Origin of the sequence: Vagococcus sp. CY53-2, from assembly GCF_022604695.1 — a bacterium.
In the GTDB taxonomy this organism is placed as follows: Bacteria; Bacillota; Bacilli; order Lactobacillales; family Vagococcaceae; genus Vagococcus.
Map to the genome: position 1 here is coordinate 173,014 of NZ_JALAHP010000003.1, position 108,748 is coordinate 281,761.

Below are 108,748 nucleotides of genomic sequence, written 5' to 3' on the forward strand. Positions count from 1 at the left end.
CCTAGTAAAACAAGTAAGTATGTTGATTTAACACAATAAAGGAGTGCGTTAACGTGAATATTTTAATTACGGCAGGAGGAACATCTGAAGCAATCGATTCAGTAAGAAATTTAACCAATCATGCAACAGGTTCGTTAGGGAAAGTAATAGCAGAAACATTTGCTGAATATGTTGATACTATTTTTTATGTTCATGGACCAAAAGCAGTCCTACCAAGTAATCCAGCTATCAAATTTTTTCCTATTGCTTCTGTTAGAGATTTAGAAAAAACGATGCAAGACATTTTAACTACGACACCTATCCATACTGTCATTCATAGTATGGCTGTTAGTGATTATGAGTTAGACTATACGACATCGGAAATTGACATAGCAAAAAACTTAGCCGATATGATATCAACTAAATCCCCTTCAACTAAAGATGAACTAGAAAATTTAATAAAAATAGCTCTTACTTCTGACGTATTAGCATCAAATACTGGTGAGAAAAAAATACGTTCAACTTCTGAACAACTCATTATTGCATTAAAAAAAGCACCTAAAGTAATTCACTCTATAAAAAAATGGCAACCAACCACTCAATTAATTGGGTTTAAGTTATTAGTTGGTGTGAGTGATGCTGATTTAGTAGCTGCTGCAACCGACAGTATCAAAAAAAATAAGGCTGACTACATTGTAGCCAATGACTTAGAAAATATTTTAGCAGATAAACACGAAGCCTTAATTATTAATCATCAAGGGATCAAAGAGAGATGTCATACGAAACAAGACATTGCAAACACACTACTGACATTGATTAAACAGGAGGGATAAACTTATGCCAAAAGTATTATTAGGAGTTTCTGCGAGCATTTCTGCCTATAAAGCAGCTGATATTATCAGTCAATTAAAAAAACAACAAATCGACGTCGAAGTAATTATGACAAAAAATAGCACACAAATAATTCCACCACTAACCCTTCAAGTGCTATCAAAAGAAACAGTCCATACAGACGTTATGTATGAACATAAACCAAGTGATATTAATCACATTGATATGGTAAAACGTGCGGATTTATTTTTAGTTGCACCTGCTACTGCTAATATTATTGGGAAAATGGCTAATGGAATTGCAGATGATATGCTATCTACCACAGCTTTAGCTGTCCATGATATTCCCAAATTGGTTGCTCCTGCCATGAATACCTATATGTATACAAACCCTGCGATGAAGCGTAATCTCACACAACTAGAAGAAGATGGTTACACGATTATTGAACCAAAAGAAAGTTTACTAGCTTGTGGTGATTATGGTAAAGGTGCCTTAGCTGATGTTGAGGTTATCGTTGATATAATCAAAAAGCAATTAATCAAAAAATAAAAAGGAGTTTCATTGTGAAAACAAAACGTTTAACACTTACCGCTATATTTTTAGCAATCATCATTTTATTTTCTTTTACACCACTAGGGTTTATCAACTTAGGTTTTATAAAAGCTACACTCGTACACATACCTGTTATTATTGGAGGAATTGTCTTAGGACCAAGAATCGGAGCATTTTTAGGGTTATCATTTGGATTACTGAGTATGACAATTAATACCATGACGCCATCTGCTTTATCATTTGCTTTCTCTCCATTTATACCAGTCATTGGGACAAACAATGGGAGTTTATGGGCAATTGTCATTGCGCTTATTCCTAGAATATTAACTGGTGTTGTCCCTTATTTTGTCTATAAATGGCTAAATTCAACTAATAAGCTACCTGATAGACTATCGCTCTTTATATCAGGTATTGCTGCTTCAATGGTTAATACACTTCTGGTTATGAATTTAATCTATCTATTATTCCAAGATGCCTATTCTCAATTAAAAGGGGTAGCCATCGGAGCTGGTCTTTATAAAGCTGTTTTAAGCGTTATTTTTATTAATGGTGTCCCAGAAGCATTAGTAGCTGGTATTGTAGTAAGTGCTATTACTGGCGTGTTGTTGAAAATCTATCAAAAAGGTGGACAACATCTATAGAAAAAATCGTTGTTTTTTTGAACAATTATGATAGAATAATAACTGACTTTATTATGAGACATAACCCGTATATCACTTACGCTTGCTTATGTACTTGTATCAGTCTACCCCACTTTAACCAAAGTGGGGTTTTATATTTAAATTAATCTACTAAAGAACAGAACATTTCCCTTAACTAATTAAAAATATAAAGTGCATTAACATGGTTGTTCTAACATCATTAATATTTTTCAAGTTTATTAATTGTCTGTCTCACTACTTTTCTAGGTGGTAAATATCTTCCTGATTCCTCATATCGTGTTGCTTTTAAATCCAATTGACCTATATTTGATAATTGACTCAACTCAGATAATGACATTCCATTTTTCTCAGCCAAATGCCACATATAATTTAATTCTTTTTGCCGTTTAATAGAATAATATTTTGCAACAGATAACATGGTTAGGTAAGCTATCATTAACCACATTTTTCCAGATATTAATAATACAACACAATAAATCCCAATCACTAGATATAAATAATATATTTTTTTCATTATTATGATACCTCCTTCTCTCTATTAGTATAACAAAAAAACTCTTACTTTTTCGTAAGAGTTTTAGTAAGTCATAATCATATCATCTTCATCATTTTCTGGATTTTTTGCTTTTATCTCAATCACTAGTTTATGTGGTAAACAGATACTGGTTTGGCCCACACGACTAATCCAACTTGTCATGACTGCTATTTGATCAGGACTATTGTCTTCTTTTACTCGAATACGTGTGCCGTCCACTTCCACTATATTATATTTATCTCCACCTGGATAATACGTTTTTTCAAAATGTTTGGTGTCCTCATTTAAATCAAACCGATCAACTTCTTTACCATTGATAGTTACAATAGCTATTGTGCCACTATCGTCTTTTTCTTTTGCTTGACTCATTCCAAAAACCACATACGGAACAAATGACAACACAACCAAACAAATGATTACAACGCCATCCATATATCGCCATTGTTTTTTTAATTCATGCCATAATTTCATCTTTTTATTTCCTTTCAAGCACTACTCTTAGTAAGATAACGTTAATTTCAAAAATCGTCAACTTTTTTATTTAAATATCTTTTTATGTACTTGTGAAAAAAACATCAATATTGCTATTTTTAAAACTTTTATCTATAATTGTTTGATACAAACTCTAGGAGGAATTACTGTGTCAAAGTATCAAGTATTATTATATTATTTATATGTCCCTATTGAAAATCCTGAAGAATTTGCCAAAGAGCATTTAGAATTATGTAAATCATTTAATCTTAAAGGTCGTGTATTAGTTGCCAAAGAAGGCATCAATGGTACTCTGTCTGGTCTAACTGAAGACACACAACGTTATATGGATTACATGCATGCTGATGAACGTTTCAAAGATATTTTCTTTAAAATAGATCCAGCTGACGAGCAAGCGTTCAAAAAAATGTTCGTCCGTCCTCGTCCTGAACTAGTCTCTTTAAAATTAGAAGATGATATCAACCCGTTAGAATTAACTGGAAATTATTTATCACCTCAAGAGTTTAAAGAAGCTATTTTAGATGAGGATACCATTGTCATTGATGCAAGAAATGATTACGAGTATGATTTAGGTCACTTTAGAGGAGCTGTTCGTCCAGATATTCGTACATTTAGAGAATTGCCTCAATGGATCCGTGATAACAAGGAAAAATTTATGGATAAACGTGTTGTGACTTACTGTACAGGAGGCATTCGTTGTGAAAAATTCTCTGGTTGGTTAGTTCGCGAAGGTTTTAATGATGTTGGCCAATTACATGGCGGTATCGCTACTTACGGTCGTGATCCTGAAGTTCAAGGTGAGCTATGGGATGGAAAAATGTATGTATTTGATGAACGTATTAGTGTCCCTATCAACCACGTTGATCCTGTTGTCGTCGGAGTTGATTGGTTTGATGGCACGCCTTGTGAGCGTTATGTCAACTGTGGTAATCCAGAATGTAACCGACAAATTTTATGTTCAGAAGAAAATGAAGCAAAATATGTTCGTGGTTGTTCTCATGACTGTCGTATTCATGAAAGAAATCGTTACATCACTGAAAATAACATTACACCAGAAGAATGGATTAAAAGAATTCATGACTTAGGTGAAGAATTTGATGTTGAAAGAATGGAAACAGTTGAGTGATCAATAAATATCTAAAGGAATCTTGCATTTTGCAAGATTCTTTTTTATATAAAAAAGCCACTAGTTTTCACTAGTGGCAAAAAGGAGTTATTTATTTACTTTGGAGGAGTAAATAAAATGAAAAAGTTTGTTAGGGTTGTTTTGTTGGTATGCTTATATACTAACCTCTTTTTATGAAAAAACGATGTCCTTTTTCATGCTTTTTGTGACCTTTTACTTAAGAAAAAGTAAAGAACATCCCACATAAAAAAGCCACTAGTTTTTACTAGTGGCAAAAAGGAGTTGTTTATTTACTTTGGAGGAGTAAATAAAATGAAAAAGTTTGTTAGGGTTGTTTTGTTGGTATGCTTATATACTAACCTCTTTTTATGAAAAAGCGATGTCCTTTTTTATGCTTTTTGTGACCTTTTACTTAAGAAAACGTAAAGAACATCCCACATAAAAAAGCCACTAGTTTTTACTAGTGGCAAAAAGGAGTTGTTTATTTACTTTGGAGGAGTAAATAAAATGAAAAAGTTTGTTAGGGTTGTTTTGTTGGTACACTTATATAGTAATATCAAACCATGATAAAACAATGCCTTTTTTTATTAGTTTATTTAAACTTTTACTTAAGAAAATATAAAGATAAATTCCTCTCTACTTTTCTTTATATAATTTAAATCCTGGAATAGTCAGCATGATACATAAACTTACTAAGTAAATAGCCGATAAACACACCACTACAGCTGTTAGGGAATAATTGTCCATTAAAAAGCCAATCACAACAGAAGAAAAACCACCAATTGCGCGACCTAAGTTCATAATCACATTATTAGCTGTCGCACGTATTTCAGTTGGGTAAAGTGAACTGATTATTGCACCGTATCCACCATACATACCATTAATAAAGTAGCCAACTAACATCGTTGACAGTAGTAAACTCCATTGACCTTTTGACAATATAATCAGATAAACTGATAAAGACGAAAAAATCAAAAATAATCCAAAAGATAATTTAGGGCCTAACTTATCCATCACCGTTCCAAATGTTAACATCCCTAAACTCATACCAAAGATAGTACTAATCATCCACAATGACGATCCTGATACAGACAAGCCTAGTTGTATTTGCATAATAGATGGTAACCAGTTCATCAACCCGAAATATCCCGCAATTTGGACCGTTACCATTAAAGTTAGTCCCACCGTTTGCCAAGTCGTTTGAGCGTCTTTAAATAATAAAGATAATGTTGGTTTTTCACCACTTTCTTGACGTTCTTTAAAACTTTCTGGCTCTGTTAGCCCTCTTCGAATAAACAAGACAAAAAATATTGGTAAAACACCTATAACATACAACATCTTCCAACCTAGTACAGGAATAATCAATGAGGCTAAAATAGCCGCAACAATTGCTCCTACTTGTCCACCAATCGCAACTACCGACGTTGCTCTTGCTAAGTTTTTCTTTGAAAATGTTTCTGAAACAAGTGACATACATGCCCCATACTCTCCACCTGCTCCCACACCTGCAATAAAACGGAATAAATAAACCAAATAAATATTTGAAGCAAAAAACATCAACAATGATGCCATAGAAAAAGTAACAACTGTATATGAAAAGACTTTAACTCTTCCTATTTTATCGGCTAAAAGGCCAAAAAAAATACCACCTGCCAACATGCCCAAATTAGTAATAGTGGAAATAAATCCCGCTTGAGCACTTGTAACCTGTAGTGATGAAATAATAGATGATAATGAAAATGCTAAAAACATGATATCCATGTTCTCTAACCCGATACCTGCTGCTGTTGATACTAAAACTTTTCGTTGATACTTAGACACGAACAATCGCTCCTTCTTTTAACCATTTTTACTATTAAATCATAATTATTCACAAAAAGAAAGAAAAATTTTCGTTTTTTATTATTTTGTTTTTTACAGCAATTAAAAAAGACATCAAACACCTCTTATTAGATGTTTGATATCTTTCTAATTATTTGTCATAAATAATCGTTACAGGTCCATCATTTTTTATATCAACTAACATATCCGCTCCAAAAATACCTTCTTTAACTTCTAGTCCTTCTTGACGTAATCGTTTATTAAAGTAATCATAGAGTTTACTTGCCATATTCGGATGACCTGCTTTAGCAAAACTTGGACGATTACCCTTTTTAATATCTGCTAATAAAGTAAACTGTGAAATGGATAAAATGCTACCTTCAATTTGATGGATATCAAGATTCATCTTTCCATCTTCATCTTCAAAAACTCTTAGTTTACTTATTTTTTTTGCCAGATAATCTGCTTCTTCTTTCGTATCTTCTTCTGCAATACCAACTAAAAGCATATATCCTTTTTTAATACTCGCTACTTTTTTGTTATCTATTGAGACACTTGCTTCTGATACACGTTGCAATACTACTCGCATACTGTTCTCACCTACCCTTTTGTTCGCTTCACGCTATGAACGTCTGGTATATTTTTTATCTTATCAACAATTTGTTCTAGATGAGCCAAATTACGAATACTTATTGTTAAATGGATGACACCCATTTTATTCTTAGCTGTCTTTGCTTCCACACTCATCAGTTTTTTAGTATTAGCATTCACAACGAGTAGCACATCATTTAACAATCCTGAGCGATTGTAGCCGTAAATTTCTAAATCAGCATTGTACTCCGTTTCACTATTGGCTGCTGTATCTTCCCACTCAACTTCAATTTGACGCTCTTTTACTTCAGGAGAACTATTCATATTTGGGCAATCCTTACGGTGAATAGACACACCCCGACCTTTTGTAATGTAACCAACAATTTCATCACCTGGTACAGGATTACAACAACGACTAATTCGGACTAATAAATTATCCGCACCCTGAATAACGACGCCACCTTCATGGCGAATTTTCATTCGATTAGCTTCTTTTTTCTGTGCAGATTGTTTCATTAATTCTTCGTTTTCTTCTTGTTGCTTTTTAATGCCTCGTTCTTTACGTTCTTTTTCTGTTAGACGATTAAACACAACTTGTGCGGTGATTTCACCAAAACCAACAGCCGCATACAAATCATCTAATTGCTGGAATGCAAATTTTTCTAATGCATCATCAACTTTTTCTTTTGTTAAAAAATCTTTGGCGACAAAATCATTGTCTTCAAACATTTTTTCAAGTTGATGTTTTCCTTTATCAATGTTTTCTTCTCTATCACGAATTTTGAAGAATCGTTTGATTTTATTTCTGGCTTTACTTGTCACCACCATATTAACCCAATCTTGACTAGGTCCAAATGAATTTTGAGAAGTTAAGACCTCAATGATGTCCCCGTTTTTTAGCTTATAATCAAGGGGAACCATCTTACCATTAACTTTTGCACCTGTAGTCTTATTTCCGACTTCAGTATGGATATTATAAGCAAAATCAAGGGGGCCTGAGCCTTTCGGTAATTCCGTTACGTCTCCTTTTGGTGTGAACACGTATACTTTATCACTAAAGATTTCACCTTTAACATTAGCCATAAACTCAGAGGCATCATAATTTTCATCTTGTAACTCAATGATTTCACGAAGTAGACTAATTTGGTTAGCATTATTATCCGTTTGTTGCTCTGTTTTTCCTTCTTTATACGCCCAATGAGCTGCTACCCCAAACTCGGCAATTTGATGCATCTCATGCGTTCTAATTTGAATTTCAATTGGACTACCATTAGGTCCAATAATTGTGGTATGGAGTGATTGGTACATATTTGTCTTAGGTACTGCAATATAATCTTTAAATCGTCCAGGAAGTGGTTTCCACTTTGTATGAATTGCGCCTAAAACAGCATAACAATCTTTAATTGAATCAACAATCACACGAATAGCTAATAAATCATAAATTTCAGAGAATTCTTTTTTCTTATCATGCATTTTACAATAAATTGAATAGATATGTTTTGGACGACCATAAATTTCACCGTAAATTCCCAACTCTTCTGTCGCTTCTCTAATCTCTTCTACTGCTTGAGCGACATATTGTTCTCGTTCACCACGTTTTGATTTCATCAAGTGAACAATGCGATAATATTGACGAGGATTCAAATAATGAAGAGAGCGATCTTCAAGCTCCCACTTAATCAAACTAATCCCCAATCGATGAGCTAAGGGAGCATAGATTTCCAAGGTTTCCTTTGCAATACGTCGTTGTTTGTCTTCTCTTAAATGATTCAGTGTTCGCATATTATGAACTCTATCTGCTAGTTTCACCATAATCACACGCAAGTCTTGTGACATGGCTAATAACATTTTACGATGATTTTCAGCGAGTTGTTCTTCATGTGATTTGTATTTAATTTTCCCAAGTTTTGTCACACCATCTACTAGCATGGCAACGTCTGGACCAAATTCTTTTTCCAAGTCTTCCAACGTAACATCTGTGTCTTCCACCACATCATGTAGAAACCCTGTGGCAACAGTATGAGGATCCATGTTTAATTCAGCCAAAATCCCTGCTACTTGGATGGGATGAATAATATATGGCTCCCCTGATTTTCTAAATTGTTCTTTATGTGCTTCTCTTGCGTAATCACTTGCTTTCTCAACAAATGCAACATGCTGAGGGTTCATATAAGTCGATACCATTTTTATTACTTCTTCAGCGGTCAAATCTTTTTCTTTTGGCATATTTTCCCCTCCTTATGAAAAAAAAGTACCACAATAGTACTTTTTAACTTAATTCTATTACTCTTATTATAACGCACTTAATTCACTATTTTCAATTTATCGTAATTTTTTTATTTGTTTATTCTTCACATAGTTCCCATTGATAACTCATAGCTGATAACGCGTAAAGTGGTGCTGTTTCAGCTCGTAAAATACGTGGCCCTAACGCACAACTTTTAACGTCATACTCTTCTAATATCTTAATCTCTTCTGGTGTTAAACCACCTTCTGGACCAAAAATAATCAGTAAAGACTCACCAAGGTTACAAGCCGATAATGTGGTAGTAAACTGGCTTTTCTCACCTTGCTTACTAGACTCTTCATAAGCCACTAAACAATGAGTGAAGCCCTTTGATTTTTCCAATAACTCTTTAAAAGAACGATATAGTTGGATATCAGGCACAACTTGTCTATGGGATTGTTCAGACGCTTCTTTTACGATTTTTTCCAATCGTTGCGTTTTCTTAATTCGTTTTTTCTCATCCCATTTGACGACAGACGTTTTTGAAGGAAAACCGATTAATTCATTCATGCCAAGCTCCGTACCTTTTTGTGCGACTAATTCTAGTTTATCGCCTTTAGTATACCCACAAGCGATTGTCACATTGACTGGCATCTCTTTTTTCATCTCTTCTTTTGAGACTTCACTAAATATAATCGTAGACTCTTCTATAGACACAATGATTGCTTTGATGGCCACTTGGTTTTGAAAGACTAAAAAGCATTCATCATCTACTGTCATACGCATCACATGTTTCGCATGATGAAAATCATCTCCAACTAATTCAAACGTTTCTTGTCCCTCATAATCATATGGCAAAAAATAACGTTGCATGTTTAATCCTCCAATTGTTTTTTAACAATGATGGCATACCAATCTTTTTGTTTAAATAATTGATCCACAATAAACTTTTCTTTTTCTAATTCTTCTAAAATCATTGGTACCTTGTCTTCAATAATTCCTGAAATAATCAGTGTTCCGTCATCTTTCAGGCAACGATGCGCATCTTTTAACATCAGCACAATAATGTCAGCCAAAATATTTGCCACAATGACATCCGCTTTTTTATCAACACCATTTAATAAGTCATTAGCCGAAACATGTACGTCTTTTGCAATAGGATTTAATGCCATGTTTTCTTTTGCGGAATTAACCGCAACCTCGTCTAAATCATAAGCAAACACATCTTCTGCTCCTAAAAACTTACTCGCAATACTTAATACGCCAGATCCTGTCCCCACATCTAATACCATTTCTCCCCCCCGAAGAGTCACTTCAAGCGCTTGTAACGTCAAACGTGTGGTTGGGTGTGTTCCTGTTCCAAATGCCATCCCTGGATCAAGATAAATGATATGTTCATCAGGATTGTTTGGTGTATACTCTTGCCACTCAGGGACGATCGTTAAATAACGACTAATATTTACTGGATGATAATATTTTTTCCAAGCAGTCGCCCAATCACTTTCTTCTACTTCAGAAGCTGTGATGCTATATTCACCAATATCTAACCCAAAAGAAGCTAGTTCTTCTACTTTTGGTTGAATACTAGGAATAATTTCTGGTAAAAATAACGTTTCTGGGAAATAAGCAATCACTTCTGCCCCTTCTTTTCGATGAGAAAATGTCTCCTTATCTAGAATCTCACCAAAAGGGTCACTCTCAAAATTTACTAAGTCCATCGCGTCTTCTATCGCAACACCATTAGCTCCTGCTTCCATTAAAATACTTGATACTGCTTCTACTGCCTCACTGGAAGTAATAACAGATAATTGATTCCACTTCATTGTCTAATCTCCCTTTTAATACTTTGGATAAGCTACCATAGCTGTCTCGTCATTATTTTTTTTCATCTCTTCAAATGCCTCATCATTCCACACTAATTCAAATGTTTCAATGGTTTCATCATTTAAAAAGTCTAGTAAATCATCTTGTCCATTCACTAACACTTCTGCCAAATAGTTTGCTAACGCTGTGATATCTCCTTTTGTCATCCCTTTTTTACGATTAAATGGAATCATAGCTAAATACTCTAACTCATCAGGTACTTCTTTATCATCAGCATATAATACTAAGCTGTCTTCAAATTCAATCACTTCTTCTTCAGATTGTGTTCCTTCTTCATCTTCAATGACATCATTTAATTTGTTTTCAGCAAATAATACGATAGATACTTCAATTCGGTGTTGTCTGACATCCCAATCAATAGCAAAGTCAAATTCTTCTAAGACTTTTTCAAGTTGTTTTTCTAATTCTGTTAACATATTGTCTTTCATTTTTTCACACACTTACACTTTCTTTGTATTGTCTCTCCTATCATACAAAAGTTGGTAGCATTTGCCAATACTAAACCTATGTTATAATGAGTTTATTAAAGGGGGAAGACAGATGAATAAACCTCTCGCTTATCGTATGAGACCAAAAACAATTGATGAAGTTGTTGGCCAAACCCATTTAGTTGGTGAAGGAAAAATCATTCGCCGCATGGTTGATGCTAAACAATTATCTTCTATGATTTTATATGGCCCACCTGGAACTGGAAAAACAAGTATTGCTAGTGCGATTGCAGGCTCAACTCACTATGCTTTTCGTATGCTAAATGCTGCAACCGATAGTAAAAAGGATTTACAAATTGTTGTAGAAGAAGCCAAAATGAGTGGAACACTTATCTTGTTACTAGATGAAGTTCATCGACTTGATAAACCAAAACAAGATTTTTTATTGCCTCATCTAGAAAATGGTCGGGTTATTTTAATTGGTGCGACAACTGAAAATCCCTATATTTCAATTAATCCAGCTATTCGAAGTCGAACACAAATTTTTGAAGTCAAACCTCTCAATGAAGAGGATATCAAACAAGCGATTGAACGAGCCTTAACAGACAGTCAAAATGGTTTAGGTGATTTGGATGTGACAGTGACTGATGAAGCCATGACACATTTAACACGTGCAACAAATGGTGATTTAAGAAGTGCGCTAAACGGTTTGGAACTTGCTGTAAAATCTACTAAATCTAATGATAAAGGAAAAATAGTTATTACATTAGAAGTGATAGAAGAATGTGTGCAACGAAAATCTCTCACGCATGATAAAGATGGAGATGCTCATTATAATGTGATTTCCGCCTTTCAAAAAAGTATTCGTGGAAGTGATGTGGATGCTGCCTTACACTATATGGCAAGACTAGTCGAAGCTGGGGATATGATGTCGATTTGTAGACGACTTATGGTGATTGCGTACGAAGACATTGGTCTAGCTAATCCAGGAGCTTGTGCAAGGACTGTGTCTGCTGTTCAAGCAGCTGAAAAATTAGGGTTTCCTGAAGCTCGTATTCCACTTGCTAATGCTGTGATTGATTTGTGTTTATCACCAAAATCAAATTCAAGTATTGTCGCCATTGATAACGCATTAAGTGACATCAGACAAGGAAATACAGGAGACGTGCCTGATCATTTGAAAGACTCACACTACAAAGGTGCTGAAAAACTAAATCGAGGTGTTGATTACAAATACCCACACAGTTTTGATAATCATTGGGTTAAACAACAATACTTACCAGATAAAATAAAATATGCCACTTACTACGAACCTGTTCAAACAGGGAAATACGAAATGGCTTTAGGAAAACAATGGGAATGGCTAACTTCACAAAAGAAACGTCAGCCCTAACAATTGAAGAATCTAATTTCCTGTGATATTATATAACTATAATATCTGTGATGTACGCAGTATCCCCATTAGTGTTGACCGAACAAATCGTTTTACTTTGGGAATCAACGAGTATTTATTAAAAACAGGCCTTTTCATTTGGTAGTTTGAGATATTTACAGCGATTCCCACCTGCATTTTTTAGCGGGTTCAACCATCAGGGATACAAAACGGCATCGACGGATATTTTTTTGCGTTTAAAATGAAAAGGTTGTGATACGTTGTATAAATTTATCCTTATAATTTTTGCTTTTATTTTATGTATAATCAGTTATTTTTTATCAAAAAAACAAAAGGCTTTGTTAGTTGTCTTTACAGAAAAAAATCAACCAATATTAAAAAAATTTTCAATATCACTTCTTTTATTAGCAATTATTGGCATAATTATTGGATTATTTTTTGCAACAAAGTTAACTAGCTTAGTTTTCATCATTATTGTACTTTGCGTATCGGCTGTATTTAGTGTAATATTATCTCAAAACATTCACTAAGGGGAGTATGGATTATCATGCAAAAAGAATACAAAAAAATATTGGTCGCAATGGATGGATCAAAAGAATCAGAACGTGCACTAAAAAAAGCAGTGCATGTAGCCAAACGAAACGATGCCACCCTTTATATCGCTCATATTGTTGATATGCGCGCATTTGAGACTGTTTCATCTTATGACGAGACACTTGCAACAAATGCTAAAAAAGAGGCTGATGAAGCCTTAAAACAATATATTGAGTATGCTCATGAGCATAATTTTGACAAAGTGGAAACAGTGATTCGCATCGGTGTGCCCAAAATCGTCCTATCAGAAGATTTACCAAAAGAATTAGGAATCGACTTAATTATGCTAGGAGCGACTGGGTTAAATGCTATGGAGAGAATTTTACTTGGCTCTGTATCAAGTTACGTCTCTATCCATGCCAAAAGTGACGTTTTAGTTGTTCGTACAGATATGGATAATAAAACAATAAAATAAATTAATTAAACAAAAAAGCTGGGATCACCTACTTTAGGATCCCAGCTTTTTTGTTTAATTAATTTATTTTTTTAACGCTTCAACATCTCTAGCAATCATTAATTCTTCATCCGTTGGAATTAAAAATACTTTAACTTTAGAATCATCTGTCGAAATAACACGTTCTTCCCCACGAATATTATTTTTATCAGCATCGATTTCACAGCCGAAAACACTTAAGCCGTCAATAATATTTTTACGAATTTCGATAGCATTTTCACCAATACCTGCTGTGAAGACAATAGCGTCAACACCATTCATTGTTGCAACATAACTACCAATATATTTACGGATACGGTCTTCAAAAATTTCAATCGCTACTTTAGCTTCTTCTGTTTCAGATTGTTGTAAGTCACGCATGTCACTTGAAATACCTGATAAACCTAATAAACCAGATTTTTTGTTTAAAATCTCAACCATTTCTTTAATATCAGTAATGTTTAATTTACCCATTAAATATTGTAATAAAGACGCATCAATATCACCTGAACGAGTTCCCATTGTTACACCAGCTAGTGGAGTGAATCCCATTGATGTATCAATTGATTTACCACCATCAACTGCTGTAATAGATGCACCGTTGCCTAAATGACAGGTAATAATTTTTGTTTCTTCAATTGGTTTGCCTAACATATCTGCCGCACGTTCTGCTACATAACGGTGACTAGTTCCATGGGCACCATATTTTCTAGCTCCATATTTTTCATAGTATTCTGTTGGAATGCTATATAAATAGTTTACTTTAGGCATTGTTGTATGGAATGATGTATCGAATACTCCAACATTTAATGTGTTTGGTAATAATTTTTGGAATACACGAATAACCTTTGCTTCTGCTGGATTGTGCAATGGAGCAAACTCTGCTAAATCATCTACTAAAGCAAGAGCTTCATCATCAATAATTGCTGACTGTTTAAAGTGCTCTCCACCTGCTACAATACGATGTCCTGCACCGGTAATTTCTTCAAATGAGTCAATAATATTTAATTCAGTTAATTGTTCTAATAACATATTAATGGCAATTTCATGATCTTCAATATCTTTAATCACTTCATATTTTTTATCTTCACCATATTTAATCGTAAAAATTGAATCATTTAATCCAATTCTTTCCACAATTCCTTTAGCGATAACTGTTTCTTCCGGCATTGTATATAATTGCCATTTTAAACTTGAACTTCCAGCATTAATTGCGATTGTTTTTGACATGTTTATTTTCTCCTCTATTTTATATTCGATTCGCACCATTGACGAAACTGATTGACAAAGTTTAATACACTTTTATTTTCCTTTAAAGATGGTAACTCTGCTAGTAATACCTCTTGGGCTTGCTTAGCTTTATTTCCTTTGTTTTGGACAAGTACAATCGATTTTCCTAAACTTTTTTGACTAAAAAGAGTTTTTGGTAACTGTAATATACCTTGCAGATAAACTTCTTCAACTAACCATTTTTTAAGAGAATCAGCTTGTTCAGTTTCTAGGAAATTATTTGGCACTAAGAATAGGCCAAAGCCGTCCTCTTTCACATACTTCATACTCTGTTCCATTAATAAATGATGTGCATAACTGTGTTCAGTAGCAAAAGATGTCATGAAGTCTTTTGCTACATCATCTTTTGGGTAATACCCAATCGGTAAATCAGCAACTGCTACATCTAATGGTTCCATAAGCAATGGCTCTAAAGAATCTTGATGAAATAACTCTGCTTCTAATCCTAACCAATTTTTATTCACAGCAGCTACTTCTAATAATAACTCATCGATATCAACACCAATTCCTTTAATATTAGTATAACCGGCTACGCTTAAATTGCTTAAAATTGTATAAAGTAGATTACCCATACCAACAGACAAGTCCCCAACAACCATATCGTCTTGCTTATCTTTCATCAATTGTTCAATCATATAAACAAATAAAAAGCCAATACCATCTGGTGTTAGTTGATGATTTGCTTGAAGTGGTTCCACTTTTAATCCACTAAGTAATGTTAACTGAGTGATTTTTCTCTTTTCTTCAGTTGACAACGTCATGCCTAATAACTCTTGATAATACGCTTCAAGCTGTTTAACTGCTACTTGATTTGGAACATTATCAATAACACGAACGCTACCACCATCCAATAAATTCTCTCCGTTTTCGACATAAGCATCAAAAAAAGATGTATCCAGTTCTTGCTGAAGCAATTTCACAGATTCATGCATATTTTTAAAGCCCATCTCCACATTCGTTTGAGACAATTGTGTCACCTCTTCCTTGTCTTAATTCACAAATCCCTTACTTTCCTATTCTATCGAAAGCACTTGGATATTTCAAGGTATTAAAACTGAAAATGATAGGGTTTTTTGGAAGTTTTGATAGCCTTTACTTAATCTTTACAAAAACCTGTCGTTTAAAACCTGTATTTAAATCAATAAAAATAGTAACATACGCACCATACTTACTTTTTTCAAGTTGCACTGTTCCAATATTATATTCAATTATTTTTGATGTATTATCTTCCATTTCTAAAGCGTAATTTCGATATTTTTCTTCTAGAATATCTGCTAAATAAGCATCTGTTGCTTGTTTTATAACAAATTGTTTATGTTGATAATCATCGATAAAATATAATGTCGTTATTGTAAATAATAAAAGGACTGCTAAAAAAGGAAGAGCAATACTTCCTTCTTTATTTTTTAAGAAAGTAAACATATCGCTCCCCCTGTAATGTAATCAGTGTCATCTCAATTAAAGAATCAAGTTCGACAAATGTTGCTGATTTCAAACCAACTATAATAGGCTGAAATCCTGGTTTTTTTCGTAACTTGTCCTCATACATATCAAAAATAATCCGTTCATCTGCTTTTCCATCCACTGCTTTTTTATAAACTAATTCAGTTGGTTTTACTTCTAACAACGTTAAAGACTCAATTTCATGCTCTAACTGTCTCTTACCAATATGTATTTCTAAATATGAAGCATTTTCTTGATAAGCCCATAATTGATTTATTTGTTTAATAAACGGCATTAAAAACAATAACAAACCCACCAGAAGACTTAATGCTATTAAACACTCTAACAAAGTAAAGCCATCATTTAATTCACATCTAAAATCATTATCTCTAAAATTGTTCCTTCTTTTTCTATAATAAAAGAGTCCTCACTACTTTCTATTAATTGAATCTTTTGTCTAACTGCTTTCTCTTGTAATCCTTGTTCATCAATTTTAGTTTCTATATATTCCCATTCTTTAGCAAAAATCGCTAACTCTAAATATAATTGATTTTGATTTTCTTGTTGCCTTACAAATAATATTATTTGTATCATAAACAAAATACCAACTGTTAATATAAATAAAGCTAACAAACTCTCGAATAATAAAAAGCCATCATTGCCTTTCCACATATTTAAACACCTTACTACTTCCTAATTGAACAATATAGTCAATCTTTGTTTGTGTTGATTGATCAAAAAAAGTGAACGTTTCCAATTTACTAGGACTTGCTGTTCCAGCTTGTAACTCAAGAGAACTTTCTCTCATAATGAGTAATGGTTTCTCTATGTAAAGAAACTCTTCCTTCTTTTGGCCTTTTAATGTGTAATTAAATATGATTCTCTGTGAATCTTTATCTGCAAATATTTTACTACTTTCCTTTTCTATCACTGCACTATGTTGACTTTTTTCATATAGTCTTTCAAACATTATTAATTGTGAAGCAATCGTCTTTTGTTCTTTCCACTTTTCTATTTTGATAATTGGTAGTAATCCAAAAATACTGATAATAAGCAACACACATAGGCATTCCCATAAAGTAAACCCATCATTACTCAACTTTAATGCCTATTTTTTCTGCCTTATCTTTTTGGTCTTTTGAAATATACCCACCTTGTACTAACTCATTTAAGTCTTTTGGTCTTTCATTATTATCTAAATAATACATTTCTGTTTGCGTTTGAATGACTTTACTTAAAGCATCATCACCTTGTTTATTAATACTAGCTTGTTGTTTAGAAAGATTTGGTACAAATAAAATAATTAATACAGCAATAACTAGTAATACGATCAACATTTCCAGTAACGTAAATCCATCATTCTTCTTTTTTAGTTTCTGTAATAGTTTCAATAAAAATCCCCCATTCCATTATATATTGGCAATAATAATGAGCCATAGACGGACACAATTAATATGGCAATGATTAAAAAAGTTATTGGTTGAAGCAATTGAATCTTTTTCTCACATTCTGTCATAAAATTCTCCCACTCTCGTTCGCCAAAAATGGTTAATTCTTGTCCAAGTCTCCCATGAATTTCACCTTGTCTAATAAGCCACGTCAGTTCTGGTTTCAAAAAACGCCATTGGCTAATCGGCTCATCAATAAAAATACCTTGTTCCAATTTTATTTTTATTTCTTTTGACATCTCTTGCATTAATTGTGAATACCCTTTTTGTTGCATAACCAATACAACCTCTTTAAATTCCATTCCTTGTGATAATAAGTTCCCCCATTCAGTTGCAAACAATGATGTATAGTAACTGGTTAAAAGTTTTCCAATAACAGGTAATCGAGCATAAAGCATCAGTTTCTTTATTTGCGAATATCGATTTAACTGGTTTACTACTAAATACCCAGATAATATCAAAGTACTAATGAAAAATAGGCCATATTTCAATCCCTTATCAATCAAACTAAACATCGATGGTGTCGCAGGATCTTGTGATAGTTCTGAAAGCTGCGGCAATATCACCCACTTCATTCCAATAATTATCCCTATTAAAAAGATTAATAACAAAATAGGATAGCTTAATACTTTTATCATTTCTTTTCGCTGCTTTTGTCGTTCTTTCATTTGTGAAGACATTCTCTTTAACGTTCCAACTAAATCCCCATGAACTTCTGAGAATTTAATTGGCGCTAACTGTTCTTTTGAAAAACCTACTCCCAGTAAACACTTCGCTAAAGACTCACCTTTTAGTAGTTTTCTTTCAATATAATTCAATTGTTTTCCTTGTTTGAAAGAAATAGTCTTCATGAATTGAATACTTTGTTCCAAACTAAATCCATTTTCTAACAAATTACCTAATAGATAGATAAACTCATATTTTTCTTGATGATTATACGGTTTAATTTTTATAGATTTGATAAGTTTTTTGTGTGATTTTCTTTTCATAATAGGCTTTTTGTAAACTTTTTTCCCACTCATCTTCTCCTTCTTTATAAAACATGTCATATAACACTCCATAATTTTTTCCTGATGTTAACGGTAACATCTCTTGATAGACAATTCCTTGTACACTTTGATTCACTTCTTCTCTAGGAATCCCTAATTCGATTAATCTTTCCTCAACTCCTTTCCTGTTTTTAGCATGTATAGTTGAAAAGACTAAATGTCCCGTTAAAGCTGCTCTCATAGCCATTTGTGCTGTTTCTGTATCTCTTATTTCTCCTATCATCAAGCAATCTGGTCGATGTCGTAAACATACCTTAATCAGCTCCTGATACGTTAAACCGATTTTTTCATTGACTTGAAATTGGAGACAATCTGTATCCTCTATTTCCACTGGATCCTCTATCGTGATAATATGTTTTTTTTCCTGATGAATTAAGTATTGCATCAATAAATGCATCGTAGTTGATTTTCCCGAACCTGTAGGACCAGAAAATAAGAATAAGCCATTGCGTGTAATTTGTTTTTTTATTTTTTCAATTTGATTATTATCAACAAACTGAAGACTTTTACTCGACATCGGGTATAAAAAACGAATCACAAGTGTTTCACGATTCAAGAAATCACCTACAACAGATAATCGAATCCGAAAGGTTTCTTTTTTAACTTTAATAGTCGTTCCACCCATCTGAACTTTACGCTTTTCGGCAATATCCATTCCTGCAAGATATTTAAAATATAAAATTAATTGTTCAGCTGTTTTATAAGATAATAAATCATAACTTGTCATATCATGATGCTTCCGAAATGATACGTCATACATTGATGAAGTTTTAGGGAGAATATACAAATCACTCACTTGGTTTTTATAACCAACTTCCAATAATTTTTTAGCTAGTTTTTTCATATTTTTTTCCTTTCTCATCTTTAATATTTGCTTTTTTAAAAAAATACTCTGAAAAAACCAAAAAAAAACAACCAGAATTTTTTCTAGTTGTTTTTTGCTTTATTGCTACATGTCTGCAGATGTGAATACCTCTGAAACATCATCATCATCTTCTAAAATATCAACAATCTTCTCTAATGTTTCTTTATCTGATTCACTCAATGCAACAAGTGTTTGTGGCACCATAGTTAATTCTGCTTGTGCTAACGTATACTCTTTTTCTAATTCATCTCGTACTGCTGTGAATGCACTTGGATCAGTATAAATTTCAAATACTTCCTCTGATACTTCTATATCATCACCACCAGCTTCTAGCACACTTAGCATCATAGTGTCTTCATCTACATCTAGTCCTTCTCTTTCAATCACAATGTAGCCTTTTCGATCAAACATATAAGAGACAGAACCAGATTCCCCTAGAGAACCACCATTTTTATTAAATGCAACACGTACGTTAGTTGACGTTCGGTTACGATTATCTGTTAAAGCATGAACTAAAATGGCCACACCTGCTGGGCCATAACCTTCATAAACTACTTCATCATAATTTTCACCTTCACCAGCACTTGTTGCCTTTTTGATTGCACGTTGAATATTATCATTTGGCATATTCGCAGTTCTTGCTTTATCTAACACTAATCTCAGCGAAGGGTTAGAAGACGGATCTGGACCACCACTTTTTGCTGCCATATAGATTTCACGTGATAATTTTTGAAACACTTTACCCCGTTTAGCATCCTGTGCTCCTTTTCTATTCTTAATGTTATTCCATTTTGAATGTCCTGCCATTTCAATTCCCCGCTTTCTAGCATAATATTAAACATATAATACCATTTTATCATAAGTTGATTAAAAAAGAGACCTCACCTATTTTGACTGTTTGCGACCAAATTCAAAATAAATTACTAACATCACACAAGCTGTTAATGCTCCCATGCTATCAAGCATCACATCTTGAAACAACGGCGTTCTATCACCTGTTAACATTTGATGAAACTCATCCATTGCTGCATAACCTGTCGCACTAAACCACGCAAAAAACAAACTCCAAATTGATTGCTTTAATTTAGAATGTAACACTAAAAACAAACTTCCCCCTAGAATAAAAAATGTAAAAAAATGAGCGGCTTTTCGGATAAAAAATTCAACAAATTTAAAATAACCCATTGCTCGAATACTGACTTCACTGTCACCATAATTAAACATTATTCCTTGAAGTTTTGATGCAAATGGCTCACTTTGCAACCACTTTTGAAGTAGCGGAACAGAACTTTGCTCTGTATAGGTTTTTGATGAACTATAAAATAAAATAATCATAATCACAATCGCGATTGCAGTATACACTTTAGGTTGACTTAATTTACTTTTCATAATGAACTTCTCCAATCTTAGATTTTTTTGCTTTTTTATCATTGTTTTTTAATAGTATAGGGTATAATATAACCATAATGAAAGGAGTCAGATAAAATGACATATTCAATAACATGGGATTTAGATTCAATTTTTAACGGAGGTATTGACTCAAAAGAATTAGAACAACGCCTATTATTACTAGATGACGAGATTACAGAATACCAATCACTTGTCACAGACTGGAATCCAGAAACAGATGCGCCTGATTTTCAAACATTTGAGGCAATCATGACTGTTCAAGAAAAACTATCTAAAGGATTTGGGCAAACAATTAGTTTTGTCAATGCCATTCAATCTGCAGATGTAAACAATAAAAAAGCTGGTAGTGTATTAGCTGGTTTATTGACTAAATTGACTGGTTTTAAAAACGCTAATGTCTTATTTAATAAGAAACTAACTAACCTTTCAACTGATACTTGGAACACACTTCTTCATTCTGACTTTGCAAAAAAACAAGGCGTGGCTTTTAATTTAACAGAAGCTCGTGAACAAAGCAAACGCTTATTAAGTGAAAATGAAGAGTCAGTTATTAACCAATTATCAACAGATGGATTCAATGCTTGGAGCTCTCACTACGACACAATTGTAGCAAACATCCAATTTCCATTTGAAGAAGATGGTAAAACAACGTATCTTTCAGCAGGTCAAGCTTTTAACCGCATGATGGGGGACGCTGATAAAGATGTTAGACAACGTTTGTTTGATACATGGGAAACAACTTGGGCAAATTATGCACCACTTTTTGCAGATACCTTAAATCATTTAGACGGATTCCGATTAACAAATAACAAACTACATGGTATCACTGATCATTTGCAAATTCCATTAGAGTATAACCGTATGAAAAAAGAAACATTGGATGCTATGTGGGGAACAATCGCTGCAAACAAACAACCATTCGTTGATTTCTTAACTCGTAAAGCACAATTATTTGGTAAAGAAAAAATGGATTGGCAAGATCAAGATGCACCTGTTATTTTAGGTGAGTTTGAAGAAAAACGTTACACATTCAATGAAGCAGCTGATTTTATTATTGAAAATTTCAATAAATTTAGTCCTAAAATGGCTGACTTTGCTAAAATGGCCTTTGAAAAAAGTTGGATTGAAGCAGAAGATAGACCAGGTAAACGTCCAGGTGGTTATTGCACTGGATTACCAGAAAATGAAGAATCTCGTATCTTCATGACATACGGTGAATCAATCAACGAAGTCTCTACATTAGCTCATGAATTAGGACATGCTTTCCATTCACACGTGATGTGGGATTTACCATCCGTTAGTCAAGATTACGCCATGAACGTAGCCGAAACAGCTAGTACATTTGCCGAACTGATTGTCGCTGACGCAACGCTGAAACAAGCTAAATCAGCTGAAGAAAAAATCAATTTACTTGATATTAAAATGCAAAATGCCACAGCGATGTTTATGAACATTCACGCGCGTTTCATTTTTGAAAATAATTTCTATACTGAACGAAAAGAAAAAGTCTTAACAGATACAGAAATCACTGATTTAATGGTCGCTGCTCAAAAAGAAAGCTACTGTGATTCATTGAATTCTTATCATCCACATTTCTGGGCAAGTAAACTGCACTTCTACATTGATGATGTGCCATTCTACAACTTCCCGTACACATTTGGGTACCTGTTCAGCTTAGGTATTTATGCCTTCGCTCAAAAACAAGGAACATCATTTGAAGATGACTATATCGCTTTATTACGTGATACAGCGTCAATGACAACTGAAGAATTAGCTAAAAAACATTTAGATGTTGACTTAACATCAAGTGAATTCTGGCAAGCTGGAATTGATATGATGATTCAAGACGTTAATACTTTCTTAGAATTAACCGAAGACTACGTTAAATAAATTAAAAACCTCTATGATTGAGCAATATCAATCATAGAGGTTTGTTTATTTAGTAAAATCAATTTTTTTACTCATCCAGTATATCATAACCCCACCAACTATCATGGAAAATAGTTCTCCTAAGCCAATAATCAGCCAGTTATAGAAAAATGGTAAATTATATAATATTGTGAGTTGTCCTGCAACAGTAAACATAGATATCGCAAACGTCATAGCTGTTATAACCATTTTTATTTTCATATTGTTGATACGTTTCGTGATGACATAATTGATGACCAATACTAGAAACGTACTAATACTTCCAACCAATACATCAATAATTCCTAATGGTGAAAAAGCATTGGCTATCGCCACACCTAATGTCACAGCAACTATATAGCGTTTGTTATAAAGTGACAAATAATTAAACATTTCAGATAATCTTAACTGGATCGCACCAAAACTAATGACCGATAACACTAACGTCACTACAACATACAATCCTGCCACAATGGCCATTTTTGCTGTATCTTGTGTTGTCCAAGACGCCACAGCAGATTGTTCTTTTTTATTTTCCATTTACATTTCTCCTTTACAAGGAATTACCTTGCTAATAACTACAACCAAAGGATGTGAGAAATATTTCCCAACGAAGTGTTGTAGTGCGAAAACCCGCTAATTAATAGGATACACTTTTTCTACAAAAAAACAATCCTATTGTGTCATCCATCCACCATCAATTGGAACTATACTTCCTTGTATATAAGATGATGCTTGACTTGCTAAAAAAAGGGTTAACTGAGCCACTTCTTCAGGAGATGCCCACCGTTTACAAGGTGTTTCATCTGCTACCCATTTAGCCATGTGTCCATCCCCTGAAAAATCAGCTGCATTCATTGGCGTTTTGATTGCTCCTGGTGCAACCCCAACCACATGAATCCCTTGTTCAGCATAATCTAAAGCCAATTGTTTTGTAAATCCAACGATAGCATGTTTTGACATGGTGTAACTAACTCCACCACCACCACCAATTAACCCAGCGATAGACGCCATATTGATAATCGTACCACCTTGTTGTTCTAACATCATTGGTAATATTAATTTAGTCAGTCGAAAATAACTTTTCACGTTCGTTTCATAAATATTATCCCATAGTTCCTCAGATGTTTCATTCAATGGCTTAAACTCATCCAATTTACCAGCAGTATTTAATAATATATCTATTTTGGGATACTTGGCTAGGCACTCACTAACTGCTTGCTCCAAATCATCTTTTTTAGTGACATCACCTTTAAAAAAAGTAAAATATTTTGAGTATTGTTTTTCTATTTCTTCTTTATCAAAGCCAAACACATATGCTCCTTGTTCTAAAAATAAACGAGCTTGTTCTTTACCTATACCAGATGCCACTCCTGTGACAAAGACTACTTTTCCTTTAAACTCTGTATAATTAATAGAATTCATTAATCTACTATCTCCCAATCATCTGCTAAGATATCGCACACAGTTGGCGCAAAACTTGAAAAACCTTCATCACTTGTTTTAATTAAAAAATAATCAGTCACGGGACAGTCATCATATGTTTTTCCTGACACAAGTGTGACATATAACTCAAAACCGCCCCAACCTTTTCTAATCACTTTTTTTCCTGTTTTTAATTCTGGTAGTATTTTTTCAAATGTCATGTTGTTCTCCTTATTTATTTACTATTGATATTATACGTTGTAATTCACTGATTGCATCCACATCTTCTGAATAACTAAACTCTTTTACATTAATTTGGCTTCTTGGAATAGTTCCTTCATCGCTTGCTTCATTAAAACCAGTTGATAATGATACATTACTTTTTAACTCATAAATCATACCATTATCACATAGAATATACTTAACAATTGGTTTAGTGGTATCAGCTACTTCACTAAATCCAGCTGCAAATGAACTTTGTTGACGCTCATTTGTGGCTCCAAGAATACCATTAGTCGAATAATAAAATGTTACACCACCTACGACATGAAGCGGGAAAAAATCATAGCCAGGATTTTCCAGATCTTGTGCCATAGCTAGTCCATCTGGTGTTACAGCAAACCAATCTCCTCGACCTGCTGCTCCGTGATCAAAAAACTCAGATGTAACAGCCATACCGCCCACCTTCGCTCTATCACTTGCCCAATTTAAAAATTGCTGATTTATGTTTTGTAACACGCCAGTTTGATAAAACATCTCTTTTGATAGAGTTGTTTCACCAGAACCATTTTGGTTTGTCTCTTCAGATGTAGTTGAACTCTGTTCAGATATTTCTGTCGTTGAACTTTGTTTTGTTGTTGATTGACTAGCTTCTTCACTAGAACTAGTTTGACTAATTTCCGTCTCGTCATTATTTGAGTTTTGACTACAACCAACCAACACTAAAGATAATAACAATAATGCTACCCATTTTTTCATCATACTCGCCTCATTTTTTATTTTGATAGACTAAGTTTAACACGAAATGATAACCGACTCGATAAAAAAACTAGCATAAGTCAAATAGACTTATGCTAGTGATAGAATTTATTCTTGATTTTTTAACGCTTCTGCAGCGGCCATTTGTGCTTCAATATCACTGATACTATACACATTTTCACTTGCTACACCCACTTCTTTTGGTTCCATGTTACGGTATTTCGCCATACCAGTACCAGCTGGAATGATTTTACCAATGATAACATTTTCTTTCAATCCAAGTAAGTGGTCTTTTTTACCTCTAATTGCAGCATCTGTCAAGACACGAGTTGTTTCCTGGAATGATGCAGCAGATAAGAAACTGTTTGTTTCAAGTGAGGCCTTAGTGATACCTAACAAGACTGGACGTCCAGTTGCAGGTGTTCCACCAGAAACAAGTGTGTTGTAGTTGCGGTCTTTAAATTCACTAATATCAACTAGTGTGCCTGGTAAGATATCTGAATCACCTGGATCCATAACTCTTACTTTACGTAACATTTGACGAACCATAACCTCAACGTGTTTATCTCCGATTTCTACCCCTTGCATACGATAAACTTTTTGTACTTCTTTAAGCAGATAATTTTCAACAGCTAATACATCTTTAACTGTTAATAATTGTTTTGGATCAATTGATCCTTCTGTTAATGGAGTACCACGGTCAATAATATCACCTTCAGCAACTTTCATACGAGAAGTATAAGGCACAGAATATGTTCTTGTATCTGTTGTACCTTTTACTATCACTTCTTTTGTACGATCCGCTTGATCTTCTGTAATTTCGATGACTTCACCAGCTACTTCAGAGATAACAGCTTGTCCTTTAGGATTACGTGCTTCAAAAATCTCTTGGATACGAGGTAAACCTTGAGTAATATCGTCTCCGGCAACCCCACCCGTATGGAATGTACGCATGGTTAACTGAGTACCAGGCTCACCGATTGATTGGGCAGCAATTGTACCAACTGCTTCTCCAACTTCAACTTCAGAACCAGTCGCTAAGTTACGGCCATAACAATGTTTACATACACCATGTTTTGTATTACATGTGAAGACTGAACGAATCGTAATTTGTTCAATACCTGCATCAACTATTTGTTTTGCAATGTCTTCTGTAATGATTTCATTCGCACCAACAATCACTTCTTTTGTTTCAGGATGAATCACTGATTTACGTGTATAACGACCTAACATACGCTCTTCAAGAGTCTCAATGACTTCGTTTCCTTCTTTCATCACCGAAATATCTAAACCACGGTCAGTTCCACAGTCAGTTTCACGAATGATGACATCTTGAGCCACATCAACTAAACGACGAGTTAAGTAACCTGAATCGGCTGTCTTAAGGGCTGTATCGGTCATACCTTTACGAGCACCGTGAGTCGAGATAAACATTTCTAAGACGGTTAACCCTTCACGGAAGTTAGATACGATAGGTAACTCCATGATACGACCATTAGGAGCGGCCATAAGTCCACGCATACCAGCTAACTGAGTAAAGTTGGAGATGTTACCACGGGCCCCAGAATCACTCATCATGAAGATTGGGTTACGTGCATCTAAACTTTCCATTAATTTTGCTTGAATAGCATCTTTTGTTGCATTCCAAATACCAATAACTCGTTCATAACGCTCGTCATCTGTGATTAAACCACGACGGAATTGTTTTGTTACTTTTTCTACTTGGTCATGTGCTTCTTCAATCATTGCTTGTTTTTCATGTAAAACAACGATATCGGCAATCCCTACAGTCATACCTGCATAAGTAGAATGTTTGTAACCTAAGTCTTTCATTCTATCTAACATTTTAGATGTTTCAGTAATTTTGAAACGTTTGAAGACTTCAGCGATAATATTACCAAGATTTTTCTTCTTGAATGGTCCAACTTCTGGTTGTTCTTTGATGAATGCAGGAATGTCTGATCCAGCTTCAACAAAGTATTTATCAGGTGTTTGAACTGTCAAGTTATAATCAGTTGGTTCATTTAAGTAAGGGAATTCTGGAGGCATAATCTCATTAAAGATTGCTTTACCAACAGTTGTTGTTAAAATACGTTCACGCTGCCACTCTGTAAATGGTTTCTCAGGCATTGAGCTTGTTTGTAAACCAATACGAGTATGTAAGTGGACACAACCATTTCTCCATGCTAAAACAACTTCGTCTAAATCACGGAAAATCATTCCTTCACCAATTTGTCCTGACTCTTCCATTGTTAAGTAGTAGTTACCAAGGACCATATCTTGAGATGGTGTAACAACTGGCTTACCATCTTTTGGATTAAGGATGTTTTGAGCAGCAAGCATTAACATACGTGCTTCAGCTTGAGCTTCTTCATTTAATGGAACGTGAACCGCCATTTGGTCCCCATCGAAATCGGCATTGTAAGCCTCACATACTAATGGGTGAAGACGAATTGCGCGTCCTTCAACTAAAACTGGCTCAAAAGCTTGGATACCAAGTCTATGTAGCGTCGGTGCTCGGTTAAGTAATACAGGATGTTCTTTAATAACATCTTCTAATACGTCCCAAACAGCGTCTTCTTGACGTTCGATTTGGCGTTTTGCATTTTTTATGTTGCTTGCAATTTCACGCTTAACTAATTCATGCATCACAAATGGTTTGAATAATTCAATTGCCATTTCTTTTGGCAACCCACATTGATACATTTTTAAGAAAGGTCCAACAACGATAACTGAACGGCCTGAGTAGTCAACACGTTTACCTAATAAGTTTTGACGGAAACGACCTTGTTTCCCTTTCAACATATGAGATAACGATTTAAGTGGACGGTTACCTGGTCCAGTAACTGGACGGCCTCGACGACCATTATCGATCAACGCATCTACCGCTTCTTGAAGCATACGTTTTTCATTTTGAACGATAATTCCTGGTGCATTTAAGTCTAATAAACGTTTCAAACGGTTATTACGGTTAATGACACGACGGTATAAGTCGTTCAAATCACTTGTTGCAAAACGTCCACCTTCTAATTGAACCATCGGGCGTAAATCTGGCGGGATAATTGGTACAACATCCATTACCATCCAGTCAGGATCATTTCCTGATGTACGGAATGCTTCTAAGATATCTAAACGACGAATAGCACGCGTTCTTTTTTGTCCAGACGCTTTTTTCAATTCTTCTTTTAATTCAGCGACTTCTTTTTCTAAATCAACTTGTTCTAATAAACGCTTGATTGCTTCAGCACCCATACCAGCTTTAAATGCTTGGCCATATTGCTGACGTTTTTCACGGTATTCACGTTCAGTTAGGAGTTGTTTTAATTCTAAGTTAGTGTCACCTGGATCTGTTACCACATAAGAAGCAAAATAAATGATTTCTTCTAGCGCTCTAGGACTCATATCTAATACAAGACCCATACGACTAGGAATCCCTTTAAAATACCAAATATGTGTTACTGGAGCTGCAAGTTCGATATGACCCATACGTTCACGACGAACTTTAGAACGTGTTACCTCAACCCCACAGCGGTCACAAACGATTCCCTTATAACGGATACGTTTATATTTACCACAAGCACATTCCCAGTCCTTAGTAGGACCGAAAATACGCTCGCAGAAAAGACCATCACGTTCTGGTTTTAAAGTACGGTAGTTTATTGTCTCTGGTTTTTTCACTTCACCATATGACCAGCTTCTAATTTTTTCAGAAGAAGCTAGTCCAATTTGCATACTTTCAAATTTATTTACATCGATCAAAAGATGTCCCTCCGTTTCTTTGTCTGTCAGAATAATTCAGCTGGATTATTCTTGGTTTTCTTGTGCATCTTTCAACGATTTTTCTGCTAATGCTTTTTCTTCTTGCTCTTTCGCATATTTTGCTAAGGCATCAACAGTAATCAAATCATCGTCCTCATCATCCATATCACGTAATTCAATCTCTTGATCGTCTGCATCTAATACTCGCATGTCTAATCCTAAAGCTTGTAACTCTTTAACAAGTACGCGGAATGATTCAGGAACACCTGGTTTTTGAATTGGTTCACCTTTAACGATAGATTCGTAAGTTTTCACACGACCTACAACGTCATCTGATTTATAAGTCAAGATTTCTTGTAAAGTGTAAGCAGCTCCGTATGCTTCAAGAGCCCAAACTTCCATCTCTCCAAAACGTTGTCCACCAAATTGTGCTTTACCACCAAGTGGTTGTTGTGTAACTAGTGAGTAAGGTCCAATAGAACGAGCATGTAACTTATCATCAACCATGTGAGCAAGTTTCAGCATGTACATTACACCTACAGAAATACGGTTATCGAATGGTTCACCTGTACGTCCATCATAAAGAACAGTCTTAGCGTCGCGAGCAAGTCCTGCTTCTTCAACAGTACTCCATACATCTTCTTCATTTGCCCCATCAAATACCGGTGTTGCAACATGGATGTTTAATGAGCGAGCTGCCATACCTAAATGCAACTCTAATACTTGTCCAATGTTCATACGAGAAGGTACCCCTAATGGGTTTAACATGATATCAACTGGTGTCCCATCTGGTAAGAATGGCATATCTTCTTCTGGCATAATACGAGATACTACCCCTTTATTACCATGACGACCAGCCATTTTATCCCCTTCATGAATTTTACGTTTTTGAACGATGTACACACGAACTAACATGTTAACCCCTGGAGATAACTCATCTCCGCCTTCACGAGTAAAGATTTTAACATCATGAACAATACCGCCCCCACCATGTGGAACACGTAGAGATGTATCACGAACTTCACGAGCTTTTTCTCCGAAGATTGCATGTAACAGACGCTCTTCTGCTGATAATTCTGTTACCCCTTTAGGAGTGACTTTACCAACAAGCAGATCACCATCTTTTACTTCAGCACCGATACGGATAATACCCATTTCGTCTAAGTTTTTAAGTGCATCTTCCCCAACGTTTGGTAACTCACGAGTAATTTCTTCAGGTCCTAATTTTGTGTCACGTGCTTCTGATTCATATTCTTCAATATGAATGGATGTGTACACATCATCTTTAACTAATCGGCGACTCATAATAATCGCATCTTCATAGTTGTAACCTTCCCAAGTCATGAAAGCTACTAAAACATTTTGTCCTAACGCCATTTCCCCTTCTTCCATAGAAGAACCGTCAGCTAATGTATCGCCTCTTTCAACGATTTCACCTTTTCTAACAATTGGGCGTTGGTTATAACTTGTACCAGCATTTGAACGGTGGAATTTAATCACATTATATTTATCTAAAGCACCGTCATTACGACGAACACGTACTTCACGTGCATCAACGTACTCAACGACACCATCATGTTTACATAGAAGTGCTGCTCCTGAGTCATGGGCAGCTTTGTATTCCATACCTGTTCCAACAAGTGGAGAACGTGGTTGAATCAAAGGTACTGCCTGACGTTGCATGTTCGCTCCCATAAGCGCACGGTTAGAGTCATCGTTTTCCAAGAAAGGAATGCATGCTGTCGCTACTGCAACTACTTGTTTAGGTGAAACGTCCATGTAGTCCACTTTATCTACTGAAACTTCCAAGTTTTCACTTTGAATACGGGCCATTACAACATCTTCAGCAAATGTACCATCTTCATTTAATGGAGAGTTCGCTTGCGCTACCATGTAATGGTCTTCCTCGTCAGCTGTTAAGTAATCAATATGTTCTGTAACACGTTTCGTTTCACGGTCAACACGACGATATGGTGTTTCGATGAAGCCGTATTTATTTACTTTCGCATAACTTGATAAACTATTGATTAACCCAATGTTTGGTCCCTCAGGCGTTTCAATCGGACACATACGACCATAATGTGAGTAATGCACGTCACGAACTTCATATCCAGCACGGTCACGTGTTAAACCACCAGGTCCTAAAGCTGATAGACGACGTTTATGCGTCAACTCACCTAATGGATTAGTTTGATCCATGAATTGTGATAACTGAGAAGAACCAAAGAATTCTTTCATTGAAGCCACAACTGGACGAATGTTAATCAATTGTTGTGGTGTTAATGTTTCGGTGTCTTGGATAGACATTCTTTCACGAACCACACGTTCCATACGAGATAACCCGATACGGAATTGATTTTGTAATAACTCACCAACCGAACGAATACGACGGTTTCCTAAATGGTCAATGTCATCTACTTTTCCAATATCTTCCATTAAGTTTAAGAAATAACTGATTGTAGCCACGATATCAGCAGGACGAATCGTACGAACGTCTGCATCAAGTTGGCCATTTCCAATCACGTTTACAACACGTTCAGGATCTTTTGGTGACACAACTTTAATAACTTGAACAGTCATTGGTTCAGTGACAACGCCATCTTCACTTGGATAGTATGTTTCGTTGTTTAATCCGTTGTCTAAATGTTTTTCTAGCTCGTCCATCACTGTATGCGTGATAACTGTTCCTTTTTCTACAAGGATTTCTCCTGTTTCAGGATCAACTAATGTTTCAGCTAACGTTTGGTTTAACAAACGTGTTTTAAGGCTTAATTTTTTATTTACTTTGTAACGACCAACTGCTGCTAAGTCGTAACGTTTTGGATCAAAGAAACGAGAGTTCAATAAGTTTCTTGAACTTTCAGCAGTCTTTGGCTCGCCTGGACGAAGTCTTTCATAAACATCTTTTAAAGCTTCTTCCGTACGAGAATCGCTAGAATTTTTATGAATATCTTTTTCAATTGTTAATTGTAAACTTTCGCTTTCACCAAAAATTTCTGTAATAGTCGTATCTGAACCAAATCCTAATGCTCTAACTAATACTGTTAAAGGAATTTTTCTTGTTCTATCAATACGAGCATAAGAAAGGTTTTTCGCGTCTGTTTCAAGTTCTAACCATGCACCACGGTTAGGAATAACAGTTGTTCCAAACCCCTCATGTCCATTTTTTTCTTTCTTCTCATTGAAATAAACTCCGGGTGATCTTACTAACTGTGATACCACTACACGCTCAGCACCATTGATAATAAATGTTCCCATCTCTGTCATTAGCGGGAAATCTCCAAAGAACACTTCTTGTGACTTGATTTCTCCTGTCACTTGATTATCCAAACGTAATGTTACGTGGATAGGAGCTGAGTAGTTAGCATCATGCGCACGAGCTTCCTCAACTGTATACTTTGGTTCTTTCATTTCGTAATCGACAAATTCTAATGATAATTTATCACTAAAATCTGTAATTGGCATAATGTCCTCAAACATTTCGCGCAAACCTTCATCTAAAAACCACTTATAAGAATCAGTTTGAATTTCAATTAAGTTTGGCAATTCTAGTACTTCACTAATCCTAGAATAGCTACGTCTTTCTCGGTGTTTTCCGTATTTCACTACGTGTCCAACCAAATTAGTCACCCCTCTGAGTTTTTTCAAAAATACCTTATGTTACAAATGTTAAAAAAATATAACAATTTCATTACTTATCTGTTTTAAAGTAAAAAAAAACCAAAAATAGATGGTGAACATATCTCGATATGGTCGATCTATCTTTGTTTTCCTATAAAATAAAGGCTGATGGACAATATTTCATCACCTTTCACATTTAAAACATAAAGGTTTCTGCAACTAATCATTTTAGCCTATAAAAATACAAATGTCAACATTAAAATAAAATAAAAAAGCTAGAATTTCTTCTAGCCTCTCCCCCATAAAACAATCCCTCATAACAAACTTACCCGTAACTATTTTCCCCTACAAAAAATAGTTACATGAGTTAATTATTCAAGACTGGCGTTCCAATATGCTTTCTAAATGCATTCCCCTTAACAGACATTAGATAAGCCATTAAATGTTATTTTGTTTTCATTATATTTAAACCATTAACTTGTATGCCCTTACCCATACTTGTATAGTGTTTCAAACACTTGGTCTTCCTTATAAACATAAAAGGTCAATAAGTTTTATAATAAACCATCACTAAACGGAACTGCAATTTCATTATAATGATTTTCTATACTTTTTTTATCCCACTTTTTTCCTATGCATATGCAAACCGTTCGTTTAATCGTTTTTGAATACTGGTTCTTATAATTCAACGTTCGTGTTTTAGTTTATAATTTATAACTTTTGAAAATATAATATCCTTTCGAACTCGTCACTACTTCAACATGTCCAAAGACTTCTTCCATCTTTTTCTTTGCACTTGGTGCGCCTTGTTTTTTCTGAATAACAATCGTTAAGGTACCTTTTTGTTGTAAATGTTCCTTAGCTCCTTCAATAATACTATGAACAATTTTTTTTCCAGCACGTATTGGTGGATTACTTACAATCGCTGCAAAATCTTTTTTTGTTACATTCTCATAAACGCTTGATTCATATACTTCAATATTTTCAATTTTATTTAAACTAGCATTTTCCTTAGCTAATTCCATTGCTCTTTCATTCACATCAACCATATGAACAACTCGTTTGGTTGAATGAGCCAAAGATAAACCAATAGGACCATATCCACAACCGACATCTAAAATTTCTCCTCTAGGGATATCTTCATCTGAAAAAGCTTCTATTAAAAGACGTGACCCAAAGTCCACTGTATTTCTTGAAAACACATTACTATCCGTTACAAATTGATATGTTTCACCTAATAATGGGTATGTCCAAGTTTTTCTATCATGAGCCGTTTCTGGTTTATGCGTATAATAATGGGCACTCATTTTTTCACACTCTTTCTTTAATTGTTTCTACTATTAATTTTGCTAACAAATCATAACCCTCATCTGAGAAATGAAGCCCGTCTGATTCTAAAAAATGCATTGGAGCTTCTGAAACAATCATCTCTTTTAGTATATCAATATAACGAATATTAAATGTTTTCGCAACACGTTGAGCCGCATTATTATATTGCATTAATTCAACTAAAGGACGTTCATCACGGTACATCATTTGATGGGCATAAGGTGGGCCAATCAGTACGACCTTTTTTGCCCCAATCTGTTCCACTAAATAAGTTAAATTCTCTTCATATTGTAATAATGAAATACCTGAACGTTTTTCAGCATCATTAGCACCAAAAAAGATGGTCACAATATCTGGTTCATAAAAAATAACATGTTCTTTAAACCGACTTAACGCTCCTTTAGTTGTATCACCAGGAATACCAGCATTAATAATTTCTATTTTAGTATTGAGTAGTTGCTTAATTTTAGTATTCAATACAATATCAATTTCACCATTTCTATAGCCAGCTGTGATACTATCACCAAATAATATGATTTTTTTCATCTTTCAAACCTCATTTCCTTATCTCAGCGTTTATCTATGATATAATCAGTTAGACTTTATAATATCATACCACGAAAAAGGAGTTTTTAACGTGTTTGTACCATTACCTAACGAAAAAAAATGTAAAGAGTCTTACGCTATCCAAACACATCGCGTTTTTCCAAATGATCTTAACTCGTTTGGTGCGTTATTTGGAGGTAAATTGATGGCGTTAATTGACGACACGGCTTCTATCGCTGTATCGCGTCATTGCCGTATTCCAACAATGACTGCCTCAACAGATAGTTTAGATTTTTTACATCCAATCTATGAAAATGATGCTGTAACGGTTGAAGCATATGTTTCAGGTACAGGAAAAAAATCGATGGAAGTTTTTGTCAAAGTAACTGGCGAAGACTTAAACACAGGACAACACTATTTAGCTGCAACATGTTTTATGACGTTTGTTGTCGTAAAAGTGGATGAGACATTTACAAGCGTTCCTGCGATTATACCTGAATCTATTGAAGAAAAAATGATTCATAAAGGGTACAAAAAAAGACGCGAAAATAGATTAAGAGAATTGTCATTTAATAAAGAATTAGGTCAATACATCACTCAACAATTACCCAATTTGATTGAAGATAATAAGTAGAGGATACTGTTTATGGATGAAAAAACGAATTTCTATCATTTAACTCGTGAGGAATGGCAAAGCTTTTATCGTAATGGAACAGCGCCTCTAACAGATGAAGAACTACAACAAATTAAAAGCTATAATGACACTATCTCATTACAAGATGTGCAAGATATTTATATTCCGCTAACTCATTTAATCAATATTTATATGAAAGAGTACGAATCCCTCCATCTTAGTAAAGGATTATTTATGCAAAAATTTTTACCTTCCTCTCCCTTTATTATTGGGGTTGCTGGTAGTGTAGCTGTTGGAAAAAGTACGACGGCTCGTTTGTTACAAATGATGCTCTCCCGTATTTTTAAGCGACGTCATGTCCAACTGATTACAACAGATGGATTTTTATATTCAACGGATGAACTAACCAAACAAGGTATTTTAAATAAAAAAGGTTTTCCTGAGAGTTATGACATGGAAAAATTACTATCTTTTTTAAATGCTGTTAAAAATGGTGGAGATAATTTAAAAATTCCTATCTATTCTCATGAGATTTATGATATTATTCCTGGAGAATTTGAAACAATTTCGCAGCCAGATATCTTAATAGTCGAAGGGATTAACGTCTTGCAATCACCAGCCAACCAACACATTTATATCAGTGACTTCTTCGACTTTTCAGTCTATGTTGATGCCGATCCAAAACTGATTGAAAGTTGGTATTTAAAACGCTTTGAAGATTTATTGGTTCTTGCAAAAAATGATAAAACTAATTATTATTATGAATATGCTAATGGTCCGCGTGAAGATGCATTAGCAATGGCTCGTCGTGTGTGGAAAGATGTCAATCTAAAAAACCTCAATGAGTTCATTTTGCCAACTCGTAGTCGTGCAGATGTTATTTTACATAAAGCACTAAACCACGAGATTGATGAAATTTATTTACGTAAGTTTTAATAAAATTAATATATAGAAAGAAAAGGTGAAGTAAGTGACGAAAGTATCTGAACTTAAAGATATGGAAAAGATTATAGTGTTAGATTTTGGTAGCCAGTACAATCAATTAATTACGCGACGTATTCGTGAATTGGGTGTATTCTCAGAATTATTGAGCCACAAAATCACTGCAGCAGAAATCAAAGAAATTGCTCCTAAGGGAATTGTTTTCTCTGGTGGGCCAAATAGTGTCTATGATGAAGGAAGTTTTAACATTGATCCAGAAATATTTGAATTAGGGATTCCTATTTTAGGTATTTGTTATGGTATGCAATTAATGACGCACAAATTAGGTGGCGTTGTATCTGAAGCTAACAGCCGTGAGTACGGTAAAGCTATGTTGTCTTTAACAACTGAATCAACTTTATTTGATTCTTTACCAAAAGAACAACAAGTTTGGATGAGTCATGGTGATTTAGTGACAGAAGTTCCTGAAGGATTTACTGTTACAGCGACAAGTGAAAACTGCCCAATCTCCGCTATGGAAAATCATGCGAAAAAAATGTATGCTGTTCAGTTCCATCCAGAAGTTCGTCATTCAATCAATGGTAATGACATGCTACGTCAATTTGCTTTTGACATCTGTGGATGTAAAGGGGATTGGTCAATGGATAGCTTTATCGATATTGAAACTGCTAAAATCCGCGAACAAGTTGGCGATAAAAAAGTCTTACTTGCTTTATCAGGTGGGGTTGATTCAAGTGTTGTTGGGGTATTATTACAACGCGCGATTGGGGATCAATTAACTTGTATCTTTGTTGATCATGGTCTATTACGTAAAGGTGAAGCAGAACAAGTAATGGAAAGTTTAGGTGGAAAATTTGGCTTAAATATCATTAAAGTGGATGCAAAAGATCGCTTCTTGGATAAATTAAAGGGTGTATCTGACCCTGAACAAAAACGTAAAATCATCGGTAATGAATTTATCTACTTATTTGATGATGAAGCAGCAAAACTTGATGGGATTGAATTCTTAGCTCAAGGAACACTTTATACAGATGTTATCGAAAGTGGAACTGACACAGCTGAAGTGATTAAATCACATCATAACGTTGGTGGACTTCCTGAGGATATGGCGTTCAAATTAATTGAACCATTAAACACATTATTTAAAGACGAAGTTCGTGCCTTAGGTACTGAACTTGGCATGCCTGACTCAATTGTATGGCGTCAACCATTCCCAGGTCCTGGTTTAGGAATCCGTGTCTTAGGCGAAATTACTGAAGAAAAATTAGAAATCGTGCGTGAAAGTGACGCTATCTTACGTGAAGAAATCGCAAATGCTGGTTTAGATCGTGATATTTGGCAATACTTTACTGTTTTACCAGGTATCCGTTCTGTTGGGGTTATGGGAGACGGTCGTACTTATGACTACACTATCGGTATCCGTGCGATTACATCTATTGATGGTATGACTGCTGACTTTGCTCGTATTGATTGGGACTTACTACAAAAAATCTCAGTTCGTATCGTAAATGAAGTTGATCACGTTAACCGTATCGTGTATGATATTACAAGTAAACCACCTGCAACTGTAGAGTGGGAATAGTATAAATAAAAAGCCTAGACGTTGATAATACAGCGTTTCTAGGCTTTTTAATTGGTCTTCGGCACCCTTTTTAGTAATTATTGATTGTTTTGCAACTAAAATACGACCAACAACTTGACTCATTAAGTAACTCCCTTTTTGGTTTACTGCAACCATTTTGTCAAAAATCGCGTCAGATAATTCATAGTCGCTATGTGATTCTTTTGCATCAACTAACAATCTAGGTATATTAATCCCTGCATTATTCACTAAACAATCTACTGGTCCAAATGTTTCAACTACTTTGGCTACTGCAGACTCAACTTGTTCTCTGTTTGACACATCTACTGGTAAAAATAACAAGTTTTCATGTTTTTCTTTCCCTTCAGCTAAGTCAAAATTGGTAACCTTTACACCTTCAGACAATAACGCTTTCACGATTGCTTCTCCAATGCCTGAAGATCCCCCTATAACAATTGCTACTTTTCCCATTGTGTTTAACCATTGACTCATCTTTACCACTCCTACTTCTTTGATAAATAAAGTATAGAACGATTTTTTAAATAAATTAATACAACATTTTTTTCACAAAAATAAAATAGTCGATACTAATTTATACAAGACAATAAAAAGATAGATTTTAAAAAATAGGTAAAGACAACAAAAACGCCTCTCTTTTTTACTAACAAGAGGCGCTTTTGGCTAACTTATTATACTAGACTCTCTATGAAATAAAACTTATACTGACATTTTTTCTAACATCTAATCTTTTAACTTTCTATTCATTCCAACTTAAACCTTGTGAAAAATAATAACCTAAAAATAGGTAAGTATTTTTAGGTTATAGTCAGATGATAACTATATATAATATTATTCGGCTAAATAATGTTAGTTTATCAATTTTTATTTGATTGATATACTTTGGTAAAAGTAACCTCACCAAATATTATGAAAAAATACTGAACCAATTCATTCTACACTATACCTAAAAAAAAATAAATAAGAACTAGAAAAATTGTTACAAAGTCAATTTTTCTAGTTCCATCATACTTACACTGTTTCTACATATTTAATCGCTTCTCGAATCATATGATATGACTCTTCCACAATGTTTTTATCCTCTAAAGTCATTGTTGGTAAAGGATGTCTTACATTTCCAATATTAATTCCTCTTTTTTTCAAAATAGCTTTCATCACATTTGCTAGAACTTCTTTTCTTTCCTCTACTGTTTGATAGATACACTCGCCTGAGCTTCCGCATATTTAGCATCTTCTAAAGAAGCTGTATCAGCCATCAAAAGTGTCTTGGGGTATTCTTGTCTGATAGCTGTCACGATATCACTAAGCTTTTCACTATTTGATCGTTCTCGTGTTGTTCCATCTATCGCTACAATTTCTACACCCGTTGCACAAACATCTCTCACTTCTTTCAATGTAGGAGTAATAAATACCTCACTATCTTCATAAATTTTTTTAATCATCCCATTTATCGGTAAATCAACTGTGTCTTGTATGGCTTGAATATCCACCACCGAATTAGCCCCAATCCCGACAGCTCCTGATTCTTTCGCTGACGTGACATAATGAACAAACTGTGTAAAGGGTCGTTTTCTAATGCCTGACAAGACACTATCAACCCTTTTTCTATTTGCTTACTAGTATCCATACTATTGTTCTCCTATCTTGTCACCGGTAATCAAGTTCATTATTTTATCATGCATAAATACATTTATTGCTTCATGTCCATATTCTGGTAAGATAATATATTCATATGATATCTTCAAATGATTAACAATCGCATATTGAGTCGATGGTAAACAAATATCATCTCTTAATCCTGTCACTAATTTCACGTCATCATTAATTAAACTAGAAAAGCTTTTAACATCTATATAATCCAAACTAGACAGAATATTCTGTTCAGTCATGTAAAAATAATCCTTAAATTTAAAATATCGGAATAACTCATCATAAGGTTCACATGATAGCTCTAGTTCTAACACACGAGAAAAGTTAGACAAAAATGGATAGATCGTAATAACTTTTTTTATTTTATTATTCAAAGCCCCACCTACTAATGCTAATGCACCTCCTTGTAACGCACCTAATGTTGTTAAATTATACGTACCTACCCAATAAAAAGTTGATACTAACTCTATGACACGATACACATCGAGAAAAATGTCTTTAAAAAATAAATCGTTTGGAGTGTCAGACATCCCGCGAACAATGTGACCTTTCACTGTATTTCCTTTAAAGTAATTACCATCAACTGACTTGTCTACTTGTCCCCTAACATCCATCGCTACAACGGCATACCTTGCTAATATATATTTGAAATATTCTGATCAATCACTGCTTTGTCCCTGATAACCATGAAAATGACACACTACTGAAAATGAACCTTTACCAAGTGGTTTTAATACCTTGCAATAAGTACTTGAATTATTCTCCATTTGTATTGTTAAATCGTAACAGTCAACATAATCAATCATAAAATGACATTTATATAATGTATAATCATTTTTAGAATTTAAGTGTCTAATCTGTTTTTCCAAAAAATAATCAAAATCATTCGGCTTATCTCTACTACCCTTGTATAGCTTCATTTCATTTAACGACATTATTTCCGACATAAAAACGCTCCTTTGAAATCATTCGCAATTATCAATATATTAAAAGAAAATAATTTTCAGTATTTTATACTTTATTATCTATTTAACTTCTATAACTCTGGTAAAACAACTTTTCTATAGTCATTCAGTATTTTCACATGTATCTCTTTTACACTTTTAAGTTTATTAGCTTACCAAACGATTTGACCTGCCTTGAGAAAGATATTTTCAATATTTTTTGATTTTTCAAAGTTAGAGATAATTTGACTAAGCGATGATTAAGAGATATTTGCTTTTTTGAAGCCAATGTCAAGCTTCCACTTGATTCTACCACTCTCATGAAATAACTAAATTGAAAAATATCCATTTTTACCTATCCAATCTTTTTGCCTCTGCCTTTAATATAAAACCTATTTTTCTATGCGTTTACCTTTTTAAATAACGCATCCCTCACGTGAATAATTAACGTAAGGGACTATAACGATACCTTATTTATCTAAGCTAATTCTTTTTTATCGGACAGTCCGCCGAAGAACAATCGCATGTTTTTTCTTTTTTTACACCATACTTATATACAACCCTAGCTACTCCTAAAAAAATAATTCCAGCTAAAATAATTGTGCCCATACTATCACTCCTATAATATACTGATACCTTCTACACCGACTAATTTTTCTTTTCTAGGTTTTCTTGTTATTAATATAATCAGACCAATAACTAACATACTTGCTACAACTTGTCCTATACCAAATGTGCCATCTTCAAATAGGAAATGACCAAATTGATAAACAACTAAACTAACGACATAAGCTAATAGACATTGATAACTTATCGCCAGCGTTGTCCATCTCCAATCATTCATTTCTCGACGTATGGCCCCAATCGCAGCAAAACATGGTGCACATAATAGATTAAATAATAAAAATGAATATCCAGCTACTGGTGTTAAACTAGCACTTAATAATGGCCAGTATTCCTTTCCAGTTTCTGATACTTCTTTCATGTGACCATATAAAATACCAAACGTTCCTACGACGTTTTCTTTTGCAACAAGTCCTGTTATCGTTGCTACTGTTGTTTCCCAACTTCCCCATCCAAGTGGAGCAAAAACAAATGCTACTGATTGACCTAAAAAGGCTAAAATACTTTGATCTGTTTCTACCATTTGTCCTCTAAAGTTAAATGAAGATAAAAACCAAATAATAACGGAACTCGCAAAAATAATCGTTCCTGCTTTTTTCACAAAAGATTTTGAGCGCTCAATCATTTGTCTAAAACTGTTTTGAAATCTTGGCATGTGATAATCAGGTAATTCCATAATAAATGGCGCTGTGTCTCCACTGAATAATGCCGTTTTCTTTAATATAATACCGGATAAAACAATGGACCCTATCCCTACAAAATAGGCTGATGGTGCAACCCAAGAACTATGTGGGAAAAAAGCACCTGCAATAAGACCAATAATAGGTAATTTAGCTGAACATGGCATAAACGTTGTGGTCATAATCGTCATACGTCGATCTTTTTCATTTTCTATTGTTCGACAAGCCATCACTCCTGGAACACCACAACCGGTTGAAATCAACATTGGAATGAATGATTTGCCAGATAAACCAAAACGTCTGAAAAATCGGTCCATGACAAAAGCGATACGTGACATGTATCCACAATCTTCTAGTAGTGATAAACATAAAAACAGGACCATTAACTGTGGTAAAAATCCTAGTACCGCACCTACTCCGGCAATAATTCCATCACGAACAAGCGATTGTAGCCAGGGGGCAATAGCCAGCATCTCCATTAACTTGGTGACATTATCTGGAACAATTTCTCCAAATAATACATCATTTAACCAGTCAGTCCCAATCGTTCCAATGGTTTGGATGGATAAATAATAAACTAACCACATCACAAACGCAAAGATTGGTAAAGCGAGCCATCTATTCGTTACTATTTTATCAATTCGATCACTCATACTTAATTTGTAATCTATCTCTTTCACACAACACAAACTGACAATTTGACTGATATAATTATATCGTTCATTGATAATAATACTCTCACTATCGTCTCCAATAATTTCTTCTGTCATACTGATAATGTCTTCAATTTCTTTTTTCACGTTATCAGTCATGATGTTTCGTGAACAAACTGTTTGATCTCTTTCAAATAACTTGATACTGTACCATCTTTTTTGATGAATTGGTATACTCTCTGGTAACAATTCACTAATTTCAGACAAAGCTACTTCTAATCGATTGTCATATAGAGGAAAATCGGGAATTCTTCCATGAACAAATAGCTTGTCTATTTCTACAAGGGCATTAACCAATCCTTCTTTTTTAGTCACACTCATTTTTACTACAGGGATCCCTAAAGAATATGACAGTTTTTCTTCGTTTAATCGAATGCCTTTTTTCTCAACCACATCCATCATATTTAATGATAGAATCATGGGAATGCCTAATTCTAACAACTGTGTCGTTAAATAAAGATTTCTTTCTAAGTTACTTGCATCAACGATATTTAGTATACCTGAAGGGTTACCTTCCAACAGATAATCCCGTGCCACCACTTCTTCTGGTGTATAAGGTGATAAAGAATAAATACCTGGTAAATCTTGTAACACGATATCTGTATTCTTTTTTAGTTTACCTTCTTTTTTTTCTACTGTCACACCTGGCCAGTTCCCTACTGATTGATTAGCCCCTGTTAACTCGTTAAACAAACTCGTTTTTCCACTATTAGGATTTCCGACTAATGCGATTTGTTTTTTTGTCATAGCTACACCTCTTTAACCAAAATTAGTGATGCTTCTTGTTTCCTCAAGCTGAGTTCATATCCTCTGACCGTCATTTCAATCGGATCACCTAAAGGAGCATATTGTTTTACCTGAATAAGTACACCCTTTGTTAATCCCATATCCATTAATCGCCGTTTTAATGCGCCGCTTGCAGTAAAATCAATTACTTGTGCATGTTTTCCAATACCAATTTCATCCAATGTTTTAAGATTGGTAGAATTTTTTTCTATATCTTCACTAACTTGGATAAATTCTGCAATAGTATCATCTATTCCTATTTTTGTCCCTTTAAATAGAACAATAAATGGTTGATTTTTTTTATTCGATAATAATACCATCTCTGTTCCTGGTAGTAATCCCAAATTTTTTAAATGTTTTCCATGAGATTCTTGACCATTAAACGCAACAAATTGATAGACTTTATTCATCTGACAATCCTTCAATTTTTTCATTTTTTCACCTATGTTTATTTTTTCTATTAATCAATAATGAAAACCATTCTCATTTAATAAACTAATCATACACTTGTCAGGAATGAGCGTCAATCTATATTGTGAAAAAAATCATTTATATTTTTTTTAAATAACAAGCCAATAAAAAATCCTACAACATGACTACTTAAAGCAATCATGTCATAGGATAATAATGAATTACTCAAACAAACTGGCACCATTTGTTTTAATCACTTTTTCATACCAGTAGTAACTATCTTTTTTATATCGTTTTAAGCTACCACCCTTTTCGTCACGATCAACATATACAAAACCATAACGTTTTTGATAACCATTTAACCAACTTAGTAAATCTGTAAATGACCATGTACAGTACGCAATCACATCACAGCCTTCATCAATGGCTTTAATCACTTCTTTTACATGTTCTTCTAAGAATGAAATACGATAAGGATCATGAATGCTACCATCACTTTCCAATGTATCAAAGGCACCTAATCCATTTTCCGAAATAACAATTGGCAAATTATAGCGACTTGTAATTTCTTTACATGCATAACGTAACCCTTCAGGATCAATCGTCCAATCCCAATCTGTTGTAGCTAAATAAGGATTATTAGCTGTTTTATATACCCCTGGAATACCCGTTTGCTCATTCGTTCCTTTGACACCTGTTGTATTCATTTTCGCATATGGTGTTACACCATCTAAATCATTGTATTCACAAACTGTTGTCTGGTAATAGTTAACACCCATAAAATCAATTAAAGAAGCAGCTTTTTTAAATAAGCTTTCATCTTCTTTTGTGACAGCTGGGGCAACACCTTGTTTTTCTAGATAAGTCATAGCATTTTTAGGATAACGACCATACGCATAAACATCCATCCACCAAAAGTTTTTCAAATTATCAAAGTCAACTTTTGACATAGCGTTATCAGGATTACAATCTAGAGCATAACTGGGACTATAAGCAAAACTTGCCCCAATTTGCCCATCAGGAATAATGTCTTTGAACGCAATAACAGTTTTAGCATGTGCTAAAAAAGCATGGTGATTGACTTGGTAAAATGTTTTTTGATCATCAAATTTTCCTGGTGGATGTAATGCAGTTAACCACCCTAAAGATGTAAAAATATTTTGCTCGTTCATCGTAATCCAATAATTAACTTTTCCTTTAAACTGTTCAAATAAAAATGTTGAGTAGTTAACAAAATCATCAATGACTTTTGGATTTTCCCATCCACCATACTCTTCAACTAAGGATTGAGGAATATCCCAATGATACAAAGTAATCATGGGCTCAATGCCGTATTTTAAGCACTCGTCTACGATATTTTGATAAAATTCAAGTCCTTTTTTATTTACTTCGCCACGTCCTGTTGGAAATATTCTTGTCCAAGCAATAGAGAAACGATAGGTTTTTAATCCCATGTCAGCCATTAATTTAATGTCTTCTTTGTAGCGGTGGTAATGATCCACTGCAGTTTCACCAGTAGATCCCTCAAAAGTTTTTCCTGGAATTTTAACAAATTCGTCCCAGTTTGACACACCTTTTCCATCTTCTAAATGTGCCCCTTCGATTTGATAAGCTGCCGATGCGCTACCCCATAAAAAATCTTTTGGTACTTGATACTTTGTCATGTTTTCACCTCATTAAATTATTGTCAATATTTTATCTGATTCATTAACTGAACCAGTTTTATCTACGTTAACTTCTTTAAAATCATTTGAATTAGTAATTACTACAGGGGTTGTTGTATCATAGCCTTTTTCTTTGATTTTTTCTAAATCAAATTTAAGTAACACGTCACCTGTTTTCACTTTATCACCAACATGAACTTGTGGTGAAAAATGTTCGCCATTTAAGTTGACTGTTTCAAGTCCAACATGAATTAATATATCCAATCCTGTTGTTGATTTAAGCCCAATCGCATGCCCTGTTTCAAAAAAGACATCAATCGTCCCATCGCACGGTGCTACGACTTCTCCCTTTTCAGGAATAATGGCTATCCCTTGTCCCAATAGATTATCTGCAAATGTTTTATCATTTACTTTCGCTAATTCAATTGCTTCACCTTGTAAAGGGCTATAAACATCTTTAATTTGGTTTAATGGTTCAACCGTTGCTTCTTCTACTTCTTCTTCATAAGAATCGTCTTTAATGTCTTCAAACCCGAGTAAATAAGTAGCGATAAATGAAACTACGATAGTCACTCCCATCGTAATTAAAGCGTAAAAGATTGACGCACTATTGCCTTTTTCAATATATTGAGGGAACGTAATGATAGCTGGTGTGGCAATACCATAAGCTTTTAATTGGAACAATCCACCAATAATCCCACCAGTTGCTGCTCCAATACAAGCTCCTAGCATTGGACGTTTTAATCGAACGGTTACCCCATACAAAGCTGGCTCAGTAATCCCTGCAAGTAGCGCCGAAAAAGCTGAAGAACCGGCAACTTGTTTCAAATCTTTATTTTTAGATTTAATCGCAACGGCTAATGATGCCCCACCTTGCGCTAAGTTCGAACATAATTCAGCAATACACATAAAGGCTTCATAACCTGTTGTGGCAATCATACTCAACTTAATTGGTGTAAAGACATGGTGCATTCCTACCATAACGATAAATGGGTAAATTCCTGCAACTAACCCTACTGCAATAAACCCTAGTTTATCATGGATAAAGTATATCACGTCTGATAAAACATTACCTATAATAGCCCCAATTGGTCCAACAATAACTAAAGCAATTGGTGCTGCAATCAGTAATACTAACATCGGTTTTAAAAAGTTTTTCGTAATAGTTGGTGTAATTTTATCCACGAATGGTTCAATATAAGATAATAACCACACTGTTAAAATAATTGGAATAACGGAATACGCATAGTTTGCATAAGTGACAGGAATAATATTAAAGAATTTAACAGTTTCACCAGCATCTTTTGCTGTATTCATCAAAGTAATAAAATTTGGATGCAACATAATAGCAGCTAGTGTTGCAGCATAATAAGGATTGGTTTTAAATTTAGATGCCGCTGACATACCAATTAAAATTGGCATGAAGAAAAACGCTCCATCTCCAATAACAGATAATAATTGGTAAGTCTGACTTCCCTCACTTAACCAACCAATCATTGGTAACACAGTTAAAAGCACTTTAATCATCGCCGCACCAATCAGTGCAGGAATAACTGGTGCCATACAGCCAGAGATAACATCTAGTATTTTAGAAAAAATCCCTTCATCATTATCTTTTTTAGGTGTATCGTCACTGTTTTCTGTTTTAAAGTTTCCTAATTTAACCACTTCTTTGTAGACAGCACCCACTTCATTTCCAATAATAATTTGATATTGTCCACCTTTTTTCATAATACCAAGAACGCCTTTTATCCCCTCCACTTTAGCATCATCTACAATCGACTCATCTTTTAACACAAATCTTAAACGTGTCATACAATGTACTACACTAATCACATTTTTCTCCCCACCGACTTCTTTCAAAATATCCGATGCTACTTTTTGATAATCCATTTTCTTAACCTTCCTCGCTTGTTATTTTCGCATTTTTTGTAATTTTTTCTATATGTAACAACAAATACAATTGTTCATCCGAATTAAGATGATAATGATAGTTTTTAGATAAATAATTATCGATTTTAACCACACACTCATAACTTTCCACATACTTTTCTTTAAACAAATCAAACATATCGTCATTTTCACTAGTGTAAACTTGCTTATCAATAACCCGTTGTGCAAAGAATTTTAAATGTGTCACAAATCGATAGTAATAAATCGATTCTTCATTAAACTCAATCCGAAATGTAAACTTGATAATATTAATAATTTCTTGCATGAGTTTTGACATATCATTAATATCGACTAAATTATCTAATTGTCCGTTTATTAAATGTTGTGCGATATAGGCAGCTTCATCTTCTGAAAATGCCACTTCAAATCGTTGATTAACTTCTTTAACACCTAGCATGCCCACTTCAAATTCATCTTTAAATAAGCGTTTGATATCCATCAGCAATGGATTAGCAACCTTAATCCCTTTATTAATACGTTCGACTGCACCATGAAGGTGTTCTGTTAAAGAAACATAAATGATATCGTCTATTTTTTTACCATATTCTTTTTCCATAACAAAAATAAGTCGCTCAGTTATTTCTAAATAATCTTCTGGCATATCTGAAAACACATTTTTAAAGCGATCAATAATCTTGGAATTAATATTTGAAAAGATTTTGTATCGATTACTTGGCTCGACTATTTGACCATTCTTTTTACCAAATGCTATGCCAACACCCATGACAACCACTTCATTCCCTGTATCATCTTGAGAAATGAAGGCATTATTATTTAGTATCTTGATAATTTTAATGACTATCACTTCCTTTCTGAAAAGAAAAAAAACAAAACCTCAAACAAGCCGTCATCTCCATTTGGAGAACACGCCTTAGTCTGAGGTTTTGCCTGCTTGACCAGTTACAATCCTTATTTGATTTCATGATACCATGTGTTTTTATTTGCTTCAACACATTTTTAAATTTTTCATACAATATTCAAACATATATAATATTATATTCATTAATGATTCAATTCATTTATTAAAAATAAAACGTCCCTGATACGATTTGAACGTACGACACCCGTCTTAGGAGGACGGTGCTCTATCCAGCTGAGCTACAGGGACATCAAAGCTATTATGATTTTCTCACTTTTATTGATAAAAGTCTAGTCACAATATCTTTTTCATTCACTTATATCTTCTAACAATCTTTCAGCATATGCAAATACTTTAGATCCATCCATCAAGCCATAATCTGTCATATCGATATTTTTAACTGGAATACCTGAATTATTTAATGCTTGTTTGATGTCATTTTTTAAATACCTAACTTGTGGTCCTAAAAGATAGATATCTGTTTGTTCATTTTGAATATCTTTTTCAACTTCTGATGCTGATATTGCTACGATATCGACATCTTTTTCTTTCATATCTGCTGCTCGCCTCATACGATTTACTAGTAAATTAGTAGTCATACCAGCTAAGCAGACTAAAACGATCCGTTTTTTCATGCCTTCCCCCTCATAAAAAAATTATTTCCACTTCGCTCCTTTATTCTTTTGCTTTTTGGTGCGATTTTTTTTCTTTTTCTTTTTAGGCGTTTCTTGTTTATCACGAACAGTTTCTTCTTTAACAACTGTCGCTTTAACTTTTTCTTCTTTAATCGGCTTAAGCGTTTCTATTTCTTCCTCATCAGAACGTGAATCAGGTTTTTCCGTTACTAATCTCCCATGCGTTGCAAAAAATTCCGTTCCTGTTTTTCCGACTTCTTTATACAAACGATTTAGTTCTCGTTTTTCTCCATCATTAACTAAACTAATCACTGTTCCTTGTTTTCCCATACGTCCTACTCGTCCTGCACGGTGAATGTAATCTGGAACACTTTGAGCTAAGTCATACTGAATGACATAATCCAAATCAGAAAAATCTAATCCTCTAGCTCCTAAATCAGTTGTTAATAACAGTGATACTTGTCCTGTTTCAAAGTCATGAATTGCACGTTTTCGTTCTACTTGGTGTTGATCAGAAGCGAGTGTTTGATGTTTAATACCTAGATAATTTAATCGCTCAGATACTGCCCCTAACTCACTCACTTGATTAAAAAAGACTAACCCTTTAAATCCCTCTACATGAGCCAATCGACGCAATACTTCAGAACGTTTTCTAACTGGAGTCATAATAAAGCCATGTTGAATGCTTCCTTTAGTGTTATCTTCTTCTGTCACATCAATCACACGTAACGCTGTTCTAAATAACGTATCCATTCTTGGTAATATTTGCTCACCTGTAGCAGAGGTTGCCACAATTTGTGTATCTGCTTGTACACTTTTGATAATACCTTTAGTTGAGTTAAAATCGGCATCACTTAATAAATCATCTACCTCGTCCAAGACTAATGTTTGGATTAAATGTGCTTTAATTTTTTTTAGTTTAATTAATTCAAGTACTCGACCTGGCGTCCCAACTAACACTTCGGGACGTTTTTTTAATCGTTCGATTTGTCGCTTAACATTTGCACCACCGATAATGGCTTGAACATTTAATTCCAATCCTTTAGCCCATACTCTTGTGACGTCAGCCACTTGACTTGCTAATTCTTGTGATGGCAAAATAATTAAGAGTTGATTCCCATTTCCTTGAATCACTTTTTGTAGTAACGGCAACAAATAAGCCACCGTTTTTCCTGATCCTGTCGGAGAAATACCTAATACACTTTCACTTTCTAATAACAATGGATATAAGGTACTTTGAATTAATGTTGGTTCCCCGTAGCTCTGTTTATCCCATTCTTTTTGCCAAACTTCTGGCAATAATTCTAACATACTCATACGTTTACCCTCTAATTTCTTTTGCGTCTGCCGCAAATATAATATCTGATTCTTTTCTCATCGTTTCCATCAATCCATGAACATCTTTGGCAAGTTGTACCCAATCTTGGTATATTTTTTGTTGTTTAATGCCCATTGGATTAACCATAATATTTGCAAATGCTCTTGCTTCTTCTAACATCACATCTTCAGATGGCTCTGTTCCAAAATTAATTTCTAACAAGTCATTATTTTCTCGTTTCTTTTGAATGATACTACCAATACTATTGACTGCATCTAAACATAATGTACTATCGCTTAGATACACTTCTGATGGTAAAAAGCTATCCGCGTTTTTTCCAACAGTCATCGTCACATCAAACGTATCATAACGGAAAATCATTGTTCCTAACCCATCAACACCTGTAGGTAATTTTTGGTTAAAATAGTAGACAGAGTTTGGCTTACCAAACCAAGCTACTGCTGTATAAACTAAGTATACGCCTAAATCCATTAAGGCTCCACCCGAGTATTTAGCAGAAAAAATATTGGGTTCTTCTCCTCGTAAAAGAGCATCATAACGTGATGAATACTTCATAAACGTTAAATTAGCCCCCAGTATATCTTCTCTATTTTTCAAAAATGAAGCAACTCGTTGAAAATTATCTTCATGTATGTGTCTTGCCGCTTCAAAAAAGAACACTTCTTTTTCTTCAGCCAAATCAATTAATTCTTCTAATTCTTCTAGCGTCGAGACTGCTGGCTTTTCAACAATGACATGTTTACCATGTGTCATCAATAATCTTGCTTGCTCGTAATGTAAACTATTAGGAGACGCTATATAAACTACATCAATGTCTTCTGACTCACTTAACTCTGATAACTCAGTCATAATATGAATGATCTCTGAATGATCGTATTTACTAGCAAATTTTTCTGCCTTTCCCTTAGTTCGTGAGTATACTGCACGAAGTTCATACTCTTCACTTTTTATGGCTGCATTAACAAATGCATGAGTAATCCAATTCGTTCCAATAACACCTAGTTTCAACATGACATATTCCCCTTTATTTTCTTTTATCGCGCAAATCATTTTAAACCCTGATACTTCGTAGTCAAAAGTATATCATTTTTCCTTCATTTATGTCTGACTAAATTAAAAATAAACAACCACCTGTACTATAATCATACTGACTAATAGCCATTACGTCTACTAGTAACGATTGATTATCTGACAAAGTGGTTTAATTTTTATTCGTCTAACTCTTCTGCAAATTGACTGTTATATAATTTTTCATAAAACCCCTTTTTCGCTAGTAAGCTCTCATGTGTTCCCTGCTCAATAATCTGTCCTTGATCCATCACTAAAATTAAATCAGCTTCACGTATCGTGGATAATCTGTGAGCAATCACAAAACTTGTGCGCCCTTCCATTACTTTTTCCATTGCTGTTTGAATGAGTCCTTCTAATCTTGTATCAACCGAACTAGTCGCTTCATCCAATATTAAAATTTTAGGATTAGAAATCACCGCTCGAGCGATAGTAAGTAGTTGTTTCTGACCTAGCGAAATATTGTCACCTTCTTCGTTAATGACCATTTCATAGCCACCAGGCATGGTTCGAATGAAATGGTCTACGTTAGCTGTCCTAGCTGCATCAACTACTTCAAAATCAGTCGCATCTAATTTACCAAACCGAATGTTTTCAGCAATCGTATCGTTATAAAGCCACGCATCTTGTAATACCATTCCAAAGAGTGACCGAACATCACTACGATTCATTTTTTTCGTATCAATGCCATCAATTTTAATCGCTCCATCTGTCACATCGTAAAAACGCATCAACAAATTAATTAAAGTTGTTTTCCCTGCACCTGTTGGCCCAACAATTGCCACTGTTTGTCCACTTTTAACAGATACACTAAAATTTTGAATCAGTGGTCTATCTGCTTGATAACTAAATGACACATTATCAAACTCAACATCTCCACGAATCACATCAGGTAATGGAATATCTACTTCATTGTCGATTGATTCTGGTTCATCTAATATCGTAAACACGCGTTTTGTGGCAGCAGAAGCACTTTGTAGCATGGAAGACAATTGGGTTATTTGTCCCATTGGCTGACTGATTTGCCACACATATTGAATGAACGCTTGTAAGTTACCCAAAAGCAAGGTGCCAGAAATCACATAAAATGACCCTAATACAGCAACTCCTATATAAGCACTGTAAGCTGTCAAATTAACTAATGGCATCATCAACCCAGAGATTGCTGCTGCTTTAAATCCATTGTTTGTTAAACGTTGATTGACATCTTTAAAATCTATAATGGTTTCTTCTTCTCGGCCATATAACTTCAATACATTAAACCCTGTTAAATTTTCCTGAACAAACCCATTCAACTCACCCAGTGAATCTTGCTGACGTTTAAAGTAGGGTTGAGACCACTGAACAACTAATTTAGAAATAATCATAGATAATGGAATAATCAACATAACCAACAATGCTAACTTTACATTGATAGTTAACATTGCCACCACAGCCATAGTAATTCCAAGAAGGGCATTAACAATAGCGATTAATCCTTGTTGCAACGCGTTACTTACCGCATCAACATCATTAGTCACACGAGATAAAACATCTCCAAATTGATGTGTATCGAAATAAGAAACTGGTAATCGATTAATCTTTTGTGAAATATCTGTTCGTAAATCTCTCATTGCGTGCTGAACGACTTTTGTCATAAACCATTGAGCAAAAAAACTTGCTAAACTATAAATTAGTCCTATTAAAAATAAGACAACGAGTACATTTAAAATATATTTGAAATCAAGCGACTCACCATTTTTTATATTTTCAGCTATTTTAGTTGTTGGTAAACCCGTTACAAAAGGCAATAAAGCATTCATAATTACTGCAATAACTGCTAAAAATAGTGCTCCAATAAAACCAAACTTATAAGGAGAAATATATTGATACAGTCTTTTTAGTTGTTTCAATGAGTGTGTCATTTTAATTCCTCCTCTGTCAATTGTGATGAGGCAATATCGTAATAAACTTGACAAGTTTTCAACAACTCTTTATGTGTTCCCATGCCAACAACGTCACCTTCATTTAGCACAATAATCTTATCTGCGTGCATGATGGTGCTCACACGTTGCGCTACAATTAAAACGGTGGATTCTGTTGTTTCTTTTTTCAAGCGTTGACGAAGCATGGCATCTGTTCGATAATCCAGTGCTGAAAAACTATCATCAAACACATAAATAGCAGGCTTTCTAATGATTGCTCGTGCAATAGCTAGACGTTGTTTTTGTCCCCCTGAGAAGTTAGAACCACCTTCTGTTATAGGTTCTAACAACCCTTGTGGTTTTTGAGAAACAAATTCCGTTGCTTGTGCGATGTCTAGTGCCTCTTTCATTTCTTCTTCTGTTGCCTCTTGCTTACCAAATCGTAAATTATCAGCAATTGCCCCAGAAAAAAGCACTGCTTTTTGAGGGATATAACCAATTTTTTCTCGTAAACTTTTTAATTTATAATCCCTCACGTCTACCCCATCAATTTTTATAGAACCTCGACTCACATCATAGAATCTAGGAATTAATTGGATTAAAGTGGATTTACCGCTACCTGTACTTCCAATAAATGCTATTGTTTCTCCTGGATTAGCTGTAAAACTAACGTCTCGTATGACTGGACTTTCACTATGTCCTGGATAAGCAAAAGATACCTTATCAAATTCGATGACACCTTGTGTTTTTGTTTCTGTGATGCCAGATTGATTATCTTGAATAGCAGGTTCAACATCTAAGACTTCTTGTACACGAGCAGCTGAAATGGCTGCACGTGGGTACATCATGAAAACAGAAGCAAACAACATAAATGAGAATAAGGCATGGAATATATATTCTATAAATGCGATTAAATTTCCCACTTCTAAACTACCATCATTAATTTGGATACTCCCAAACCAGATAACCAACACCATAATAATATTAAATAGAAAGAAAAATGCTGGTTGAGCTGAAGCCATTAATTTAAATAACTTCATTGAACTTGTTGCGTAAGCATTGTTGACATTATCAAATCGTTTCTCTTCAAATGTTTCATTAACAAACGCACGAATCACTCTTAATCCAGATAAGTTCTCACGCAATATCAGGTTTATGTTATCAAGATTTTTTTGTTGACGACTTGACAGTGGTTCTGAAAACTTAGCAATCACTAACATACCTAATATTAAAAATGGTAACCCGATAAACACAAATATAGTTAACGAAGGACTCGTCCTAACAATCATATACAAGCTTGCAATAAACATAATTGGGGTAATAAATCCCATTCTTAAAATCATACCCATAAAATTCATCACTTGAAACGCGTCGTTAGTTGTTCTAGTAATCAGTGACGACATACCAAAATCTTCATATTCTTTATGAGAAAATCGTTGAATATTTTCCATCATATCCTCACGAATATGTTTAATGATTCCCGTATTAAGTTTTGCACCTACCACGGCTAAACTAATATTTAGAATAATACCAACTGCTGTTACTAATACCATTTGCCAACCAACTTGTTTCACTACTGACATATCATTATTTGCGACACCCTGATCTAACATCTTAGCTAGTAAAGTTGGCAACCCTAGCTCTATTAAAATAAAGCCAAATACGCACAAAAAATTTAGTAATAATAACTTTTTTTGTTTCATAGCGTAATTCCACATTGTTTTCATTTGTACACCCTCTTTTTCATTTAATAGGCAATTAATGCATTTCATTTATCATAACTGATTTTCGGCTAAAATGTCAGTGATTTATTGCGAATTATCTTATTTTTTCGATGTAATCGTTATCCTTTTTTTGTCATGATGAATGTTTCTATACAATTATTTGCAATTATGATAAAATAAACCTAATTGTTGGAGTAATATGCTCCAAAATACGACGGTGAAAAAGATAGTGAACATCCGTGGAATGAGACAAGATTCCATGTTATTTTAAATCAAGTATTTAGGATAACTATTACTTCAAAAAGGTGTCTACTTGCACCTAATTTTGTCGTGTTTTTACAAATTAATTAGAGATAAAAATTTCATTTATATAAAGGAGAATGTCAAATGATTTATAAAGTATATTACCAAGAGGACAAAAAATTTAGCCCACAAAGAGAAAAAACACAATCTCTTTACATTGAATCTGATTCACCCGTTACAGCTCGTCGCTTAATAACTGAGCATACTAACTACAATATTGAGTTTATCCAACCCCTAGAAGGAAACCATTTAGATTATGAAAAAGAACATACTAACTTTGAATTAGTGGAGTTTAATTAATCATGAAACCCCAAATAAAAAACAATGAGACAGGTGTATTTGGAATAGGTGGACTAGGGGAAATCGGTAAAAATACTTATGGTGTCCAATTTCAAGATGAAATCATCATTGTTGATGCTGGAATTAAATTTCCAGAAGACGATTTACTGGGTATCGATTACGTCATACCAAATTACCAATACATTGTTAAAAATATCAAAAAAGTCAAAGCGTTAGTCATTACTCACGGGCATGAAGATCATATTGGTGGGATACCATTTCTATTGCGACAAGCAAACATCCCAATCTATGCTGGCCCTCTAGCTCTTGCATTAATTCGTAATAAACTAGAAGAACACGGCTTACTTCGTGATGCCGTTTTACATGAAGTAAATGAAGACACTGTGATCAAGTTTAGAAAAACTCAAATCAGCTTCTTTAGAACCACTCATAGTATTCCTGAAGCCAATGGGGTGGTTGTTAAAACGCCATCAGGAAATATCGTGTACTCTGGTGACTTTAAGTTTGACTTTACACCAGTTGGAGAACCGGCCAATTTACATAAAATGGCTCGTCTAGGTGAAGAAGGCGTATTATGTTTACTTTCAGATAGTACCAATGCTGAAGTACCTGAGTTTACCAAATCTGAAAAAGTGATTGGCGAATCCATTACAAAAATTGTGGAAAAAGTTGAAGGTCGTGTCATTTTTGCGACGTTTGCTTCAAATATTTTCCGTTTACAACAAACAGCTCAAGCAGCTGTTAAAACTGGACGAAAAATTGCTGTTTTTGGTCGTAGTATGGAAAATGCGATTGTAAACGGACGCGAGTTAGGACATATTACCGTCCCTGATGATACCTTTATCGATGCTCGTGATATTAATAAATACCCAGCTAACGAGATTATGATTTTATGTACTGGATCTCAAGGTGAACCAATGGCTGCCTTAAGCCGTATTGCTAATGGAACACATCGTCAAATTTCGATTCAACCTGATGATACAGTTATTTTCTCAAGCTCACCTATTCCAGGAAACACAACTAGTGTGAATCGTTTAATCAATTTATTATCCGAAGCTGGAGCTAATGTCATTCATGGTAAAGTAAATAATATTCATACATCTGGACATGGTGGACAGCAAGAACAAATGCTATTTTTACGTTTATTAAAACCAAAATACTTCGTTCCAGTTCATGGAGAATATCGTATGCTAAATATCCACTCTAAATCAGCTCAAGCAACAGGTGTCCCTAAAGAAAACTGTTTTATTTTAGAAAACGGAGATGTCTTAGCCCTAACAAATGACAGTGCAAGACGTGCTGGACACTTTAATGCTGAAGATGTGTATGTTGATGGTAATGGGATTGGAGATATTGGCAGTATCGTTTTAAAAGATCGCCGAATTCTTTCCGAAGATGGTTTGGTATTAGCCGTTGCCACAGTTGACTATCAATCAAAAATGATTGTTGCTGGTCCAGATATTTTATCTCGTGGCTTTATTTATATGAGAGAGTCTGGTGAATTAATCCAAGAGACACAACGATTATTATTTAACGCTATCAGAAAAGCATTAAAACATCCCGAATGTGATGAAATCATGTTAAATGAAGTCATTGTGAATACCGTTCAACCATTTCTAATTGAAAAAACCGAACGTCATCCAATGATTCTGCCAATGATACTTGAAACATCCAGTAAATAATAATCTAAAAACCTGTAAATGTCTAAAAATAATTAAGCATTTACAGGTTTTTTCATATTTTTTTTATCCATTCCATATCAATATGCGGAATATTATCTTCTAGATAAACATCAGATATTGCTTCAAAACCAAATGATTCATAAAATGATTTTAAATACTCTTGTGCTTGTGCTTTTATTAATTGATTAGTTGGTACACAAGACAGACCGTATGAAACTAACTTCCTTCCATAATGAAGATGTCTATCACTTTTTCGAACAGTTACTCGGCCAATATGCCAAGATTGGTTTTCTTGAAACAACCTCATATAAGCAACTAATTCACCTGCTTCATTTTTTCCCAAAACATGTATAGCTGATAGATCTATCTCATCTACCTCTTGGTAAGGACACTTTTGTTCCACAACAAACACAGCAATTCGTAGTTGATACATGGAAAACAATTCTTGTCGGGTTAAATGATCAAATCTTTTTTGTTCAAATGTAATCATCTTCTCTTGTTCCTTTCACGTACTTTTTTCGTCCAGAACCCTCCAGAAATGTACTTAGGTTCATATGAGATGATAAATGCTTTATCATTAAAATCTTTAATATCTTTATATAAAGAACGCTCCGATTTTCTAGCAGATAAAATTTCTAGTACTAATCGTTCTCCTTCTCGTCCATGAGCAATGGTTTGTGTCACACCATATCCCTCATCTCTTAACAATTCTGGAAGTACCTTATTTTCTTCATTTAATGGCAAAATAGCCGTCACCATAATATAACCTAATGCTAAATAATCTTCAATTTTTATCCCTAAAACAATTCCACAAGCATAACCTAATGCATATACAAACAGATTAACTGGGTTATTAATTTGATTTAATACTAAAGATAAACCAACAACATAGATGGAAATTTCCACCATACTAAGTAACGGGGCAATAACACGTGACCCTTTCATTGTTAACATAAAACGGATAGTATTTAGTGTAACATAACAAAAATTAATTAAAAAAATTATTAGTAATGTTTTCAATTCCATTTATTAAACTCCTCCTTTTATATAACTCTGCTTCCTCATATTATCCGATAACTTTATACCATGCAATAAATTAATCAAAAAAAGTGTAAGTGGATTAACCACTTACACTTAAAATTTTAATTAGATTTAATTACGCTTTTACAACGTTTGCTGCTTGAGGTCCACGATCTGTTTCTTCGATTTCGAATGTTACAGCTTGACCTTCTTCTAAAGTTTTGAATCCGTCGCCTTCGATAGCTGAGAAATGTACGAATACGTCATTTCCTTCTTCTTGTTGAATAAATCCAAATCCTTTTTCTGCGTTAAACCATTTTACTGTTCCTTGAGCCATGTTACTTCCTCCTCGTGCCGTAGCACATGTTAATTTTTGTAATACTTGCTTTCGGTCGATAGAGGGTGTTTCATACAACATCTATTGAAATCCAAAACCATATTACATATTCATGATAACTCATGTCTCTTTTAATTGCAAGTAAAGACCCGTTTTCACAATGATAATCTCTTAGTTTCTCTAAAACTTACGTAACCGGATTCTCCTACAATTATATGATCTAAAATCTCCATCCCCATCATTTTACCACAAGAAACCAAACGTTCTGTGAATATTTCATCTTGATCTGACGGTTCTGGATTTCCAGACGGATGGTTGTGAACTAGGATAAGGCGAGAGGCCGAATACCTCACGGCTAGATGAAAAATTTCACGTGGATGAGCAATTGATTGATTTAACGTGCCAATAAAAATCGTTTCTTTTTTTATGATTTCATTTTTAGCATTTAAATAAAATACCATAAAATGTTCTTGTGTTAAATCCTTCATTTCTTCAATTAATCGCTCGCCAATTTGTTGACTAGAATAAATTTTTCCATATTTTTCTTGTGTTGATAAAGCTAATCGTTTTCCTAATTCCACAATAGCTTTTATTTGTATCGCTTTTACTGTTCCTATTCCATTTAAATTCATCAATTCCTCTATTTTAACGGTTTTTAATCCGTATAACCCATCCACTTCTTTTAATATATTTTCTGCTAACTGCATGACTGGTATTGACTTATTTCCTGATTGTAACACAATAGCTAATAACTCTTCATTTGATAAAACCTCTGAACCATATTGTAGTAATCGCTCACGAGGTAACAATTGATCTTTATACTCTTGCTCTCGACATTTAATTTTCAATAAAAAAACACTCCCTTCTTCACCCAAAACATACGTGAAAAAAGGAGTTTTTGATTTAAACTGATTTTATGTAGTCTAACACATCATACAAACTATCTTTAATAGTCAGTGTTTTTTCTTTCGCTTCGTCATTTGGTAAAATCAAATCCGGTACCATGATGACTGGTACATTGGCAGTGAAAGACGCTCGAATGCCATTCAATGAATCTTCTAGCATTATCGTTTCTTCTTTTGGTATACCTAATATTTCGACAGCTTTTTCAACAATTTCTGGATGTGGTTTAGCATGTGTCACATCATTGCCACTGACAATCCCACTAAACTTATCCATAAATCCAGCTTTGTCTAATAACATATCAATCGCTTCACGGTTATTACTTGAAGCAACGACACACTTTACGCCGTGATTGTTTAAATACGTTAACAATTCTTCCACACCTGGTTTAATCGGTGCTCCCACTGTCGAAAATTCTTCCCATGTACTAGCTCGACTTTCTTTAAAAAATTGGTCAATCTCATCTTGTCTCAACATTGGAAAATCGTTGACATATTTTTGGTAAACTGCCTTCTCACCTAAACCAACTTCAGATTTATAATATTCCTCATCGTAGCCAGGCATCTTGAATTTTTGTGCAATTTCAATATTATTTTTTGAATAGACTGCTTCTGTATCAAAGATTAGGCCGTCCATATCAAAAATAACGCCGCTTATTTTTTTCACACGTCACTCTCCTAATAAAATTTGTCTTACTTGGGAAATAAAATACAATGATCCGGTAATTAAAATCAAATCGTCCCCTGACACTTCTTTCAATGTATCTGATAGTGCTTCTTGCCAGTGATCATATGCTGTTAATCCCATCTCTTCATATAATTCTTTCGTACAAGCTTTTGGGTAATCAAAAGTGGTCACTTTCAAGTCTAGATTATTTACTGACTGCAATAACCCAATCATCCCTTGAATGTCTTTAGTGGTCAACGCCCCAAAAATCGTATGAATTTTTTTATCTGAAAATTCTCGTCTTAGATTGTCTACTAATACTTCCATCGCGTGATCGTTATGCGCCCCATCTAATACAATAAATGGTTCATCAGAAATTTTTTCCATACGACCAGGCCAAAATGCTTGTTGTAATCCTTTTTGATAATCACGATTAGACACTGGTAAATGAAGCATATCAGCCACCTCATTAAATGCTTCAATGGCGACACTTGCATTATCTACTTGGTGTTTTCCAACCATATTTATGGATAATTGTTTTAAATCAACTTTATCTGATTTAAAATGGAATGTTTCTCCCCAATTATCAGTCGGTTGTAAGTATTGACTATCAAAGTCAACCCCATAACGTTTGATTGGAGCATGTAATGAATTTGCTTCTTTACTAATCACATCAAATGCTTCATCTGAAACATTCCCGACAATAACTGGCCTTCCTTCTTTAATAATCCCAGCTTTTTGACTAGCAACTTGTTCAATCGTATCTCCTAAAATATCGACATGGTCTAAACCAATTGTCGTAATTACTGACACAAGTGGAGTCATCACGTTCGTACAGTCAAAACGTCCGCCCAAACCAACTTCAACTAGAACAATGTCAACTTTTTTATCAACAAAATAATCAAACATCATAGCTGTTAATACTTCAAATTCAACAGTATGAGCTAAATCAGGTACCTCATCCATCTTATCCACGATAGGTATCACTTTTTCACATAATTCAACCAACTCTTCATTAGGAATTGGTTGACCGTTAATCGCAATGCGTTCGTTAAATGATTCGATATACGGTGAGGTAAAGGTTCCAACTGTTAAGCCTTGTTGCTCCAACAGGCAACGTAAAAACGTTGTCGTTGAGCCTTTCCCATTTGTTCCACCGATATGAACAATTTTTAACTTATCTTGCGGATTGTCTAATTGTTCTAATAAATAATTGATTCGTGTTAACCCCGGACGAATACCAAACTTTGTGCGTTCATGTATCCATGAAATGATTTCTCCATACTCCATCTTGTACAGCCACCTTTATTTATTTTTTCAAAGAAGCCAGTCTTTCTTTTACAGAGGCTTGTTTTTCTAAGTAATCTTTTTGTTTCTCACGTTCTGCTGCAACAACAGCCTCTGGTGCATTTGAAACAAAACGGTCATTGCTTAATTTCTTCTCAACAAGTGCTACTTCTGACGTCCACTTATCCAACTCTTTTTCCAAACGAGCAATTTCTTCGTCAATATTGATTAAATCTTCTAATGGTAAATAGATTTCAGCTCCAGTAATCACTGCACTCATGGCTAAATCTGGTACATCAAATTCTTCTTTAATTTCTAACACTTCTGGATGACAGAAACGTTCGATATAATTAGTATTTGCTTCAAAGAAGTCTTTAACTGAATCTTTTGATGTTTTGATTAACAATGTAATTGGCTTAGACATTGGTGCATTCACTTCTGAGCGAATATTACGAACTGAGCGGATTAATTCTTTTAATACTTCCATACCTTCTGCCGCTTGTTCATCTGTCCAAGCTTCATTGACAGTTGGATAAGCTGCCACTACAATTGATTCACCTTGATGTGGAATTTTTTCCCAAATTTCTTCTGTCACAAATGGCATGATTGGGTGTAGTAAACGTAAAATGTTATCTAATACATGTACTAAAATGCTACGAGTCATTTGTTTTTGTTCTTCATTTTCTCCGTAAAGGACTTCCTTACTCATCTCAATATACCAATCACAGAAATCATCCCAAATAAAGTTGTATAAATGACGACCGGCTTCCCCAAACTCAAAACGGTCAAAGAAGTTCGTTACTTTTTCAATCGTTTCATTTAGTCGAGTTAAAATCCATTTATCTGCAACAGTTTTATCACCATCAAGAGAAATATCATCATATGTCATGCCTTCAACGTTCATTAATACAAAACGAGAGGCATTCCAAATTTTATTAATGAAGTTCCAAGCAGCATCCATTTTTTCATAACTAAAACGCATGTCTTGACCTGGTGTAGAGCCATTTGATAAGAACCAACGCAACGCGTCTGCTCCGTATTGATCAATGACATCCATTGGGTCGATACCATTACCAAGAGATTTACTCATTTTACGTCCATCTTCCGCACGAATTAATCCGTGAATCAACACATTTTCAAATGGTCGTTCTTCAGTAAATTCTAAACTTTGGAAAATCATACGACTTACCCAGAAGAAAATAATGTCATAACCAGTCACTAATGTATTCGTTGGGAAATAACGTTTGAAGTCATGTGACTCCGTATCAGGCCAACCCATTGTTGAAAATGGCCAAAGAGCTGAACTAAACCAAGTATCTAATACATCTTCATCTTGATGCCAGTTTTCAACGTCTTTAGGTGCTTCTTCTCCAACATAAACTTCGCCTGTTTCATTATGATACCAAGCTGGAATACGATGTCCCCACCAAAGTTGACGAGAAATTACCCAGTCATGTACATTTTCCATCCATGTTAAGAATGTCTGATTAAAACGTGGTGGATAAAAATCAACGGCGTCATCTGTTGCTTGGTTTTCAACAGCATTTTTCGCAAGTGGCGCCATTTTAACAAACCATTGCGTTGATAATCTTGGCTCAACCACGACTCCAGTTCGCTCAGAGTGACCAACACTATGAGTCATTTTTTCAACGCCTTTAAGTAGTCCTAACTCATCTAAATCCTTAATGACTGCTTTACGTGTAGTAAAACGATCCATACCGGCATATTTACCAGCTAAATCATTCATTGTCGCGTCATCATTCATCACGTTAATACGAGGTAAATCATGACGATTACCCACCTCAAAGTCGTTAGGGTCATGGGCTGGTGTAATTTTTACGACACCTGTTCCAAATTCCATATCAACATAATCATCAGCGACAATCGGAATTTCTTTATCCACTAATGGTAAAATCACTGTTTTACCAATTAAATGTTGATAACGTTCATCCTTAGGGTGAACGGCAACAGCTGTGTCCCCAAGCATGGTTTCTGGACGTGTTGTCGCAATTTCTAATTTTCCACTGCCATCAGCTAATGGATAATACATATGATAAAACGCGCCTTCGATGTCTTTATGAATGACTTCGATATCAGATAAAGCGGTTTTTGCTTGTGGGTCCCAATTAATAATGTACTCACCACGATAAATAAGGCCTTTATTATAAAGTGTCACAAACACTTTTTTCACCGCATCAGATAGTCCATCGTCTAAAGTAAATCTCTCTCTTGAATAGTCTAAAGATAATCCTAATTTTGCCCACTGCTCACGAATATGTCCGGCATATTCTTCTTTCCATTCTTTCGTCGTTTCGATGAATTTTTCACGACCTAAATCATATCGTGACACACCTTCACCACGTAATTTTTCTTCAACTTTCGCTTGAGTTGCAATCCCAGCATGGTCCATACCAGGTAACCATAATGTATCAAAGCCTTGCATTCTCTTTTGACGAATAATCATATCTTGCAGTGTCGTATCCCATGCATGACCTAAGTGAAGTTTTCCTGTCACGTTTGGTGGTGGTATGACAATAGAATACGCTGGTGCACTTTCATCCCCACTTGGTTTAAATAAATCTTTTTCTAGCCACTTTTTATAACGCCCTTTTTCAACAGCTTTTGGGTCAAACTTTGGCGCTAAGTTTTGTTGTTCATCTGTCATATACATTTCTCCTTATTTTTTATTTTTCAAAACAAAAAGCCCTAAAGTTATTTCTAACTTTAGGACGATTATCTCGCGGTACCACCTATCTTATAAGCATACGAATACGCTTATCTCTCTAGGTCATATAACGTTGACAATACGGTTCCCACTCCTAGGCTACCTTCATACTTTTAAATGGAAAACCTTTCAGCCAATGGATTTTCTTTCTGCAACATATCCAAGTATTACTCTTCCTATTCTTTATGGTTGTTTATGCCATTCATTTTACCTTGATAGCATCATTTCGTCAAACTTAGATTAACGCTTTTGCAGCTTCTAATGCTTTAACATAATTTGGTTCACTTGATACTTCTGGTACGATTTCTTCATATGTAATGACGCCATCTTTGTCTAACACAAAAATTGAGCGTGCTAAACGATTAATTGATGGAATTAAAATACCATATTCTTTTCCAACCACACCTTCTTCATCTCTTAACATGGTCATGTCAACTGATTCAGCTGCACACCAATTAGCTAATTGTTCTTTTGTGTTATTTGAAATCGTTAAAAAATATACGTCTTTAATTGTTGCTGCTTCTTTATTAAAGTGTTTTGTCTGTAGTGCACAAACACTAGTATCAATATCAGGTACCACACTAATAATAACTGGTTTTCCTTTTAATTCCTCTAATGAGATTACATTATCTGACAAATCTTTTAAACTAAATGTTGGAGCTTTTTCTCCCGCTTTTGGTGGTGTTCCTACTAATTCAACTGGGTTACCTTTTAATAATACTTCCATGTTGACACATCCTTTATTTAACTTTCCTTCATTATAGTGAAATAAAGTTAAATACACAAAATAGATGCTTGGAAAAACTAGATTAAATCAAGGTTTGCATGATTGTAATTTTCATCATAATAGATCAACGTTTGTAACTCCGTCGTTAAATCAATGTATTGCACTTGAACATGTGAGGGAACTTTTAACCGCTTAGGAGCAAAATTTAAAATAGCCGTCACTCCAGCTTCAACAACCTCATCAATTACTTGTTGTGCTTTGCTACTAGGCACAGTCATAATAACTGTTGTAATACCTTCTTTTTTTACAATGTTTTTTAACTCACTCATATCTTTTACAACAATTCCATTAATTTTTTCACCAACAATTTCAGGATTTGCATCAAATGCCGCCACAATATTTAAATTTGTATCTCGTCTAAAATTATTTTTTATTAATGCTTTACCTAAATTTCCAGATCCAACTAATGCAATGCGTTTTTCAATATCTGTTTTTAATATCTCACTAAAAACTTCTATTAAGTATGGCACATCATAACCATAGCCACTTCGTCCCAACTCCCCAAAGTGAGAAAAATCTCGCCTAATAGTTGCTGATGGAATTTGAATCATTTTACTAAACTCGTTTGATTTAATACGTTTTACACCTGTTTCATCTAATGTTTTTAAATACCTAAAATAAAGTGGAATACGTTTTGTTGTTGCTTTAGGGACCATTTTCATATTTTTGTGTTCTTCCACAGTCCATCCCTCCTAAAGAATTGTGATTATTTTCACATTTAGTGTATCATTTTTCACAATCTTTTTCAATGACTATCCAGCAATATTATTCCAAACCTTGTTCAGTATTTTCGATATTTTTCATTAATATACTATCTATTGAACGTTTAATAGCTTCTAATCGATTATTTTCAATAACGTCATCTACAATAATTACATTCTCTAAGTCGTGATAAAAGAGATGGTTCGTTATCACCATATCTACTTTATTCAAAGAATCTCTTGTTTCTTTACTATTAAATAATGTCTTTTCATATTCTAATCCTACAATTTTAATTTTAGCTTGAAATGTTCAATTTTAAAATATAGCTTAAAATCTTGGCATGATTTTTCTCTAAAGTTGTCGAGACCACGATTGAAACAGCTTTAATTTTAGTAAGACTCTCAAATACCTTATAATTACAATACCTAAAGGCTCGACTAATCAATAAAGGGGCATAAAAACGAATCCAAGGAGTATTTATTTCTAATTCTTTTAAACTCTGGGATACAATATCATAAAAAATTGGATACTGTAATTTAATAGATTTATCATTTAATTCACTTCATAAATTAACCAAATTTAGTTGATAAAGATAGACATCATTTATAAAAGAAACGTAGGCTAATTCTTTTTTATTTCCTCCTGATGAGCATTGTGACGATCTAAAGCAACGACTGTTGCTGTTGTACTTAATCTTAAAATAGCAACTAAAATAGCTGCTATACTCAATCGTTTTTTAACGACTATTTTCCCAGTTTTTATGACGTTAGTTGAACAGATGGACTGACTAGATGATTGTCTATGTTTTCTTTTTTTACGTTTCTTTTTTAATTTTATATTATTTAAATTTTCTGGTTGTATTTTATTAGTCATCCTTATATGCCCCTTTTTTGAATTTATTGTTACTTACAAAATGAGTATATGGTGCTTTTAATTTGTTTAATGTTCAAAAATAACTAAAAAGGTAACCAAAAATTGACTAAAAATAAAAGTCCAGCTCATTTATCACCAATGAATCTTATTGTACACAAGTTTCTAATTTATCCCATATTAGTATCGTCATCTTTTATTTTATTGAAACAAAATTTTGACCTATTTATAATCATGTTGTCTATACTTATGAATTTTTCACAAACTATCTCATTAAGATCAAAATAAAAAGAGTTAGTAACGTTTAGCTCCTAACTCTTTTTATTTTATACTATTTGACAAAATTAACTCATTTCCTGTTCAATTTTTTCTAACCATTTTGTTGTTCCCTTATTTATCAACTCATAAGTTAAATCAAAATCTCCGGTGTAATAAGGATCTGGTATCATTTTTTTATCCAATCCAACTTCTTCTGATAATAATAAATGAATTTTATGTAATGATTCAATATCAGGTGATAATCCTTCTAAATCTCGAATATTATTTTCATCCATTCCTATAATGTAATCAAACTGATGAAAATCATCAGAAGAAATTTTTTGAGCATGTAATCCCTCACATGATAAACCGACTTCTTTCAATTTCTCTTGTGTGCCTTTATGTGGAGCGTCTCCATCATTCCAGCTCCCAGTTGCTCTGGAAGAAACCTCAATAACATCAAACAACCCTTTATTTTTTACCTTATCTTTAAATATTACCTCTGCCATAGGTGAACGACAAATATTACCTAAACAAACAAATAATACTTTTTTCATCCTTTGTCCCCCTTATTCAAAAATAAAAAGCCTCAGGTCTACTAGGCTCTATATCTTTCTTATCCTATTAATTCTTCTTCATTTTCATGAAATAATACTTCTACTGAATGTGTTAAAATATCTGTATAACTATACGACACACGTTCAAAAGCATTTTCATCTTGATCTAGTTGTACAATAAAAACTGATGGATATAACTCAGCTAATACTCCATGACGCTCAGTCTGCTTTTTACGACCCGTTTGAGCGACTAACTTTATTCTACTACCGACTTTATGTTCTAATTCTTCTTTTATGGTGGAGATACTTAAAGACATTTTATTCACCTCTTACGTCAAGTATATCATAGACGAACAAAAAAGACAAATTTTACCATAATCGTTTTTATTTATCAATAGTATTTTCATTTTTTCAAAGAATAATTAAACATTTTTAATAAGAGAGATAAGCACTTTTATTTTTTTATGAGTTAATATAGTGATGAACAAACTTTTTCTTAATTCGAGTTAAGGCTCTTTTTTCTTTTAACATCTTACATTCCTGTTCTAATGTATATTTTACGAACACTTGACGTTCATAATCAGATAATGATTCTGCAAAAAGAAACACATTTTCTTTATAAAATATATATTTGATGGTTTCTAGTGGGCGATTTTCAATCACATGAGATACCATGTCAATATCCCCTCCACAAGTGATGCACTCTTTATCTACTCTTCTTTTATGAGCTTCTTGTCTCCTTATCAATGAAAATATATGATTTTTAAAATTCATTCGAAAGTAACTACCAAACGTTGCTCCTCGTTTAACGTCATATGTTTGTAAGGACTTGAAACATACGATTCTTCCTTCTTGCAACCAATCATCTGTCTCATAATGGTATAAATGATATACTTTCTTCGAACGATAAACAATAGGTTTGTATGTTTCAAAAATATAGTCAAACGAATAGGAACATCCCTTTACGGCACGTTCCTTTAATAAGTCAAAAATATCTTCTCTCATAATCATAAATCTCCTTATTCTTTTGAAAGCGTTATCTCTCCTCCTTGTTATTATAACACCCCTTATTTTATAATAATTTGTTATTTTTATTAAAAAAATATGAATTTTTTGTTATCATTTAGATATTTTTAGAGCTATTCATCCATATTATTCCTCTATTTTTTTTATTTCATAACTTAATGTATTATTAACTGAATCATGCTTAATAGTTATTTTTTCATTTGTCTCACTAAATGGACCAATTGTAAATATTTCATACTGATCATCTAAAATTTTAGCATCTTTAAAGTAATTTGAAAAAACGTCACGAAATCGTTGCATTTTAGATAATTTCGCCATTGCTTTTTCATGTGCCATGGACAATTTATATCCACTATCCAGATATTCTTTAATCAGTTCTACTTTAATAATCTCACTTAGCTTATATGACCTTGGGCTATTAGGATCCGGCTGAATGGATTGGATGTATCCTTTTTTTTCCCAATATCTTAACTGTCTAGTCGTTGTCTCAGTTTTTTTTGTTAATTCACTGATTCCCATACGAATATCTTCTTGTTCTATCCAGTCTTTAAATTTAGATACCATAATAATTACCCTACTTTCCATAAAAAGGTTAACTACATCAATATACACGCACTTAACAGATGTGTCAACATTGTTGACAATGGCGTCAGAGACGTGTATATTGTTTTACTGTTATAAAAATAATTTTTAGGAGGATTATTATATGGAAAACTTACAACCCGTTGATATTCATGGGAACACATATAAACGCAGCTTACTCGTTTCGGTACTTTTAATTGGAACTTTCTGTACTGTTTTAAATCAAACTTTACTAACAACAGCCTTTCCAACTTTAATGAAAGAATTCGATGTATCTGCTGCTACCATTCAATGGCTCACAACTGGATTTTTATTAGTTAATGGGATTATGATTCCTATATCAGCTTGGTTAATGAATAAATTTAATTCAAAAAATTTATATATTGGGGCTATGAGTATTTTCTTAGTCGGGACCATTCTTTGTGCGATTGCACCAACTTTTTCCATGATACTGACTGGTAGACTCGTTCAGGCTGCTGGTGTTGGCGTATCTATGCCTTTAATGCAAAACATTATGCTAAATATTTTCCCACCTGAAAAACGTGGAGCGGCCATGGGTGGCGCTGGTATTGTTATTGGGCTAGCTCCTGCTTTAGGGCCAACTCTTTCAGGCTATATCATTGATCATTATGTCTGGCGTGATTTATTTTATATGGTTATTCCTATTGTTTTATTAGTTATTATTTTGTCGTTTTTTGCAATGAAAAGCGTATTGGAGTTATCAAATCCTGCTATTGATGTGTTATCTATTTGTTTATCTACTTTAGGGTTTGGTTCACTACTTTATGGATTTTCTAGTGTTGGAAATGATGGATGGGGTAGTACTAAAGTATTAAGCTTTTTAGCAGTCGGCGTCATTACTTTAATTATTTTCACTTGGAGACAATTAACTATCGAGACTCCTTTCTTAGAGCTAAGAGTATTTAAATCAAAAACTTATACGATTGCTACCATACTTGCAAGTTTAGCTAATATGGCAATGATTGGAGCCGAAATGGTTTTACCTTTATATATTCAAAATATTCGAGGTGAATCAGCTTTTCACTCTGGTTTAATGTTACTCCCTGGCGCATTAGTTATGGGAATTATGATGCCCGTAACTGGTCGTATTTTTGATAAACATGGAGCAAAACGTTTAGGTATCATGGGAATGTTTTTACTGACAAGTGCGACAATTCCTTTTATGTTCCTAACTGAAACAACTCCTGTAATTTATATTATGACGTTATACGCGGTACGTATGTTTGGTATTTCTATGGTAATGATGCCTCTCACTACACTAGGTATGAACTCTTTACCAAAACATCTCATTACACATGGAACAGCTGTTAATAGTACACTACGTCAAGTTGCTAGTTCTGTTGGAACGGCTATTTTAATCAGTGTTCTTACAAATAAAACTAAGAATGCTTTACCTGATAAATCACTTTTAAAATCAGCGCCTCTTGAGTACAAGGAATTAGCAACTAATGCCACTTTAACAGGTTATCATGCTGCATTTTTAGTAGCAGTTCTATTTGGAATAATAGGTTTATTGATTACTTTCTTCATTCATGAAAACATCAAAAAAACTGCTCAAAGTCAGGAGGTTATCTCATGATAGTTATCTTAGTTATTCTTAGCGCCTTATTATTTGCCTTTACATTTATTTTTGCCAAATCAACATGGCACTATACCTTGGCTGTCGTATTTGGGATCTTATTTATTGGAAGTATCACTCTAATGGGAATGAACTATTCACATCATTTTGGGATGAAAGAAGAAAAAACACTAAAAGAAATTTCTATTGTAAGTTCAACTGACAATGACCAAATGAATATATTACTTTATCAACCATTAGGAACTAGTGATGAAAAAATTTATTTATATAAAACAAACCCCTCTCAAAAAAAACTTACCCAAACTGGGACTAACCATGTAACCAATATTGTTAAAACAAGCGACGATAATAAAGCCTTACTGAAAACTGAGACTACTCGTTGGGTATATAAAAGCTCTATGTATCAAATGCTTTTTGGTATGTCTGGTAATAACAGGGAATATATTTCAAAAGAAAATATTTTCTACATTCCAAAAGACTGGTTAGAGTTAAGCACAGATCAAGCAAAAAAACTTGGAGAAGAGATGGCTAGTAAAAAAGACTCATTAGAAATCGAAATGACAAACTATGTTTCTTCTAGATTAAAAGAATCTATCGCTAAAGATCCTACTTTAGCAACAAATAAAGACAAACAATCTAAGTTATCACAAGCCTATGCAGCAGAATATCAACGAAAAATAATGTCTGATATGATTAAAGACATAACCAAATAAAAAAAAGAACGATTATCTTTAAACAGATAATCGTCCTTTTTTGGTCTATTACGATTTAATTTTTCCTCTTTACTTCAAATTGAAATCTATATTATGATAATAAAAATCATATTGTTAAAGGAGATATATTATGAAAAAATTTTTTAATAATCAAGAAAACAAACAATTAACTGTTAATGCTATTATTTTTTTATTTGCTGTTATTTTACTTAGTTTAAGCATTATTTTTTATTTGATTGGCTTATTTGCTCACCCACAATTAGAAAACTTTTTTGCAGACGTATCTAGTATTCTTTTTACTGGCTCAGTCGCAACTGGTATATTATATTTGGTTAAAATAACGTTTGATTCACTTATGCGTTCTGCCAAAAAATAAAAAATGACCCGTTACCATAATAAAGGTAACGGGTCATTTTGTTTAATGATACATTAACTCATCAAATAATTCTTTTAATGTTTGAACTTGTTCTTGATTCCATGGACTATTTCGTCTTAAATTTTGGTACTTATAATCTTGTGTATCAGTTTTAATTTCTTTTTCCATTTCTTTAATTGAATTAAACAGTTCCCTTGCTGAAACACGTAACGCACCTTGAGAAAAAACCACCCACTGCTCTGCCAAATCACTTGTTGCTACACGAACAGTTGATAAAGCATTCATTTTATTGGGAACTTCCCGTTCAATGTATGTGTCTGCTGTTTCTTCTTCTTTTGTAAAAATAACTGTTAAACCATACTTATCATACGTCTGTTGAATACCTGGAACAAGTTGGGCATCAAATACAACGATGATTTCGATTCCTTTATATTTAGCATAATTCGATAGAATAAATAATAACTGATCTCTCGCATCTCCTAATTTATCTAGCTTTTTTAAGCGATTTAATTCAGGCCAAGCACCAATCATATTATAACCATCGACAAAAAGGACTTGATGTTTTAATTTTCGTGTCATATGATGCCCTCCATTGTTTATCTTCTCTTTCTGTATACTTCATACATTAACAAGCCAGCTGCAACACTCGCATTTAGACTTTGTACGTGACCTTCTATTGGAATAGTAATCATTTCATCGACCTCTTTTTTGAGCGCTTGTCCCATACCTTTTCCTTCATTACCAATAATTAAAGCAATGTCTCCTGAAACATTCCAGTGGGTGTAGTCTGTCCCTTCCATATCGGTTCCAAATACCCAAATATTTTCTTTTTTAAGCTCTTTCACTGTTTGAGATAAATTTGTCACACGTGAAATGGGAATATGCTCTACTGCTCCTGTAGACGTCTTAACCACAACTGGTGTCACACCAACTGCACGGTGTTTTGGAATAATAACGCCATCAACATTTACCGCATCAGCTGTCCGTAAAATAGAACCTAAATTATGTGGATCCATAATACTATCTAAAATTAAGAAAAAACGATTTTCTTTTTCTTTTGTTTTTTCCAATAATTCTGATAACGATAGATATTCATATGGGGTGATTTTTAAGACAATCCCTTGATGATTTAATCCATCTACCATTTCATCTAATTTAGATTTTGGTACCCATTTGATAGAAACTATTTTTTCTTGAGCCAACTGTTTAATTTCTTCAATTTTATTTCCTTTAATGTCTTCTTGTAAAAATAGTTTATTCCCTCGATTAGCTTGCAGCGCTTCTATTGTCGCATGTTTTCCTAACACCACATCATCCATTTCTGGTGTTGGTACATCTGCTTCTTGTTGATGTTTTTTATCAAATTTTGGGCGTTGTCTGTCTGGTTTGCGTTTATTTTGTGGTTTTCTCATTATTTTTTTCTCCTATTGTTTGAATACACCATGCAATGACTTCTTCTAAACGTTTCTTTTGTTCTGTTAGGTGTAAATATCCCATCAATGCTTCAAAACCTGTAGATGATCGGTACACAGCAACCGACGTATTTTTGGCACTTGTGTGGCTTTTGGCATTGCGGCCACGTCGATACATATCTTGTTCTTCATCATTTAAAAGTCCTTGTTCCATCATTTGTTCAATCAAATAATGTTGCGCTTTGGCTGATACATAGTGTGTTGCTAAACGGTGTAATTGATTCGGGCGAGTTTGCCCACTTTTCACTAAATAATCACGGATGTATGTTTCATATATAGCATCCCCCACGTAAGCAAGAGTTAATCCACTTAGTAAGGTATAATCTTTTTCATTTGTCATTCACTTCTACTCCATCTTGTTCCTTGAGGGGTATCTTCTAAAATAATCCCTTGTTCTTTTAATAAATCACGTATCTCATCACTTCTAGCAAAGTTTTTTTCTTTACGTGCCGTATTTCTCTCAGAAATTAACGCATCAATATCTTCATCTAATAAATCCTCGCTACTAGCTAGTTCAATACCAAAAATAAGCACTAATTTTTCTAGCGTTTCTTGATAGGCAGATATAACTTCTTTAGAAACCGTCTCTTCTTCTAAGTAACGATTTAAGTGTTTCACTAACTGATAAACTACTGTAATACCATTTGCGGCATTAAAATCATCATCCATCTCTGTAACAAATTCCATCATCAAAGTAGATAATTCTTTTAACCAATCATGATCGTTTTCTAAAGAATCAACTGACGTTTCTAATCGGAAACTCGCATTATTGTAACTACTTTTAATACGTCCTAAATTAGTCGTTGCTTCTTTAATTGTTGTTTCATTGAAAGGCATTGGTCGACGATAATGTGTCGTTGACAAAGCGAAACGTACCACTTCTGGTGACACGTCTTTCATCAAATCATGTGCGGTAATAAAGTTACCAAGTGATTTACTCATTTTCTCACCTGATTCACCGACTGTTAAATAAGCGTTATGCATCCAATAATGAGCAAATGTCTGATCAGTTTTTGCTTCACTTTGAGCAATTTCATTTTCGTGATGAGGAAATTCTAAGTCTTGACCACCTGCGTGGATGTCTATTGTATCACCTAAATGTTTTGTTGCCATCACAGAGCACTCAATGTGCCATCCTGGACGGCCTTTTCCCCATGGAGAATCCCATGAAACCTCATGCTCTTTTGCTTCTTTCCATAAAGCAAAATCTAATGGATCTTCTTTTTTAGCTGATTCATCACCAGTTCTTTGACTAGCCCCAATTTCCAATTCGTCAATGCTTTTATTACTTAACTTTCCATAAGGTTTAAATAGTCGTGTGCGGTAATACACATCTCCTTGTGACTCGTAAGCATAACCTTTATCAATTAAAACAGAAACAAAGTCAATGATATCATCAATATGGTCAACGACACGTGGGTGCAAGCAAGCTGGTTGCACGTTTAATTTACCCGTGTCTTCTTTAAAAGCCTCTATATATTTATCTGCTAATTCTTTCGTTGAAATTCCTTCTTGGTTAGCCGTCTTAATGATTTTATCATCCACATCTGTAAAGTTTGAGACATAATTAACCTTATATCCTCTAAACTCAAAATAACGTCTAACTGTATCAAAAGCGACTGTACTTCTAGCATTTCCTATATGAATGTAATTATAAACAGTCGGACCGCACAAATACATGCTCACTTCATTTGGTTTAATTGGTACAAAATTTTCTTTTTTTCGACTTAATGTATTATATATCTGTATTCCCATATACTTGCTCCTCTCATAGATAAAAAAGAACGTCTTTTAACAAATTGTTTGTTAAAAGACGTTCTCACGTGGTTCCACTTTTCTTCATTCACTTGATACAGTGAATCTTTTTGATAACATAACGTCTATCACACGAGACAAGCTACTTACTTCACTTATCCTACTCAAAGAGGCACTTCACTGATAAATTAACACTTGTTCGCACCCACCACAAGCTCTCTAAAGACAATTTATCACTTACTTTTCTTATCCTTGTATTTCTTTTAATGCTAAATTAATATGTTCTGTTGCTTGCTCTTTACCTAATAAAAGAATCGTTTCTGCTAATTCTGGACCATGCATTTGTCCACTGACTGCTACACGAATTGGCATAAATAATTTTTTACCTTTAGCTCCTGTTTCTTTTTGTACAGCTTTAATCGCTTTTTTAATAGTCGGAACATCAAATTCTTCTAATTCTTTCAATTGAGTTTTAAATGCTTCTAATACTTCTGGCACTTGTTCATCTGATAGGACTTCTTTAGCAGATTCATCAAATGACAATGTATCATTAAAGAATAAACTTGATAATTCAACGATTTCTTTTGCATAACTCATTTGTGGTTGGTAAAGACTCACTAATTCTTCAACCCAAGCTTGTTTTTCAGCGGTTGGATTTTCTTCTACTAATCCTGCTTCAATTAAATAAGGTAAGGCCATTTCTGCCATTGTTTTTCTATCAAGTTGTTTCATGTATTGGTTACTAATCCATTCAAGTTTTTTGTTATCAAAGGCTGCAGGTGATTTACCTAAACGATCTGCATCAAAGATTTTAATCAATTCTTCTTGGCTAAAGATTTCTTCTTCACCAACTGGAGACCAACCTAATAAACTGATAAAGTTAAACATTGCTTCTGGTAAGTAACCTAATTCACGGTATTGTTCGATAAATTGTAGAATCGTTTCATCACGTTTACTTAGTTTTTTACCTGTTTCTGTATTAATGATTAATGTCATATGACCAAATCTTGGTGGTGTCCAACCGAAAGCTTCATAGATCATTAATTGTTTGGGTGTGTTTGCAATATGATCATCCCCACGTAAAACATGCGTAATTTTCATCAAATGATCATCCACGGCTACGGCAAAGTTATACGTCGGCATCCCGTCACGTTTTAAAATGACAAAATCGCCACCTACACTATCAGATTCAAATGTAATGTTTCCTTTTACAATGTCATCAAATGTGTATTCTTCGCCTTTTGGTACTCTAAAACGAACCACTGGTGTGATACCTTCAGCTTCTTTTGCTGCTTGTTGTTCTGGTGTTAAATGAGCACACTTTCCATTATAACGTGGAATTTGACCACGGCTACGTTGGCTTTCACGTTCTGCTTCTAATTCTTCTTCTGTACAGTAGCATTTGTAAGCCAAGTTACTTGCTAATAATTGATCAACTAATGGTTGGTAAATATCTTTTCTTTCGGATTGACGATAAGGACCATATTCACCTGGTTTATCAGGTGACTCATCCCAGTCAATATTTAGCCATGCTAAGTTATCTAACTGACTTTTTTCTCCGTCTTCAATATTACGTTTTTGATCTGTATCCTCAATACGAATAATAAAATCGCCATCATGATGACGAGCAAATAAATAATTAAATAATGCTGTTCTGGCATTTCCTATATGCAAATGACCTGTTGGACTTGGTGCATATCTGACACGTACTTTATTTCCCATGGTATTACCTTCCTTGTTCACGTATTATCGCTTCCTATGCTTTTAGTTTACCTTCATTTACTTAAATAGTAAAGGCACTTTCTTAAGACTTTTTTAACAATTAGTCAGCATTTATCGTTGTTTGAGAATGACTTGGTTTTGCAAAAATCATTCGACCAGCAGCCGTTTGTAATGCACTCGTTACAATAACATTTATTTTCTTGTTCATAAAGTGTTTACCATCTTCAACCACAACCATTGTGCCATCATCTAAATATGCTACACCTTGTTGGCGTTCTGTTCCATCTTTCATTACAACAACATCCATTGTTTCACCAGGTATGACAACTGGTTTAACAGCATTTGCCAAGGCATTAATGTTAAATACTGGGACATTTTGAAATTCACAGACTTTATTAAGATTGTAGTCATTTGTCACGACAATACCATCTAACAATTTAGCTAACTTAATCAATTTACTATCAACTTCTTGAATATCTTCAAAATCGCCTTCATACATTTCAACCGAGATATTTTCTTCTTTTTGTAAGGCGTTTAAGATATCTAACCCTCGACGTCCGCGAACGCGTTTCATACTATCCCCTGAATCCGCAATGTATTGTAATTCATATAAAACAAAATTTGGAATTAATAATGTTCCTTCAATGAACCCAGTTTTAGCTATATCATAAATACGCCCGTCAATAATAACACTGGTATCTAATACTTTGTATTTATGAAAATAATCATCAACTCGACGATCTAAGATGTCCTCTGATACCTTTTTTGATTTTGGCATAAAGAGCTTTTTAAAATCTTCCGTTTTCATTGTTCCAACTCTAAAACCTAAATATCCTGTAATTAACATAATAATTGCCGGAACAATTAAAGGGAGTGAATAAAATGGAACAGAAATAAGTGCCCCTAAGAGTAATCCAATAATTGTACTAATACTTCCGAATAACAAATCTGATAGACTTTGTTCTGTAATAAATTTTTCTATTTTTTTTAAACCTGATACTAAGTATCGCTCAGTTAAAGTCGCAATAATTGCAAAAATAATCGCACCAATAATTCCGTTAGTAATATCGTTATTTAACCAACTAAGTGTTTCTTGATTTGTGGCTTTCCATAGTAATGGGAATAATGCCACACCTAAACTAAATCCAACAATAGCCATCACAATCGCATATATTTTTTTCTGCATACTTATCTTTCCTCCTTTACTTAGGAAAATACTTTAAATAATGTTTCAGATAGTGTTTCAACACCAATCACTTCAATTCCAGTTGGCGGTGTCCACCCTTGCAGATTATTAATAGGAATAAAGACTCGTCTAAATCCTAATTTCTGTGCTTCTCCTACCCGTTGCTCGATACGATTTACTCGTCTAATTTCACCAGTTAACCCAATTTCACCAATAAAACAATCTTGAGGAGAAGTCCCTTTATCTTTGTAACTTGATGCAATACTCACTGCGATGGATAAATCAATCGCTGGTTCATCAAGTTTCACTCCCCCAACTGCTTTTAAATAAGCATCTTGGTTTTGTAATAATAATCCAGCACGTTTTTCTAACACAGCCATAATCAGTGATACACGGTTATAATCAAGACCTGTTGCTGTTCGTTTCGCATTTCCAAAAACAGATGGCGTTACAAGTGATTGAATTTCAGCTAAGATAGGTCGCGTTCCTTCCATTGAACAGACAATCGCTGATCCAGTTGCCCCATCAATTCTCTCTTCCAAGAAAGCTTCAGATGGATTTAACACTTCCACTAAACCAGCTTGTCTCATTTCAAAAATACCTATTTCATTGGTTGAACCAAAACGATTTTTTACAGCACGCAATATTCTAAATGTATGATGTCTGTCTCCTTCAAAATAAAGTACTGTATCTACCATATGTTCAAGCATCCGTGGCCCTGCAAGTGAGCCTTCTTTGGTCACGTGTCCTACAATGAAGATGGCAATATTGTTTGTTTTAGCAATTTGCATCAACTCAGCCGTATTCGCTCGAACTTGACTCACACTTCCAGCAGCACTTTCCGTTTCCGGATGAACCATTGTCTGAATCGAATCAATAATCACATAGTCTGGTGTCAATTGCTCGATAACTTGTTTAATGCGACCCATATCCGTTTCTGGATAAACATAAAAATCATTTGTTCCATCAGCCAACCGTTCTGCACGCATTTTAATCTGTTGCGAACTCTCTTCACCAGAGACGTATAATACATTTCCTTTTAACAGACTAAGTTGTTGAGATACTTGTAGTAATAGTGTTGATTTTCCAATACCAGGATCCCCACCAATTAAGACCATTGAGCCTGGAACAACCCCCCCGCCTAATACTCTATTTAATTCACCTAATTGTGTTTTTATACGCCGTTCTTTTTGTGTAGCGACTTCTTTTAACTTTTGCGGTTTACTCATTTCACCCGTCAAACTTACTCGACTATGCCTAGTGGGGGTATCTGAGGAAATTTCTTCCACTAATGTATTCCATTCACCACAATTAGGACAACGACCCAGATACTTTGGAGAGATATAACCACACGTTTGACAAACAAACTCATTTCTCTTTTTTTTTGCCACAAAATCATCCTTATCCTACAATTTTTAGTTCCTTATAAAATAAAATACTTATAAACGTATTTTAACATAAATTGTCCGATTCTAATAAAAACTGCGACTCTTTAGAAAATTATTTACCAGACGACCCAAATCCACCTGTCCTCTGCGTTTGTACTAAATCATTGTCTGCTTTTAAGAATGGTAAAAAAATGCCTTGAGCGATACGATCTCCTTTTTTAATCTGCTTGTCAGTTAAGCCAAAGTTTAGTAGCTGAATCATGATATGCCCTTCATTATCTGGATTATCATAATAGTCACTGTCTATAACTCCCACACCATTTGTCAAAACTAAAAAATTTTTTAACGGGTTGCTTGAGCGATTGGCAATCTGTAAAAACTCATCATCCCCCATATAAGATTTCACACCTGTTGGAACAAGTGTTGATTTTAACTCTTTTTGCATATCAGCATCAACCAATATATCTTCTTTTGATAATATAGCCTTTAATACTTTCGCAATTCCTTGTTTCCAAATACTTGGAATCACAATATCAACAGCTGATTCAAAATCATATCCTGCTGCATTTTTTGTTGCTCTTTTTGGTAGATTGATATTCTCAAATGTTGATACTTTTTCAAATCCTCTTACTTTATTCATGTGTTACCTTCCTTTATCTTTTGATTTCTTTAATCCTAACCGAAAAATAGACAAATAAAAAGAGTAAAAATAAATCTTACTCTTTCTTTTATAAATTATGTAATTCATCATCATCTTCATCAAATTCTTCAACTGGCACTTGTTTTAATGTTACTTTGTTTCGCTTAGGTTGAATAACAAGTGGAACATATTCTGTAATCACATCACTATATTCCAACCCATACCATTTAGCAGGGTCAACTGCTCGTCGTTTGATTCCTAATTTTGCTTGCATCACTAAAGTATCTAACCAATTCAACTCTGTTACACGGGATAATTCTTCACGTATTAAAACAAATGAAAAATCTCCTGTATCTCTTCCTGGTGTAATAGAATATTTTTGTGGTTGTTTCGGTAGTTTTCCTTCGTTCATTAAATCATGTACAATTTGTCTTAGATAGACGTTAACTTCCTGTGGCATTTTAAATCCTAAACGAAGTTGGACATTGACAATATAATCAGTATCCATCATATCCACATAATATTCTTTGGTATACGGTTCATCTGTCACAAAGACATTAACGAACCAATAAACTTTCGCACGTTTTGGGCTTTTGTCTAATATTGAATACATAATTTCTCTACTAATCAGGTGCCCCTTTATTTTAGAAGTTAAAAAGACTAAATTTGTTTGTAACTGTGGCCAATCCGTGTCATCTCTTAACTCACCTAATTGTCCTTTATAATCATATAAAGAGATACGTTTTGATGTTGCCTCTGTAATCATATTACCTCGATGCCAAATTAACATGATCAAGAAAATAACTAACGCCATACCTAAAGCAACGTAACCTCCGTGCATAAACTTAGATGCACTAGAAACAAAAAAGATACTCTCAATCGTTCCAAAAAAGATAAAAATCAGGTACGCTAAAGATTTTGGTGTTCCCTCTTGTAATAAATATACAAGCAACAAAATAGTTGTCATTAACATCGTAATCGTAATAGCTAAGCCATAAGCTGCTTCCATTCGAGCAGATGTTCGGAAACCAAAAACAATGGCTAAACAACCCACCATTAACATATTATTAATAGCTGGAATATATAATTGTCCTTTTTGATCAGTCGGATAAATAATTTTCATTCTTGGTAATAGACGTAACTTAATTGCCTCAGAAGCTAATGTATAAGAGCCAGAAATCAATGATTGTGACGCAATAATAGCAGCTACTGTTGCAAAGATAACACCAATAATAGTTAATGATTGTGGCATCATTCTAAAAAACGGATTCAACATACCGATATCTTGATATTCCGGTAAATCTTTCACACGAATAATCCAAGCAGCTTGACCAAAGTAATTTAATACCAAACATACTTTAATATACGGCCAACTAACACGAATATTGTTTCTACCGGCATGACCTAAATCAGAATATAAAGCTTCGGCCCCTGTTGTCGCTAGAAATACACTACCTAAAATTAAAATACCTAATTTATTTTCTTCAGAGAATAGTAGATGAACAGCATAATAAGGATTTAATGCACGAATCACAGATAAATTCCCCATAAAATTAGATAAACCAATCAAACCAATGAATGTAAACCAGCCAAACATAATTGGACCAAAAGCTGTCCCCACTTTTTTAGTACCTAAACGTTGAACCATAAAAAGGGAAAAGATAATAATAACTGTTATAATCACAATGATTTGCTGGCTATCACCAAACACATTATGGAAAGAGGGAATTCCTCGAAGGCCTTCAACAGCTGTTGTAACCGTTACAGCAGGAGTTAATATACCATCTGCCAGTAAAGTGGCTCCTCCTAGCATAGCCGGATATAATAAATATCGACTATTTTTTCTAACTAATGTGAAAAGTGAAAAAATACCACCTTCACCGTGGTTATCTGCATTCAATGCAATCATGACATATTTTATTGTGGTTAATAAAGTTAATGTCCAAAAAACTAGTGATACTGCACCTAAGATAAAAGTTTCTGAAACATGCTCTAACCCACCATTACCATCAACAATGGCTTTCATGACATATAATGGACTAGTACCAATATCGCCATAGACAACTCCCATTGCAACAAGCGTTCCACCTAGCGTAAATCGATCAATTGCTTGTGGATTACATTTTTGACTCACCTTTTTCACTCCTTTTCTCTTTAAAAAGTTAGTATTCATGACAATCATATACTCATTTTTTTTAAAGTCAACACTAATTTTCAAAAATCATTTTCTATTAGTGGAAACACAATTAAAAATGCGTTATTATAGCAAGCATAGGCACTTAAAAAATAGCCATTAAACAAAAAAGAGGGATTATTTTGAGCAGAAAAACATTATTAAAAAAAAGTAAGCGACTTGTTATAAAAGTTGGAACAAGCTCTCTTGTTCTACCCAATTCCGAAATAAATTTACGTGCTATTGATCAATTAGCTTTTACCTTATCTTCTTTAAGACAACTTGGATATGAGGTTATCTTGGTTTCTTCAGGTGCAATTGGTGTTGGAATGAACTTATTAGGATTAGAAAAACGACCTGAGACTATCGCTAAACAACAGGCTGTTGCAGCGATTGGTCAATCTGAATTAATCAAGATATACACTCAACGATTTACTTCTTATCACCAACAATCAGCCCAAGTCTTACTCACTCGTGATGTCATCGATTTTCCAACAAGTAGACAAAATGTTATTAATACATTTGAGGAGTTATTAACTATGGGGGTTATCCCAATCGTAAACGAAAATGACAGTGTCTCCGTAGATGAACTTGATCACTTAACAAAATTCGGTGATAATGATCAACTATCTGCTATTGTTTGTAAATTAGCTCAAGCAGACTTACTCCTAATGCTTTCAGACATTGATGGTTTTTATAGTGATAATCCTCATACTAATCCAGATGCTATACTGTACTCTCATATCACAGAAATTACAGAAATGATGGAAGACGCGGCTAGAGGTAAAGGGAGCGTTTTTGGAACTGGTGGTATGACAAGCAAATTAAAAGCAGCAAAGCGTGTGTTAGATAATCAATCACAAATGATTTTAGCTAGCGGTAAAGATCCTGCTATTTTATTCGACATTTTAGAGGGAAAAGAAGTAGGTACACTATTTTCAAATTAACTAGAACTTATAAAGGAGGGGTTTTAAATGACACTATTAGAAACATTGGGTAAACAAGCAACTAAATCGGCCTTTTTCTTGAATAATGCCACAACAAAAGAAAAAAATAATGCACTAAAATCTATCATCGAAATGCTAGATAGAGATATGGAAATTATCTTAGCAGCAAATGAAAAAGATATTGAATTAGCTAATAAAAATGGGATTCCTGAAACCATGATTGACAGGCTACTTCTCACAAAAGAACGAATTAATACGATGCAACACGACATTCAGACAACTATTGATTTAGACGACCCAATAGGAAAAGTTGATCATATGTGGCGAAACGAAGATAATTTATTAATTGGAAAACAACGAGTTCCATTGGGCGTTATCGGTATGATTTATGAATCAAGACCGAACGTTACAACAGATGCATCAGCTCTTGCTTTAAAATCAGGTAATGCCATCATCTTACGCGGAGGAAAAGAGGCTTTTTACTCTAATCAAGCACTTGTTCAATCGATTCAACAGGCTTTAGAGTTAGTTGATTTTCCAAAAGATTGTGTTCAATTCATTGATGATACTTCAAGAGAAACAGCAACAAAATTCATGCAATTATCAGATTATCTAGATGTTCTAATCCCTCGTGGTGGTGCGAACTTAATTCAATCTGTGGTTAAAAATGCCACTGTCCCTGTTATTGAAACTGGAACTGGAAACTGTCATGTATATGTTGATAAACACGCCAATTTAACTATGGCAAAAGATATTGTAATTAACGGTAAGTGTCAACGTCCTTCAGTATGCAATGCGACAGAATCACTTTTAGTGAACGCGACTATTGCTAAGAAATTTTTTGAACTGGTGTCCCCTGAATTTGAAGCCAATCATGTTAAATTAAGAGTAGACCAAGCATCTTTGGTTTACCTACCTTCTGCTACACTTGCAACAGAGGAAGATTTTGCCACAGAATTTAATGACCTAATCTTATCAGTAAAAATCGTCAATAATCTAGATGACGCTATCCAGCATATTAACCATTACGGAACGAAACATTCCGAAGTGATTGTAACAGACAGCTATCAGCACTCTCAAAAATTTATTCAACAAATTGACGCAGCCGCTGTTTACGTCAACGCATCTTCTCGCTTTACTGATGGTAGCGTATTTGGATTTGGTGGAGAAATTGGCATTAGCACACAAAAATTACACGCTAGAGGTCCAATGGGCTTAAATGAATTAACTACCACAAAATATATCATCTTTGGGGAAGGTCAAACTAGACGTTAAAATCTTATCTAGGAGGATAAAAAACGACTATGTTATCAAACATGAAAAAAACATTTAAAACAAGTGGTAAATTCGGACTTCTTGCTTTTATCGTCCCAGTTTTGGTTATGATAGGCGTTTATTTAAGTTTAGGTATTTATCCTGGCAGTACTAGAAGTGTCTTGGCTAGCGATGCTTTTTCACAATTTTCTAATTTTCATGCTAGTTTTAACAACGTTTTACATGGTAAACAAAGTATCTTTTATACTTGGAATGCTTCTTTAGGACTCAATTACTGGTCTCTTATTTCTTACTATTTGGGCGGTATCTTTACACCGATTGTTTTCTTTTTTAATAATCAAAATATTCCAGATGCTCTTTATTTATTAACTTTATTAAAAATAGGAACAGCTGGATTATCCTTTTGGTACTACTCAAAAGAAACTTATAAATTACCAAATCTATCACATGTTACATTAGCTATTTGTTATTCGCTCATGTCTTTTGCAACCGCACACTCTGAGTTGATTATGTGGTTAGATATTTTTATGTACATCCCTCTAATTTTTTTAGGTATCAACCGAATACTAGATAAGGGAAAATCTGCTTTACTGTTTGTTTCTTACTTTCTTTTATTTGTATCTAATTTTTACTTTGGTTTTATGGTAGGATTATTTTCGTTCCTTTATTTCGTTGCTCGTGTTGCCATAAACGCATCTTTTTATAAAAAGCGAATCATCCCTTATCTGACAACCTCTATCTTAGCTGGGATAGCTTCGATGGTGATGATTTTGCCAGCCGTATTTGATTTAAGATCTAATGGTGAGACACTATCTGCTATAGGTCATCTTAAAACAGAAGCAACGGCTTTTTGGGATATTGTGATTAAAAATATGATTGGGGTTTTTGATACCACAAAATATGGCTCAATTCCTTTTATTTATGTCGGGCTATTGCCATTAATTTTTTGTCTCTTTTATTTTTGTAGCGAAAAAAATAAAACAAAAAATAAAATAGCTTATGCAGGTTTATTTATTATTCTAATTTTAAGTTTTTATATTGAACCTCTTAATTTATTTTGGCATGGTATGCATGCTCCTAACATGTTTTTATTTAGATACAGTTTTTTATTTTCATCCCTTGTCGTCATACTTGCTGGCTATGGTTGGGAAAAATTTTCTAAATCAGATATGCCCTTAATGATTGTCATCGTCCTTTCTTTAGCAGTGTTATTTTCTATCGCTTTCTTTGCATCAAGTAAAGATAGTTACACTTATGTAACTCTAGGACAATATATCCTAACTATTCTATTTTTAGGATTATATTTAGCAAGCATGTATTTTTATTATGGAAATCAGTTACCTAAACACACATTCGTCTTTTTGCTTCTTTTAATAGTAGCTGGTGAAGCTTATATTAATACATCTTTTATGTTAAATGGCATTTTAAACGATTGGAATTACGCTTCTCGTAGCTTGTATTCAGAACCTTACCCAGATTATAAAGCACTAGTTGACAAAGCTAATAACTCTAATAAAAAATCATTTAGTCGTTTAGAATCTCTTTCACCCATCTCAAGCAATGATGGCTTTAATTATGGATATAGTGGTATTAGCATGTTTTCTTCTATTAGAAATAGACATTCTTCTGCCTTACTAAATGAACTAGGATTTCGTTCTCGAGGAACTAGTTTAAACATACGATATCAAAATAATACACTGTTAATGGATAGTCTAATGGGAATTAAATATAATATCAGCAATCAGGATGTCTTAAAATATGGATTCAATCCAACAAATAGCCAAGGAAAATATACCCTGTATACAAATGATAATGCTCTACCTTTAGGGATACTAACAAATGATGATTTGTATAAATTAAAACTGCCAGCAAGAGATAATTTAGGTGCTCAAACAACATTGATTAACCAGTTAGCAGATTTAAATGATGTCTACTACACTTTTACTAATCCAACAGTTGTCAGTACACAAAATGCTCAAATAACCAATTTACCAAATAATCGTGTGGCGATTAAAGAACAAAAATCAAATGAAGCAAAAGTAGTCACATATCAAGTCAGTGTACCAGCTGGTAAACAAGCTTACTTTAGCCTTTTTCCAAATAATTTTGGCGATTTAAAAAGTTCTAATGCTAAAATTACTACGCAAAACGTTAGCTATGAAACACAAATTGGTATCACAGGTCAATATTACAATTTAGGGTATTTCAAAGAAGATGCCATTGTCGAATTCTCAGTTTCTTTTTATGGTACAGATACCATTGAATTAATCAATCCACCTGTTGTCTTACTAGATATTCCTAAATTTGATGCTGCTATTAAATCTATGGAAACAAAAGGAGTGGATTTCAAAGTCAACGGTAGAAAAGCCACAGCTCATGTAGAAACGCCTGAAGAACAAGTTGTATTTACAACTATCCCTTATGATAAAGGTTGGACAGTAAAAATAGACAACAAGAAAGTAGCCATAAAAGATTTTCAAGACGGTTTTCTGACATTTACTGTACCAAAAGGTAACCATGAAATTGAGCTAAGTTTCCTACCTCCAGGCTTTATAATTGGTGTCATATGTTTTATTAGTGCTACAGGAGCATTTATTTTATACTATCGTTTAATGAAAACAAAAAAAAGAAAAAAGACTTTAATTAAATAGGGTAACAAAACATCCTGTCCATTAGTTTGGAGAGGATGTTTTGTTATCTTTTTCTTTTTCTCTAGCAACGATTTGATTAATCTCTTCTAACATACTTTTCTCGTAATCTTCATCGTGAACTTTTCCTGTCATAAAGACAAATAACAAATTTTGAATATCCGTTCCATCCGTTTTCTTATTGTTAATTAACCACTTTTTATCGTCATCTTTTTTAAAGTAAATGTTAATGCTTATAGGTTCTATAATACTCATTGATTGCTCTAATGATTCGTAATAAGCAGTCGTCACTAGATGTTTCGCATTAACTGAACCTATATCAATGTTATCTTGATTATCTAATAATTTAGCCATCATCATTGCAACAAGTCGAGCATAATCAAATCCTTTAATATGATACGTCACTTTAAGCTCACCTTTTGATTGTTCATCAAGAGTATATGTGTAACTTGTTGTTTCCCTCACCTTATCAATTAATGATCTCGATATATCTTCTCTTTCACTTTGAGACAATTTTCCTGATATTGGTTCAAAAACTGTTGCAAAATTTTTTTCTAAATCTTCTTCAACTTCTTTTGATCGTTCATTAAATCGTTTGCTATCAGAAAATTTTTCTTTATATTCGTCCAAATCGGTATTGTATAAAAGTCGATTAGCAAATAAAGTAGCTATTTCGTCTATATTATCCTTATTAGAAGAACAACTGGAAAGAAAGAATAGCAATAGTGTACTTAATAATAAAAACCAGCATCTTTTGTCTTTCAACATGATTTTTCACTCCTATTACTTACATTCTTTTATGGTTAGTTTACCATATATCTTCCAAAAAAGAATTTTTTATTTAATTCGTATCTTTTTAAAGGAGGTGCTTATATGATATTTTTTTTAATTTTTTTATTCAATATAATGTCGTATATCTTTTTAACATACGTATCATTTTTACCAACTGACAAAAAGATAAACCTTTTTAATAAACATCATCGCTACTTATTTTTTATTGGAAGTTCGATTATTTATCTACTATTGTTAACAACAAAATTATCTATGGTAATGATTCTACTTATCATTATGGGAGTTTATTTATCTATTATTGATTTTTACTACTATGTTGTTGATCCATATCTATCTGTCTTGTTTATAATAGGTCTACTCACTCTTTATCCATCAATAAATAAGTTATTACCTTTATATGTCTTATTGTTCTTTTTATTACTTAGTTATTTGATGCCAAAAAAGTTAGGATTTGGTGATATCAAATTACTTGTCTACTGGTCAGTCTTTCTATCTCCAATACAACTTCTATGGTTAATATTTATTGCTTCGTTTATAGGAATACTCTATATTATGTTATATCAATTATTAACAAGCCATCCCCTTACAAAAATAGCCTTTGTCCCATTTTTAACCATCGCTTTAACTATTGTACTATTAATAATTTAATACGTTTTACGCCATTTGTTTGTTCTATTTTCAGCAAAATCAATCATTTGAAATAAGATAAATGCCACCAAACTTAGCGCTAAAATTCCACTATACATGTCTAAATAATCTAACCTTCCCCATGCATCCATAATGAAAAAACCTAATCCGTAACTTGTCCCATATACTTCTGTAAAAAATAAAATAGCAATCGCTGTTCCTAACGCTATCCTTACGGCATTTAAAATGGCAGAATATGCTGCAGGTAACGTAATTTTACAAAACTGTTGAAATTGACTCGCACCTAGTACATACAAATGATGATAGTAACTTTTTGGAATCGACTTAACACCATCTCTCACAGATAAAATAACTTGAAACACAATAATCAACACTAATAAGATAATTTTAGAGGCATTTCCTAATCCAAATAACAACATAATAATTGGCAACAAGGCAATCTTAGGAATGGGATAAGTCAAATAAACAATTGGATCCAACAATTGATTTATTTTGGGAAAACGTCCCATCAAAAGCCCTATAATTAATCCTATCAAAACAGCAATCAGCATAGCCCAAAACAGACGAACCAAACTATTATATGTATGTAGCCATAATACTTGTGGCTCGATAACCATTAAGTGTCGATACACCGCAAACGGTGTGGGTAACATGTTTTTATTTAATATCACACTTGCTAACCACCATAAAATAGTTAAAAAAATAAATGCTAGAATCGCATGTGTCACTTTTGATACACTTTTTCTCATGCTTTTTCCATTGCTCCTCTCACTTGTTTAATGGTGTCATAAAATAGTGGTGATAACCTTTTTTCTTTCAACGGGATCGAAAAGCTACTATTCTCTATAACAGCTGATACTCTTCCTGGTTTACCAGATAATAAGACTATCTTACTTGCCATAAATACAGCCTCTTCTACATCGTGAGTAATTAAAATAGCCGGGGCTTTTTCTTTATCCCACTGGGTTAAAAATAAACTTTGCATGTGTTCTCGTGTTAGTGCATCTAAAGCAGAAAAAGGCTCATCTAATAAAAAAATGTCTGGTGTCACAAGCATCGCTCTAGCAATAGCAACGCGTTGTTGTTGTCCACCACTCAGTTGGTTAGGGTAACGTAATAGTAATTCCCCCAGTCCTAATTCGCTTACCAAATGATCTAACTGATTAGATATTGTTTTTCCAGATAATTTTCGAACAGATACTCCAAGTAATATATTCTCTTTTACTGTTTCCCAAGGTAATAATCCATAATTTTGTGGTATCCAGGCTATTTTATGATGTTTTGGATTAATATCTGCCCTATCCAATGTAATCGTTCCTTGATACTGTTGGTGCAACGTTGTAATGGCATTAAGTAACGTCGATTTTCCCGTCCCACTTGGACCAATTAACGCGACAACTTCTCCCTTAGAAACAGTAAAAGAGATGTCATCTAAAATCAACGGTGCTCCTCCATAAGACGCACTGACGTTTTCAATGGTTAACATCTCTTTCACCTCTATACTTATTTAACGAGTAAATCACTCATAACATCTGTTTGATTGTATTTTTTTTTATAAATACCTTCTTTTTTTGACCAGTTAAATGCCTTTTCTACTTGTTTACCATCTATTTGTTCGGCATGAACATATTTAGGTAATGTCACATCTTTTTTAATGTCATCCGTAAAACCAATTTTTTCTTTTAACACATCATAATAATCATCCAAATCATGATTATTAACATAATCAACACCTTTATTATAGGCACGGTAAAAAGCTTCAATGGCTTCTTCATTATTGGTTAGTGATTCATTTGTAAAACCAAAAACAGTTGACTGAATACCTAACTCATTACTATTCGTTAATTCTTTTAATCCTTGCGACAACCCAATCGTTCTAAAAGGTTCAGGTACCACTGTAGCATCTATTTTATGATTTAGTGTTAACTCAACTCTGACTGGAATTTGCGGTACTTCTTCAAACCCGACTTCATTAACAGATAAGTCATGCGTTTTTAATGCTTCATCTAAAAAATAATAAGGTGCTTGATTTTTAGCGTAACCCACTTTTTTTCCTTTTAAATCATTTATTGTGTTAATACTATCATTTCCAGTTAAAACAGAAAAAGTCCCGATTGATTGACTAACCACTTTGACATCCATATCACCTTGTCTATATGTGCTCAGCGCAATCAAATCTGTATTAGCTCCATCTAGATGACCACTTGTTAAAGCCGCATCACGGTCTTTTGGTGACTTAAAACTACTTAATGCTAAATTAAGACCTTCATCTTTGAAGTATCCTTCTTTTTCAGCAATGTAAACTGGTAAACTATCAACTGCGGGCATAGCGCCAAAACTCAAAGTCAATAATTCTTTTTTAGCTGATTCATCTGTTTGTTTTTGATTTGTGTTCTCTTTTGTGCCACAACTTGCCAATAGACCAATTGCCATAACTGATATTAAACTAATCCAACCTAACTTCTTCTTCAATGAAAAAAACTCCCTTATACTATTTATCTACTAGTATAAAATATCACAAAACATCATAATACACCATAGTATGACTAGTTTCCTTCAACATCTGCCCAATACACGCTCGCTTGTTTTTCCCAATAAGTTTTATCTTCGTCTGTAATGGGACGGAGCACTCTACAAGGATTTCCTGCTGCTACAGTGTTAGATGGAATATTCTTTGTCACTACTGCACCCGATCCTATGACACAATTATCTCCAATCGTCACACCAGGATTAACAATAACCCCGCCACCTAACCAGACATTATTTCCAATCGTGATAGGCGAACCTAACTCTAATCCAGATACTCTTACTTGTGCATCAATTGGGTGTGAAGCAGTCAATAAACTAACTCGTGGTCCAAACATCGTATTATCCCCAATAGTAATAGGACAAACATCTAACATAATGCAATCAAAATTAGCGTAAAACCTTTCTCCAACTGAAATATGTTTTCCATAATCACATTTAAAATTAGGTTCTATATAGACTTTTTCTCCTGTTTTTCCTAACCATTCTTTCAGTAAAGTGGCTCTTTTTTCTGCTTCGAATTCACTTGTTTGGTTGTATTCACGCATTAAACGACGACTTCTCATAAATAACTCTCTTAACTCTGTCTCGCCACTACCAGGATAGTACAGTTCTCCATTAATCATACGCTCTCGTTGTGTTTTCATATAAACCTCCGTAATTTTATTTAATAAATTTATTTAAACAAATTATAAAAGATAATTCAATTAACGAATAATTAATAACGGTTTTTCAGATTATTTTCAAAACTATTCTTCATAATTTCATCACATTTTCATTATATAATGTTAGTGTACTAACGAAGTAACCCTAGCAAACTTTTATTTACTTATTTAATAATAAGTAAACAACTCCTTTTAACCACTATGTATATGTTAAAAAAGAAGCTAAACAGTATGATTCTGTTTAGCTTCTTTTTCTATATGTTGATAGAAATCTTTCAAGTCGTTTACAACCATCTACTAATTCTTCCATTGTGCATGCAAAAGACAAACGAATATGCCCTTCTCCATAAATAGAAAATGTTTTCCCAGGTACTACAGCTAAATGTTCTGCTTCTAATAATTCTGTTGCAAATTCAAAAGAATCATTATTGTACTCAGAAATATCAGGGAAAATGTAGAATGCTCCCTTAGGTGATTCAACTGATAATCCCATCTCTTTTAAACGTTTATAAACAAAATCACGACGCTCTTTATAAGCTTCATTCATTTTCGATAAGATTACTGGCCCTGTTGCATCTGTAAAAGCTGCAGTTGCTCCATACTGTGATGGAGTAGCTACACACACAGAGTTGTATAAATGGACTTTTGTCACATGTTCTGTTGCAAGAGGTGGGGCTAGAATATATCCAATTCTTCCTCCAGTAATAGCGTGGGATTTTGATAATCCATTGATAACAAATAATTGATTTCTAACTTCTGAAAACTCCATAAAAGAATGAAACTCTCCACCATACACATTATCAGAATAAATTTCATCAGTTAAAATGAATATATCTGTCTCCTTCAATACATCAACTAATTCCTTCATTTGTTCCAATGATGGAATCATCCCTGTTGGATTTGTTGGGTAATTAAAGATAATGGCTTTTGTTTTCGGTGTGATAGCATCAACTAATGCTTCTTTTGTCAAAACAAAATTTGTTTTTGTTGTATCAACCAAAACTGTTTTTGCACCTTGAAGTTTAGTAATTGGCTCATATGCTAAATACGTTGGGCAAGGAATAATTACTTCATCCCCGTCTTCAAGAATTGTTCGTAACACACTATCGATCGCTTCAGATCCACCGTTAGTCACAATAATCTCTGTCTCAGCGTCATATGTCACATTAAATCGTTTCCTATTATATTGCGAGATAGCTTCCCTTAATTCAATTAAACCTCTATTGTGTGTGTAACGTAATTTATTTTGATTAATGGCTTCAATCATAGCTTCTCTAATGTATTCAGGTGTTTCAAAACCTGATTGTCCCAATGTTAAATCAACACCATCATCGTATTGTTTAACTTGATTAGAAAACTTTCTCGTCCCTGGTACCTCTAAATTGGTTGCTCGTGTATTAAATCTTGTTTCTTCCATTATTTTCTCTTCTTTCATTTATCTTACATCTTGTGCGATAAGGTGTTCTAGTGTCTGACGTCGCACCACTAAACGAACTTTTTCTGGTGTCACAAATACCACGGCGGGTTTTAACATCTGATTATAATTCGAACTCATGCTGTAATGATAGGCACCAGTTGATAATACCACAAGTAAGTCCCCACGGTGAACACTTGACGGTAATTTTATGTCACGTCTTATGATATCACCTGACTCACACAGTTTTCCAGTCACTGTCATCAATTTATCATATTCTTCCGCTCGGTTTGCTAGCAGTAGATCGTAGGTTGCTCCATAAAGTGCCGTTCTGATATGATCACTCATCCCACCATCTATCGATACATAATAATTCGTTTCAGGGATATCTTTCACCGTTCCTACTTCATAAAGTGTAACACCTGCTTCACCAACAATAGATCGCCCAGGTTCCAATGAAATAGCTGGAATGGGGTAATCATATTCGTTACAAGTTGATTTTAACGTATTCGTAATTGTTTTGATACCATCTTCTATCGGATAGCTGATATCATCATCCGTATACTTAATACTGAACCCTCCGCCTATATTTAATACACTAATTTTTATTTGATTTTTTGAGAGCCATTTTATAACTTGTTTAATTGTTTCAACTGTCCCAGTGGATTCAAAAATTTGAGAACCTATATGAAAATGAACACCCATGAGTTCAATATTTTCAGCATCCTCAATTTTTCTTACACCGTCAAGTGCTAAACCTTTTTTAATACTTAACCCAAATTTACTATCTTCTTGTCCTGTTTGAATAAATTCATGCGTATGAGCTTCAACACCTGGATTGATTCTAAGCAATGCTTTAACTTTTTTAGTTGTTAGCTCGTTTAGTCGTTCAATTTCTGATAAACTATCTATCACAAAATACTCTACTCACTAAATAACTGGCTATATTTTTAATTTTTGAAAAATCTCCGACCGATGTTCCACCACGTTTAATGACACTTCGTTTTGTCATTTTGTTTTCCTCCTAATCGGCATCGAAAAATAAAAAAGACAAGTTCACCGACATGAAGTGGTCAGGTTAAAACATTTTTTGGAATGGAATTTCCATTTAGCGAAAAAACAGCTTATATTAAAGGAACTTTTGAAGCTAAACTTGGTTTTGATGGCAATCATGTAACCATTAATAAGGCAAGTAATTCTTCAAATACTTATAATATTTCTATTCCATAATTTATTGTTGTTGGTATTAGCAATCCAAAGTTTGAGGTGGTTAAATAGCAAAGGCGAGTTTTTGAGTTTTATTACTGAAGACATCGACACTAATGAGTTAGCAAACAACGCGATGAGTGATAAAACATTAATTAAATATATTGATACAAATCGCGATTGGTTACAAGAACAAGCAACTGATTATTATCAAAAAATACTAACTAGTATCGACCCCGAAGCATCCCTGTCTATTACCTTTTCTAATAAAAAATAAAAGAGCGCCACCTTTATTTGGGTGACACTCTTTTATATTGCTATAATTTTCTTTTAATCAATACACTTACTAAGAACAATGAAGCAACTAAACTTAATTGTAGCCCAACACTAGATTTTTTTTCACCTGTTTTAGGTAAACTAGCTGATTGTTTATCACTAGAATTAGGTATTTTAGCTACTGTTTCTGTTTTTTTATCATTTTCTGTTGTACTCGTTTCTGTTATATTCGTTTCTGTTGTACTTGTGGCTTTTGTTGATATTTTATCTACTGCTTTTTCAATCTCAGCCCATATATCATCTAATGCATCAATCGTTTTACAACTATCAACTTTTGCAACAAATTCATCCGCTTGTTTCTGTGTTAATCGACCAGCTTGAACTAATAGCTCTATTTGATGTTTTGTATTATATACTTTTTCATCAAATGATGATTGATACAAATCTTTATTTTGTTTTGCTAAATCATTTGCATCTGAATAAACAAGTGTAGCCTCTTCTACTGTGTTAACTTTCTCTAAACGTGAAATCAATCCTTCATATTGAAATTGAGAGAGCTTCCCCTCATTTACCATGTCATTCATTAATAAAAAAATATCAGATTTCGTAATCGCTAATGCATCCGGAATTGATTCATCTGTTGTTGTTTCTGTCGTATCATTTACTTCGGAACTTAGTACTTTACTCGATGAATTATCTGTACTTGATGTAGAGGTTGATTCAGATGCATAACCCATTTGTCCTACCAACAAACTAGCCATAATCACTGTACCTAATACTAACTTTTTCATATGATCCCCTCCTATAAAACAAGATGTTACAACACCATTACTCTTTGTAATATAATTGTAACATTTATTCATTATACAGACAATAATAAACATTCTTTTGAAAAATAGTTAATCAATTAAAATATCTTGTGCAGGTATTGCCCAATGATTTGTTGGCCCATGACCATGACCAACAAAAATTTCTTGTTCAATCGCTCCTTGAATAAAACTTTTCGCAATTTGTATGGCTTCTTTAACCGACTTTCCTTTTGCTATTTCAGCTGCTATGCATGATGAAAATGTATCGCCCGTTCCGTGCGTTTTAATCGTTTCAATTCGTTTTGAACCCATCCAAAATGTCTCGCCATTTTCTAATAAGACAAAGTCTTTTGCCAAAATATCAGATGAGTGGCCTCCTTTTATTACTACATTTTTGACACCCATTTCTTGTAAAACGTGTGCTGCTTGAATCATATCTTCGCTTGTTTTTATCTCTTGCTGAATTAATTCTTCTGCTTCTGGAATATTTGGGGTTAACACCGTTGCTAGTGGAAGTAATTCTTCTTTAATGCAATCTACCGCTTCTTTTTGTAATAGCGAATGCCCTCCTTTAGCAATCATCACAGGATCTACAATCAATGGGCCAAAATCCACTTCTTTTAGTTTTTGAACAACGATTTGAACATGTTCTTTATCGGCAAGCATCCCTGTTTTACATGCTCGAATATGAAAATCAGCTGATAGAGAATCAAATTGTTCCGCAACAAAGTCACATGGTATCGGCAGACTACTTTGTACACCTAATGTATTTTGTGCAGTCAAGGCAACAACAATACTCATACCAAAAACATCTCTTGCTTGAAACGTTTTTAAGTCGGCTTGAATGCCTGCGCCACCACCTGAATCACTTCCAGCAATGGTTACTACTTGAGGGGTTTGATTAATTGTCATGATGATTTTTCTCCTTTATGCTTACAATCTGTTTCTTTAAGACTTGTGTTTTTTTCGCTACATCATCAGCTTGCATAATATCACTCACAATCGCGACACCAGAAATATCAGTTTCATTTAATTTATGCATGTTACCTTCTTTAATGCCACCAATCGCTACAACTGGTAACTGAGATGTGTGAATAATCTCTTGTAAGATGGAAATGTCTGTTGTTGGGGCATTTTCTTTCGTTTTGGTAGGGAATATCGCGCCAACACCCAAATGATCTGCCCCTTGCTCTTTTGCTTCAAGCGCTCTTTTCACTGTTTTAGCCGAAACGCCTAACCACTTATCAGGTCCAATCAAACGGCGTGTTACATCCACCGGCAACTCATCATCTCCAATGTGCACGCCAGCTGCATCTACTGCCAAGCACACATCTACTCGGTCATTAATAATAAGTGGGACATGATATTTATCTGTCACTTTTTTTATTGCCAAGGCTTTTTGATAAAACTCTTGTGTACTGGCTTTTTTCTCTCTCAGCTGAACTAACGTGACGCCATTTTGACATGCTTGTTCGACTTTTTCTATAAACGCTTCATCAGATAAACCGTCTGAATTCGTTACTAAATATAACGTTAATGCCTCTTCTATCATAACCAATCTCCTCTTATGTCGTTTTGCCACAACTCATTTTGTTTTAATAATGATAATTGATTCAATGTTTCCTCTCGAATGCTTGCAATTTTCGCGTCATTTTGAACTATTTCTAATGCTTTTTCACCGCATAAATTAAAATAACTCACTGCCTGTAGAACACTTTGCAACACATCAACACCACTACCTAACAATGTCGCGATTAATGCACCTACGACATCACCCGTCCCCGTGAATTGGTCTAATGCCTCAATGCCATTTTGTAATAGCACAACTTGTGATTGATATACCACTAAATCACTTGGTCCTGTCGCTAAAAAACATGTATTGGGATGGATTTTTGCTAGTGCTAATAGTCCTTCTTCCAATTCTTTCATCGCTGACGAATCTTGGTCTTCTTCGGCTGCATCGACACCTTTTCCATGACTGGCTAAATTGCACAACGTTCGCATTTCTGACACATTGCCTTTGACAACAGTTGGTTCAAGAGACAATAATTTGTTGGCTACTTCTTTTCGTATTCTTGAGCTTGAGATGCCGACATTATCTACAACGATAGGGACGTTGTGCTTATGAGCCTCTTCCATGGCTAGTTCCATAGCAGTTTCTTTTTCTTCTGACAAATGGCCAATATTGATTAACACGCCACCTACTTGTTCATATAAATCTGAAAAATCTCGCGTATCTTCTGTCATAATTGGCTTTCCTCCAATGTATAACACACTATTTGCGACCGTTTCACATGTCACTGAGTTCGTAATACAATGCACTAGGGGAGAAGGTATTAGAGGAAAGGGAGTTTGAAATTGATTAACTCGTAACATGTTGCTCTTCACCCACTTTCACATTAAAAAACATCGCTTGAATTCGTTGAAACGTTGGAACATTCGCTAATTTTTTCATCACAATAAAGGCTACAAATGAACCAATCACCGCGCCACCGATAAATCTTGGTGTATAGAAAAACCAGTACATACCATTACGACTTCCGGTAAACCAAGCCATTACAGGATAAGATAATAGCGAACCAATAATTCCTGTTCCTAAAAATTCACCAAACATTGCACTATATACGGTTGGATAAATTTTGTAAAAAATGCCAGCAAGTAATGCGCCAAAAACAGCACCTGTTAAGGCTAGTGGGGGAATCCCTAGAAGCATCATTCGGAGTACACCGCAAACAAATGCCATGATGGTACCGTAAAAGGGTCCCATTAACATCACACCAATCACGTTCATCACACTAGACATTGGAGCCATCCCCTCAATACGAAAGAGTGGCGATAACACCACATCCATCGCAATCATTAGAGATAAAATCAATAGTTTTTTTAAATTAGTAGTTTGAGACGGCATCTTTTTCTCCTTCCGGCCATTTTTGATGTGTGTATGCCATTTCCCAAAACAGGTATTCCATTTGAGCACTCACATAAAATGCCTCAATCATTTTTTCTTGTTCTTCCTTGTCGCTTTCTTCATACAGTCGATTCAGCAAAGCACATTGATGAGCGACTTCTTCTTTTGATTCTTCACCAGAGTATGTTTCAATCCATCGTTGATACAACTGATGAGGAGAACCTGTCTTAATTAATTCAGTCCCGATTTCTTGATATAACCACGCACATGGTAGTAAACCCGCAACAGCACTATTTGACGTCCCATCAATTAATTGACGATACATGTGTGACACATAATGATAAGCTGTTGGAGCAATATCAGTATTAGCGATTTCTTCATCTGTAATACCTAGCTCAGTAAAGAAATCCTCTCTAATACTCATCTCACCTTCTTTAAGGTGGTTAGACCCTGTTAGCAACATCTCTTTTACTTCTTCGTCTTCTACTTGTTCTGCTATCAAACGGTGAAGTTTGCTAAAATGCTCTAAGTAGTACCCATCTTGAATCAAGTAATAGCGAAACGCTTCATCAGATAACGTTCCTTCTTGAAGTCCTGCGACAAATGGATGAGTAAAACTTCCTTCCCAATAAGGTGCTGATTTCTCTCGTGCAATTTTTGTAAACATCTTTCTTCCTCCTAAGTAATGATTAATATAAATTGTGATATAACCGTTAATACGCCTAATGTAGCTAAACTTTTAGGACACACTTTATATTGTATGTAATGCGTCCTTTCGCCTTCTTCATCAAATCCTCTTGAAAACATGGCTTCTGTGTAACTATCCCGCCAATGGTTGGCGACAAAAATAACTTTTAAATACATCAATGGCGAATAAAAATGTAATTTTTTCCCACGAAATAAACTGGCTTCTCTTAGTGCCATAATCTCTCGTTGAATCACAGGCATCGCATGTAAAACAACTAAAATGCCATAAACAAATGACGTTGGTAATTTTTTTTGCTCTAAAATTAAGAGTAATTCTTCTAAGTCGACCCCAAATGCAAACACCATGCCAATCGCAGCAAAAGCAAAGGTTCGACTCACTAAAACAAGACCATAATCAGGATTATTTCCATATAGATAAACTGACCAATACGTTCCTAAAGCTGGAATTAATGGAAAAAAAACTAAGCCAAACAACCCAAACCATTTTTTCTTACTAAGAAGATACAAAGCACTGACTAACACAACAAACCAGTTTAACGTCACAGATGAGGTAAATGATAATTCAATAGTCAAAAGTAGTAGTAGTCCGCTTAGCATTAAAGCAGAACTTTTCGTCACTGACATCCTTTATCTCCTCCTCTACCGAATAATCTTGTTGCCATAATTGTTTCTTATCTAAATGCACATGATGCTGACTAACCCCATCAAGCGGTGCCAATCGATGCGAAATAATCATCATATCTTGTCTGTTTGCTTGCCTTTTAAACCAATTAGCAAAATAGCTTGCAGCACGTTCATCTAAACCTGAAAACGGCTCGTCTAATAATAAAAACGGCACATCTAAACTCAACATCGTTAATAATTGAATACTTTTCTTCTGTCCTTCACTTAGATGAAACACGCTTCGATTAAGTAGTGGTTCCAATCCTAAAAACTCAATCGCTTCTTGTCTTTGACGTTTAGCGTCCTCCCACTGATACACACTATAAGTAAATTCTTCAGCTGGTGTGAGTGTCACAAATTGTTTTTCCGCTTCTTGAGTAACTAAGGATAACATCTGATATAGCGTACGGCTTTTTTTAAGCTTTTTATCGTATAAAAACATCTTGCCTTTATAACGATGACATTGTGCTATCGAACGAAACAACGTTGATTTTCCCGTTCCGTTATCTCCTGTAAGTGTCGTGATTCCTTTAGAAAAATGAAAAGAATCTTGACTTAGTAGCTCGCGCTTATTCTGTTTGTATCTGACATCCTCTAATCTTAAAATGCCATCCATAGATGCTCTATGATCCGTCAAGAGCACATTTGTCTGCTCTTGCTTTAAAAGAGCTACTGGAATTTTTTGTAATACTTGATTATCTAGTGTCACCCATGTATCAACCACACCAGCATAATCATTAAAATCATGGTCGCAAATAATAATTGTCTTACCTTGATGTTTTAATTGCTGTAACTGTTGAATTAATAATTTTCTTGTTTTAGGATCAATACTGGCAAACGGCTCATCTAGTAATAAAAATGGGCTTTTCATCGCTAGTAAAACAGTCAATGCTGCTCGTTGCTTTTCCCCACCTGATAAAGTTGATAACTGTCTATCTAATAATTCTGTCGTATCTGCTAATAAAACAGCCTCGTGCATTTGTTCCGTGATATCACTAGGTTTTGTTTGCAGATTTTCTAACACAAAAATAATTTCACGACGTAGTGTTTTCATTGTAAATTGTTGCCCTGGATTTTGAAACATCATGCCAATCTGTCTAGCCTTATCAGACATACTCGCTTGTGTTAGACTCTTGCCATCAACGGTGATTGTACCTGAATATGGCACATCAGCAAATCCAGCAATGGCTTTTAATAATGTTGATTTACCACTACCACTGGCACCAGATAGCAAAATAAATTCATGAGGAGAAAAAACAAAGTCAACCTGACGTAACACCTCTTTATCGCCACGTTTAATCGTCAACTCACTTAATTCTATTCCTCTCATTTGTTTACTACCGAAAGCTCTTGTGAACGGTTATAAAGCTTCATGACCATTGACACCACAACAACACCAAAGAACGTCACCGATAAAAACCGCACAGCAAGAAGTGATAAAATCATTCCAATTGAATACGTTCCATAACCAAATTTAAAAAATTCATACACAAAACTTAATAAGGTTGTTCCAATCGCCCCGTAAAATAATGGCACGATATCATACCGTTTGTATCCTGTAACCATAAATCCTAGTTCTGTCCCTAGCCCTTGGAAAAAACCTGAAATAAGAACACCTGGGCCAAAATACGTGCCATATAACATCTCTGCTAGTGCAGCCAACATTTCTCCTAAAATTGAACTTCCCTTTCTAGGAATTAATATCCCTGCCATTGGTGCTGCCATTGTCCATAAACCAAATAATAGTTCATTAGCAAAAGGGCTTAACCCAAGGGGCGTTAATACAGCTGATAAGCCAGCATATAAAAACCCAGCTCCCATAAATACACCACCAAATAAAAAAGCTAATAATGCTAATAATACAACCTGACGCAATGTCCAATTTTCCTTCATTTTACTCATCCTCCTATATTCTTACCTACACCTTATTATTGTGTTAAATTAAACGACAAAAAACCTCCTTTTTCTCATTAAAAGAAACAAAGGAGGTAGGGTTAATCTGATTCATTACAACATTTATCGACACTCATCCAAATAAAAAAGCCCGTCCAAATAAATTGGATGGGCGTAAATAGACCTAGGTTCAATGTTTTGTCATAAATGACACATTTCTCTTCGCCAGTACTAACTGGAGCAGATTCCATGGGTATAATCTCAGCTTTACGCACCCCAAATGTTTCTCGTATTCAATTCCACTCAAATATAACACGCTTTCATACAATAGCCAACCATTCTCACAAATCTTTATAAATATGGTTGGATAAAAAAAGACTGGGTCAAGTAGACTCAATCTTCTAATTCTCTGGTATATCTGTGACAAACTCAATTGCATCAAGTTTAAATAAATCTGTTAACAATCCATTTACCACTTTAAATACTTCATCATCTGATTCATAAGTAGGTTTGACTTCTTTTTCGATTCCTTGATTTTTAAAACGTAGTCCTTGATATGTCTCAAATACATCGACACTGTTGTTTGATGTTTCAAACACATCATAATCACCTGTTACATCATATTCTTGACGTTCTTTATAACCATGCTCTCTCACAATTGGGCGAAGAAGTGACACAACATCTAAATTCGGAATCCCAATCATTTTACCTGAGAATTCTACCTCATAAGTAGCGGTAGCAGTTGTTGGGCAGACATTACATCCACCATGCACGATTTCAGTTGTACAATGTATTATTGCTTTTTCCATCTTTATCACACCTTTGAGTTTACTGTTATTTAACTAACTCAATTATAACATATCCTTCCATTATTTTAACGGAAGGCATAAATAATTTCAGTCATACCAAACATCATGAAATAAAAACCGACTAAAAAGCTTAATGTTAAAGCAGATGATACTGGATTTGCTAAAAGTATGAATCCTACAATCACACCTAAAATATTAATAACGATTGAGAACCAATAGTAACCTGTATTCAAATTTTTTAAAGCATTTGAACTAAATAAACCGACTAATGAATCAATTAAAAACCAAATAGCAAACACAAATGGTAGAGCCACAACACCTGCAGAGATATTAAATAATAAAAAGATACCAACAATGATATCAAAAATACCAACTACTATTGGCATTGTTGCAGAAAAACCTATAAGTTCTCTCACTTTCTTTCTTAAAAATAATTCAAAAATACCTTTAATAATAGCAAACATTCCAAAAACTACAACGATTGCCACTAAATTTCCAGCAGGATCTTGAAACGACGCCAACGATGCAAATATAAACAAAATTCCTAATAAAAATGAGGACCAATCAAAACCATTTCGTTCATTTGACATAATAACTCTCTTCCCTTCTTAAAATATTATTCTCAATACAATATTATTCTTTAATCATATAAATCGCAAGAAATAGTACCTTATTTATTAATAAATAATATTTTTCTTCTTAATTTAATCACTAATAGCCACTAACCTTATTTCCCGTACATTTGAGTACATAGAAAGCTCTTCTATCACATCAGCATATGTAAGAGTTTTAGGTAAATCAATCGTATAAACATTTTTATAATATTTTTCACCTTCGATAATTTGAACTTCAAATGTAACATCTTCTATTTCAATTTGACGTACTTCAAAATATTGATGAATAAAATCTTTTGTTTCTTTTCTATGCACGTATTGAATTTCTAAATTATTTACTTTAGAAACTGTAATAATTTGCTTCACTAATGATAACGAAAACATGATTGATATAAATCCTAATATTGTGACCAAATAAAAACCCATCCCCAAACCAATACCAATTGCAGCACATGACCATAATGATGCTGCTGTTGTCAAGCCTGTAATACGTTGCCTTGTTACAATAATCGTTCCTGCTCCTAGAAAACCTATACCACTTACCACTTGTGCAATTAATCTCGACTGATCAAATTTTACAATATGCGCAATATCTGGATTTTCTTGCACAAGTCTTATGGCTTCATGAGCTATCTCTTGTTGAATCAGTGCAATAATAGTTGCCCCTAAACAGACTAATATATGTGTCTTCATCCCAGCTGGACGGTTTTTTTGTTCTCTTTCATACCCAATAGTACCCCCCATTACAATGGATAGCCCCAATCTTAAAACTGTTTGAGCAAGTGACAACAATGTCATAACGACCCCTCCTTTTTCATCTTACTTTCTATTATACCATTTCAGTATCCCCTTTCATTTTTAATAAAATAACAAAAAATATTATTTAAAATGACAACAATATTTTCTACATTTTTTCTTTTATACCTGTCTTAATTAACCACCAATTCATTGGATATGCTGTACAGAATCCAACCAACATAGCCACTTGCATCATTAACCAAAAAACAGGAGTGGTTGGTAATACTTCTCCTCCAAAGAAATGAGGAAAAAGACTTAATTGGCACAACGCAACAGTAGCATACATCCCTATTTGCCAACAAGATAACGATAAGGTATCTGCTTTTATCGCAGCTATAATCCCTTCTTTTCTACTTAAGTGCTTCATCGGAACAATCGCAAAGTACTGGAAACTTACTCCAATAATCAGAGCCAAAATAAAAGCTAGAACAAATCCTGAAAATAATTTATGAGAGAAAATAGTTGGGTACCCCCCCACAACATACAATGCTGGAAAAAAATATAGCAGCCACTCAATAATTAAATCTGCTAAACTACATCCAGCTCCACAATGACATGTCCCAATAAAAACAGATACTGCCATTGACTTACTTGATGAATCCATATTCATAGAATCACCCATTTTCATTTTTTCTAACGAGTGGTTTTCACCCCACTTTTTATAAGCCAAGACCCAGATAAACGACCCAAATAAAGCAGTTAATGGCCAAACAATCGTCATTATTTTCATTTTTTGTGGGTGTTTTTTCACGTCTAATGCAATATAAATAAAAGAAATACCTGCTAAAAATAAACTAATCCAAGCCAAAATAGTTAACCAATATGGTATAGCTACCATGATACTACCTCCTTAACGTGATTTAATTTTAGTATAGAAAGATTCCTCGAAAAAAATGTGATGTTCTAATGATTTTAATTATAGAAATGTCAAAATATTATTTCATAATAAACTAAACTGTTTTATAATAAACCCTAGTCATTTACTGACTTGGAGGAGAAAATATGAAAAAATTATTAATGATTATATTAGGGATTGTCATAAGTTTACTAAGTACCGTATTATTACTTATTGGCTATCTTTCAATCAAAGAATATAAACCTAGAGAAGTTGAAACAGTGACAACTACTAAAGGGAAAAACATGTTGCAACAACAGACTGACATCTCACTGCTCACACTAAATATTGGTTATGGTGGCTTATCCAGCTCTGAAGATTTTTTTATGGATGGCGGGAAAAATATCCAACCTAAATCTAAACAACTCGTCGAAGAAAATTTAGCTGGGATTACAACAATGTTAAAAGAGCATCCTTCTGATATGTATTTATTACAAGAAGTGGATTTAGATTCAAAACGCTCATACCATATAAACCAAAAAGAATCGCTGTCTAATGCGCTTCATATGCCAAGTACATTTGCGTATAATTTCAATGTACCATACGTCCCATTCCCTATCCCACCGATTGGTAAAGTAGAAAGCGGAATCGTCACGATGACTAACGCAACTATGAGTGAAGCCAAACGCATTGCGCTACCTAATCCTTTTTCTTGGCCTATTCGTATGGCTAATTTAAAACGTGCACTACTTGAAACAAGATTTCCTATAGGTGGCAGTGATAAAGAGTTAGTTGTCTTTAATTTACATCTGGATGCTTATGATAATGGTCAAGGAAAAATTGAACAAAGTAAACTTCTAAAAAAAGTACTTGAAGAAGAGTATGATAAAGGAAATTATGTCATTGCTGGAGGAGATTTTAATCAAGTCTTTGAAGGTACTCAATCATTCCCTCAAACAGGGCAAAAAGGATGGAAGCCTGGAAGTATTAGTTCAACTGATATTCCTGATCATTTCTCTTTTTCATATGATGATACCCATCCTTCAGTCAGAGTATTAAACCATGCGTTTACTGGTGATTATGAATCCTCTCAAGTCTATGTAATTGATGGATTTATCGTATCAGACAATATCAATACTAAGCAAACCAATACCTACGATTATCAATTTAGATACACAGATCATCACCCTGTTCAGATGACCTTTCAATTAAAAGAAAAAACCAACTAGTTCCGGCTAGTTGGTTTTCTTTGTCGTTTTATCTAACTCTCTCTAAAATGCGTTCAATATTCATTGTAACGAATTCGTCATCTTGAATCCCACTCACATATGACTCATGCGATTTTTCTTCAAGTAAGCTTCTTAGCTCTTTTTCATAACGTTTAATTTGTGGTGCAAGTAAAATCACATCATAATGTTGTTGTGACAATTTTGCTTCCACACGTTGAACTGGTGCATAATCAACATCATAGTTTAAACCATGCTCTTTTAAACTCTCTAACATTTTTGAAACAAATAACGAGGCACTAATACCTGACTCACAGATAAATAAAATACTTTTTTCCATGTCATTCACCTTTTATAATTTTTTAACTTTAACAGGCTGACCAGTTTTCAGAGATTCGTTTGCAGCAAAAGCTAAACGTTGTGCCATGATACCATCTTCGTACGTCACAACAGTATCTGTGTCATCTTTAATCGCTGTTAAGAATTCTTCAACTTCTTTAATATATGCATCATTATAACGCTCTAAGAAAAAGTGAAGTGGTTTTTGGCTATGAACACCGGACTCATCTGATAACACAACATTATTCACTAGCTCATTTTCTGCTTGAGACGCACCTTTTGAACCAAATGCTTCTAAACGTTGGTCATAGCCATACACTGCTTGACGACTGTTACTAATCACACCTAGACACCCATTTTCAAAGGTTAATGTCACAATTGCTGTGTCAACATCAATACCTTCTAATTCTGGATTAACTAATGCATCCCCTGTAGCATAAACTTCTTTTACTTCACTACCTGTGATAAAACGGGCCATATCAAAGTCATGTATCATCATATCAAAAAATAGACCGCCTGACGACTTAACATAAGACAAAGGTGGTGCTTCTGGATCACGTGAGTCAATACGTAATAACTGAATATCTCCAATAGATCCATCTTGAACGTGTTTTTTAACTTGTGCAAAATTACGATCAAAGCGACGATTCACTCCTAATTGAAATTTAACACCAGCTTCTTTCACAATATGATAGGTTTCAACTGTTTCTTCATCAGAAAAACTAATTGGTTTTTCACAGAAAATATGTTTTTTCGCTGCCGCAGCTTTTTTAATTAACTCAACGTGTGTATCTGTTGGCGTACAAATAAATACTGCATCTATTTCATCATCATTAAAAATTGTATCAAAATCCGACACTAATGGTACACCATATTCTGCTTCAAATGTTGGCATGTTATCTGCAAAAATATCTGCGACTGCTTTTACTTTCACACCTGGCATTTGTACCAAGTTTTTCGTGTGAAGTTTTCCAATACGTCCGCCACCAATTACACCTACAACTAATTCTTTTGTCATATCATTCATCCCCTAATTCTTTTATCTAGCAATCCCCAATGGAGAAAACATTAAATATGTTAAAACAACTACTAAAACGGTAATCACACTCACTAATTTTGTATGTTTCCAAGGTGTGATATCTACTTTTGTATTAAAGACTTTCAATTCAAAATCACCATCTGGTTTCAGTTTTGAAACCACAAACATAACAAGCATATCTAAGAAAAATAGCACACTTAACACATATAGAAAATGCACATCTTTTAATACAACTTTTGATAACGCATACAAGATAATATGTAAGTAAATCGTTACTTTTGCTGCAAAGGCTGTTGCTTTTTTAGAGTAAAATGCTAATAGAATAATTACCAACAAAGGCATATTATACAATCCATTAAACTCTTGTACAAATTGATACAATCCTGCTGGTGCAAATGAAATCAATGGTGAGATAAAGATAGATAATAACCCAATTGCAATCGTAATTTTTTTCCCAAAACGCGTGATATCATGATCTGTTGCTTGTTTATTGAAAACAGGCTTATAAAAATCAAGCGATAATAATGTTGAGGTCGCATTTAACGCTCCTGAGAATGACGATAAAATCGCCCCAAAAATAACCGCTGCAAACACGCCATAAATCATCTCTGGTAAGACATGTGTCACAAGTGTTGGGTACGCCTCATCAGGCATCCCCATTAATGCATCACCAAAAATATTTCTCGCCACAATTCCTGGAAATACTAAGAATAATGCACCAAATACTTTAAAGAATCCTACAAGGAATACGCCTTTTTGTGCTTCAGCTAAGTTTTTTCCAGCTAACGCTTTTTGGACAATCATCTGATTGGTACACCAGAAATATAAATTATTAAACATCATGCCTGTTAATAGCGTTGGCCAAGGAACAATCGCTGAATCAATTGAACCAACAGAATTTAGTAACCAAGGTGTGTTATCCACAATGTGATCAATTCCTGCAATGAAACTACCATTACCAAGCATTGTAACGCCAATTGTCGGAATCAGTAGACCACAAGCTAGTAAACCAAAGCCATATACTGTATCACTGTAAGCACTTAGGCGTAACCCCCCAATAAGTAGGTACAAAATCCCAATAACACCAATAGCTAGTGAAACGACAATGATTGACGTAATAGGACGAATACCCAACAGTTCATCAATCCGAAAAATTTTATTAAATACTAATGATCCTGAATACAACACTACTGGTAAAAAAGATGTGATATATGTAATAATAAATAATGCTGAAATAATTCGCTTAATTTGTGTATCATAACGTATTTCAATAAAATCAGATACGGTATTAATCCCATATTTCAAATACTTCGGTAAGAAAACGGACGCTAACATAACGATTGCGATGGCTGAAGTGACTTCCCATGCCATAACTTCCATTCCCGCGACATAACTTTGTCCATTCTGACCGACAATTTGCTCTGTTGATAAATTTGTCATAATAATCGAACCAGCAATCGGTAGGGCAGTCAAACTTCGACCACCCATAAAGAATCCTTCTGCCCCATCAACATTGACGCCACGTGAGCGTTTATAAGCAAATAACCACACACAACTAATAATGACAACAAAACTTAAAATAGAAAATAGATTCATGACCGTCTCCCTTTATTACAGTTTCGTAACTGATTTGATGTATTCACGAGCATTTTTGGCATAAATAAACGGATTCGCTTTGGCTGGATCTTGTTCTGCCTCTACGACAATCCATCCTTCATAACCATCTTTTTCAATTTCTTGCCAAATTGGTGTAAAATCAATCATGCCATCTCCTGGAACAGTGAACACACCTTCTTTAACACCTTTTAAGAAACTAAATGAGTTTGTTTTAACTTCTTCCATTTTTTCCTTACGAATATCTTTAAAGTGAATATGTTTAATACGGTCTTTGTGTGTTTGATACACTTCAATCGGATCTTCGCCTGAGAAAA

The 108,748-nt window shown here is 34.1% G+C and carries 110 protein-coding genes, 1 tRNA gene, 1 other RNA gene, 2 pseudogenes, 1 riboswitch and 2 other annotated features (1 of these 117 cut by a window edge); of the genes and pseudogenes, 24 read left to right on the forward strand and 90 right to left on the reverse strand.

The genetic code is table 11. The annotated features are described in order from the left end of the window. The 4 genes in view from MN581_RS06730 to MN581_RS06745 are tightly spaced (at most 14 nt apart) and all read left to right on the forward strand, a layout consistent with a single transcriptional unit that may run on beyond the window. Window positions 1-39, forward strand: the end of a protein-coding gene (locus MN581_RS06730; protein ID WP_241699472.1) for an NAD-dependent epimerase/dehydratase family protein. It extends 594 nt beyond the left edge of the window; only the last 39 of its 633 coding nucleotides appear in the window; its start codon lies beyond the left edge, outside the window; it ends in the stop codon at window positions 37-39. 14 nt (window positions 40-53) lie between these two features. After that, the gene (locus tag MN581_RS06735) at window positions 54-812 is read left to right on the forward strand and encodes a phosphopantothenoylcysteine decarboxylase (protein WP_158559444.1); all 759 of its coding nucleotides are present in this window, start codon (window positions 54-56) and stop codon (window positions 810-812) included. 4 nt (window positions 813-816) lie between these two features. Beyond that, on the forward strand, window positions 817-1,359 hold the full coding sequence (locus MN581_RS06740; protein WP_241699473.1) for a phosphopantothenoylcysteine decarboxylase: 543 nt from the start codon (window positions 817-819) through the stop codon (window positions 1,357-1,359). 11 nt (window positions 1,360-1,370) lie between these two features. Next, window positions 1,371-2,003: an ECF transporter S component gene (locus MN581_RS06745; protein WP_117973330.1), complete on the forward strand. Its 633-nt coding sequence runs from the start codon at window positions 1,371-1,373 to the stop codon at window positions 2,001-2,003. A gap of 220 nt (window positions 2,004-2,223) precedes the next feature. On the opposite strand, the gene MN581_RS06750 is transcribed toward MN581_RS06745, so the two are convergent. After that, window positions 2,224-2,538: a hypothetical protein gene (locus MN581_RS06750; protein ID WP_117973331.1), complete on the reverse strand. Its 315-nt coding sequence runs from the start codon at window positions 2,536-2,538 to the stop codon at window positions 2,224-2,226. A gap of 63 nt (window positions 2,539-2,601) precedes the next feature. Beyond that, window positions 2,602-3,030: a NusG domain II-containing protein gene (locus MN581_RS06755; RefSeq protein ID WP_117973332.1), complete on the reverse strand. Its 429-nt coding sequence runs from the start codon at window positions 3,028-3,030 to the stop codon at window positions 2,602-2,604. A gap of 169 nt (window positions 3,031-3,199) precedes the next feature. On the opposite strand from MN581_RS06755, the gene MN581_RS06760 reads away from it, so the two are divergent. Next, window positions 3,200-4,177, forward strand: coding sequence for a rhodanese-related sulfurtransferase (locus MN581_RS06760; protein ID WP_117973333.1), 978 nt, complete (start codon window positions 3,200-3,202; stop codon window positions 4,175-4,177). A gap of 636 nt (window positions 4,178-4,813) precedes the next feature. Here MN581_RS06760 and MN581_RS06765 read toward each other — a convergent pair. From MN581_RS06765 to MN581_RS06790, 6 genes are all read right to left on the reverse strand, one after another. Next, entirely contained in the window at window positions 4,814-5,998 is a 1,185-nt protein-coding gene (locus MN581_RS06765) for an MFS transporter (protein ID WP_117973334.1), read from the reverse strand. Window positions 5,999-6,149: 151 nt separating this feature from the next. After that, a complete protein-coding gene (gene dtd, locus MN581_RS06770) occupies window positions 6,150-6,587 on the reverse strand; it encodes a D-aminoacyl-tRNA deacylase (protein ID WP_241699474.1) in 438 nt (145 codons plus the stop codon). 11 nt (window positions 6,588-6,598) lie between these two features. Then, window positions 6,599-8,815 (reverse strand): bifunctional (p)ppGpp synthetase/guanosine-3',5'-bis(diphosphate) 3'-pyrophosphohydrolase, encoded by a 2,217-nt coding sequence (locus MN581_RS06775; RefSeq protein WP_241699475.1) that lies wholly within the window; start codon window positions 8,813-8,815, stop codon window positions 6,599-6,601. 118 nt (window positions 8,816-8,933) lie between these two features. After that, on the reverse strand, window positions 8,934-9,689 hold the full coding sequence (locus tag MN581_RS06780; protein ID WP_117973337.1) for a 16S rRNA (uracil(1498)-N(3))-methyltransferase: 756 nt from the start codon (window positions 9,687-9,689) through the stop codon (window positions 8,934-8,936). Window positions 9,690-9,691: 2 nt separating this feature from the next. Further along, the gene (gene prmA, locus MN581_RS06785; protein WP_117973338.1) at window positions 9,692-10,639 is read right to left on the reverse strand and encodes a 50S ribosomal protein L11 methyltransferase; all 948 of its coding nucleotides are present in this window, start codon (window positions 10,637-10,639) and stop codon (window positions 9,692-9,694) included. Between the two features lie 15 nt (window positions 10,640-10,654). After that, window positions 10,655-11,128, reverse strand: coding sequence for a DUF3013 family protein (locus tag MN581_RS06790; protein WP_117973339.1), 474 nt, complete (start codon window positions 11,126-11,128; stop codon window positions 10,655-10,657). 112 nt (window positions 11,129-11,240) lie between these two features. On the opposite strand from MN581_RS06790, the gene MN581_RS06795 reads away from it, so the two are divergent. The 3 genes from MN581_RS06795 (at window position 11,241) to MN581_RS06805 (ending at window position 13,530) form a co-directional block, all read left to right on the forward strand. Continuing rightward, window positions 11,241-12,521 (forward strand): replication-associated recombination protein A, encoded by a 1,281-nt coding sequence (locus MN581_RS06795; protein WP_241699476.1) that lies wholly within the window; start codon window positions 11,241-11,243, stop codon window positions 12,519-12,521. Window positions 12,522-12,560: 39 nt separating this feature from the next. Then, window positions 12,561-12,750, forward strand: a non-coding RNA gene (gene ssrS, locus MN581_RS06800) — 6S RNA. A 318-nt stretch (window positions 12,751-13,068) separates the two neighbouring features. Beyond that, window positions 13,069-13,530 (forward strand): universal stress protein, encoded by a 462-nt coding sequence (locus MN581_RS06805; RefSeq protein WP_117973342.1) that lies wholly within the window; start codon window positions 13,069-13,071, stop codon window positions 13,528-13,530. Between the two features lie 63 nt (window positions 13,531-13,593). On the opposite strand, the gene MN581_RS06810 is transcribed toward MN581_RS06805, so the two are convergent. From MN581_RS06810 to MN581_RS06860, 11 genes are all read right to left on the reverse strand, one after another. Further along, window positions 13,594-14,778: an acetate kinase gene (locus tag MN581_RS06810; protein WP_117973343.1), complete on the reverse strand. Its 1,185-nt coding sequence runs from the start codon at window positions 14,776-14,778 to the stop codon at window positions 13,594-13,596. A gap of 14 nt (window positions 14,779-14,792) precedes the next feature. After that, window positions 14,793-15,785 carry a class I SAM-dependent methyltransferase gene (locus tag MN581_RS06815; RefSeq protein WP_117973436.1) on the reverse strand — a complete coding sequence of 331 codons (993 nt, stop codon included), beginning with the start codon at window positions 15,783-15,785 and terminating at the stop codon, window positions 14,793-14,795. Between the two features lie 145 nt (window positions 15,786-15,930). Continuing rightward, window positions 15,931-16,260 (reverse strand): hypothetical protein, encoded by a 330-nt coding sequence (locus MN581_RS06820; RefSeq protein ID WP_117973344.1) that lies wholly within the window; start codon window positions 16,258-16,260, stop codon window positions 15,931-15,933. Then, window positions 16,238-16,585, reverse strand: a complete 348-nt coding sequence (locus MN581_RS06825) for a ComGF family competence protein (protein WP_255424310.1) — start codon at window positions 16,583-16,585, stop codon at window positions 16,238-16,240. The genes MN581_RS06820 and MN581_RS06825 overlap by 23 nt, the downstream gene beginning before the upstream one ends. 59 nt (window positions 16,586-16,644) lie before the next feature. Beyond that, a complete protein-coding gene (locus tag MN581_RS06830) occupies window positions 16,645-16,953 on the reverse strand; it encodes a hypothetical protein (protein WP_117973346.1) in 309 nt (102 codons plus the stop codon). After that, window positions 16,937-17,341 carry a hypothetical protein gene (locus MN581_RS06835; protein ID WP_158559445.1) on the reverse strand — a complete coding sequence of 135 codons (405 nt, stop codon included), beginning with the start codon at window positions 17,339-17,341 and terminating at the stop codon, window positions 16,937-16,939. Before MN581_RS06835 ends, MN581_RS06830 begins: the two co-directional genes overlap by 17 nt. A 31-nt stretch (window positions 17,342-17,372) precedes the next feature. Beyond that, window positions 17,373-17,672, reverse strand: coding sequence for a competence type IV pilus major pilin ComGC (gene comGC / locus MN581_RS06840; RefSeq protein WP_233519189.1), 300 nt, complete (start codon window positions 17,670-17,672; stop codon window positions 17,373-17,375). Beyond that, complete coding sequence (gene comGB / locus MN581_RS06845) at window positions 17,669-18,751, reverse strand: competence type IV pilus assembly protein ComGB (protein ID WP_158559446.1); 1,083 nt, start codon at window positions 18,749-18,751, stop codon at window positions 17,669-17,671. The genes comGC and comGB overlap by 4 nt, the downstream gene beginning before the upstream one ends. After that, a complete protein-coding gene (comGA, locus tag MN581_RS06850; protein ID WP_158559447.1) occupies window positions 18,672-19,622 on the reverse strand; it encodes a competence type IV pilus ATPase ComGA in 951 nt (316 codons plus the stop codon). Before comGA ends, comGB begins: the two co-directional genes overlap by 80 nt. Window positions 19,623-19,727: 105 nt before the next feature. Next, window positions 19,728-20,450: a YebC/PmpR family DNA-binding transcriptional regulator gene (locus MN581_RS06855; protein WP_117973350.1), complete on the reverse strand. Its 723-nt coding sequence runs from the start codon at window positions 20,448-20,450 to the stop codon at window positions 19,728-19,730. Between the two features lie 78 nt (window positions 20,451-20,528). Then, a complete protein-coding gene (locus MN581_RS06860) occupies window positions 20,529-21,032 on the reverse strand; it encodes a VanZ family protein (protein WP_117973351.1) in 504 nt (167 codons plus the stop codon). 96 nt (window positions 21,033-21,128) lie between these two features. Between MN581_RS06860 and MN581_RS06865 the strand changes: the two genes are divergently transcribed. Further along, window positions 21,129-22,943 carry a M3 family oligoendopeptidase gene (locus MN581_RS06865; protein ID WP_117973352.1) on the forward strand — a complete coding sequence of 605 codons (1,815 nt, stop codon included), beginning with the start codon at window positions 21,129-21,131 and terminating at the stop codon, window positions 22,941-22,943. 45 nt (window positions 22,944-22,988) lie between these two features. Here MN581_RS06865 and MN581_RS06870 read toward each other — a convergent pair whose 3' ends face one another. The 8 genes from MN581_RS06870 to MN581_RS06905 form a co-directional block, all read right to left on the reverse strand. Then, window positions 22,989-23,501 carry a QueT transporter family protein gene (locus MN581_RS06870; protein WP_241699477.1) on the reverse strand — a complete coding sequence of 171 codons (513 nt, stop codon included), beginning with the start codon at window positions 23,499-23,501 and terminating at the stop codon, window positions 22,989-22,991. 135 nt (window positions 23,502-23,636) lie between these two features. Continuing rightward, window positions 23,637-24,386 (reverse strand): 3-oxoacyl-ACP reductase, encoded by a 750-nt coding sequence (locus MN581_RS06875; RefSeq protein WP_117973354.1) that lies wholly within the window; start codon window positions 24,384-24,386, stop codon window positions 23,637-23,639. Further along, entirely contained in the window at window positions 24,386-24,607 is a 222-nt protein-coding gene (locus tag MN581_RS06880; RefSeq protein ID WP_117973355.1) for a DUF2829 domain-containing protein, read from the reverse strand. The genes MN581_RS06875 and MN581_RS06880 overlap by 1 nt, the downstream gene beginning before the upstream one ends. A gap of 10 nt (window positions 24,608-24,617) precedes the next feature. Further along, window positions 24,618-25,367, reverse strand: a complete 750-nt coding sequence (locus MN581_RS06885) for a hypothetical protein (protein WP_147340781.1) — start codon at window positions 25,365-25,367, stop codon at window positions 24,618-24,620. A gap of 105 nt (window positions 25,368-25,472) precedes the next feature. Continuing rightward, entirely contained in the window at window positions 25,473-29,123 is a 3,651-nt protein-coding gene (rpoC, locus tag MN581_RS06890) for a DNA-directed RNA polymerase subunit beta' (RefSeq protein ID WP_256463825.1), read from the reverse strand. A gap of 45 nt (window positions 29,124-29,168) precedes the next feature. After that, entirely contained in the window at window positions 29,169-32,744 is a 3,576-nt protein-coding gene (gene rpoB, locus MN581_RS06895) for a DNA-directed RNA polymerase subunit beta (RefSeq protein ID WP_199500913.1), read from the reverse strand. A 704-nt stretch (window positions 32,745-33,448) separates the two neighbouring features. Continuing rightward, window positions 33,449-34,051 (reverse strand): class I SAM-dependent methyltransferase, encoded by a 603-nt coding sequence (locus MN581_RS06900; protein ID WP_241699478.1) that lies wholly within the window; start codon window positions 34,049-34,051, stop codon window positions 33,449-33,451. A gap of 4 nt (window positions 34,052-34,055) precedes the next feature. Further along, window positions 34,056-34,619 carry a GDSL-type esterase/lipase family protein gene (locus tag MN581_RS06905; RefSeq protein ID WP_241699479.1) on the reverse strand — a complete coding sequence of 188 codons (564 nt, stop codon included), beginning with the start codon at window positions 34,617-34,619 and terminating at the stop codon, window positions 34,056-34,058. 91 nt (window positions 34,620-34,710) lie between these two features. Here MN581_RS06905 and MN581_RS06910 point away from each other — a divergent pair, with 91 nt between their 5' ends. The 3 genes from MN581_RS06910 to guaA are packed head-to-tail and all read left to right on the forward strand — an operon-like array spanning window position 34,711 to window position 37,777. Further along, complete coding sequence (locus MN581_RS06910; protein WP_117973361.1) at window positions 34,711-35,253, forward strand: acyl-CoA thioesterase; 543 nt, start codon at window positions 34,711-34,713, stop codon at window positions 35,251-35,253. A gap of 12 nt (window positions 35,254-35,265) precedes the next feature. Then, window positions 35,266-36,189, forward strand: coding sequence for a type I pantothenate kinase (coaA, locus tag MN581_RS06915; protein WP_241699480.1), 924 nt, complete (start codon window positions 35,266-35,268; stop codon window positions 36,187-36,189). Between the two features lie 34 nt (window positions 36,190-36,223). After that, complete coding sequence (gene guaA, locus MN581_RS06920) at window positions 36,224-37,777, forward strand: glutamine-hydrolyzing GMP synthase (protein WP_117973363.1); 1,554 nt, start codon at window positions 36,224-36,226, stop codon at window positions 37,775-37,777. Window positions 37,778-37,852: 75 nt separating this feature from the next. Here guaA and MN581_RS06925 read toward each other — a convergent pair. The 15 genes and pseudogenes from MN581_RS06925 to MN581_RS06995 all read right to left on the reverse strand — a co-directional run. Continuing rightward, window positions 37,853-38,269: pseudogene (locus MN581_RS06925) on the reverse strand (SDR family NAD(P)-dependent oxidoreductase); the annotation flags it as partial. Between the two features lie 537 nt (window positions 38,270-38,806). After that, window positions 38,807-38,953 carry a hypothetical protein gene (locus MN581_RS06930; RefSeq protein ID WP_158559448.1) on the reverse strand — a complete coding sequence of 49 codons (147 nt, stop codon included), beginning with the start codon at window positions 38,951-38,953 and terminating at the stop codon, window positions 38,807-38,809. A 26-nt stretch (window positions 38,954-38,979) separates the two neighbouring features. Beyond that, window positions 38,980-39,381: a hypothetical protein gene (locus MN581_RS06935; protein WP_241699481.1), complete on the reverse strand. Its 402-nt coding sequence runs from the start codon at window positions 39,379-39,381 to the stop codon at window positions 38,980-38,982. 42 nt (window positions 39,382-39,423) lie between these two features. Continuing rightward, window positions 39,424-40,392, reverse strand: a pseudogene (locus tag MN581_RS06940) (acetylxylan esterase). Between the two features lie 616 nt (window positions 40,393-41,008). Further along, window positions 41,009-43,153, reverse strand: coding sequence for a ferrous iron transport protein B (gene feoB / locus MN581_RS06945; protein WP_241699482.1), 2,145 nt, complete (start codon window positions 43,151-43,153; stop codon window positions 41,009-41,011). Window positions 43,154-43,155: 2 nt separating this feature from the next. Continuing rightward, a complete protein-coding gene (locus tag MN581_RS06950) occupies window positions 43,156-43,626 on the reverse strand; it encodes a ferrous iron transport protein A (protein ID WP_256463827.1) in 471 nt (156 codons plus the stop codon). A 198-nt stretch (window positions 43,627-43,824) separates the two neighbouring features. After that, window positions 43,825-45,267, reverse strand: a complete 1,443-nt coding sequence (locus MN581_RS06955; RefSeq protein WP_241699484.1) for a glycoside hydrolase family 1 protein — start codon at window positions 45,265-45,267, stop codon at window positions 43,825-43,827. A 12-nt stretch (window positions 45,268-45,279) separates the two neighbouring features. Then, window positions 45,280-47,160 (reverse strand): beta-glucoside-specific PTS transporter subunit IIABC, encoded by a 1,881-nt coding sequence (locus tag MN581_RS06960; protein ID WP_241699485.1) that lies wholly within the window; start codon window positions 47,158-47,160, stop codon window positions 45,280-45,282. 4 nt (window positions 47,161-47,164) lie between these two features. Then, window positions 47,165-48,025 (reverse strand): PRD domain-containing protein, encoded by an 861-nt coding sequence (locus MN581_RS06965; RefSeq protein ID WP_241699486.1) that lies wholly within the window; start codon window positions 48,023-48,025, stop codon window positions 47,165-47,167. Between the two features lie 229 nt (window positions 48,026-48,254). Beyond that, window positions 48,255-48,328, reverse strand: a tRNA-Arg gene (locus MN581_RS06970). Window positions 48,329-48,387: 59 nt separating this feature from the next. Next, the gene (locus MN581_RS06975; protein WP_241699487.1) at window positions 48,388-48,714 is read right to left on the reverse strand and encodes a PTS sugar transporter subunit IIB; all 327 of its coding nucleotides are present in this window, start codon (window positions 48,712-48,714) and stop codon (window positions 48,388-48,390) included. A gap of 21 nt (window positions 48,715-48,735) precedes the next feature. Then, a complete protein-coding gene (locus MN581_RS06980; protein ID WP_117973371.1) occupies window positions 48,736-50,031 on the reverse strand; it encodes a DEAD/DEAH box helicase in 1,296 nt (431 codons plus the stop codon). Window positions 50,032-50,035: 4 nt separating this feature from the next. After that, window positions 50,036-51,064: a Gfo/Idh/MocA family oxidoreductase gene (locus MN581_RS06985; RefSeq protein WP_241699488.1), complete on the reverse strand. Its 1,029-nt coding sequence runs from the start codon at window positions 51,062-51,064 to the stop codon at window positions 50,036-50,038. A gap of 197 nt (window positions 51,065-51,261) precedes the next feature. Next, entirely contained in the window at window positions 51,262-53,025 is a 1,764-nt protein-coding gene (locus tag MN581_RS06990) for an ABC transporter ATP-binding protein (protein WP_241699489.1), read from the reverse strand. Then, window positions 53,022-54,752 carry an ABC transporter ATP-binding protein gene (locus MN581_RS06995; protein ID WP_241699490.1) on the reverse strand — a complete coding sequence of 577 codons (1,731 nt, stop codon included), beginning with the start codon at window positions 54,750-54,752 and terminating at the stop codon, window positions 53,022-53,024. The genes MN581_RS06990 and MN581_RS06995 overlap by 4 nt, the downstream gene beginning before the upstream one ends. Window positions 54,753-55,136: 384 nt before the next feature. Between MN581_RS06995 and MN581_RS07000 the strand changes: the two genes are divergently transcribed. Then, window positions 55,137-55,352, forward strand: a complete 216-nt coding sequence (locus tag MN581_RS07000) for a DNA-directed RNA polymerase subunit epsilon (RefSeq protein ID WP_117973375.1) — start codon at window positions 55,137-55,139, stop codon at window positions 55,350-55,352. A 2-nt stretch (window positions 55,353-55,354) separates the two neighbouring features. After that, window positions 55,355-57,034: a ribonuclease J gene (locus MN581_RS07005; RefSeq protein WP_241699491.1), complete on the forward strand. Its 1,680-nt coding sequence runs from the start codon at window positions 55,355-55,357 to the stop codon at window positions 57,032-57,034. Between the two features lie 52 nt (window positions 57,035-57,086). Here MN581_RS07005 and MN581_RS07010 read toward each other — a convergent pair whose 3' ends face one another. The 15 genes from MN581_RS07010 to MN581_RS07080 all read right to left on the reverse strand — a co-directional run bounded on the left by MN581_RS07010 (window position 57,087) and on the right by MN581_RS07080 (window position 68,736). After that, window positions 57,087-57,521: a GNAT family N-acetyltransferase gene (locus MN581_RS07010; RefSeq protein WP_199500918.1), complete on the reverse strand. Its 435-nt coding sequence runs from the start codon at window positions 57,519-57,521 to the stop codon at window positions 57,087-57,089. Continuing rightward, on the reverse strand, window positions 57,521-58,060 hold the full coding sequence (locus tag MN581_RS07015) for a DUF2179 domain-containing protein (protein WP_241699492.1): 540 nt from the start codon (window positions 58,058-58,060) through the stop codon (window positions 57,521-57,523). Before MN581_RS07015 ends, MN581_RS07010 begins: the two co-directional genes overlap by 1 nt. Before the next feature lie 130 nt (window positions 58,061-58,190). Next, window positions 58,191-58,391, reverse strand: a complete 201-nt coding sequence (locus MN581_RS07020; RefSeq protein ID WP_071457588.1) for a cold-shock protein — start codon at window positions 58,389-58,391, stop codon at window positions 58,191-58,193. 155 nt (window positions 58,392-58,546) lie between these two features. Continuing rightward, window positions 58,547-59,239 carry a DNA repair protein RadC gene (radC, locus tag MN581_RS07025; RefSeq protein WP_241699493.1) on the reverse strand — a complete coding sequence of 231 codons (693 nt, stop codon included), beginning with the start codon at window positions 59,237-59,239 and terminating at the stop codon, window positions 58,547-58,549. Between the two features lie 55 nt (window positions 59,240-59,294). Further along, window positions 59,295-59,960: an HAD family hydrolase gene (locus MN581_RS07030; protein WP_241699494.1), complete on the reverse strand. Its 666-nt coding sequence runs from the start codon at window positions 59,958-59,960 to the stop codon at window positions 59,295-59,297. A 3-nt stretch (window positions 59,961-59,963) separates the two neighbouring features. Beyond that, the gene (locus tag MN581_RS07035) at window positions 59,964-61,250 is read right to left on the reverse strand and encodes a folylpolyglutamate synthase/dihydrofolate synthase family protein (protein ID WP_241699495.1); all 1,287 of its coding nucleotides are present in this window, start codon (window positions 61,248-61,250) and stop codon (window positions 59,964-59,966) included. Window positions 61,251-61,269: 19 nt separating this feature from the next. Next, entirely contained in the window at window positions 61,270-63,912 is a 2,643-nt protein-coding gene (locus MN581_RS07040; protein ID WP_241699496.1) for a valine--tRNA ligase, read from the reverse strand. A gap of 57 nt (window positions 63,913-63,969) precedes the next feature. Next, window positions 63,970-64,165 (reverse strand) — a binding site (T-box leader). 42 nt (window positions 64,166-64,207) lie between these two features. After that, window positions 64,208-64,699, reverse strand: a complete 492-nt coding sequence (tpx, locus tag MN581_RS07045) for a thiol peroxidase (RefSeq protein ID WP_117973382.1) — start codon at window positions 64,697-64,699, stop codon at window positions 64,208-64,210. 77 nt (window positions 64,700-64,776) lie between these two features. Further along, window positions 64,777-65,421: a redox-sensing transcriptional repressor Rex gene (locus tag MN581_RS07050; protein WP_117973439.1), complete on the reverse strand. Its 645-nt coding sequence runs from the start codon at window positions 65,419-65,421 to the stop codon at window positions 64,777-64,779. Window positions 65,422-65,524: 103 nt separating this feature from the next. Further along, on the reverse strand, window positions 65,525-65,677 hold the full coding sequence (locus tag MN581_RS07055) for a hypothetical protein (protein WP_241699497.1): 153 nt from the start codon (window positions 65,675-65,677) through the stop codon (window positions 65,525-65,527). A gap of 405 nt (window positions 65,678-66,082) precedes the next feature. Beyond that, window positions 66,083-66,334: a hypothetical protein gene (locus tag MN581_RS07060; protein WP_117973383.1), complete on the reverse strand. Its 252-nt coding sequence runs from the start codon at window positions 66,332-66,334 to the stop codon at window positions 66,083-66,085. 341 nt (window positions 66,335-66,675) lie between these two features. Then, window positions 66,676-67,146, reverse strand: coding sequence for a low molecular weight protein-tyrosine-phosphatase (locus MN581_RS07065; RefSeq protein ID WP_241699498.1), 471 nt, complete (start codon window positions 67,144-67,146; stop codon window positions 66,676-66,678). A gap of 59 nt (window positions 67,147-67,205) precedes the next feature. Then, window positions 67,206-67,463 (reverse strand): Veg family protein, encoded by a 258-nt coding sequence (locus MN581_RS07070; protein WP_117973385.1) that lies wholly within the window; start codon window positions 67,461-67,463, stop codon window positions 67,206-67,208. 145 nt (window positions 67,464-67,608) lie between these two features. After that, window positions 67,609-68,151, reverse strand: coding sequence for a sigma-70 family RNA polymerase sigma factor (locus tag MN581_RS07075; protein WP_117973386.1), 543 nt, complete (start codon window positions 68,149-68,151; stop codon window positions 67,609-67,611). A 147-nt stretch (window positions 68,152-68,298) separates the two neighbouring features. Beyond that, on the reverse strand, window positions 68,299-68,736 hold the full coding sequence (locus MN581_RS07080) for a MerR family transcriptional regulator (protein ID WP_241699499.1): 438 nt from the start codon (window positions 68,734-68,736) through the stop codon (window positions 68,299-68,301). Window positions 68,737-68,878: 142 nt separating this feature from the next. Here MN581_RS07080 and MN581_RS07085 point away from each other — a divergent pair, with 142 nt between their 5' ends. From MN581_RS07085 to MN581_RS07095, 3 genes are all read left to right on the forward strand, one after another. Next, the gene (locus tag MN581_RS07085) at window positions 68,879-70,354 is read left to right on the forward strand and encodes an MDR family MFS transporter (RefSeq protein ID WP_117973388.1); all 1,476 of its coding nucleotides are present in this window, start codon (window positions 68,879-68,881) and stop codon (window positions 70,352-70,354) included. Then, window positions 70,351-71,067 carry a DUF4811 domain-containing protein gene (locus MN581_RS07090; RefSeq protein WP_117973389.1) on the forward strand — a complete coding sequence of 239 codons (717 nt, stop codon included), beginning with the start codon at window positions 70,351-70,353 and terminating at the stop codon, window positions 71,065-71,067. The genes MN581_RS07085 and MN581_RS07090 overlap by 4 nt, the downstream gene beginning before the upstream one ends. Window positions 71,068-71,197: 130 nt before the next feature. Continuing rightward, window positions 71,198-71,443, forward strand: a complete 246-nt coding sequence (locus MN581_RS07095; protein ID WP_117973390.1) for a hypothetical protein — start codon at window positions 71,198-71,200, stop codon at window positions 71,441-71,443. A 42-nt stretch (window positions 71,444-71,485) separates the two neighbouring features. Here the strand turns inward: MN581_RS07095 and MN581_RS07100 are convergent, their stop codons facing one another. From MN581_RS07100 to MN581_RS07140, 9 genes are all read right to left on the reverse strand, one after another. After that, window positions 71,486-72,022 (reverse strand): NYN domain-containing protein, encoded by a 537-nt coding sequence (locus tag MN581_RS07100; protein WP_117973391.1) that lies wholly within the window; start codon window positions 72,020-72,022, stop codon window positions 71,486-71,488. A 17-nt stretch (window positions 72,023-72,039) separates the two neighbouring features. After that, complete coding sequence (rlmB, locus tag MN581_RS07105) at window positions 72,040-72,855, reverse strand: 23S rRNA (guanosine(2251)-2'-O)-methyltransferase RlmB (RefSeq protein WP_241699500.1); 816 nt, start codon at window positions 72,853-72,855, stop codon at window positions 72,040-72,042. Beyond that, window positions 72,836-73,255 carry a Mini-ribonuclease 3 gene (locus MN581_RS07110; protein WP_117973393.1) on the reverse strand — a complete coding sequence of 140 codons (420 nt, stop codon included), beginning with the start codon at window positions 73,253-73,255 and terminating at the stop codon, window positions 72,836-72,838. Before MN581_RS07110 ends, rlmB begins: the two co-directional genes overlap by 20 nt. Then, window positions 73,252-74,670, reverse strand: coding sequence for a cysteine--tRNA ligase (gene cysS, locus MN581_RS07115; protein WP_117973394.1), 1,419 nt, complete (start codon window positions 74,668-74,670; stop codon window positions 73,252-73,254). The genes MN581_RS07110 and cysS overlap by 4 nt, the downstream gene beginning before the upstream one ends. A 51-nt stretch (window positions 74,671-74,721) precedes the next feature. Next, window positions 74,722-74,932 (reverse strand) — a binding site (T-box leader). Then, window positions 74,917-76,392, reverse strand: a complete 1,476-nt coding sequence (gene gltX / locus MN581_RS07120; protein ID WP_117973395.1) for a glutamate--tRNA ligase — start codon at window positions 76,390-76,392, stop codon at window positions 74,917-74,919. It overlaps the preceding feature by 16 nt. A 100-nt stretch (window positions 76,393-76,492) precedes the next feature. Beyond that, a complete protein-coding gene (locus MN581_RS07125) occupies window positions 76,493-77,578 on the reverse strand; it encodes a PIN/TRAM domain-containing protein (protein ID WP_117973396.1) in 1,086 nt (361 codons plus the stop codon). Window positions 77,579-77,598: 20 nt separating this feature from the next. Further along, window positions 77,599-78,969 carry a DNA repair protein RadA gene (gene radA, locus MN581_RS07130; RefSeq protein WP_117973397.1) on the reverse strand — a complete coding sequence of 457 codons (1,371 nt, stop codon included), beginning with the start codon at window positions 78,967-78,969 and terminating at the stop codon, window positions 77,599-77,601. Window positions 78,970-79,078: 109 nt separating this feature from the next. Next, window positions 79,079-79,606 (reverse strand): dUTP diphosphatase, encoded by a 528-nt coding sequence (locus MN581_RS07135; RefSeq protein ID WP_117973398.1) that lies wholly within the window; start codon window positions 79,604-79,606, stop codon window positions 79,079-79,081. A gap of 88 nt (window positions 79,607-79,694) precedes the next feature. After that, window positions 79,695-81,677, reverse strand: a complete 1,983-nt coding sequence (locus MN581_RS07140) for a KUP/HAK/KT family potassium transporter (protein WP_241699521.1) — start codon at window positions 81,675-81,677, stop codon at window positions 79,695-79,697. A 245-nt stretch (window positions 81,678-81,922) separates the two neighbouring features. Here MN581_RS07140 and proB point away from each other — a divergent pair, with 245 nt between their 5' ends. From proB to MN581_RS07155, 3 genes are read left to right on the forward strand one after another with little or no spacing between them, the layout of a single operon-like run. After that, window positions 81,923-82,726 carry a glutamate 5-kinase gene (gene proB, locus MN581_RS07145; protein ID WP_241699501.1) on the forward strand — a complete coding sequence of 268 codons (804 nt, stop codon included), beginning with the start codon at window positions 81,923-81,925 and terminating at the stop codon, window positions 82,724-82,726. Between the two features lie 27 nt (window positions 82,727-82,753). Further along, window positions 82,754-84,001, forward strand: coding sequence for a glutamate-5-semialdehyde dehydrogenase (locus tag MN581_RS07150; RefSeq protein WP_117973400.1), 1,248 nt, complete (start codon window positions 82,754-82,756; stop codon window positions 83,999-84,001). 29 nt (window positions 84,002-84,030) lie between these two features. Next, a complete protein-coding gene (locus tag MN581_RS07155; protein WP_241699502.1) occupies window positions 84,031-86,652 on the forward strand; it encodes a YfhO family protein in 2,622 nt (873 codons plus the stop codon). 21 nt (window positions 86,653-86,673) lie between these two features. Here the strand turns inward: MN581_RS07155 and MN581_RS07160 are convergent, their stop codons facing one another. Further along, complete coding sequence (locus MN581_RS07160; RefSeq protein WP_117973402.1) at window positions 86,674-87,417, reverse strand: hypothetical protein; 744 nt, start codon at window positions 87,415-87,417, stop codon at window positions 86,674-86,676. A 105-nt stretch (window positions 87,418-87,522) separates the two neighbouring features. Between MN581_RS07160 and MN581_RS07165 the strand changes: the two genes are divergently transcribed. Continuing rightward, entirely contained in the window at window positions 87,523-88,089 is a 567-nt protein-coding gene (locus MN581_RS07165; protein ID WP_117973403.1) for a prepilin peptidase, read from the forward strand. Here MN581_RS07165 and MN581_RS07170 read toward each other — a convergent pair. The 6 genes from MN581_RS07170 to lysA all read right to left on the reverse strand — a co-directional run bounded on the left by MN581_RS07170 (window position 88,086) and on the right by lysA (window position 93,609). Further along, window positions 88,086-88,838 (reverse strand): ABC transporter permease, encoded by a 753-nt coding sequence (locus MN581_RS07170; RefSeq protein WP_241699503.1) that lies wholly within the window; start codon window positions 88,836-88,838, stop codon window positions 88,086-88,088. The genes MN581_RS07165 and MN581_RS07170 overlap by 4 nt on opposite strands. After that, window positions 88,835-89,575, reverse strand: coding sequence for an ABC transporter ATP-binding protein (locus MN581_RS07175; RefSeq protein ID WP_241699504.1), 741 nt, complete (start codon window positions 89,573-89,575; stop codon window positions 88,835-88,837). Before MN581_RS07175 ends, MN581_RS07170 begins: the two co-directional genes overlap by 4 nt. Before the next feature lie 17 nt (window positions 89,576-89,592). Beyond that, complete coding sequence (locus MN581_RS07180) at window positions 89,593-90,561, reverse strand: ABC transporter substrate-binding protein (RefSeq protein ID WP_241699505.1); 969 nt, start codon at window positions 90,559-90,561, stop codon at window positions 89,593-89,595. A 74-nt stretch (window positions 90,562-90,635) separates the two neighbouring features. Beyond that, entirely contained in the window at window positions 90,636-91,262 is a 627-nt protein-coding gene (locus MN581_RS07185) for a sugar O-acetyltransferase (RefSeq protein ID WP_241699506.1), read from the reverse strand. Window positions 91,263-91,521: 259 nt separating this feature from the next. After that, complete coding sequence (locus MN581_RS07190; RefSeq protein WP_117973441.1) at window positions 91,522-92,697, reverse strand: aminotransferase class I/II-fold pyridoxal phosphate-dependent enzyme; 1,176 nt, start codon at window positions 92,695-92,697, stop codon at window positions 91,522-91,524. A gap of 18 nt (window positions 92,698-92,715) precedes the next feature. Continuing rightward, window positions 92,716-93,609, reverse strand: coding sequence for a diaminopimelate decarboxylase (gene lysA / locus MN581_RS07195; protein WP_241699507.1), 894 nt, complete (start codon window positions 93,607-93,609; stop codon window positions 92,716-92,718). Between the two features lie 180 nt (window positions 93,610-93,789). On the opposite strand from lysA, the gene MN581_RS10105 reads away from it, so the two are divergent. Continuing rightward, window positions 93,790-93,924 (forward strand): hypothetical protein, encoded by a 135-nt coding sequence (locus MN581_RS10105; RefSeq protein WP_277756559.1) that lies wholly within the window; start codon window positions 93,790-93,792, stop codon window positions 93,922-93,924. A gap of 61 nt (window positions 93,925-93,985) precedes the next feature. Next, a complete protein-coding gene (locus MN581_RS07200; RefSeq protein WP_117973409.1) occupies window positions 93,986-94,177 on the forward strand; it encodes a hypothetical protein in 192 nt (63 codons plus the stop codon). A 40-nt stretch (window positions 94,178-94,217) separates the two neighbouring features. Here the strand turns inward: MN581_RS07200 and MN581_RS07205 are convergent, their stop codons facing one another. The 13 genes from MN581_RS07205 to MN581_RS07265 all read right to left on the reverse strand — a co-directional run bounded on the left by MN581_RS07205 (window position 94,218) and on the right by MN581_RS07265 (window position 104,216). Then, window positions 94,218-94,967 (reverse strand): LPXTG cell wall anchor domain-containing protein, encoded by a 750-nt coding sequence (locus MN581_RS07205; protein ID WP_241699508.1) that lies wholly within the window; start codon window positions 94,965-94,967, stop codon window positions 94,218-94,220. A 108-nt stretch (window positions 94,968-95,075) separates the two neighbouring features. Next, entirely contained in the window at window positions 95,076-95,897 is an 822-nt protein-coding gene (thiD, locus tag MN581_RS07210) for a bifunctional hydroxymethylpyrimidine kinase/phosphomethylpyrimidine kinase (protein WP_241699509.1), read from the reverse strand. Continuing rightward, the gene (thiE, locus tag MN581_RS07215) at window positions 95,887-96,537 is read right to left on the reverse strand and encodes a thiamine phosphate synthase (protein ID WP_241699510.1); all 651 of its coding nucleotides are present in this window, start codon (window positions 96,535-96,537) and stop codon (window positions 95,887-95,889) included. The genes thiD and thiE overlap by 11 nt, the downstream gene beginning before the upstream one ends. Continuing rightward, complete coding sequence (locus MN581_RS07220; RefSeq protein ID WP_241699511.1) at window positions 96,534-97,361, reverse strand: hydroxyethylthiazole kinase; 828 nt, start codon at window positions 97,359-97,361, stop codon at window positions 96,534-96,536. Before MN581_RS07220 ends, thiE begins: the two co-directional genes overlap by 4 nt. Beyond that, window positions 97,348-97,893, reverse strand: coding sequence for an energy coupling factor transporter S component ThiW (gene thiW / locus MN581_RS07225; protein WP_241699512.1), 546 nt, complete (start codon window positions 97,891-97,893; stop codon window positions 97,348-97,350). The genes MN581_RS07220 and thiW overlap by 14 nt, the downstream gene beginning before the upstream one ends. After that, window positions 97,874-98,560, reverse strand: a complete 687-nt coding sequence (tenA, locus tag MN581_RS07230) for a thiaminase II (RefSeq protein WP_241699513.1) — start codon at window positions 98,558-98,560, stop codon at window positions 97,874-97,876. Before tenA ends, thiW begins: the two co-directional genes overlap by 20 nt. 11 nt (window positions 98,561-98,571) lie before the next feature. Next, window positions 98,572-99,225 carry an energy-coupling factor transporter transmembrane component T gene (locus MN581_RS07235; protein WP_117973416.1) on the reverse strand — a complete coding sequence of 218 codons (654 nt, stop codon included), beginning with the start codon at window positions 99,223-99,225 and terminating at the stop codon, window positions 98,572-98,574. After that, window positions 99,164-100,594 (reverse strand): ABC transporter ATP-binding protein, encoded by a 1,431-nt coding sequence (locus MN581_RS07240; RefSeq protein WP_241699514.1) that lies wholly within the window; start codon window positions 100,592-100,594, stop codon window positions 99,164-99,166. Before MN581_RS07240 ends, MN581_RS07235 begins: the two co-directional genes overlap by 62 nt. Continuing rightward, the gene (locus MN581_RS07245) at window positions 100,591-101,157 is read right to left on the reverse strand and encodes an ECF transporter S component (RefSeq protein ID WP_241699515.1); all 567 of its coding nucleotides are present in this window, start codon (window positions 101,155-101,157) and stop codon (window positions 100,591-100,593) included. Before MN581_RS07245 ends, MN581_RS07240 begins: the two co-directional genes overlap by 4 nt. Before the next feature lie 200 nt (window positions 101,158-101,357). Continuing rightward, a riboswitch (TPP riboswitch) is annotated at window positions 101,358-101,446 on the reverse strand. A gap of 112 nt (window positions 101,447-101,558) precedes the next feature. Further along, complete coding sequence (locus MN581_RS07250) at window positions 101,559-101,966, reverse strand: DUF4809 family protein (protein WP_241699516.1); 408 nt, start codon at window positions 101,964-101,966, stop codon at window positions 101,559-101,561. A 65-nt stretch (window positions 101,967-102,031) separates the two neighbouring features. Continuing rightward, window positions 102,032-102,556, reverse strand: coding sequence for a DUF308 domain-containing protein (locus MN581_RS07255; protein WP_241699517.1), 525 nt, complete (start codon window positions 102,554-102,556; stop codon window positions 102,032-102,034). Window positions 102,557-102,670: 114 nt separating this feature from the next. Continuing rightward, window positions 102,671-103,378, reverse strand: a complete 708-nt coding sequence (locus MN581_RS07260) for an MgtC/SapB family protein (RefSeq protein ID WP_117973421.1) — start codon at window positions 103,376-103,378, stop codon at window positions 102,671-102,673. 106 nt (window positions 103,379-103,484) lie between these two features. Further along, complete coding sequence (locus tag MN581_RS07265) at window positions 103,485-104,216, reverse strand: DUF4396 domain-containing protein (protein WP_117973422.1); 732 nt, start codon at window positions 104,214-104,216, stop codon at window positions 103,485-103,487. Window positions 104,217-104,380: 164 nt separating this feature from the next. Here MN581_RS07265 and MN581_RS07270 point away from each other — a divergent pair, with 164 nt between their 5' ends. Further along, complete coding sequence (locus tag MN581_RS07270; RefSeq protein WP_117973423.1) at window positions 104,381-105,442, forward strand: endonuclease/exonuclease/phosphatase family protein; 1,062 nt, start codon at window positions 104,381-104,383, stop codon at window positions 105,440-105,442. Window positions 105,443-105,470: 28 nt separating this feature from the next. Here the strand turns inward: MN581_RS07270 and MN581_RS07275 are convergent, their stop codons facing one another. From MN581_RS07275 to MN581_RS07290, 4 genes are all read right to left on the reverse strand, one after another. After that, window positions 105,471-105,779 carry a PTS cellobiose transporter subunit IIC gene (locus MN581_RS07275; protein ID WP_117973424.1) on the reverse strand — a complete coding sequence of 103 codons (309 nt, stop codon included), beginning with the start codon at window positions 105,777-105,779 and terminating at the stop codon, window positions 105,471-105,473. A 12-nt stretch (window positions 105,780-105,791) separates the two neighbouring features. Continuing rightward, a complete protein-coding gene (gene iolG / locus MN581_RS07280) occupies window positions 105,792-106,796 on the reverse strand; it encodes an inositol 2-dehydrogenase (protein WP_117973425.1) in 1,005 nt (334 codons plus the stop codon). Between the two features lie 21 nt (window positions 106,797-106,817). Further along, entirely contained in the window at window positions 106,818-108,413 is a 1,596-nt protein-coding gene (locus tag MN581_RS07285) for a solute:sodium symporter family transporter (protein WP_117973426.1), read from the reverse strand. Between the two features lie 15 nt (window positions 108,414-108,428). Continuing rightward, window positions 108,429-108,748, reverse strand: a 320-nt coding sequence (locus tag MN581_RS07290) for a TIM barrel protein (RefSeq protein ID WP_241699518.1), incomplete at its 5' end; no start/stop codon positions are given.

Coding starts and splice junctions, on each gene's coding strand:
- MN581_RS07270 (WP_117973423.1), top strand. CDS start 104,381: ATGAAAAAATTATTAATGATTATATTAGGGATTGTCATAAGTTTACTA.
- MN581_RS07135 (WP_117973398.1), bottom strand. CDS start 79,606: ATGAATAAAGTAAGAGGATTTGAAAAAGTATCAACATTTGAGAATATC.
- coaA (WP_241699480.1), top strand. CDS start 35,266: ATGGATGAAAAAACGAATTTCTATCATTTAACTCGTGAGGAATGGCAA.
- MN581_RS06795 (WP_241699476.1), top strand. CDS start 11,241: ATGAATAAACCTCTCGCTTATCGTATGAGACCAAAAACAATTGATGAA.
- MN581_RS06855 (WP_117973350.1), bottom strand. CDS start 20,450: ATGGCAGGACATTCAAAATGGAATAACATTAAGAATAGAAAAGGAGCA.
- MN581_RS06815 (WP_117973436.1), bottom strand. CDS start 15,785: ATGGGCTTTAAAAATATGCATGAATCTGTGAAATTGCTTCAGCAAGAA.
- tpx (WP_117973382.1), bottom strand. CDS start 64,699: ATGGAAGTATTATTAAAAGGTAACCCAGTTGAATTAGTAGGAACACCA.
- tenA (WP_241699513.1), bottom strand. CDS start 98,560: ATGTTTACAAAAATTGCACGAGAGAAATCAGCACCTTATTGGGAAGGA.
- MN581_RS07065 (WP_241699498.1), bottom strand. CDS start 67,146: ATGAAAAAAGTATTATTTGTTTGTTTAGGTAATATTTGTCGTTCACCT.
- MN581_RS06780 (WP_117973337.1), bottom strand. CDS start 9,689: ATGCAACGTTATTTTTTGCCATATGATTATGAGGGACAAGAAACGTTT.
- MN581_RS07190 (WP_117973441.1), bottom strand. CDS start 92,697: ATGGAAGAAACAAGATTTAATACACGAGCAACCAATTTAGAGGTACCA.
- MN581_RS07255 (WP_241699517.1), bottom strand. CDS start 102,556: ATGTCAAATGAACGAAATGGTTTTGATTGGTCCTCATTTTTATTAGGA.
- MN581_RS07020 (WP_071457588.1), bottom strand. CDS start 58,391: ATGGCTCAAGGAACAGTAAAATGGTTTAACGCAGAAAAAGGATTTGGA.
- MN581_RS07250 (WP_241699516.1), bottom strand. CDS start 101,966: ATGGAAAAAGCAATAATACATTGTACAACTGAAATCGTGCATGGTGGA.
- MN581_RS06865 (WP_117973352.1), top strand. CDS start 21,129: ATGACATATTCAATAACATGGGATTTAGATTCAATTTTTAACGGAGGT.
- feoB (WP_241699482.1), bottom strand. CDS start 43,153: ATGACAAAAAAACAAATCGCATTAGTCGGAAATCCTAATAGTGGAAAA.
- MN581_RS06880 (WP_117973355.1), bottom strand. CDS start 24,607: ATGACATTTGAAAAAATACTACCAGAATTAAAAACAGGAAAAAAAGTG.
- MN581_RS06830 (WP_117973346.1), bottom strand. CDS start 16,953: ATGTGGAAAGGCAATGATGGCTTTTTATTATTCGAGAGTTTGTTAGCT.
- MN581_RS07285 (WP_117973426.1), bottom strand. CDS start 108,413: ATGAATCTATTTTCTATTTTAAGTTTTGTTGTCATTATTAGTTGTGTG.
- MN581_RS06875 (WP_117973354.1), bottom strand. CDS start 24,386: ATGAATTCTATTAATTATACAGAGTTTAAAGGAAAAGTAGTCTTTGTC.
- MN581_RS07055 (WP_241699497.1), bottom strand. CDS start 65,677: ATGGTGATAACGAACCATCTCTTTTATCACGACTTAGAGAATGTAATT.
- MN581_RS07015 (WP_241699492.1), bottom strand. CDS start 58,060: ATGGAATTGAAAACATTACTAATAATTTTTTTAATTAATTTTTGTTAT.
- MN581_RS07275 (WP_117973424.1), bottom strand. CDS start 105,779: ATGGAAAAAAGTATTTTATTTATCTGTGAGTCAGGTATTAGTGCCTCG.
- MN581_RS07110 (WP_117973393.1), bottom strand. CDS start 73,255: ATGACAAATGAAAAAGATTATACCTTACTAAGTGGATTAACTCTTGCT.
- MN581_RS07235 (WP_117973416.1), bottom strand. CDS start 99,225: ATGTCAGTGACGAAAAGTTCTGCTTTAATGCTAAGCGGACTACTACTA.
- MN581_RS07075 (WP_117973386.1), bottom strand. CDS start 68,151: ATGAGAGAAGATATTTTTGACTTATTAAAGGAACGTGCCGTAAAGGGA.
- MN581_RS07260 (WP_117973421.1), bottom strand. CDS start 103,378: ATGACATTGTTGTCACTTGCTCAAACAGTTTTAAGATTGGGGCTATCC.
- MN581_RS06805 (WP_117973342.1), top strand. CDS start 13,069: ATGCAAAAAGAATACAAAAAAATATTGGTCGCAATGGATGGATCAAAA.
- MN581_RS07155 (WP_241699502.1), top strand. CDS start 84,031: ATGTTATCAAACATGAAAAAAACATTTAAAACAAGTGGTAAATTCGGA.
- MN581_RS06740 (WP_241699473.1), top strand. CDS start 817: ATGCCAAAAGTATTATTAGGAGTTTCTGCGAGCATTTCTGCCTATAAA.
- MN581_RS07165 (WP_117973403.1), top strand. CDS start 87,523: ATGATATTTTTTTTAATTTTTTTATTCAATATAATGTCGTATATCTTT.
- MN581_RS07220 (WP_241699511.1), bottom strand. CDS start 97,361: ATGTTACGAGTTAATCAATTTCAAACTCCCTTTCCTCTAATACCTTCT.
- MN581_RS07050 (WP_117973439.1), bottom strand. CDS start 65,421: ATGAAAATGGTCCCTAAAGCAACAACAAAACGTATTCCACTTTATTTT.
- MN581_RS07170 (WP_241699503.1), bottom strand. CDS start 88,838: ATGAGAAAAAGTGTATCAAAAGTGACACATGCGATTCTAGCATTTATT.
- rlmB (WP_241699500.1), bottom strand. CDS start 72,855: ATGAGAAAACCACAAAATAAACGCAAACCAGACAGACAACGCCCAAAA.
- thiD (WP_241699509.1), bottom strand. CDS start 95,897: ATGACAATTAATCAAACCCCTCAAGTAGTAACCATTGCTGGAAGTGAT.
- MN581_RS06750 (WP_117973331.1), bottom strand. CDS start 2,538: ATGAAAAAAATATATTATTTATATCTAGTGATTGGGATTTATTGTGTT.
- dtd (WP_241699474.1), bottom strand. CDS start 6,587: ATGCGAGTAGTATTGCAACGTGTATCAGAAGCAAGTGTCTCAATAGAT.
- MN581_RS10105 (WP_277756559.1), top strand. CDS start 93,790: ATGGAATTTCCATTTAGCGAAAAAACAGCTTATATTAAAGGAACTTTT.
- MN581_RS07035 (WP_241699495.1), bottom strand. CDS start 61,250: ATGGAGTATGGAGAAATCATTTCATGGATACATGAACGCACAAAGTTT.
- gltX (WP_117973395.1), bottom strand. CDS start 76,392: ATGGGAAATAAAGTACGTGTCAGATATGCACCAAGTCCAACAGGTCAT.
- MN581_RS06860 (WP_117973351.1), bottom strand. CDS start 21,032: ATGAAAAGTAAATTAAGTCAACCTAAAGTGTATACTGCAATCGCGATT.
- cysS (WP_117973394.1), bottom strand. CDS start 74,670: ATGGGAATACAGATATATAATACATTAAGTCGAAAAAAAGAAAATTTT.
- MN581_RS06995 (WP_241699490.1), bottom strand. CDS start 54,752: ATGAAAACAATGTGGAATTACGCTATGAAACAAAAAAAGTTATTATTA.
- MN581_RS06820 (WP_117973344.1), bottom strand. CDS start 16,260: ATGTTTACTTTCTTAAAAAATAAAGAAGGAAGTATTGCTCTTCCTTTT.
- MN581_RS06775 (WP_241699475.1), bottom strand. CDS start 8,815: ATGCCAAAAGAAAAAGATTTGACCGCTGAAGAAGTAATAAAAATGGTA.
- MN581_RS06810 (WP_117973343.1), bottom strand. CDS start 14,778: ATGTCAAAAACAATCGCAATTAATGCTGGAAGTTCAAGTTTAAAATGG.
- MN581_RS06980 (WP_117973371.1), bottom strand. CDS start 50,031: ATGAGTATGTTAGAATTATTGCCAGAAGTTTGGCAAAAAGAATGGGAT.
- MN581_RS06990 (WP_241699489.1), bottom strand. CDS start 53,025: ATGACACACTCATTGAAACAACTAAAAAGACTGTATCAATATATTTCT.
- MN581_RS06955 (WP_241699484.1), bottom strand. CDS start 45,267: ATGACAAAGTATCAAGTACCAAAAGATTTTTTATGGGGTAGCGCATCG.
- MN581_RS07265 (WP_117973422.1), bottom strand. CDS start 104,216: ATGGTAGCTATACCATATTGGTTAACTATTTTGGCTTGGATTAGTTTA.
- MN581_RS06985 (WP_241699488.1), bottom strand. CDS start 51,064: ATGTTGAAACTAGGTGTTATTGGAACGAATTGGATTACTCATGCATTT.
- iolG (WP_117973425.1), bottom strand. CDS start 106,796: ATGACAAAAGAATTAGTTGTAGGTGTAATTGGTGGCGGACGTATTGGA.
- MN581_RS06885 (WP_147340781.1), bottom strand. CDS start 25,367: ATGATGAAAAAATGGGTAGCATTATTGTTATTATCTTTAGTGTTGGTT.
- MN581_RS07175 (WP_241699504.1), bottom strand. CDS start 89,575: ATGTTAACCATTGAAAACGTCAGTGCGTCTTATGGAGGAGCACCGTTG.
- MN581_RS06950 (WP_256463827.1), bottom strand. CDS start 43,626: ATGAAAAAATTGAAGGATTGTCAGATGAATAAAGTCTATCAATTTGTT.
- MN581_RS07240 (WP_241699514.1), bottom strand. CDS start 100,594: ATGAGAGGAATAGAATTAAGTGAGTTGACGATTAAACGTGGCGATAAA.
- MN581_RS07245 (WP_241699515.1), bottom strand. CDS start 101,157: ATGAAGGAAAATTGGACATTGCGTCAGGTTGTATTATTAGCATTATTA.
- MN581_RS07185 (WP_241699506.1), bottom strand. CDS start 91,262: ATGAAAACACAACGAGAGCGTATGATTAATGGAGAACTGTACTATCCT.
- MN581_RS07085 (WP_117973388.1), top strand. CDS start 68,879: ATGGAAAACTTACAACCCGTTGATATTCATGGGAACACATATAAACGC.
- thiE (WP_241699510.1), bottom strand. CDS start 96,537: ATGATAGAAGAGGCATTAACGTTATATTTAGTAACGAATTCAGACGGT.
- MN581_RS07150 (WP_117973400.1), top strand. CDS start 82,754: ATGACACTATTAGAAACATTGGGTAAACAAGCAACTAAATCGGCCTTT.
- prmA (WP_117973338.1), bottom strand. CDS start 10,639: ATGAAGTGGAATCAATTATCTGTTATTACTTCCAGTGAGGCAGTAGAA.
- MN581_RS07100 (WP_117973391.1), bottom strand. CDS start 72,022: ATGACACGAAAATTAAAACATCAAGTCCTTTTTGTCGATGGTTATAAT.
- comGA (WP_158559447.1), bottom strand. CDS start 19,622: ATGAAAAAACTAGCTAAAAAATTATTGGAAGTTGGTTATAAAAACCAA.
- MN581_RS07160 (WP_117973402.1), bottom strand. CDS start 87,417: ATGTTGAAAGACAAAAGATGCTGGTTTTTATTATTAAGTACACTATTG.
- MN581_RS06755 (WP_117973332.1), bottom strand. CDS start 3,030: ATGAAATTATGGCATGAATTAAAAAAACAATGGCGATATATGGATGGC.
- MN581_RS07070 (WP_117973385.1), bottom strand. CDS start 67,463: ATGTCTTTAAGTATCTCCACCATAAAAGAAGAATTAGAACATAAAGTC.
- MN581_RS07080 (WP_241699499.1), bottom strand. CDS start 68,736: ATGGTATCTAAATTTAAAGACTGGATAGAACAAGAAGATATTCGTATG.
- MN581_RS06790 (WP_117973339.1), bottom strand. CDS start 11,128: ATGAAAGACAATATGTTAACAGAATTAGAAAAACAACTTGAAAAAGTC.
- MN581_RS07205 (WP_241699508.1), bottom strand. CDS start 94,967: ATGAAAAAGTTAGTATTAGGTACAGTGATTATGGCTAGTTTGTTGGTA.
- MN581_RS06975 (WP_241699487.1), bottom strand. CDS start 48,714: ATGAAAAAACGGATCGTTTTAGTCTGCTTAGCTGGTATGACTACTAAT.
- thiW (WP_241699512.1), bottom strand. CDS start 97,893: ATGCCGTCTCAAACTACTAATTTAAAAAAACTATTGATTTTATCTCTA.
- MN581_RS06905 (WP_241699479.1), bottom strand. CDS start 34,619: ATGAAAAAAATCATATTATTTGGTGATAGTATCACAGCTGGCTATAGA.
- MN581_RS07125 (WP_117973396.1), bottom strand. CDS start 77,578: ATGCAGAAAAAAATATATGCGATTGTGATGGCTATTGTTGGATTTAGT.
- MN581_RS07040 (WP_241699496.1), bottom strand. CDS start 63,912: ATGACAGATGAACAACAAAACTTAGCGCCAAAGTTTGACCCAAAAGCT.
- MN581_RS07090 (WP_117973389.1), top strand. CDS start 70,351: ATGATAGTTATCTTAGTTATTCTTAGCGCCTTATTATTTGCCTTTACA.
- MN581_RS06960 (WP_241699485.1), bottom strand. CDS start 47,160: ATGGATTATCAAAAAGTAGCATCGGATATTTTGAAAGAAGTCGGTGGG.
- MN581_RS06900 (WP_241699478.1), bottom strand. CDS start 34,051: ATGAGTGCCCATTATTATACGCATAAACCAGAAACGGCTCATGATAGA.
- MN581_RS07005 (WP_241699491.1), top strand. CDS start 55,355: ATGAAACCCCAAATAAAAAACAATGAGACAGGTGTATTTGGAATAGGT.
- MN581_RS07140 (WP_241699521.1), bottom strand. CDS start 81,677: ATGGGAGTTGTCTATGGCGATATTGGTACTAGTCCATTATATGTCATG.
- comGB (WP_158559446.1), bottom strand. CDS start 18,751: ATGAGTGGGAAAAAAGTTTACAAAAAGCCTATTATGAAAAGAAAATCA.
- MN581_RS07000 (WP_117973375.1), top strand. CDS start 55,137: ATGATTTATAAAGTATATTACCAAGAGGACAAAAAATTTAGCCCACAA.
- MN581_RS07060 (WP_117973383.1), bottom strand. CDS start 66,334: ATGACTAATAAAATACAACCAGAAAATTTAAATAATATAAAATTAAAA.
- MN581_RS07095 (WP_117973390.1), top strand. CDS start 71,198: ATGAAAAAATTTTTTAATAATCAAGAAAACAAACAATTAACTGTTAAT.
- MN581_RS06870 (WP_241699477.1), bottom strand. CDS start 23,501: ATGGAAAATAAAAAAGAACAATCTGCTGTGGCGTCTTGGACAACACAA.